Source organism: Allobosea sp. Tri-44, assembly GCF_004123845.1.
Taxonomy (GTDB): domain Bacteria; phylum Pseudomonadota; class Alphaproteobacteria; order Rhizobiales; family Beijerinckiaceae; genus Allobosea.
The window spans coordinates 847,003-951,083 of the sequence record NZ_NBDP01000003.1; the positions used below are offsets into that span (position 1 = coordinate 847,003).

Consider the following 104,081-nt stretch of genomic DNA (forward strand, 5'->3'; position numbering starts at 1 on the left):
GCGAGGTCGCGACGCAGGACAAGCTCGCTTTGATCGCCGAGCTCGCCGATGCCGGCCTGGCACGGATCGAGGCGACCGCCTTCGTCTCGCCGCGCTGGGTGCCTCAGATGGCTGACCACGAGGCGGTGATGCGCGGCGTTCCTCATCGACCGAGCGTGACCTTTTCGGCGCTGGTCCCCAATGAGAAGGGCGCGGAGGCTGCGCTGGCCGCCGGTGCGCAGGCGCTGGCCGTGTTCACGGCCGCTTCCGAGAGCTTCTGCCGGAAGAACACCAATTGCTCGATCGCCGAGAGCATCGGGCGCTTCCGGCCGGTGATGGCGCTGGCGGTACGTGCCGGCGTGCCGGTGCGGGGCTATGTCTCCTGCGCGCTCGACTGCCCCTATGAAGGAGAGATCGCGCCCGAGGCGGTGGCCGCAGTCTCGGCCGAGCTGCTCGAACTCGGCTGCAGCGAGATCGCACTCTCCGATACACTCGGCCGCGGCACGCCGGAACGGACGGCCGCCATGGTCGAGGCGGCGTTGCGGCGGGCGCCGGCCGCGATGCTGGCCGGGCACTTCCACGACACTTCCGGCCGCGCCATCGCCAATGTCGCGGCGGCGTGGGAGCTGGGACTGCGCGTCTTTGACGGTTCGGTCGGAGGTCTTGGCGGCTGCCCCTATGCCCCCGGTGCCGCCGGCAATCTCGCGACCGAACGGCTCGTCGCACATTTCGCAGCCAAGGGGATCGAGACCGGGGTCGACCTCGCCCGCCTGAGCGCGATAGCCGAACGGGTTATCGCCCGCTTTCGGCCGGCCGGCGATGCGCTGAGATAACGAGCTCTGCCCGGCATGACAGATGCCGCAGCGATGGCATCGACGCAGCGCGAGACGCCCGGTATTGATGCTCCACCACAGCGGCGTTGAGCGGAGTCGACCGATCGTCTCCGTTCGGGCAGAACAAGTGACGGATGAGCCCGCCCAAGCTGGCTCGAGCGACGAGGGACGGATGACGCAGAAGGTTTATGACAGCCCGGCGGCGGCCCTGGACGGGTTGCTGTTCGACGGGATGACGATCATGTCGGGCGGCTTTGGCCTGTCGGGCAATCCCGAGAGCCTGATTCCGGAGGTCCGCGCTTCGGGCGTGAAGAACCTGACGGTGATCTCCAACAATGCCGGCGCCGATGGCTTTGGCCTGTGGATGCTGCTGGAGACGCGCCAGGTCAAGAAGATGATCGCCTCCTACGTGGGCGAGAACAAGCTGTTCGAGCAGCAATACCTTTCCGGCGAGCTCGAGCTCGAGCTCAATCCGCAGGGCACGCTGGCCGAGCGCATCCGCGCCGGCGGCGCTGGCATCGCGGCCTTCTACACCAAGACCGGCGTCGGCACGGTGGTCGCCGAGGGCAAGCCGGTCGAGGAATTCGAGGGGCAGCTCTATGTCCGCGAGACCTGGCTCAGGGCCGATGTCGCCATCGTCAAGGCCTGGAAGGCCGACACCGCCGGCAACCTCGTCTATCGGCGCACCGCTCGCAATTTCAACCCGAACATGGCGACCGCCGGCAAGGTGACTGTCGCCGAGGTCGAGGAGATCGTGCCCGTCGGCTCGCTCGATCCCGAAGCGATCCACACCCCCGGCATCTATGTCGACCGCATCATCAAGAGCACGATCAACGAGAAGAAGATCGAGAAGCTCACCGAGCGCAAGAGGGAGGCAGCGTGATGGCCTGGACCCGTGAAGAGGTGGCCGCCCGCGCCGCCAAGGAGCTGCAGGACGGATTCTACGTCAATCTCGGCATCGGCATTCCGACGCTGGTGGCGAACTACATTCCCGATGGCGTCGACGTGACTCTGCAGTCGGAGAACGGCCTGCTCGGCATCGGCCCCTTCCCCTATGAGGGCGAGGCCGATCCTGACCTGATCAATGCCGGCAAGCAGACGATCACCTCGCTGCCGAGCTCCAGCTACTTCTCCTCGGCCGACAGTTTCGCGATGATCCGCGGTGGCCATATCGACCTGACCATCCTCGGCGCCATGGAAGTGGCCGAGAATGGCGACATCGCCAACTGGACCATCCCCGGCAAGATGGTGAAGGGCATGGGCGGCGCGATGGACCTCGTCGCCGGCGTCAAGAAGATCATCGTGGTGATGGATCACGCCAACAAGGCCGGTGAATCCAAGGTGCTGGAGCGCTGCACTCTGCCGCTGACCGGGGCGGGCGTGGTCGACCTGATCATCACCGATCTCTGCGTGCTGGCCTGCGACAAGGTGAAGGGCGGCCTGACCCTGCTCGAGCTCGCCCCCGGCGTCACGCTCGACGAGGTCAAGGCGAAGACCGCCGCGTCCTTCGCGATCGCTCCGGCGCTCGCCAAGGCCGCTTGAGAACAGCGAGGGCAGCGCCGATTCACGGCCCTGCCCTCGCCAGCGCTTCTCAGTGCATGCCGCCCCAGAGCAGCGGCTGCAGCGACAGCACCAGCAGCGCCGCCATGGTGATGTTGAAGATGCGCACATAGCGCGCATCGGTCAGCCAGCGGCGCAGTGTCGTCCCGAAGGCGGCCCAGAGCGCGACGGTCGGCGCATTGACCACGGCAAAGAGGGTCGCGACGACCACGACCGTCCCCAGCCCGCCATTCGCCGGCGTGTAGGTCGCGATCGCGCCGATCGCCATGATCCAGGCTTTCGGATTGACCCATTGAAAGGCAGCCGCCTGCCAGAAGCTCATCGGCCTGCTGGCAGTGGTATTCTCGTCCATGGCGCTGGCGGTCGCGATCTTCCAGGCGAGCCACAACAGATAGGCCGCACCGATCCAGCGCAGCGCCTCGTAGAGCCATGGCGCGGCGATGAACAGGCGGCCGATGCCGAAGCCGACGGCGAGCACCATCACCGCAAAGCCGGAGCTGATCCCAAGGACATGCGGGATGGTCCGGCTGAAACCATGATTTACGCCCGACGCCAGCACCATCGTGTTGTTCGGTCCCGGCGTGACCGAGGTCACGAAGGCGTAGGTCAGGAAGGCCAGCATCAGGTCGAGGGTCATGGCAGCACGGGGTGATTGCGATTGCCGCGACCCTATCGACGTGACACTTTGTAAGAAACTATAATAGTGTCATGTGACGCTTTTAGGCTTCATGCATGCGCCTCGCCTCCCCCTGGTCTCCGCGCCTCTCCGACGAGCCTGGCCTCACGCATGAGCGCCTCGTTACCGCCTTGGAGGAGGATCTCGCCGCTGGCCGTCTTCCGGTCGGTGCGCGGATGCCGGCCCATCGTGATCTCGCCTATCGGCTGGGCATCGGGCTCGGTACGGTCACCAAGGCTTATTCGCTGCTCGAAAAGCGCGGGCTCGTGCGCAGCGTGCGCGGGCGCGGGATGTTCGTCGCCGGCAAGGAGCCGAACCCAGGCGAGATCATCGATCTCTCGGTCAATACGCCGCCGCAGATGCTCGGTGACGGCATTCTATCGGCGACGCTTGCCGCACTCGCCAGGCAGATGGATGCCGACAGCTTCGGGCGATACCGGCCGCCAGCGGGGAGTATCGAGTACCGCGAGGCGATAGCGCACTGGCTGGCGGAGCACCGTCTGACGATCGCAGCCGATCGCCTCCTCCTCACCAATGGAGCGCAGCATGCCCTGGCCATTGCCCTCGCCGCGGCTGCAGGAGTCGGCGGAACGGTGTTCACCGAGGCACTCACCTATCCAGGCGCCATCCTCGCCGCACGCCAGAACCTGCAGGCGCTCAAGGCCGTGGCTCTCGACGACGAAGGGCTACGGCCGGACGCCCTCGCCGCGGCCTTCTCGGCGCATTCGGGCGAACGCCGCGTGGTTTACCTCACTCCGACCCTGCATAATCCGACCGGCGCCACCATGGGGCTGGCGCGACGACAGGACATCGTCGCCGTCTGCCGCACCCACGATGCCGTCATCATCGAGGACGACGTCTATTCCCTGTTCACACCCTCTGGGCTGCCTGCTCTCGCCGAACTCGCACCAGAGCGGACCTTCTACATTGCCGGCTTCTCCAAGATCCTGAGCCCGGGGCTGCGGATCGGCGCCCTCGCCGTCCCGCCCGCCGCAATGCAGACGGCACAGGGCTTTCTGCAGGCGACGTCGTCGATGGCTTCGCCGCTGATGTGCGCCATCATGGAGCGCTGGATCAGGGACGGCACCGCGCGTGCCGTCGGCGAAGCAATCCGTCGCGAGGCGACGGAGCGCGCGGCCATGGCGCAGGCGGTTCTAGGGAGCAGAGTCCAGCCTGCGTCCGGCGCCGGGTTCCATCTCTGGCTGCCGATGTCGCTAGCCGACGCGGCGAGCCTCGCCCAGGGCGCTGCGGCGCGAGGCGTGATGGTCACTCCGCCGGCGGCCGTCATGGTCGACGAGAATGATCGCGCGGCCGGCGTGCGGCTGTGCATCGGCGCTCCCTCGCTGGAGGATCTCATGCGGGCGCTGCAGACGATCCGGCTTCTGCTGGATGGAAGCGCGGAGGATCGACTCGCTCCTCCTTGATCTCGGTCGATGCGCATAGAGGGCATCGATTCCCCGAAGGAGCCGGGCGTTGCCTCCGATGGGCTCACGCAACAGCCACATTGCCGTGACAGATTGAGCCGGAGGCGCGGAGCGCTGCCTGGCGTTCCGTCGTTTCCTCGCCGACTGCAACGGAACCAGGAGGACGAGATGAGCCATCTCGGCAAGGCCGAGCGCGAGATTCGCAAGATCGCCTACGCGCTCTGGATGGAGCAAGGGCAGCCGGAAGGCCGCGATCACCAGCATTGGGAAGCGGCTAAAGAGATCTGGAACTTCCGCAACCGCACGACGGAGGTCGTCGATACGGGCGCTGAAGACGAGCTCAAGGTCGAGCGTGCCCGCCGGCGCGAGCAGGAATTGCTGTCCTGACATACGTCTTGCAGGGCTGTGGCTCGCCGCAGCCCTGCCATTCCCTGCCGGCATGATCGCAACTGGAGACAAGCCGCTGCGCGCTTCCCACATTGTGGTTGAGGCGACGGCATGCCTTGTGGCCGGCGCCCGCGGGGAACGGTCATGACGCAGCCTATCGAAACCGATCAGCTTCAAGTGCTCGAACGGCCGGAGACCGGGCGGTTCGAGCTCGACTTTCCGGGCGGACAGGCCTTCGCCATCTATCGCAGCGATGGCGACAGGATTATCGTGACGCATACCGAGGTGCCGCCGGCCTTCAATGGACGTGGGCTTGGCTCGCAGCTGGCGGAGGGCATCTTCCGGATCGCACGCGCCAGCGGGCGGCGTGTCGTACCACGCTGCTCCTTCGTCGCGGACTGGGCGCGGCGCCACCCCGACTACGGCGATGTGCTGGCCTGATGCCTTTCCCCCGCTGATCGGACGAGCTTGCCTCGCGCCCGATGATCGCGTTTGAAAGGCTCCGTCACGCAACGGGGCGCACTATGCCGGACGATCTCGTCATCACCGACTTCCCGCTGCGGGCACAGGACAAGCTCCGCTACGGCGACACCGATCGCCAGGGACACATCAACAACGCCGTGTTCTCGACCCTGCTGGAAACCGGCAGGGTCGAGCTGATCTACGATCCGGACCATCCTTTGGCGGAGCCCGGAACGGCTTTCGTCATCGCCCGGCTGGAGGTGGATTTCCGGGCAGAACTGCTCTGGCCCGGCGAGGTCGAGAGCGGGATGCGCGTCGCTTCGGTCGGCCGCAGCTCCGTCCGGCTCGAGCAGGCGATCTTTCAGGCCGGGCGCTGTGCTGCGAGTGCGATCACGGTCATAGTCCAGGTGGACGAGGCGACGCGCAAGTCGCGGCCGTTCTCCGACGCGGTGCGAGAACGGCTGCTCGCTTTGATGCCCCCGAATGCTGGATAGAGACTGCAGCCCCGCGAGCCTTTGGGGTTCAGGACGCCGCCTGACCTAACTTATGGTTGCATGCCCCGACGTCGTCGATGAAAGTAGTCGGTGGGGGCTCGCCAAGTGGCCCGATTCTGTCGTCGGAGCCGTCGCGGGCCATGCATCAAGCTGTCGCCAACCCGGTGCCGCCGGCTGACCAGGTCTCGTTTTCGGGCGACCGCCCGGTTTTCCGCAAACTGGTGACGCGCGGCGCCCTGCTGGAGCTCGTCACTTTCGGCTTCTACCGCTTCTGGCTGGCGACCGATATCCGCCGCCATCTCTGGTCGCATACCTCGGTCGGCGGCGATCCGGCCGAATATACCGGACGGGCAAAAGAGTTGCTGATCGGCTTCCTGATCGCCATGGCGATCCTGGTGCCGGTCTATCTGGTCTACTTCCTGATCGGCCTCGAAGCCGAGATGATGCAGGCCTTCGCCAGCATCCCTCTCGTCGCGTTCTTCTATCTGTTCACCGAGTTCGCGCGCTATCGGGCGCGCCGGTACCGCCTGACCCGCACGCTCTGGCGCGGCCTGCGCTTCTCCATGGGTGGCTCCGGCTGGAGCTATAGCTGGCGCTCTGGCCTCTGGGGGCTGCTGGTCATCGTCTCGCTCGGGCTCGCTCTACCCTGGCGGCAGGCTGCGCTCGAACGCTTCAAGATGCGCCACACCGCCTATGGCAGCCTGCAAGGGCGTTTCGACGGCACCGGCGGCGACTTGTTCAAGCGGGCCTGGGGACTTTGGCTCGCGGCTCTGCTCGCTGTGGTGACCGTCTTTGCGATCCCGATCATTGCTCCGCCGGCCAGCCGATCGGACATCATGCTGCCGCTCATCCTGATCGTGCTTTTCACCCTTCTGTCGCCCTTCGTGTACGCCGCCTTCAAAGCGATCGAATGGCGTTGGTGGGTTTTAGGACTTCGTTTCGGTGACGTGCGTTTCGAATCGCGCCTCGCAGCGGACGAGCTGAATGGCTGCTATTGGAAAGTGATCGGCTGGTCGTTCTTGTTCCTGATTCTGTTTGTACTCTGGTGTATCGGGGCGTTTTTACTCGTCTCTCCGCTGATCGCGACAGGGGAAACCAACCAGCAACGCATCCTCACCGCATCTCAGCATCCTGCGATGCTGGTGATTTTTGTCATCGGCTACCTGCTTGCCGCCGTTGCGTTCAGCGCGGTCGTCCGAATCTACCTCAACCGCGATGTCTGGAGGCTCGTTGCGCAAAGCACCGTGGTCCATAACCTCGCAGCCGCCGCCGACGTCGCTGGTCAGGGCGAGGCGGTCGGCGCTGTTGGCGAAGGCCTTGCCGACGGCCTGGATGTCGCCGGCTTCTGAGCGCGGAGCCCTGCCCTGCGATGAGTTCGATCGGCGACGCTGCCCACCCGGCTGTCTACTATGACGGGATTTCGAGCCGCCGGCGGCAGGTTGAGCTGCGCCTCGGCGCGCAGCTCGACATCGCCGAGCACGGTATCGTGCTGGCGACCTGGCGCTATGACGACATCAGACGTGTCGATGGCGCCCGTGGTCTGCGGCTGACATCGGCAGCGGCGGCGGCGCAGGCCCGGCTGGAGATCGAGGACGAGGCCGTGCAGCGCCTGCTGACGGCACGCTGTACTGCGCTCGATCAGGATCGTGGTGGTGGCCAGGCGCTGCGGATCGTCGCCTGGTCACTCGCCGCTGCCGCATCCATCGTGTTGATGACGCTCTACGGCATCCCGCTGGTCGCCGATCGGCTCGCGACGGTCGTTCCGGTTTCGGTCGAGCAGCGCCTCGGTGATGCGGTCGACAAGCAGGTGCGGGCGCTGATGGGCGGCAAAAGCTGCACGGGCGCCGAGGGCCAGCGCGCCTTCACCAAGATGGTCGAGGCGCTGAAGACAGCCGGCGGCAGCGCCATCCCGCTCGAAGCGCAGGTGCTGTCCTCGCCCATTCCGAACGCCGTCGCCTTGCCGGGTGGGCGGATCTATCTGTTCGAGGGTTTGCTCAGCCGGGCCCGCGATCCGGATGAGGTCGCCGGGGTGATCGCCCATGAGATCGGCCATGCCGAGCATCGCGACGGATTGCGCAGCGTCATCCGGACCGGCGGCACCTCCTTCCTGTTCGGGCTGCTCTTCGGTGACATCACCGGCAGCGGTGCGGTGATCTTTGCGTCGCGCACGCTGCTCGATGCCTCGTATTCACGCGAGGCCGAGACGGCCGCCGACGATTTTGCGATCAGGGCGATGACGAACCTCGGCCGATCGCCGGCGCCGCTCGGCGAGTTCCTGGTCCGCATCACCGGCAACGGCGGCAAGACCACCATCATCGACAGCCATCCGGTCAGCAGCGAAAGGCTGGAGCGGATGAAGCGGGCGGCGCCGGCAACGGCGGGGCCACCTATCCTCACCGATTCAGAATGGCAGGCGCTCAAGCGCGTCTGTGCGGCCGGGTGAGCTAGCTGCCCTCCTCCGGCCAGCCGACCAGCTCGGTCGGTGTCCAGCGCGCTTTCCGGCGCTCGCGCCGTCCCTCCAGCGCTTCGCCGCTGAAATCCCGTGGCTCGGCCGGTTTGGTGAAACGGGCGCGCTCGTCGAGCGCATCGATATTGATCGTCGTCCAGGCCCCGTCATCCTCGACCATCAACATGGCGACATAGACACCGCAGCGGCTGCAGAGCACGACTTCGGAGGCGGTAAGGCCAAACCGGTAACGCTGGAGATGAGCCGGCTCATAGACGGCAAGGCGGGCCGTAGCCTTCGGGTCCGAGACCGTCCGGGCATTGTGCTTGCGGCAGAACGAGCACTGGCAGGCGCCGATGATCTCTTCCTCTGGCGGGCGCGGCAGCGACAATTCGAGCCCGATCGCGCCGCAATGACAGCCGCCGTTCAATCGATGCACCATGCCGGTCCTCCCGTTCGAACGCTGTCACATCACAGACATTGTGACGATGCGATGATCCTATCAACACAAGTCATTTGATGCCGCATCGAATCGGGGGAACGGAATCACCCCCGCCGCGTTCGAGCCCAAAATGCGGGAGGACATCATGAACACCCTTGTTGCGGCTTCGGCGCTGTTCCTGGCCGGAGGCCTTTCAACCGTGACCATGGGGGCCGTGCCCCTGCAGGGTGTTCTCAATGATTTCTTCTGGGCGGGCCTCGCCCTCGCCGCCTTCATCACGACGGCTGGCCTCGAAGCGTCGAGCTGAGGCGCCCTTCAAAATCTCCTCGATGCCTTGATCCGCTAGGCCGATCGTCTGGCGCGCATTCTGCGCGCGCCAAGTGCCGACTTCTGTCGGCGGCCGGCATCTTTATGCGGCCCTTATGCCCCCGCCTGCCCTTCCCGCTCGACCGCTTAGCAGGTGCGGCACCACATCTCCGGTCTGAACCAGGCTGGAGATCCATCATGGCCGATATCGTCTTTCTCGCGCTCGGAGCCGGGGCCTTGGCGCTCTTCGGCTGGTACGCAGCGCTGCTGCGCAAGGTCTGACCGTCATGGGCCTGACCTTGCTCTATGCCGCCGCGGCCCTCGGGCTCGCAATCTACATGGTCGCCGCGCTGCTGCGCCCCGACCGCTTCTGACACAACAACAAAAAGGAGACCTCGCATGGACTGGCGGGGCTGGGCAGAGATCGTCTTCACGATCGCAGTGACGGTGGCCGTAGGCTGGCCGCTCGGCATCTACATGGCGCGTGTCTGGGCGGGTGAGCGCACACCGCTCGACCTGGTGCTGAAGCCGGTCGAGGCCGGCTTCTACGCTGCGCTCGGCATCGACCGGAACAAGGGGCAGAACTGGCTCGGCTATGCCGGGGCCGTGCTCGCCTTTAGCGCGGCCGGTTTCGTGCTGCTCTATGCCCTCCTGCGCTTGCAGGGCCAGCTGCCGCTGAACCCGCAGGGCTTCGACGGCCTGTCGCCGCATCTCGCCTTCAACACCGCCGTCAGCTTCGTCACCAACACGAACTGGCAGTCCTATGGCGGCGAGACGACGATGAGCAATCTCAGCCAGATGCTGGGCCTGACGGTGCAGAACTTCGTCTCGGCCGGCGCGGGCCTCGCCGTGGCTGCCGCCGTGGCGCGTGCCTTCGCCGCTGATCGCGGCGAAACGCTCGGCAATTTCTGGGTCGATCTGACCCGCAGCACCCTTTACGTGCTGCTGCCGCTGTCGATCGTTACCGCGCTTGCGCTCGTCGCTGCCGGCGTGCCGCAGAGCCTGCTCGCCAACGTCACGGCCAAGACGCTGGAAGGTGCCGACCAGATCATCGCCCTCTTCCCGGTCGCCAGCCAGGAGGCGATCAAGCAGTGGGGCACGAATGGCGGTGGCCTGTTCAACGTCAACTCGGCGCACCCGCTTGAGAATCCGACGCCGCTGACCAATCTGATCGAGGTCGTCTCGCTGAACGCGCTCGCCTTCGGCACCGTCATCGCCTTCGGGCGTGTCGCCGGCGCCCGCAAGGAGGCGCGCGCTTTGCTGGCGGCGATGGTGATTCTGGTCGGCCTCGGCGCCGCCGCGATCTACTCCTCCGAGACGTTGACGCCGCAGCCCGCCATGGTCGCGGCCGGCATCACCGACGCGCCCGCCAACATGGAAGGCAAGGAGGTGCGCTTCGGCGCTGCCGCCTCGTCGATCTGGGCGGCACAGACCACCGGCGCCTCGAACGGCTCGGTCAACGCCATGCACGGCTCGTTCATGCCGCTCGGCGGCGGCGTCGCGATGTTCCTGATGCAGCTCGGCGAAATCCTGCCCGGCGGCGTCGGCTCCGGCCTTTACGGCATGGTGGTGATGGCGTTGCTCGCGGTCTTCGTCGCCGGGCTGATGGTCGGTCGCACGCCGGAATATCTCGGCAAGAAGGTCGAGAGCCGCGAGATCAAGTTCGCCATGCTGGCGGTGCTGATCCTGCCGCTCGCCATCCTCGGTTTCTCGGCGATCGCTGCGGTGCTGCCGGTCGCGCTCGAGGGCTTGCTGAACAACGGCGCGCGCGGGCTCACCGAGATCCTCTACGCCTATTCTTCGGCGGCGGGGAACAACGGCTCGGCCTTCGCCGGCCTGACCGCCAACGCGCCCTGGTGGAACACGACGCTCGGCATCGCCATGCTGCTCGGCCGCTTCGCCTACATGATCCCGGTGATCGCCCTGGCGGGAGCCATCGCCGCCAAGCCGAAGCTGAAGCCGACTGCCGGCACGCTGCCGAGCGACTCACCACTCTTCGTCGGCCTGCTCATCGGCATCATCCTGATCCTGGGTGGCCTGCAATTCTTCCCCGCGCTCGCGCTCGGGCCAATCGTCGAGCACTTCCAGGTGCTTGCGGCTGCTCGCTGAGCCGACAAAGGAACTTCCCAAATGAGTGTCTCACTCGCCAAATCCAGCGCCTTCAACCAGGCCATCGTCCTGGCGGCGTTGAAAAGTGCCTTCGGTAAACTCGACCCGCGCAAACTGACCGGGAACCCGGTGATCCTCGCGACCGAGGTGGTGGCTGCGCTCGCCACCGTCTCTGCCGTTGTCGCGATCGCCAATAGCCAGCCCGCGGCCTTCCCGATCCAGATCGCGGTCTGGCTCTGGCTCACCGTGGTCTTCGCCAACTTCGCCGAGGCGATCGCCGAAGGGCGCGGCAAGGCGGCAGCGGATTCGCTGCGCGCCACCCGCGTCACCACCAAGGCCAAGCTGATCATCGATGCCTCGCGCAATGCGATGATCCCGACGCCGGCTCACGAACTCGCGCCTGACGACATCGTCCTGGTCGAGGCCGGTGACGTCATCCCTGCCGATGGCGAGATCATCGAGGGCGTCGCCTCGGTCAACGAGGCCGCGATCACCGGCGAATCCGCCCCGGTGATCCGCGAGAGCGGTGGCGATCGTTCCGCCGTCACCGGCGGCACCACGGTCGTCTCCGACTGGCTCAAGATCAGGGTTACCTCGCGGCCGGGCTCGTCCTTCCTCGATCGGATGATCGCGATGGTCGAGGGCGCCGACCGGCGCAAGACGCCGAACGAGCTGGCGCTCGCCGTGCTGCTCGCCGGCCTGACCCTGGTCTTCCTGATCGCGGTCGTCACCCTGACCGGGCTCGGCGCCTTCTCGGGCGTGTCGCTCGACCCGATGGTGCTGGGCGCGCTCTTCATCACGCTGATCCCGACCACGATCGGCGGCCTGCTCAGCGCCGTCGGCATCGCCGGCATGGACCGGCTTCTGAAAGTGAATGTACTGGCGACCTCAGGCAGGGCCGTCGAGGCTGCCGGCGACGTCGACACGCTGCTGCTCGACAAGACCGGCACGATCACCTTCGGCAACCGCATGGCGGTCGAGGTGATCCCGGTTCCCGGTGTGCGTCCGGATGCGGCGCTGCGTGCGGCGCTGATGGCCTCGCTCGCCGACGAGACCCCGGAAGGCCGCTCGATCGTCGAGCTCGCCCGCAACCAGGGTATCACCGCCGAGATTCCGGCCGGGGCGACCGCGATCCCGTTCAGCGCCACCACCCGTCAGTCGGGCCTCGACCTCGACGGCAAATCCTGGCGCAAGGGCGCGGTCGATGCCGTGATCAGGACGCTCGACCTTGCCGACAGCCAGGTGCCCGCGGAACTGCGCCAGGCAGTCGACGGCATCGCACGCTCAGGCGGCACGCCGCTCGCCGTCAGCGAGAACGGGGCTCTGGTCGGCGTGATTCATCTCAAGGACGTGGTCAAGCCGGGCGTGAAGGAGCGCTTCGCCGACCTTCGCCGCATGGGCGTGCGCACCGTTATGATCACGGGCGACAACCCCGTCACCGCGGCGGCGATCGCCTCGGAGGCCGGCGTTGACGATTTCCTCGCCGAGGCGACGCCGGAGGACAAGCTGCGGATCATCCGCACCGAGCAGGCCAAGGGCCGCCTCGTCGCCATGTGCGGCGACGGCGCCAACGACGCCCCTGCTCTTGCCCAGGCCGATGTCGGCGTCGCCATGCAGACCGGCGCGCAGGCTGCGCGCGAGGCCGGCAACATGGTCGACCTCGACAGCGACCCGACCAAGGTCCTGGAGATCGTCGAGGTCGGCAAGCAATTGCTGATCACCCGTGGCGCTCTCACCACCTTCTCGATCGCCAACGACGTCGCGAAGTACTTCGCCATCATCCCGGCGCTCTTCGTCGTCTCGCTGCCGGCGCTCGGTGCGCTCAACATCATGGGCCTGTCGAGCCCGCAGAGCGCGATCCTCTCGGCGGTGATCTTCAATGCGTTGGTCATCGTCGCGCTGATCCCGCTGGCGCTGCGCGGCGTGCGCTACCGGGCGATCGGCGCGGCCAAGCTGCTCTCGCGCAACCTGACCCTCTACGGCATCGGCGGGCTGATCGCGCCCTTCGTCGGCATCAAGCTGATCGATCTCATCGTCTCGGCCCTCGGGCTCGCCTGAAGGCTTGAACAGGACACATGTCATGATCGCCAATCTTCGCCCCGCCATCGTCTCGATGGCCCTCTTCAGCCTCCTGCTCGGCCTCGCCTATCCGCTCGGCGTCACCGGGCTGGCGCAGGCCTTGTTCCCGGCCCAGGCTGGCGGCTCGCTGATCCGCAATGCCTCCGGCGAGATCGTCGGCTCGCGCTGGATTGGGCAGAACTTCAAGGACGAAGCCTATCTGCGCCCCCGCCCCTCGGCTGCCGGCAAGGACGGCTATGATGCCGCCGGCTCCTCCGGCTCCAATCTCGGGCCGCTGAACGAGGATCTCGCTGCCCGCATCAAGACCGATGCCGAGGCGCTGCGCGCCGAGAGCCCGGCGCCGATTCCGGTCGACGCCGTCACCACCTCCGGCTCGGGGCTCGATCCGCATGTCTCGCCGGCCAATGCGGCGCGGCAGGTGGCTCGCATCGCCGCGGCCCGCAAGGTCGCGGCGACGGAAGTTCTGGCTGTGATCGCGGCCAACACCGAGGGCTCGACCTTCGGACTGCTCGGTGAGCCGCGCGTCAATGTGCTCGCCGTCAATTTGGCACTCGACGCGCGCTGGCCGCGCGCTCAACGTTAGGATCGATGGCGAGCGACGAATCCCAGTTCCGCGAGGCAGGGCGGCCCGACCCCGACGCCCTGCTTGCTTCAGCCGGCCCCGGCAAGCGCGGCCGGCTGAAGATATTTCTCGGCATGGCACCGGGCGTCGGCAAGACCTACGAGATGCTGACCCAGGCGCAGCGCGCCCAGGAGGAGCACGGTGAGGTGCTCGTCGGCGTCGTCGAGACACATGGCCGCCAAGAGACGGAAGCTCTGCTCGACGGGCTCGAGGTGATGGCGCGCCGGCCGCTCGAGCATCGCGGCCGGCTGATGATGGAGTTCGACCTCGACGCGGCGCTCGCGTTGAAGCCGAAGCTGTTGCTGGTCGACGAGTACGCCCATTCCAACGCGCCGGGCAGCCGCCATCCGAAGCGCTGGCAGGATGTCGCGGAATTGCTCCATTCCGGCATCGACATCTGGACGACGCTGAACGTCCAGCACCTGGAAAGCCTGGTCGACGTCGTCTGGAAGATCACCGGCGTGCGCCAGCGCGAGACCGTGCCGGACAGTGCGCTCAGCCGCGCCGACGAGATCGAACTGATCGACATCACGCCGACCGAGCTGCGTCAGCGCATGGAGGAAGGCAAGGTCTACGTTCCCGAGACCGCCCGGCTCGCCGCCGGCAATTTCTTCAAGCCGGAGAACCTGACGGCGCTGCGCGAGCTTGCCCTGCGCCGCGCCGCCCAGACGGTCGACGACCAGCTCAGCCAGGCGATGAAGCGCGCCGGCGTCGAGGGGCCCTGGGCGGCGGGTGAGCGCATCCTGGTCCTGATCGGTCCCGATGCGATGGCCGGCTCCCTGATCCGGGCCGGGCGGCGTCTCTCCGACATGATGATGGATGCGCCCTGGACGGTCGCCCATGTCGAGCGGCCGAACCGGGCGGACGCCGATTCCGCCCGAGGCGCGCATCTGGCGGAAGCGTTGAAGCTGGCCGAGCAACTGGGCGGCGCCAGTGTCGTGCTGAATGGCGACGATCTCGTCGGCGCCGTCCTCGACTATGCCCGTCGGAACAATGTCACCCAGATCGTCGTCGGCAAGTCGCATCGCAAGGGCTGGCGCGCCTGGTTCCGCCCCTCTCTCGCCCCCGAGCTGCTGAAGGCGCAGAACGGCGCCGCCCTGCACATCATCACCGAGGTTACGAGCGGGCCGGTTCAGCAGGTCGTCGCGAGCGCGCCGCGTGCCCGTTTCAGCTGGTTCGCCCATCTCGGCGCCGTCGGCATGGTCGCGGTCGCGATCGGCCTGGCGGCGCTGATCGACAAGCGGGTCGAGAACGTCAACCTGGCCATGCTGTTCATGGTCAGCGTGCTCGGCGCCGGTCTCATCTTCGGGCTCTGGCCGGCGGTGACGGCGGCTGCGCTCGCCGCCTTCGCCTACAACTTCTTCTTTCTCGAGCCGCGCCTCTCCTTCTGGATCGGCCACCCGGCCGATGTGCTGACCTTTCTCGTCTTCTTCGCGGTGGCGCTGACGACGGGCGGCCTGACCGGACGCATCCGCGACCAGGCCCGGGCGACGGCGCGGCGGGCTTCGGCAATCACCGCCCTGCTCGCTGCCAGCCGCCGGCTCTCGGCAGCGGCGCGCCGCGAGGATGTCGCGGCGATCCTGGCCGAGCAGGTCTCGGCCGCGACCTCCGGCAAGATCGTCGTGCTGTTGCCGATCGATGGCGAGATCGCCCCGAGCGCCGGTGCGCCCGAGCTCGAAGCGCTCTCGACCGCCGACATGACCGCGGCCCGCTGGACTTGGAACCGCGGCGAGCCGGCCGGCGCCGGCACCGGTACCTTGCCGAACGCGGCCTGGACCTTCCGGCCGCTGCAGGGCGTGCGGGCCCGGTCTGGCGTCGTCGGCTTCGAGCCCAAGGCACTGGCGACGGCAGAGAACGAGCGTTTCGCACTCGCTTTGCTCGACCAGGGCGCGATCGCGATCGAGCGGGCGGAGCTGGCCGCCGCTGCCGTCGACGCCGAGGCCCTGCGCCGAAGTGACCGCCTACGCTCGGCCCTGCTCAACTCGGTCAGCCACGATCTGCGCACGCCGCTCGCCACCGTGCTCGGCTCGGCGACGACGCTGATCGACTATGGCGACGGCATGAGACCAACCGTGCGCGACGACCTCCTGCTCTCGATCCGCGAGGAGGCCGAGCGGCTCAACCGCTATGTCGGCGACCTGCTCGACATGACCCGGCTCGAAGGCGGGGCGCTGGTGGCGCGGCGCGACTGGATCGATGTCCGCGACGTGATCGCGGCGGCGCTCTCCCGTGTGTCACGTCGACTCGGTCAGCGCCGGGTCCAGCGCGACTTTCCGGCGGAACTCTCCCTGGTCCGGGCCGATCCGGGTCTGCTCGAACAGGTGCTGGTCAACATCCTCGAAAACGCCATCGCCTATAGCGAGGATGGCGCCCTGATCGAAGCGGCGGCCTATGAGGATCGCGGCAATGTCGTGATCTCGATCGAGGACGAGGGCCGCGGCATCCCGACAGCCGAACTGGAGCGCGTCTTCGAGAAGTTCCGGCGGCTGGAGGAATCGATCGATCGCGGCGGCGAGCGTGGCAAGGGCGCGGGCCTCGGCCTCGCCATCGCCAAGGGCTTTGTCGAGGCCATGGGCGGGCGCATCGCCGCTGCCAGCCCGATCCAAGACCGCCCGGACGGCAGCAAGGGCGGCACCCGCATCCTGATCAGCCTGCGCAAGGACGCCGCAGGCGGAGAGAGCAAGCTATGACCGCCTTTCGCCCCCGCATCCTCGTCATCGACGACGAGCCGCAGATCCACCGTTTCCTCGGCCCGGCGCTCGATGCCGCCGGCTACGAGCCGATCCGCGCCGACGACGCCACCAGCGGCCTGCGCGAGATCGCCCGCAAGCCGCCGGACGCCGTCGTCCTGGATCTCGGCCTGCCGGACATGGACGGCAAGGAGGCCCTCGCCAAGGCGCGCGCCTTCTATGACGGCCCGGTGATCATCCTCTCGGCCCGCGACCGCGAGACCGAGAAGATCGACGCGCTCGACGCCGGTGCCGACGACTATGTCGAAAAGCCCTTCGGCGTCGGCGAATTGCTGGCGCGCCTGCGCGTCGCGCTGCGCCATCGTCTCGAGCGCCAGGGTTCCGAACCTGCCCTCCTGGTTGGCGATGTCGAGATCGACCTGGTCAACCGCCGGATCAGCAAGGGCGGCACGGCCGTGAAGCTTTCGCCCAAGGAATACGACCTGCTCGCCTGCCTTGCCGGCGGGAATGGCCGGGTTCTGACCCACAGACAGATCCTCACCGCCGTCTGGGGCCCGGCGCATGAGCACGACGTGCAGTACCTTCGCGTCTTCGTCGGCCAGCTCCGGCAGAAGCTCGAGGACGATCCGGCCGAGCCGAAACTGATCGAGACCGAGCCCGGCGTCGGCTATCGGTTGGGTGGATTGGTCTGAGACCCGTCAAGCAGGGCGCTCCTTGCCGCGATCCTGCGAAGCCCCTACGGTCCGCGCAGTCGTCGGTGAGCGAGGATGGCGATGGGCAACTGGCGGTTGGACTGGTGGTTTTTCTCGGCGCGGCCAGCCCGGCTGCGGCCGAATGGAAGCCGAGCATCTTCGACGGCGAAAGCAAGCGGGCGATCCAGGGCTGCTCTGCGACCATGACCGACGATGCCTGGTCTTGCGCCTTCATCCGCTGCGAGGCGGACAAGCGGCTCGGGCTCTATCTCGATATCCCCGGCGTGCTTTCGGAAGGACCGATCACGCTTGCGATCGACGGCTGCGATTTCCGGCTTGCGCTGCAGTCGACAGGAGGACCTTTCGGCGATGCCTATCGCGTCGCCGGCGCAGAAGCCGACATGTTCGCAGCCTTCCCCACCGGCCGTTCGCTTCGCATCCGGCAGGAAGGCATCAAGAAGGGCTATGACGCGATCCCGCTCGCCGGCATCGGCCCGGCGCTGCGCAGGCTGAGCCAATTCTGTGGGGCGCGCTGACGGTTCCGCCGGAGAAAATGCTTCCCCGGATTTGAGCAGCCGAACAGCCGCGAAGAGAGATTTCCTCTTTTCGAACGGGAATAAGAAAAATCACACTACCTGACGTGAATTGATGCTTTGAGGCCTCTGCCTTATGTAAAGCGTTCGGAATAGCGAACGTAGCGAGCATCATTCATGGCTGCCGCCAAGCGCCCTGCCCTGCCGGTGATCCTGCTGGCCAACGACCTGCTCGACGGCGATGTCGTTTTCGCGGCCGGCGATGCCAATGGCCTGCATTGGTCGCGCGATCCCGGTGCGGCGCTGGTCGGCGACGACGATGCGACCGCCGATCGGCTCGATGCGTTCGCCGCCGCCGAACTCGGCAACCAGCATGTCGTCGATGCCTATCTGGTCGACGTCGCAATCGAGGACGGCGTGCCGGTGCCGCGCCATTACCGCGAACGGATGAAGACGACCGGGCCCAGCATCCGGCGTGACCTCGGCAAGCAGGCCGAGCTGCCACTTGCCCAAGCATTCCTGAGAGCCTGACGCATGTATCGCTACGATGAATTCGACGAGCGTTTCGTCCGAGAGCGAGTCGCGCAGTTCCGCGACCAGGTCGGCCGTCGGCTGAACGGGTCGCTGACCGAGGACGAGTTCAAGCCGCTGCGCCTGAAGAACGGCGTCTATCTGCAGCTGCATGCCTATATGCTGCGGATCGCGGTCCCCTACGGCACGCTGTCGTCGAAGCAGATGCGCCAGCTCGCGCTGATCGGCGAGCGTTACGATCGCGGCTACGGCCATTTCACCACGCGCACCAATCTCCAGTTCAACTGGCCGAAGCTGCGCGACATCCCGGACATTCTCGATCTGCTCGCCGATGTCGAGATGCATGCGATCCAGACCTCGGGCAATTGCATCCGCAACGTCACCGCCGACCATTTCGCTGGTGTCGCACAGGACGAGGTCGAGGATCCGCGCCCGACCGCCGAATTGATCCGGCAATGGTCGAGCCTGCATCCCGAGTTCGACTACCTGCCGCGCAAGTTCAAGATCGCGGTGACCGGTGCCGCGCATGACCGCGCCGTGATCAAGGCGCACGATATCGGCCTGCGCATCCTGCGCCATCCCGACACGCACCAGATCGGCTACGAGGTCATCGTCGGCGGCGGTCTCGGCCGTACCCCGATGATCGGCAAGGTCGTCCGCGAGTTCCTGCCCAAGGCCGACCTGCTCGCCTATCTCGAGGCGATCATGCGGGTCTACAATCTCGAAGGCCGACGCGACAACAAGTACAAGGCCAGGGTCAAGATCCTCGTCCACGAGATCGGCACCGAGGAGTTCTCTCGCCGCGTCGAGGAGGAGTTCGCCCGGCTCGACGGCCCTTCCGTCAATGCCGACCCGGCCGAGGTCGCGCGTATCGCCGCCTATTTCGCGCCGCCGGCCTATGAGGCGCTGCCGGCGACCAGCGGCGCCTTCGAGGCGGCGAAGGCCGGTAATCCCGATTTCGCGCGCTGGGTCGAGACCAATGTCACGCCGCACCGCCAGCCGGGCTATGCCGCGCTGACGATCTCGCTGAAGCCGATCGGCGCGCCTCCCGGCGACGCCACCAGCGAGCAGATGCGCGTCGTCGCCGATCTGGCGGATGAATTCTCGCTGTCTGAGATCCGCGTCACCCACGCCCAGAACCTCGTCCTGCCGCAGGTGAAGCTGTCGGACCTGTTCGCCGTCTGGCAGCGCCTCGGCGAGGCCGAGCTCGCGACGGCGAATGCCGGGCTGATCACCGACATCATCGCCTGCCCCGGCCTCGACTATTGCGCGCTGGCGACGGCCCGCTCGATCCCGATTGCGCAGGCGCTGGCGCAGCGCTTCGCCGACCCCGTCCGGCAGAAGGAGATCGGCGAGCTCAACATCAAGATCTCCGGCTGCATCAATGCCTGCGGCCATCACCATGTCGGCCATATCGGCATTCTCGGACTCGAGAAGCGCGGCATCGAATCCTACCAGATCACGCTTGGCGGCGACGCGACCGAGAACGCGGCGATCGGCGAGATTCTCGGCCCCGGTCTGGCGGCCGAGGACGTGCCGGATGCGATCGAGCGTATCGTTTCGGTCTACCTGGCCCAGCGCCAGCAGGGCGAGAGCTTCATCGACAATGTCCGCCGGATCGGGCTTGCGCCCTTCAAGGCGGCTTTCCAGGAGGTCAGCCATGCCGTTGCTTGATCGTCACGGCGCCAAGACCGAGACCTGGACGCGCAGCGAAGGCGCTGCGATCGACAATCTCTCGCATGCGCTCGTCACCTGGGAGGTGCTTCCGGAGGCGCTGGCGCAGAAGACGCGCGACCAGCGCATCGGCGTCGTCATCCCCAACACCGTCCGCATTCCCGAGCTGAAGCTGATGATGCGGCAGCTCTCGCTGATCGCGATCAGCTTCCCCTCCTTCGGCGACGGGCGCGGTTTCAGCCTGGCGCGGCTGATCCGCAACCACGGCTTCACCGGCACGCTGCGCGCCAGCGGCCCGCTGATCGTCGATCAGTTCGCCTATACGCTGGCCTGCGGCTTCGACGAGGTCGAATTGCCCGAGGCGAGCGCCGCGCGCCAACCAGTCGAGCAATGGACCCGGGCGCTCGGCCAGATCAGCCATGGCTATCAGCGCGGCTATGGCGACAGCGGCAACATCCTCGACCGGCGCCGCTCGGCCCGGCTGAAACATGCTGCGGCGAGCTGAGACGATGCACGGTTCGGCCCAACCCAGCCTGCGGCGGCCGGCCGACCGCCATAGCGACGATGAATGGGAGGAGGCCATGCTGAACGACGCCCTGAACCATTCCGCTCCCGGCCCGCGCGAGCGCTGGTTCGATCTTTGCTTCCGGCTTATCATCCTGGTGCTTGCCGGTCTGTGGTTGTTCATGCCACCTGCGGGCGACACCCGGACGCAACCCGATGTGAAGGCCGCAGCGACGCAAAGATGAGCGCAAGACGCCCGGAGACAATCGCCCCGCGCCGGATTGAACGGCTCGCGACCCTGCCGCTCTTCCACAAGCTGGAGGGGCGCAAGGTCGTGCTCGCGGGCGCGAGCGAGGGCGCGCTCTGGAAGGCCGAATTGCTCGCGGCGGCAGGCAGCAATCTGCTGATCCTTGCGGACCACAACCCTGAGATTTTCGCTGGCCTTGCGGCCGATCCGCCGGCCGGTTCGGTGACGGTGTTGCCGCGTGCCTGGCAGGCTGATGATCTCGATGGAGCCGCGCTCGCCATCGCCGACATCGATTCCCTCGACGAAGCCAAGGCCTTCGCCGCCGCCGCCCGGCAGTCCGGCGTGCCGGTCAATGTCGTCGACAAGCCCGAATTCTGCGATTTCGCCTTCGGTTCGCTGGTTAACCGCTCGCCGCTCGTGGTTGCAATCTCGACCGATGGTGCCGCCCCCGTCTTCGGCCAGGCGATCCGGGCCAAGATCGAGGCGCTGTTGCCGGCGGGCCTCAAGGCCTGGGCGCAGGCGGCGCATGACTGGCGCCCGCTGGTCAAGGCGCGCGAACTTTCCTTCCCGCTGCGCCGCGATTTCTGGGAGCGCTTCACCAGCCGCGCCCTCGCCGAGCCGCAGCGCCGGCCCGACGAGAGTGACCGGGACAGCCTTTCCGCCGCGCTCGAAGAGATCGAGCGGACCGGCGCTTCGCATGGCCGTGTCACGCTGGTCGGCGCCGGGCCGGGCGATCCGGAGCTGCTGACGCTGAAGGCGGTCCGGGTGCTGCAGAGCGCTGACATCATCCTCTACGACGACCTGGTCTCGGCCGGTGTGCTTGAGCTCGCGCGGCGAGAGGCCAAGCGCATGCTGGTCGGCAAGCAGGGCTATGGTCTGGCGGTCAAGCAGGACGACATCAACGCGATGCTCGTTTCGCTCGCCGGCCAGGGCAAGCATGTCGTGCGGCTCAAGGGTGGCGATCCCGGTATCTTCGGACGCGCCGGCGAGGAGATCGAGGCTTGTCATCGCGCCGGCATCCCGGTCGCGATCGTGCCTGGCATTTCGGCGGCGCAGGGCGCGGCGGCCTCGCTCGGCCTGTCGCTGACCCATCGCGATCATGCCCGCCGGCTGCAATTCGTCACCGGCCATGCCCGTGACGGCAAGCTGCCACAGGATCTCGACTGGAAAGCCCTCGCCGATCCGGCCGCGACCACGGCGCTCTACATGGCGCGCGCTACCCTGCCGCTGTTCCGCGAGAAGGCGCTCGCCGCCGGGCTCGATCCGGCGACGCCGGCGATCGCCGTTCTCGGCGCGACAACGCCGGCGGAGACGCGGATCGCCACCTCGATCGCGGAACTGCCGGAGCGGCTTGGAGAGCTTCCGAGCAAGGGGCCGGTCCTGGTCCTGATCGGCCATGCGATGGGTGCCGCCTTGCCGGCTGCCGCCAGCGGAAAATTGGCGCAAGGCTGAGCCGAACCAAAACACCGGAGATGCGTTTTCTCTCTGGCGTGAAAAGTTTGGAAGAGCTCTACTGCCGCCACCAGTTGAGCGATGACCGCCAATTCAGTACGTTCTGTTTGTTTTTCAGAACAGTTTTGAACCGTTTCAACGGTTTCCGGACCTGTTCAGCACGGAGCACTGAGATGACGCGACAGAGACTTCACCGCCTGCTGCAGGCTGGCCTGACGCTCGGAGCCTTCGCACTATGCTTCGGCGTTATCACTGGTGCCCGCGCCCAGACCGAACTGCTCAACGTCTCCTATGATCCGACCCGCGAGCTCTATCGCGAGATCAATGCGGCCTTCATCGCCGACTGGAACGGCAAGAACGCCAAGAAGATCAGCACGATTCGGCAGTCGCATGGCGGCTCGGGCGCGCAGGCCCGCACCGTTATCGACGGGCTCAACGCCGATGTGCTGACGCTGGCGCTCGCCGGTGACATCGATGCGGTCGCCGAGCGCTCGAGGAAGCTGCCGCTCGACTGGCAGAAGCGCCTGCCGCAGAACTCCTCGCCCTACACCTCGACCATCGTCTTCCTGGTCCGCAAGGGTAATCCAAAGGCGATCAAGGACTGGGGCGACCTGGTGAAGCCCGGTGTCCAGATCATCACGCCGAATCCGAAGACCTCGGGCGGCGCGCGCTGGAACTACCTCGCCGCCTGGGCCTATGCGCAGAAGGCCTTCAACAAGGACGAGGCGAAGGTCCGCGACTATATCGGCAAGCTGCTTTCCAATGTTCCGGTGCTCGACACCGGCGCGCGCGGCGCCACCACGACCTTTACCCAGCGCGGTATCGGCGACGTCTTCCTGTCCTGGGAGAACGAAGCCTTCCTCGCGCTGAAGGAGTTCGGCGAGGACAAATTCGACATCGTCGTGCCCTCGCTCTCGATCCTGGCCGAGCCGCCGGTCACGGTGGTCGATGGCAATGTCGACGCCAAGGGCACCCGCGCCGAGGCGCAGGCCTATTTGGAGTTCCTCTACACCCCGAAGGGCCAGGCGATCATCGCCAAGCACTATTACCGGCCGCGTAATCCGGAAGCCGCCGATCCGAAGGACATCGCCCGCTTCCCGAAGGTCGAACTCGTCACCATCGATGAGAGCTTTGGCGGCTGGGCCAAGGCGCAGCCCGCCCATTTCGGTGATGGCGGCACCTTCGACCAGCTCTACAAGCCGGCACGCTGAGCGATGACGGCGACGGTCTTCCGCTGGCGCGAGCCCAGCATCCTGCCGGGCTTCGGCCTGGCGCTGGGCCTCACGGTGACGGCGCTGTCGCTGATCGTGCTCATTCCCCTCGCCGCCTTGTTCCTCAAGGCGGCGAGCGCCGGTCCGGCCGACATCTGGGCGGTGGCAACTTCGCCGCGCACCCTGGCGGCGTTGAAACTCTCCTTTGGGGGCGCGTTCTTCGCGGCGGCAGTCAACGCGGTCTTCGGGCTGATCCTCGCGTGGGTCCTCGTGCGCTACGAGTTTCCGGGCAAGCGCCTGATCGATGCCGCGGTCGACCTGCCTTTCGCCTTGCCCACTGCGGTTGCCGGCATCTCGCTGGCGGCGATCTATGCGCCCAATGGCTGGGTTGGTGCCCTGCTCGCCCCCTATGACATCAAGGTCGCCTATACGCCGCTCGGGGTGATGGTGGCGCTGATCTTCATCGGCCTGCCCTTCGTCGTGCGCACCATCCAACCGGTGCTGGAAGAGCTGCCGGCCGATATCGAGGAGGCTGCCGCCCTGCTCGGAGCCAGCCGCTGGCGCACTGTCTTCAGCGTGCTGCTGCCGCCGGTGTTGCCGGCGCTGCTGACCGGTTTCGTGCTGGCCTTCGCAAGGGCGGTCGGCGAGTACGGCTCGGTGATCTTCATCGCCGGCAACGTGCCGATGGTCTCGGAAATCGCCCCGCTACTGATTGTGATCCGCCTGGAGCAGTTCGACTATGCCGGCGCGGCCGTGGTCGCGACGATCATGCTGCTGCTTTCGTTTGCGCTGATCCTCCTGGTCAATCTGATCCAGGCCCGTGCCCGCCGGAGGTTCGGCGATGTCTGACGCCAGCCTGCCCTATCAGATCGAGGACCTCGCTCCTGCCCGCGCGGCGCGCCGTGTCTCGGGCGAATCCCGCATCGTCCAGTTCGTGCTGGTCGCCGTCTCGCTCGGCTTCCTCTGCCTGTTCCTGTTCCTGCCGCTGATTTCGGTTTTCGTCGAGGCCGGAGCACGTGGCTGGCATGCCTATCGCGAAGCCATCCTCGAGCCCGACGCGCTGGCGGCGATCCGGTTGACTCTGTTCATCGCGGCGATCGCGGTACCGTTCAACGTCATCTTCGGACTGGCGGCAGCCTGGGCGATCGCCAAGTTCGAGTTCCGGGGCAAGAGCCTCCTGATCAGCTTCATCGACCTGCCCTTCTCGGTCTCGCCGGTGATCTCGGGCTTGGTCTTCGTGCTGCTCTTCGGCGCGCAGGGTTATTTCGGCCCCTGGCTCGCGGCGCATGACCTCAGGATCATCTTCGCCGTGCCGGGTATCCTGCTGGCGACGATCTTCGTCACCTTCCCCTTCGTCGCGCGCGAGCTGATCCCGCACATGCAGTCGCTCGGGTCGGCCGACGAGGAGGCGGCGCTGACGCTCGGCGCCTCGGGCTGGCGCACCTTCCTGACCGTGACCCTGCCGAACGTGAAATGGAGCCTGTTCTACGGCGTCCTGCTCTGCAACGCCCGCGCCATGGGCGAGTTCGGCGCGGTTGCCGTTGTCTCGGGCAAGATCCGCGGCCTGACCAACACCATGCCGCTGCATGTCGAGATTCTCTACAACGAGTATATGGGCGCCGCCGCCTTTGCCGTTGCCTCGCTGCTGGCAGGCCTCGCCCTCGTCACGCTCGTCCTGAAAACCGTGCTGGAATGGCGCTTTGCGGATTCAATCGCCGCCAGCCGCCGCCATTGAGTGGAAGAGCCCATGTCGGTCGCCGTCACCATCGAAAGCGTCGAGAAACGCTTCCAGAACTTCCCCGCCTTGCGCGGCGTCTCGCTCGACATTCAGCCGGGCGAGCTCGTCGCCCTGCTCGGCCCCTCCGGATCGGGCAAGACGACCTTGCTGCGCGTCATCGCCGGCTTGGAGCAGGCCGAGCGCGGCCGCGTGCTCTTCGGCGAGACCGATACACGCGATCTCTCGCTCCGTGAGCGCCGGATCGGCTTCGTCTTCCAGCATTATGCGCTGTTCAAGACGATGAGCGTCGCCGAGAACATCGCCTTCGGCCTGAAATCGCGGCCGCGCGCCGAACGGCCGAGCCCCGCGGAAATCAAGAAGCGCGTCTCCGATCTCCTGGAGCTCATCCAGCTGCCGGGGCTTGAGAAGCGCTATCCGAGCCAGCTTTCCGGCGGCCAGCGCCAGCGTATCGCGCTCGCCCGGGCGCTGGCGATCGAGCCGCGCGTGCTGCTGCTCGACGAGCCCTTCGGCGCGCTCGATGCCAAGGTCCGCAAGGACCTGCGCGCCTGGCTACGCCAATTGCATCAGCGCACCGGCCACACCACCGTCTTCGTCACCCACGACCAGGAGGAGGCGCTGGAGCTGGCCGACCGGGTCGCGATCCTGCACGATGGCCGGCTCGAGCAGGTCGGCTCGCCCGACGACGTCTACGACCATCCGGCGACGCCCTTCATCTGCCAGTTCCTCGGCGACGCCAATCATCTGCCGGTCAAGGTCGTCGGCAGCCAGGCCTTCTTCCAGGACCGGCCGGTGCTCGGCGGCCTGCGCCAGAATCTGGGCGGGCCGGCCTCGCTCTATGTCCGGCCGCAGCATTTGCGCATCGTCGACGATGCGCCGCTCGCCCTCCCCGGCGTGGTCGAGCATTTGCGCCGCAACGGGCCCTTGCGCCGTGCCGAGGTCGCCGTCGAAGGGCTGCCGAAGCGGCTCGATGTCGACCTCGCCAGCCAGGTCGCGCCGGCGATCGGCGAGCGCATCCGGCTGCGCATCACGCATGGCAACCTGTTTGCTGCGGCCTAGCGCGCATTCCGCTCGGCCGTCCCGGCCGAGCGATGAGAATTCGCGCCAGCTCAATATGTTGGCGCATGTTCTTATCGCAAAAGTGGTTCCCACTTTTGCGGAACATGCGACGAGGTCACCCTCGCCTTTCGGGTCTCGCGCGGGTTATGCCTGTCGCCCGACACGTTCTGACGACAGGAGACAGCCATGAAGGCGCGGGCGAAATGGGTCGAGGGCATGGCCTTCATGGGCGAGGCCGGCAGCGGCCATGCCGTGATGATGGACGGTGCGCCTGAATATGGCGGCCGCAATATCGGCACCCGGCCGATGGAGATGCTGCTGATCGGGCTCGCCGGCTGCACCGGTTTCGACGTGGTGCAGATCCTGAAGAAGGGCCGCGAATCCGTCACGGGCTGCGAAGTCGAGGTCGAGGCCGAGCGGGCGAGCGAAGATCCCAAGGTCTTTACCAGGATTCACATTGCCTATCGTGTCAGCGGCCGCGGCCTGTCGCAGGCCAAGGCCGAACGCGCCGTCACATTGTCGAAGGAAAAATACTGTTCCGCTTCGATCATGCTGGGGGCGACCGCCGAGATGACCACTTCGCTCGTTGTCATCGACGAACTGCAACAGGAGGCCGCGGAATGACGGATATCCCGACTTCGGGGCTGGTATCTCCCAAAGCCCTGGCCGAAGCGCTGGGCTCGCCAGGTCTCGTCATCATCGACATTCGCGCCGCCGCCGAGGGCGGGCGCCAGGCCTTCGAGGCCGGCCACATCCCCGGCGCAGTGCACAGCGATTACGCCGCCGATGGTTGGCGCGCCAAGGTCGGCAATGCGCCCGGCATGCTGCCGCCGCTCGACCATCTCGCCGAGCTTACGGGACGGCTCGGCATCACACCGCCGAGCAAGGTCGTGATCGTGCCGGCCGGGCTCACCGCCAGCGACCTCGCCGCCGCTACCCGTGTCTACTGGACGCTGAAACTGATCGGCCATGGACAGCAGGCCATCCTCGACGGTGGCTTCAAGGGCTGGCAAACTCAGCCGGGGCTTCCGATTGAGACCGGGCCGGCCAAGCCCACGCAAGCATCGCCCTATCCTGTCGTGGTGCAGCAGGAGCTGCGCAGCACTGCCGATGCGACCCTGGTGGCGTCGCGCAGCAAGCTGGCGACGCTCGTCGATGCCCGCTCTGCCAGCTATTATGAAGGCAAGGAAAAAGCGGCGGAGGCGGCACGCCCCGGGCACATCCCCGGTGCCGTCTCGCGCGACTACGCCGCAGCCTTCGACCCGGCGACCGGGCGCTTCAAGCCATTTGGCGATCTTACTGCCTTGTTCGGCTCGGTGCCGACGGGACCTGCCGTGTCCTATTGCAACACCGGCCACACCGCCTCGCTGAACTGGTTCGTCATGTCGGAGCTGCTCGGCCGTGACGAGGTCTCGCTCTATGACGGCTCAATGACCGACTGGACGCAGGATCCGGAGCGGCCGGTCGCGAGCGGGGGCGCCTGAGCGCCCCCGGTTCTAGGACAGCGCGCACTATCGGCTGGTCGAGACCGCGCGGTTACCCTGGCGGTCGACATGGACGCCGACGCGGGTGCCGTCGGCCTGGGTGGTCCAGGTCGAGGTGATGCCGGTCTGCGAATTATAGGTCGTGCGGCTGCGGGCGCCCGGTTGGTCCGCGCGCTGTCCGGCCGGCCGGAAGCCGGTGCGGACGACGCCATCCGGCGTCACCGTGGTGACGAAACGGTCGCCGCTGGCGAGTCCAACGGAGCGGACGCGCGTGCCGTCTGGCAGAACAGTTTCGGCCGAGGCTACGCCGACCTGATGCGGCCTGGCGCCGCCTCCGCCGCCAGGGCGCGCATTGCCGACTCGGCCCGGATGGGCATAGCTGGCGGCAGGCTGTTGGCCGAGCCGCGGCTGATTGTGGAAGACTGCCCAGCGATCATCGCCGCCGCCTCCCCCTCCACCGCCACCACCGCCGCCTTCGCTGGCGGAAGCGGATGCCAGAGGAGTCGCGCACAGGCAGAGCGCCAGCAATGTCGAGCGCGAGGTGAACGAAATCGTAGCCATAGCCGGCCTCCTGATCGGGGTTGCGCGGCGGCTCTTGCCACTGCGCTTGGGCGTTAGGCTTCTTCCGGCGCGGCCACTCAGGCAGATATCGCCGGGAGGATGATTTGGATTTGTCGCGATTTCAGCGCTTTTCGCGCGATAGCCGGGAATTTCGAATTGCCGTGCGGTAGCGGATATTGAGCCGCGGCCTCGGCAGGGCCGCCCTGAAGGGCTGCGCATTTGCAAATTCGTCCAAAAAGGATCAAAGGAAGCGCCAACGCGCCGGCCCTGCCGCGCTATTCCTCTCTCCGTTTTTGAGTTCCGCTGCCGATGAATGCCGTCGCGCCGAAAATCTCGTTCGTCTCGCTCGGGTGCCCCAAGGCACTCGTCGATTCCGAACGCATCATCACCTCGCTGCGCTCGGAGGGCTATGAGCTCAGCAAGAGCCATGCGGGCGCCGACGTCGTCATCGTCAACACCTGCGGCTTCCTCGACAGCGCCAAGCAGGAATCGCTGGAGGCGATCGGCTCGGCCATGGCCGAGAACGGCAAGGTCATCGTCACCGGCTGCATGGGCGCCGAGCCCGAGCAGATCCGCGACGCCTTCCCGAACCTGCTCGCGATCACCGGCCCGCAGGCTTATGAGAGCGTCGTCTCGGCGGTGCACCAGGCCGTGCCGCCCAAGCACGACCCTTTCCTCGACCTCGTCCCGGACCAGGGCATCAAGCTGACGCCGCGGCACTACGCATATCTAAAGATCTCAGAAGGCTGCAATAATCGCTGCAGCTTCTGCATCATCCCGAAATTGCGCGGCGACCTGGTCTCGCGGCCTATCGGCGAGGTGCTCCGCGAGGCCGAGAAGCTGGTCAAGGCCGGCGTCAAGGAATTGCTGGTGATTTCGCAGGACACCAGCGCCTATGGGCTCGACATCAAATACGCGCCGTCGATGTGGAAGGATCGCGAGGTCCGTACCCGCTTCTTCGAACTGGCGCGCGAGCTCGGCCAGATGGGCGTCTGGGTCCGGATGCACTATGTCTACCCGTATCCGCATGTCGACGAGGTCATCCCGCTGATGGCGGAGGGCAATGTGCTGCCCTATCTCGACATTCCGTTCCAGCACGCCTCGCCGGCCGTATTGAAGGCGATGCGTCGGCCGGCCCACCACGAGAAGACGCTGGAGCGGATCAGGAAGTGGCGCGAGATCTGCCCCGACCTCGCCATCCGCTCGACCTTCATCGTCGGCTTCCCCGGCGAGACCGAGGACGATGTCGACTTCCTGCTCGGCTGGCTTAAGGAAGCGAAGCTGGAGCGCGTCGGCTGCTTCAAATACGAGCCGGTCAAGGGCGCGACGGCCAATGATCTCGGCCTGCCGCCGGTCGCGGAGGACGAGAAGGAGGCACGCTGGCATCGCTTCATGAAGACGCAGGCCGAGGTCTCGGCGCGGATCGTCAAGGGCCGCGTCGGCAAGCGCATCCCGGTGATCATCGACGAGGCCGGGCCGACCGTCGCCAAGGGCCGCTCGAAATGGGACGCGCCGGAGATCGACGGCAATGTCTATGTGTCGAGCCGCCGACCGCTCCGGCCGGGCGATATCGTCACGGTGAAGATCGAGCGTGCCGACGCCTACGACCTGCACGGCATCGCGGTCTGAGCCAATTTCGGTTCAGGCGGTGCCGGCATGCGACGGATCGGCTTCGACGAGGCGGATTGAGCGCGGGCAGACATTGCGCTTGGGTTCGACAGGGCGTGTCAGGCGGGGACGCTCCATCCGGACGACGGGAGCGGTGATCGCTGATCCCGACTGCGACATCTCCCACTCCGCCTTGGCAGCAAACTGCGCCGCGCCGACACTGAGGACGGTCAGGCAGGAGAGGCAAAGACCGGCGTGGCGCAGATGACGTTTCATGACGCGGGATCCGGAAGGGGTGTTGCCTCCTCCTTGACCGTTCCAGAACGGATTTCGCGTTTCGATTTCGGAATTTTCGCTTTTCTGCAGAAAGCGCAGCCCGTCAGACGGTGGCGTGGCGGGCCCGGCCCAGTCGCCCGAGCCACCAGCCGAAGCGTTGCGCTGCCATGGCGATGGCCAATGCGTAGCCGAGCAGAGCCAGTATCCAGCCGGCTGCCTGCAAGCTGAGCGCGCCGAGCACCAGCGCCGAGCGCCCAAGCAGCTTGAGGACCGCGCGTGCTGTCGACGGCTTGGCCGCCGCGAGCTTCGCCGCCCTGCCGACGTCCCCGGCATCCTCGGCGATGGCGAGCACCTGACGCAGACCGCGCTGACCGGTACGGGCATAGAGCGCGCCCGCATCCTGGCCGAGTGCGGTGAAGCGGGCCAGCGCAGCCGGCCGGACGATGCCGCCTGCGGCCGCTTTCGCTGCCGCAAGGTCCAGGCGTGCTGCCGCGCCGAGGCTCGCCGTCAGGGCCGGCCGGTCGACCGCGCCCGTTGCCATGCGGCCAAGGTTCGCGGTGAGTGCCGGCGAGAGCAGTTTCGCCTTGCTCGCCGCCTTGACGGCGCTGAGGCCGCCGCGGGCAGGAAGGCCACCGCCGAGGCTGATCCAGGTTGCGGCGCTGATCGCAAGACCGACCGCGGCGAGCGCCATCACCGTCTCATCCACCTGTTCGCCGCCAGCAAGCTTGCGCCCCTCGCGGGCAAGGTCGCGCAGATCACCGAAGCCGCTGATGTCGCCGACCATTGCGCCGGCGAAGGCGGCATCGCTCTCGCGATCACCTGCGATGAAGCCGTGCCCGAAATCGGAAACGGCCCGCGTCAGCGCAGTCTCGCGCAAAACTGCGATCCGCGCGAGCGGCTCGGGCGCGATGGCGATCCCGCGTTCGGCTGCGAGCGCGACGAAGTTTTCGGCGAGATCGAGATCGCCGGCTGCAACCGCCCGATCGATCTCGTGGGTGAGGCGATCCGCCGTGGCGACACCGTCAAGGCGCAGCCGCGACAATTCTGCCGGATCGTCCGCGGCGCGATGCAGTCGCCAGTGGTGAAGCGCCGGCGGGACGACCGTTATCCCCGCCGACACCAGAGCGACGATCAGGACCGGCGCGACAGCGAGCCTGGCGATGTGCAATCGAATCCCCGAAACGATAACGGCCCGGCCAGATGGCCGGACCGATCTTCCGCTTACCGCTGGATTCAGGCGGAAATTGCGCCGCCGTCTAAGGCACGATCACGGTCGAGCCCGTGGTGCCGCGCCCTTCCAGCGCCCGGTGCGCCTCGGCAGCGTCCTTCAGCGCGAAGCGGGCGTTGATCGCGACGCTGACCTTGCCGGAGCCGACGGCCTCGAACAGGTTCTTCGCCATCGCGACCAGAGTCTCGCGCTTGGCCGTGTGCGTGTTCATCGTCGGGCGGGTGACATAGAGCGAGCCCTTCGCCGAGAGGATGCCGAGATTGAAGGCCTCTACCGCGCCCGAGGCGTTTCCGAAGCTCGCCAGCAGGCCGAAAGGCTTCAGCGAATCGAGCGAGGCCATGAAGGTGTCCTTGCCGACGCCGTCATAGACGACGTCGCAGCGCTGGCCGCCGGTGATCTCCTTGACGCGCGCCGGAACGTCCTCGTCGCGATAGAGGATGACGTGGTCGGCCTTGTTCGCCTTGGCGAGCTCGGCCTTTTCCTTGCTGCCGACGGTTCCGATCACGGTCGCGCCCAGCGCCTTGCCCCATTGGCAGAGGATCGAGCCGGTGCCGCCGGCCGCGGCATGGACGAGGATCGTGTCACCCGGCTTCACCGGATAGGTGCGGTGAAGCAGGTATTCGGCCGTCAGCCCCTTCAGCAGCATGCTGGCGGCGGCCTCGTAGGAGACATTCTCGGGCAAGGCGACCACGGCCGAGGCCGGAACGATGCGCTCCTCGGCATAGGCGCCATGGGATGCGACGACGGCGATGCGATCGCCCGGTTTGAACTCGGTGACATCTGGGCCGACGGCAAGCACGTCTCCGGCCGATTCATTGCCGAGCGTGAACGGCAGCGGCGCCGGATAGAGCCCGGTGCGGAAATAGGTGTCGATGAAGTTCAGCCCGATGGCGCGGTTGCGGATCAGGATCTCGCCCGGCCCCGGCACCGGGAGGCTGATCTCTTCCAGCTGCAGAACCTCGGGCCCACCGGTCTTGTGTACGCGGATAGCTTTCGCCATGACGATCTCCTGATGTTGCTGTGGCCGACGATAGGGACTTGCCATCCTTCGGCGCAACGGCCGCGCTGCATCCGGGACCGGCATTCAGCGCCAACCGTGCTGGCGAATTTGCATAGGCGCCACCATCCTGCGGCAAGCGCGCGCTCGCCAGTGACGCCGGCATCGGCTACCGAAAGTGCATGACGAACCAGCAGCATTGCGACATCGCCATCGTCGGAGCTGGAGCGGTCGGGCTCGCGGCAGCGCTCGCGCTGGCCTCTGCCGGACGCGACGTCGTGCTGTTTGGGCCAGCGGGCGCGCCGCGCGATGGCCGCACCGTCGCCCTGCTCGACGGCTCCTGGCGGCTGCTCGAAGCGCTCGGGCTGACAGGGGCGCTCGACGCGGTCGCTGCTCCGCTCGCGGTGATGCGGCTGGTCGACGACACCGGCAGCCTGTTCCGCCAGCCGCCGGTCGAGTTCAAGGCCGCCGAGCTCGGCCTGCCGGCCTTCGGCTGGAATGTCGAGAACGCGGTGCTGGTCGAGGCGATGGCGGCGAAGGCAGCAACGGAACCGCGCATCCGCATGATCCCGCAGGCCGTGACGGAGATCGTGGCGGGCGGCGACGTCGTCCGATTGGCCGGCGACGGGTTCACACCGGTCGAGGCGCGGCTGGTCGTCGGCGCCGATGGCCGCAAGTCGCGCGTCAGGGAGGCCGCCGGCATTGCAGCGCGCGACTGGAGCTATCCGCAGGTGGCGCTGACTGCGATCCTGAGTCATCGCCGCGAGCACCAGGACGCCTCGACCGAGTTCCACACCCGCTCCGGCCCGTGCACGCTGGTGCCGATGTCCGGCCGGCGCTCTTCGCTGGTCTGGCTGCTCGAGCCCGGCGAGGCCGAGCGCATTGCGGGACTCGACGATATCGCCTTCGCCCGTGCGGTCGAACGCCAGACCCATTCGATCCTTGGCGCGCTGACGCTCGCAGGCCCCCGCGGCCGCGTGCCGATGGGTGGCTTGTCGGTCGATCGTTTCGCCGCCGCGCGCATGGCGCTGATTGGCGAGGCCGCGCATGTCTTCCCGCCGATCGGGGCGCAGGGGCTCAATCTCGGCCTGCGCGACGTCGTGGCATTGCGCGATGCGGTTGGCGGCATTGAGGATCCCGGCGAGGAGACGACGCTCGCCGCTTACGACCGCTCGCGTCAGGCCGATGTCCGCTTGCGCACTGGCGCCGTCGATGCGCTCAACCGGACCTTGCTGACCGATCTGTTGCCAGCCGACCTGATGCGCGGCGCCGGCTTGCTCGCGCTATCGCGAATCGCGCCGCTGCGTCGCCTCGTCATGCGGCATGGCCTTGCCGGCGGCACCGCGGCGGGCTGAGGCTCAGATTTCGTAGTCGCCGATCGGCGGGCTTGCCCGCAGTGCCGGCGCGGCATTGCGGAAGACAGGCGCGAGCGGCAGCGGCGTCGAGACCATACGTCGCCCGCCCGGTTCCTCGACCTGCCGGTCGAGCAGACCGCGCGCCGTCAGCTGCGGATCGGCCAGTGCTTCGTCGAGTGTCCGGATCACAGTGCAACAGCAGTCGAGAGGCTCGATTGTCGCCCGCCAGTGTTCTGCCGGTCGCGATGCGATGATCTCGGTGACAGCCGCATGCGTCGCCGCCGGATCGCGCCGGTCGTCTCGCAGATGGTCGGCGAGGCCAATGCCCTCGCAGAAGCTCGCCCAGAACTTGTCCTCGAGCGCGCCGACGGCGAGGAACCAGCCATCGGCGGTCGCATAGAGGCCATAGCGCGGGCTGGCGCCGGTGAGCAGCCCCTCCCCGCCTGCTGGATAGCGGCCCGACGCCTGGCCCTGCGCCAGCGCATACCAGGAGAAGGCGAGCATCGCGTCGGTCATTGCGATGTCGAGATGGCAGCCCTGGCCGGAGCGGTCGCGCTCACGCAAGGCGAGCAGGATGTTGATGACCGCCGGCATCGCGCCGCCGGCAATGTCGGCGACCAGGGTTGGCGGCAGGGGCGCTGCCCTGCCATGCGCGAGCGACTGGCCGAGGAGGCCGCCGATCGCCTGGTAGTTGATGTCGTGGCCGGCCTCGAAGGCGCGCGGGCCCTCCTGGCCGTAGCCGCTGATCGAGCAGTAGACCAGCCGGGGATTGAGCGCCTTCAGCGCCTCATAGCCGAAGCCAAGACGGGCCATCACGCCGGGCCTGAACTGCTCGATGACGATGTCGGCCTGCTCGATCAATCGCGTCAGCCCCGTCAGCGCATCTGGCGCCTTGAGGTCGATAGCGAGGCTCTGCTTGCCTCGGTTGAGCGCGGCGAAGGGGGCGGAGGTCTCGCCGAAGCGCGGCGGGAAACGGCGCATGTCCTCACCCTCCGGCCGCTCGATCCGGATCACGCGCGCGCCCGCCTCGGCGAGGAAGAGGCTCGCCAGCGGGCCGGGCAACAGGGTCGAGAAATCGAGAACGAGGAGATCGGAGAGCGGCTGCATCGATAGGCCCGGAAAGGCAGGCCCGTGCGGGCCGTCAGGGAAAGAGGTCAGCCGGCATCCTGCCCGTCTTCACCAGCCACAGGAAGCCCGTCAGCGTCACCGTCGAGACGATGGTGCCGACGAGGATGCAGGCCGAGGCACGCTCGATGCCGACGCGGTACTGCGTCGAGATGACGAAGATGTTCAGCGCCGGCGGCAGCGCCGCCATGATCACCGCGGCATAGATCCAGGGCGCCGAGAAGTTGCCGAGCGCTGACAGCAGCAGCCAGACCAGCAGCGGGTGCAGCAGCAGCTTGATCGCGACGAGCGCCGGCAGTTCGCCCGGCATCCGCCGCATAGGCTGCAAGGCCACCGTGACACCGAGCAGGAAGAGCGCGCAGGGAGCCGCTGCCTGCGAGAGCCAGAGCGTCATCTTGTCGAGCGCGGTCGGCAATTCGAGCTTGAGGAAGGCGGCGAGGACGCCGGCGACGGTCGCGACGTTGAAAGGATGGGTGACGACCCGCCAGACCACCTCGCCGGCCGTCGCGGCGAGACTGCGCTTCTCGACGCCGGCCAGCGCCATCAGGAACGGAATCAGCGAGAACAGCAGGAGATTGTCGAAGACGAAGATCAACACCACCGGCGCGCTGGCAGCCGGCCCGAGCGCCGCCAGGATTAAGGGCGGGCCCATATAGCCGATGTTCGAATAAGAGCCGGCGACGCCCTGCATCACTGCTTGCGGCATGTCGCCCTGGTTATGGCGCCAGCCGAGCGCGAAGGAGAGCACGAAAGCGCCGAAGGTCGCCAGCGTCGTCACGGCGACGAAGCCCCAATTGGTCAATTCGCTCAGCGGCTTGTCGGCGATCAATCGATAGAACAGGCAGGGCAGCGACACATAGATCAGGAAGAACTGCATCCACGCCAGCCCTTCCCCAGGCAGCCGCTTGTAGCGGCCGACGAGAAAGCCGAGCAGGATCAGCCCGAAGAAAGGCGCGACGAGGTTGAACAGGCTGGCGATGTCGGCCATGCGGCGGGTCCCTGGGGCGGAAGATGAGCCACCTGACGCGTTCGCGAGCAGCTGCCAATAGCGATGGTGCCGCCTTATAGGACGGCTGTCAGTGCATGAGAACCCGGCGGCGGGCTGCCCCCGCACCGGCTGCAGAGCTCGACGCCGAGAAGCCAGTTCTCTCGAACGCCGGCACAACCGGAAATTGCAAAATTCCGATCCAATGGAAGCGATCGGTAACGTATTTCTGCCATGATCCGTGAAAGGCTCGTGGAACAGGCGATGACGACCAGCACTCAGGCGGCGACAGGCAATCCAACATCTGGGGCGTTCTGGCGCTCTGTCATGACGTCTCCGACGTTCTGGATCCTGTCTTTCCTGGCGCTGGTCGTCCTCGGGCTCGCCTTTCCCGTGCGACTGCCACTCGGCCCGAACTACTGGGACACCGATATCTATCTCGATGCCGCCCAGCGCATCTGGCAGGGACAGGTTCCCAATATCGACTTCTTCACCTCGATCGGCCCGCTCGGCTTCTATCTCACCGCCGGCATCAAGGCGCTTTTCCCGCAGGCCCAGCCAGCCCTTCTCGCCAATTGGGCGATCGTGCCGGTCCTGCTGCCGATTGCGGCGTTGATCACCCGAGATGTCGCCTCGCGGTCGCGTCGCCTGGCCCTGGCGATCCTGATACCGCTCCTTTTCCTGACCTCGCTGCCGATCAATCTTCACAGCCTCTACCCGTCGCCCGGCTTCGACGGCTTCGGCTACTACAATCGCCACGTCGCGCTGCTGCTCTATCTCCTGCTGGCGGCGCTGCTCTTCGTCGAGAGCCGGATTCTGCTGACGACGCTCGTCGCGGTGCTGATGACAGCGCTGTTCCTGGTCAAGGTCACCGGGCCGGTCTCGGGCGCCGTTCTCGTCGGCTATGCGGTTCTGGGCGGGCGTTTGCGCTTACGCGACGCGGTGATCGCCGCTGCAGCCGTCATCGGCGTCCTGACCGCGATCGAGCTCACGACCGGCGTCGTCTACGCTTATGTCGAAGATGTCTTCATCCTCGCGCTGCTGAATTCCGCCTCGCTCCTGGGGCGCTTCCTGACCTTGGCCTCGATCAAGTTCAACGTGATCGCTCCCTGCCTGATGCTGCTCGGCGTGCTTACCGTCGCTGCCCGGCGTGAAAAGCCCTCGCTGGCGGGCTTGCTGGCTTCACCGCTCGGCTGGCTGAGTGCAAGCCTCATCGCCCTGGTCCTGGGTGAGACTCAGAACAGCGGATCGCTCGAGTTCATCGGCCTCTGGCCGGTGCTGATCCTGATCCTCAGGGAATATTACCCTCGCTCAGGCGATGGGCTGCGTCCTTATGTTCTGGTGCTCGTCATGGCCGCGGCGCTGCCGAGCGCCGTGATCTTTCTCGAACGAGGCGCTCGCGCCGTGATCGCCGCCCCGCGCTATCAGGCGCTGAACGTGCCGGATGTGGGGCCACTCGGCAGAGTGAGCCTGAAGCCGGAGCTGGCCGAACGCGCAATCGCGCAGGTCGACCACTACCCAAAATACAATGACGCCTATGAAGACCTCGTCCGCCGCGGTCTGCTGCCATCCGCTACGCTGTTCTCGGAAATCGACCATCAGGCGACCTGGCTGCTCGAGGTCCAGCAGGGAATCGATGCGATCAAGCAGTGGGAAGCGACCAACGGTCGTCAGCTCAACGGCTTCTTCGCGCTCGATTTCGTCAGCCCGTTCAACCATCTGCTCGGTCGCGCCGCGCCGCTTCATGTCGCGCTCGGCATCGACACCGAGCGCACCAATCCCCGGGTCACCGCCGAAATGCTGGAGGCTCTGCGTGACATCGACGCGATCATGCGGCCGAAATGCCCCGTCGAGGTGAAACGGGCAGCGATCTGGAAGCAATACGCGCAGGCCCTCGACGGCCGCCAGCTCGTGGCTCTCTCGCCCTGCTGGGACATGTATCTGCGCAAGTAGAGCCCTTCTGGAGGTCGCCGGATCGAGCGTCGGCTTAGGGCGCCGGCTAGAAGAATTCGGGTTGATACGATTTGGTCAACCTCGGCTAATCCCACCTTTTGGGGGGCGCGCTGCGCTCAAAGTCCGAGCTTGTCGTATCCGACGAACTTGAACATGTGCCGGCCCGTAGCGAGTGGCTGGTGCTCTCCGAAAAATCGGTGCACACCAACGCCTAACTCTGTGCCATGGTCAGACAGCCATTGCAGATCGAAACCGCGCGCCTCGAACCGCTCACAGATCAGTGGCACTCGGTCCGGTGCTCGGCGATGACGAGTCCAGATGACGCTACCGCCAGTCGCGCACAGCTGGGGGCAGACGTCGATCGTGCGTTCGATGTCTTCATCAGTGATGTTGCCGAATACTCCACAAATCAGCACCAGGTGCGCCGGCACCATGTCCCGGTACTGATCAGTAAGCGAGGCGTCGGCAGTCACGACCTCCACCTGATGCAGACCGCTGGCACGGGCCGATTGTTCAGCGAACGCTGTGTTTCGCTCGTCCAGTTCGACCAGCCGTGCCCGGACGTCGTTGCGTCGCGGGTGGTTCGCCAGCACCTCAAGCAAATCGCGCCCCTGGCCTGCACACAGGCTTATGATTTGAAGGGCACCGGACGGGCTGCTGTCCAAGGCAGTCCGTATCTGCCTTTGAACGACCTGCAGCCGCTGCGCCATTCTTGAGCCAGGGGTATCATACCTGTCGTGCCAGACCCGCCAGTCCATTCCCAGGGACTCCGTAGTGAAGACACCGCCGCGACGCGCAGGCCTAACCGACGCCCTTATCGCAAGGTGAGCTTCCGCCCCAAAGCTGATTTTAGCTAACGCGGGGCAGCTCCCTCATCGGGAGGCGATCTTTCTTGTCAGAATACCGTTCAATTTCCGATTCTTAAGCCACTCAGAAGAAGTGGCGCGGTCTACGGGAGTCGAACCCGTCTCCCCAGCGTGAAAGGCTGGTGTCCTAACCGATAGACGAAGACCGCAGGCCGGAGCGCGAGGCGCTCTAACGAGGCGGGGCGAGCTATAGTGTCCCGGCGAAGCTTGGGCAAGCCCGCTGTCAGGGTTTTTCGCAACTGCTCAGGCAGGCCGGGCGAGATCGACCACGCGCAGCTCGGCGCGCTCGCTGCCGCCCCAGCGATTCAGCGTCAATGTGCCGGCAAGATGCACGCTTTCGCCCCGCGCTGCCAGCAGCGCCTGGCCGAGCGGCTCGCGCGCAGCGCGGAAAGCGATGCCGCCGATGGTGACGCCGTCGCCCGAGCGCAGCTTGATGCGCAGATGCCCGCCTGCGCCGACTTCGATCACCTCGGTCAGGCGATGCGCCGGCAGCACGAAGACAGGTTCGGGGCAGCCGGCGCCGAAAGGTCCGGCCTGATCGATCTCGGCGAGCAGGCGCGGATTCGCCCCGCCCGCACTGATTGCAGCGTCGATCAGCAACGCCTCGGCTTCGCGCGAGTTGGCGACGCCGCCAGCCAGCCGCTCACTGATGAAGGCAGCAAAAGCGCCCTCCTGTCCCGGCGCCAGCGTGATGCCAGCCGCCATGGTATGGCCACCGCCCTTGACCGCAAGGCCGGCCTCGACGGCCTGGCGCACGGCTCCGCCGATATCGACGCCGGCGATCGAGCGGCCCGAACCGGTCGCGCCGCCATCGCCGTTACGCGCCAGTGCGAAGGCCGGCCGGCGGAAGCGCTCCTTCAACCGGCCTGCGATCAGCCCGACAATGCCGGGATGCCACTCGGCCGAGCCGACGACCAGAACAGGGTACGAGCCGGCGTCCTCGAAGCGGTGCTCGACCTCGGCGACGGCCTCCTCGACCGCGGCGCGTTCGATCTCCTGGCGCTCCTGATTGAGCCGGTTGAGCTCGGCGGCGATGGTGCGCGCCTCGACCTCGTCGGGGGTCAGGAGCAGCTGGGCGCCGAGAGCCGCATCGCCGATGCGCCCGCCCGCATTGATGCGCGGCCCGAGCAGGAAGCCGAGATGCCAGGGCTGCACGGGGCCGTCGAGCCCGGCGATATCGAGCAGCGCCGCGAGGCCGGGCCGCTGGCGCGTCCGCATCATGGCGATGCCCTGGCGCACGAAGGCACGGTTGAGGCCGATGAGCGGCACGACATCGGCAACCGTCGCCAAGGCAACGAGGTCGAGCGCTGCGAGCAGGTCTGGCTCCCCACCCCTCGCCTGCCAGGCGCCGCGCCGGCGCAACTCGCGATTCGTCGCCACCAGCGTGAGGAAGACCACGCCGGCGGCGCAGAGATGACCCAGGCCCGCGAGATCGTCCTGCCGGTTCGGATTGACCAGCGCCTCGACGCTCGGGATCAGCTCCGGTGCCTGGTGGTGGTCGAGCACGACGATGTCGAGCCCGAGCCGCGTCGCCTGCTGCAGCGGCTCGTGGCTGGTCGTACCGCAATCGACGGTGACGAGCAGCGTAGCCCCCTCGCCGGCGAGCATGGCAATCGCCTCGGCATTGGGGCCATAACCCTCGATCAGGCGGTCGGGGATATGGATACGCGGTTTCGCGCCGGCCTCGGCGAGGAAGCCGGCGAGCAGCGCCGCCGAGCAGGCGCCGTCGACATCGTAATCGCCGAAGATCGCGACCTTCTCGCCCGAGGTCGCGGCCTGCGCGAGCCGCTGCGCGGCACGGTCCATGTCACGCAATACGGACGGGTCCGGCAGGAGGTCGCGCAGCTTCGGCTCGAGATAAAGCTGCGCGTCGCTGGCGGTGACACCTCGACCGGCCATGATGCGTGCCAGCGTGTCGGGTACGCCCTCGACCTGCGCCAGCGCCTCGGCCCGCGCGAGGCCGGCAGTATCGAGCCTGTCGCGCCAGGGGCGTCCGAGGGCGGAGTGCCCGACGCCGAGGAACAGGCGATTCTGGCCGGAGATCATGCGTCACCGCTGGCGCAGTGGCGCGGCTTCGTCAATCGGCGTCGCATCACTCGAGCGGCTTTTGATCCTCGATCGCCTGCGCGGTGACCTTGCGGGCGCTCACTGGCGCATGACCGGAGACCTCGGCGCCGGCATCGGGCTTCAACTGCATCATCCAGAAGACCGACGAGGCGGAAATCAGACCGACCAGAACGAAAGCCGGCCAGAAATCGCCGGCACCGAGCGCCTTGCCGCCATTGAAGAGGTTCGCGGCCTCGAGCGCGAAGGCGCCGATGGTGACGCCGAGGCTGAGCGACAATTGCTGTGAGACGCTGGAGAGGCTGGTCGCGCTCGACATGTCGCGATTCGAGACGTCGGCATAGCTCAGCGCATTGATGCCGGTGAATTGCAGCGAGCGGAAGCAGCCGCCGACGAGCAGGACGCCGAGCATCAGCCAATGCGGCGTCGTCGGTGTGAACAGGCCCGAGGCTGCGAGAAAAGCCGAGCCGATCAACGCATTGAAGGTCAGCACGCCCCTGAAGCCGAAGCGGGCGAGAATGGTCTTGGCCAGCGTCTTCATGATCAAGGCGCCGGCGGCCGATGCGAAGGTGATTAATCCGGATTGCAGCGCATCGAGGCCGAAACCGAGCTGCAGCATCAGCGGCAGGAGGAAGGGTATGGCGCCGATGCCGACACGAAAGACCGAGCCGCCGATGACGCCGATCCTGTAGGTGGGAATCCGCAGCAGCGCGAGGTTGAGCACCGGATATGCCAGCCGGCGCGCGTGAAACCAGTAGAGGATCAGCGCCACGATGCCGAAGGCGACGCAAGCGTAGGAAACCGCGATGGGCACAAGATGGCGACCGCCGGTGGCGAGGCCGAGCATTAGCGCGGCAAAGCCGGTCGACGAGAGCAGGAAGCCGGTGATGTCGAGCGGCGCGACGTCTTCCTCGCGGATGTCCTCGAAGAACATCGTCGCCAACGCGATGCCGAGCAGGCCGATCGGGAGGTTGATGAAGAAGATCCAGCGCCAGTCGAAATAGGTGGTAATGAAGCCGCCGACCACCGGCCCGACGACCGGCCCGACCAGCGCCGGCACCGTCAGATAGGCGAGCGCGCTGACGATCTGCGATTTCTCGACGCTGCGCAGGATGACGAGCCGCCCGACCGGTACCATCATCGCCCCGCCCATGCCCTGGATGAAGCGCGCGCCGACGAAGGCGCCGAGCGAATTCGAGAACGCGCAGAGCACCGAGCCGAGCATGAAGATGCAGAGCGCGGTACGGAAGATGGTGCGGGCGCCGAACTTGTCGGCCATCCAGCCCGAGATCGGGATGAAGACGGCGAGGCTGACGAGATAGGAGGTCAGCGCCAGCTTGAGTGCGATCGGATCCTCGCCGAGCGATTGGGCGATCACCGGCAGCGACGTCGCAATCACCGTCGAGTCGGTGTTCTCCATGAACAGCGCGCAGGCGACGATGAGAGGCAGGAGCTTGGCGCGCTGCAAGGATTCGGACTTTCGGATTAGGCCGCTTGCTGCCCTTTACTGCGGGTGTATCCGGCTGGCGAGAGCGGATCGGCGCGTAGTGAAGAGGGTTGCGCCTGATGCATGGCGAAGGACGCCGTCGCGCCGCCCAAACCCGCACTGCCTTATCATTAGACGCGCTAGCGACCCAGCCATGCGTCTGCTGTGGGTCATTTTGGCCAAACCATTCCTATCTGATGGTTGAAGGGGCGGTGATCTGTACGTGCCGTTGCGGTTCGCCGCCGGCAGGAGGTGTCCCATGATCGGTCAAGCACAGACTTTACGGGAAGCGCGTCATCTTCGTTGGGCGACATTGAGCGCGTCGACGCTCGGTGCAGGCTGGGTGGTTGCAGCCTTGCTTGCAACGCCGGCAGCCGCACTCGACACGAGCTGGAAAAGCGCGTGTACGTTTCCGATGGCACCGCAGGGATATATCGAGATGATGCGCGAGCGTGTCTGCCTCGATCAGAACTATTGTCAAAAGATGGCCGATGCGCAGGGTAGTCCCTACACCGGCAATGGCTGCTTCATGGTGGCGCCATCAGTGGCGGCCGAGCAGCGTCAACAGCCGCGGTCAGGTTACGCCAAGCGTTGAGGACGCTGCGCAAGACCAGGGCGAGTCTTGCGTGTGCTCCATCACTTTGCGTGGTCAGCCCAACTGGTAGGATAGCTTACCTCTCCGCAATCCCTGCGACAGAATCCAGCACCGGATAAGGTTTAGAGCCGGCAAAGATTCCTGCGATGAGATCCAACACGAAGAAGTGAGGCATGATCACTCATGCGTTGATCGCATATCGCTTGCCGAAAACGATGACTATGTGCGCGGTTGACGGGGCAAATTTTCAGCTAACCGCGGTGGATGCCGCGAGAGGTTCTTCATGATCTATGGAAGTAAAATTGCTCGCCACACCACCCTGCGAGTACCTTTTGCCGCTGCGGCAATCGCCGTCGGTGTCGTCACGCTCGGATTCGGCAGCAGCCCCGCCGCAGCCCAGTCGACCAGCTGGGAGGAAGGCTGTGCGGTGCGGAACGTCACGCCGGGGCCGGGCGACATTCTGCGGAACTATAACTGCACCCGTCAGAAGGACTGCCAGCAGATGGCCAATGCCCAGGGCAGCATGATGATGGGCATGGGCTGCTTCGGCGTCGAACCGAAGGGCTTGGCTCCAGTCGCGCAGCAGGCCGGCAAGACCCGGCGTTCGCAGCACCAGTAAGCCAGAATCGTCCGTGCATCCGGCGGTCGCGGTCCCGTGCCGCGGCCGCCTCGGCAGTTTTTGTTGCACTGCCCCTAGCGGGCGCGCCACACGCGTGATATCGGGCCTCGTCAACTCGGCTTAGGGCATATCCGCCCTGCCCCTTTTCAGTGCCGGCCGCACCGGCCCCGGAGTTGACGATGGCGACGATCACTGACGGTCTCATTCGCGACGGTTTGACCTTCGACGATGTGCTGCTCGAGCCCGGCCCGTCGGAGGTGATGCCGAGCGATGTCGACATCTCGACCAAGCTGACCAAGACGATCTCGCTCAACCTGCCGATCATCGCCTCGGCGATGGATACTGTCACCGAAGCGAAGATGGCGATCGCCATGGCGCAGGCCGGCGGCCTCGGCGTCGTACATCGCAACCTCGACCCCGACCAGCAGGCGGCGCAGGTCCGCCTCGTCAAGAAGTTCGAATCCGGGATGATCGCCAACCCGATCACTATCCATCCGGACGAGACTCTGGCCGATGCGTTCGCACTGATGCGGAACAACGGCATTTCCGGCATCCCGGTCGTCGAGCGCGGCCCGCAGGGCCATAACGGCAAGCTGGTCGGCATCCTGACCAATCGCGACGTCCGCTTCGCTGCCAATCCCGAGCAACCCGTCTCGGAGCTGATGACCAAGGACCGGCTGATCACGGTGCGCGAGGGCGTCGGCCAGGATGAGGCGCGCCGCCTGCTGCACCAGTTCCGGATCGAGAAGCTCCTGGTGGTCGACGACCATTATCGCTGCATCGGCCTGATCACCGTCAAGGACATGGAGAAGCAGGTCACCCACCCGCACGCCGCCAAGGATGCGCAGGGGCGGTTGCTGGTCGCGGCCGCGACCACGACCGGCGATCAGGGTTTCGAGCGTTCGGAGCTGCTGATCGATGCCGGCGTCGACCTCATCGTCGTCGACACCGCCCACGGCCATTCCGCCAAGGTGCTGGAGGCGGTCACACGGGTGAAGAAGCTCTCCAATACCGTCCAGATCATCGCCGGCAATGTCGCGACGGCAGGCGGTGCGCAGGCGCTGATCGATGCCGGCGCCGATGCGATCAAGGTCGGTATCGGGCCGGGCTCGATCTGCACGACGCGTATCGTCGCCGGCGTCGGCGTGCCGCAGCTCACCGCGATCATGGATGCTGCCTCTGCCGCGCAGAAGGCGGGTATCCCGGTGATCGCCGATGGCGGCATCAAGTATTCGGGCGACCTCGCCAAGGCGCTCGCCGCCGGCGCCTCCTGCGCCATGGTCGGCTCGCTGCTCGCGGGGACCGACGAGACCCCGGGCGAGACCTTCTTGTACCAGGGCCGCTCCTACAAATCCTATCGCGGCATGGGTTCGGTCGGCGCGATGGCGCGCGGCTCGGCGGATCGCTACTTCCAGCAGGACATCAAGGACGCTCTGAAGCTGGTGCCGGAAGGCATCGAGGGCCAGGTTGCCTATAAGGGCCCCGTGTCCGGTGTTCTGCATCAGCTCGCCGGAGGCTTGCGCGCCGCGATGGGCTATGTCGGCGGCCGCGATCTCGAGGACTACCGCAGCAAGGCGCGCTTTATCCGCATCACCAGCGCCGGCCTGCGCGAGAGCCACGTCCACGACGTGACGATCGTGCGCGAAAGCCCGAACTATCCGACGCGCTCCTAACGCTGGATCGCCATAAGGCGATCCAGCTTTTCATCGAGCATCGGATCAGCCCGAAAACCGGGACCGCTTTTCGGTCCGATGCTTCAGGACGAGGCCGACATGACGCTCAAGCTGATCTATCCGGCGCTGGCCCAGATCCTCTGGACCTTCGTCGTCCTCGTCATCATGTTCCTGCGCCGCCAGAAGGCCTTCGCCAACCGAGAAGTCAGGCTGGCGGATATTGCGGTCTCGACCGAACGCTATCCGGAGCCGGCACGGCTCGCAGCGGCCAATTTCAGTAATCAGTTCGAGACCCCGCTCCTGTTCTTCGCTCTCATCCTGATCGCGATGCATGTCGGCGCGACCGGCTATGTCATGGCGGCGCTGGCCTGGGCTTATGTCGCGACGCGTGTCGTCCATACATTGATCCACACTGGAACTAATCAGCTGCAACAGCGGGCGATCGTCTTTGCGGTCGGCGCCGCATGCTTGTTCTTCATGTGGCTCGGCATCGTGATTGCCGTCGTCTGAACGCCTTTTCTTTGCGCACGCAAGACGTGCAGCTGCGAGTTCTCGCCGCCGATTTGTCCGCTCTGTCACATCCTCGCTACAGCGACCGATAAACCGTAATCGACACTTGCGTCCAAACTGCGCCCTCTTCATGCTAAATACTTGCGGTGAGGATGGTTTGGGGAGCGGCCGTCCGGCAGGGTCGGCGTGGTGCTCCCCGTGGCGCAAGGCTTTCTATGGCGGTGCTGACTTTCGGGCGTGTGGCTCTGTTCTCGGCCGCGGGCGTTCTCGCCGCGGGCGCGTTTCTTCATGTGACCGGGCGCCCTGTGCCATGGCCGCTCGACCAGATTCCTTACGGCAAGGTGATCCCGGCGCCGGCAAACCCTGGGGTAACCGCTTCTGCACCAGCGGCTGGCGGTAATCGTCCGGGCCAGGCCAACCGGCCGCCGGTGACTATCGTCACCGCCAAGGTGGAGCGCCGCCCGATGCCGGTCCGGATCGATGCGATCGGCACGGTGCAGGCGATCTCCACCGTCAATATCCGCTCGCGCGTCGACAGCCAGATCATGGCGGTCGAGTTCCGCGACGGCGCCATGGTGAACAAGGGCGACGTATTGTTCCGGCTGGACTCGCGCCAGCTCGAGGCGCAGCTGCGCCAGGCCGAGGCCAATGTCGCACGCGACAAGGCCTCGCTCATCGCGGCCGAGTCCGATCTGCGGCGGGCCGAGGAGCTTTCGCGGCGTGAGATCGCGACCGACCAGCGCCTCGACACCGCCCGCACCGCAGTGAGCACGCTGCGCGCCGCGATCCGGGGCGGTGAAGCGGCTGTCGATAGCCTGCGCGTCCAGCTCAGCTATTACACGATCAGCGCTCCGGTCTCGGGACGGGTCGGCGTCGCCGCGCTGAAGGAGGGCAATATCGCCAAGAGCGGCGACAGCTCGGCAATGCTGGCGACGATCAACCAGATCGATCCGATCTATGTCAGCTTTGCCGTGGCGCAGCGCTATCTGCCGGAAATCCGCGAGGCGATGCAGGCGAAGACGGCCACCGTCCAGGCGACCCAGCAAGGTGCCGGCAAGAGCGTCGAAGGCACGATCGCGGTGGTCGACAATTCCGTCGACGCAACGACAGGCACGATCCAGCTTCGGGCCAGCTTCGACAATCCCGCAGAGACGCTCTGGCCCGGCGCACTCTGCCAGGTCCGGCTGACGCTGCGGACGGAGCCCGACGCTGTCACCGTTCCACGCGAGGCGGTCCAGACCGGGCAGAACGGCTCCTATGTCTTCGTGATCGACAACGGCGCCGCTCGGGCCCGGCCGATCGTGGTCTCCCGCAATATCGAGGATCGCGTCGTCATTGCGTCGGGCCTCAACGGCGACGAGACCGTGGTGATCGACGGGCAGCTGCTTTTGACCGATGGTGCGCGCACGATCGAGCGCGGCCGCGGCGGCCAGAGCCCGCCGGCGCCCAACCTGACCTCCCAGCGGGGGAGCGCCGGCTGATGAACCTGCCCGAGGCCTGCATCCGTCGCCCGGTCATGACGACCCTCCTGATGGCGACGTTCCTGATCTTCGGGCTGTTCGCCTTCAAGCAGTTGCCGGTCGCGGCCCTGCCCCGCGTCGATTTCCCGACCATCAACGTCAGCGCCCGCCTGCCGGGCGCGAGCCCTGAGACGATGGCCTCCTCGATCGCCGCGCCGCTCGAGCGGGAATTCGCCTCGATCTCAGGCATCACCTCGATGTCGTCGGTCTCGCAGCAGGGTTCGACCTCGATCACGCTGCAGTTCGACCTCAACCGAAATATCGACGGCGCAGCACTCGATGTGCAGGCCGCACTCAGCGCCACGGCGCGGCGCCTGCCGCCCGAACTCCCGACCCCACCAAGCTTCAGGAAGGTCAATCCGGCCGACCAGCCGGTGCTGTTCATGGTGCTGACCTCGGCGACCAAGCCGCTCTACGAGGTCCATGAGTTCGGCGAGAACATCCTGCAGCAGCAGATTTCGCAATTGCCCGGCGTCGCCCAGGTCAACATCTTCGGTGCGCAGAAATATGCGGTCAGGGTGCGGGTGAACCCCGATGCTGTCTCCGCCCGCGGCCTTGCCCTCAGCGATGTCCGCAGCGCCATTGCCGCCGCGAACTCGAATTCCCCGGTCGGAACGCTGAACGGCACCAACCAGCGCATGGTGCTGGGCGCGACAGGCCAGATGGAACGCGCCGGCGAATACGGCAACCTGATCATCTCGCAGAAGAACGGCGTGCCGATCCGCCTCAGCGACGTGGCGCAGATTTTCGACTCGGTCGAGAACGATCAGACCGGCAGCTGGTACAATGGTCAGCGCTCGATCATGCTGGCGGTTTATCGCCAGTCGGACGCCAATACGGTCCAGGTCGTCGACAGCATCAAGAGCAGGCTCGACGCCTATCGCGCGCAATTGCCGGCGGCGATCGACCTGGTCGTGCTCAACGACCGTTCGATTCCGATCCGCGAGGCGGTCGAGGACGTCGAGGTCTCGCTGATGATCGCGATCGCCCTCGTCGTCATGGTGATCTTCCTCTTCCTGAAGAGCTTCGCCGCGACGGTGATCCCGACGCTGGCGCTGCCGATCTCGCTGGTCGGCACCTTCGCGATCATGCATGCGCTGGGCTATTCGCTCGACAACATCTCGCTGCTGGCGCTGACGCTTGCCGTCGGCTTCGTCGTCGACGATGCCATCGTCATGCTGGAGAACATCATCCGGCATATCGAGATGGGCAAGAAACCGTTCCAGGCTGCGCTCGACGGCTCGCGCGAGATCGGCTTCACCATCCTGTCGATCACCATCTCGCTGGTCGCGGTCTTCATCCCCGTCTTCTTCATGGGCGGCGTGGTCGGCAAGGTCTTCGCCGAATTCGCCGGCACGATCGCGGCGGCGATCATCGTCTCCGGCTTCGTCTCGCTGACGCTGACGCCGATGCTCTGCGCCCGCTTCCTCAAGGCGCATGACCATCGCAAGAAGCCGAACATCGTCGAACGCGTGTTCGAAGCCGGCTTCCAGGGCATGCTCGGCGCATATCGCTGGACGCTCGACCTCGTGCTGAGGGCGCGCTTCCTGATGCTGCTGGTCACGCTGGGCACGGTCTACGTCTCGGTCCAGCTCTATATCGACGTGCCCAAGGGCTTCTTCCCGACCGAGGACACCGGCCTCCTGCGCGGCGCGACCGAGGGGCCGCCGGACACGTCCTTCGAGGCGATGGCGGCGCGCCAGATGCGCGTCGCCGAGATCGTCAAGGCCGATCCGGCGATCGACTACCTGACCTCGAACATCGGTGGGTTCAACGCCACCAATAACGGCTTCATGTTCATCGCGCTGAAGCCGAAGGATCAGCGCGACAAGGCCGATGTGGTGATCGCGCGCCTGCGCCGCGCTGTCTCCGAAGTGCCCGGTATCACAGCTGTCTTCCAGCAGGTCCAGAACATCAACCTGAACGCCGGCCGCTCCTCGCGGGCGCAGTACCTCTATTCGCTGCAGGGGCCCGACCTTGGCGCCCTCTTCAACTACGCACCGCTGATGCAGCAGCGGCTGGCGCAGCTGCCGCAGCTGCGCGACGCGAATATCGACCTGCAGCTGCGCAATCCCCAGCTCTCGATCGATATCGACCGCGAGCGCGCCGCCAGCCTCGGCATCTCCAGCGACCAGATCCGCCAGGCGCTCGGCAACGCCTTCGGCTCGCGCCAGATCGCGACGATCTTCACGCCGGCGACCGACTACCAGGTCATCATGGAGGCCGATCGCGCCTACCAGCAGGACCCGGCGGTGCTGTCGCGCCTGCTGCTCAAGGCCGCCAACGGCCAGAACGTGCCGCTGGAGACGGTGGCGACGATCAAGCCGAGTGTCGGGCCGCTCGCCGTCAACCGCATCTCGCAGCAGCCGGCGGTGACGATCTCGTTCAACACGGCGCCGGGCGTCTCGCTCGGCGACGCCGTCAACGCGATCCGCGCGGCCGAACGCGAGATCAACCTTCCGGCCTCGATCGTCACCAGCTTCGCCGGCTCGGCCCAGCTCTTCCAGGATGCGCTGAAAGGCCAGGGCCTGCTGATCTTCGCCGCGATCCTGGTGATCTACATCATCCTCGGGATTCTCTACGAGAGCTTCATCCACCCGATCACGATCCTGTCCGGCCTGCCCTCGGCCGGCCTCGGCGCCCTGCTCGCGCTGCAGTACTTCCACATGGACCTGTCCGTGATCGCGATCATCGGCATCCTGATGCTGGTCGGCATCGTCAAGAAGAACGCGATCATGATGGTCGACTTCGCGATCGAGCGCCGCAAGATGGGCGACGACGCGCTGACCGCGATCCGCGATGCAGCGCTCGTCCGCTTCCGGCCGATCATGATGACGAGCTTCGCCGCGATCTTCGGCGTGCTGCCGATCGCGCTCGGCGCCGGCGCCGGTGCGGAGCTGCGCCAGCCGCTCGGCATCGCCGTGGTCGGTGGCCTCATAGTGTCGCAATTGCTGACGCTCTACATCACGCCCGTCGTCTACTTCTATCTCGACAAGGTCGACAGCTGGCTTTCCGGCCGCGGTCGCGGCGAGCGGGAGGAAGCGGCAGCCATTCCGGGCGCGATGCCGGTCGCGATCCCGCAGGCGGTCCATCGCCAGCAGGATTGAACCTGCGCATCCAGGCTGCCGCTCCATTGGAACCGGCAGCCCATTTCACGGCGATCGGTGCATTAACGATGAAGCCCGCTTTCCGGGGGCGGTCAGCGGTCGGCCGTTGAGTCTTAACGAAAAGTAAACTAAGCCCATAAAGCGGCGGACAATGAACTAGCGAGCGATGGAGTAATCGCGGTGCTTCGTGTCCGTAATGTCGATTGCCTGCGTTCCGATCCTGTCCCGCCGACCGGTTCCAGCTCCTCGACGGAAGTGAATCCCGTTTCGCGTGGCCGCAGCAGCGGCCTGCGCCTCGTGGCCATGGCTGGCTTGGGGCTTGCACTCGGCGCAGGTGGCACGATCCTGACGGTCTCGTTGGTTCAGGCCGAGGACGATGCCGGCATCCGTGCTTTCCATCGCGAGGAAGCCGCCCGCCGGACGGAGCGTGCACCGCAACGGGCGACCTACGCTTCCGTTCCGGTATCGGCCTATGCTCCGGCCCGCCAGACCTGGTCGGCGCCATTCTTCCAGGCGCGCCCGGAAGGGCGCCTAAGCCCGCCGCCCGTCGCGCTCAATCCGTTCAAGCCGATTCAGGCTGCACCGAAGCAGGCACAACAGAAGCAGAAGCTTCCCGCGATCCGCTACGACACGGTGTCCGGTGCGGCCGACGTCACGCGGACCCTCTGCGTACGCCTCTGCGACGGCTTCCATGCGCCGATCGGCCATCTGCGCAGCCAGGCTGACTACAAGGCGCATGAGGCGCTCTGCCAGGCCGCCAATCCCGGCGTGCCGGTCAAGGTCTTCAAGGTCGCGGCCGGTGCTGCGACCATCGACGAGGCCGTGGCGAGCGATGGCAAGACCTATCGCGCGCTGCCGATGGCCTATGCCTATGAGCGCGGCGCCGATGCGGCTTGCCGGCCGGCGATCGCGACCGCAAATGATCGCCGTGTCTCGCTGCTGCGCGACTTCACCTTGCGGCCGGGCGACAGCATCGTGCTCGACGGGCGGGTTCGCACCTTCACCGGCTCCGGCAAGTGGCCCTATACCGGGGCGGATTTCCGCGACTTCCGCGGCTCGCCCGAGCTGACCGCCAGCGACCGCCGCAAGATCGACGAGAAGGTCGGCATCTCGCACGCAGAGGCGCAGGTTCGCACCTTGCGCCGGCAAATGCGGGTGCGCGAGGCCAGCCTGCACGACGACAACTTTGCCAGCGACGCGCTCGGCCTGCGCGGCATGCTCAATCCGCGCGATGGTATCGCCAATCCGCCGCGCGTGGTCCTGCAGACGCCGTTCGCGCGGAACTGAGCTACATAATGGGATGATTGTCCTGGGCTTTTGATCCTAGGACAATTCACCCAAGGCCCGCCGAAAGATCGATGGACGACGGGATGGCCTTCCGGCACATTCGCTGCGTTGCAGCATGGAGCCGAGCATGACGACCAAGACGCCACGCCAGTTCTACCGCCCGCTGGCGATCGGCGCGCCTGAACCCTACCGCGAGCTGCCGCTGCGGCTGGAGCGGATGATCCATTTCGTGCCGCCGCATCTGGAAAAGGTGCGCGCCAAGGTTCCCGAGCTCGCCGGCCAGGTCGATATCGTGCTCGGCAATCTCGAGGATGCGATTCCTCTCGAAGCCAAGCAGGCGGCACGCGACGGCTTCATCGAACTGGCCAAGGCGACCGATTTCGGCGCGACCGGCCTATGGACGCGGGTCAATGCGCTGAACTCGCCCTGGTTCCTCGACGACATCGCCGCGATCATGGGCGAGATCGGCGGCAAGCTCGACGTCGTCATGGTGCCCAAGGTCGAGGGGCCCTGGGACATCCATTATGTCGACCAGCTGCTGGCGCAGTACGAGGCACGGCATGCTTTGCCCAAGCCGGTGCTGATCCACGCCATCCTGGAGACGGCCGAAGGCGTGAAGAATGTCGACGCGATCGCGACCGCCTCTCCGCGCATGCACGGCATGAGCCTGGGGCCGGCGGATCTTGCCGCCTCGCGCGCGATGAAGACGACGCGCGTTGGCGGCGGCCACCCGGAATACAAGGTCATCGCCGATCCGGCTCCGGATGGCGGCTCCCGCGCCGTCGCGCAGCAGGATCTTTGGCATTACACCCTCGCGAAGATGGTCGACGCCTGCGCCTCGGCGGGCTTAAAGCCCTTCTACGGGCCCTTCGGCGACTTCTCCGACGGAACCGCCTGCGAGGCGCAGTTCCGCAACGCCTTCCTGCTCGGCTGCGCCGGCGCCTGGACGCTCCATCCCTCACAGATCGAGATCGCCAAGCGCGTCTTCAGCCCCGATCCCGACGAGGTCGCCTTTGCCAAACGCATCCTCGAAGCCATGCCCGACGGCTCGGGGGCGGTGATGATCGACGGCAAGATGCAGGACGATGCGACCTGGAAGCAGGCCAAGGTCATCGTCGACCTGGCGCGGCAGGTAGCGGCGCGCGATCCGGCCCTGGCAATACGTTACGACCTCTGAAGATCACCAGTCCGCGACATCCGGGGATATTGACGCATTTGCGACGTAATCCTAGGTCAAGCGGGCGCGGCGACGACATCGGCAGTGACAGGCCGATCTGGGACTGAACGAGGGACATGGAATCACGCACGGCGAAATTTCGGATCGGCGACGTGGTGCGCCATCGCGTCTACCCGTTCCGGGGCGTGATCTTCGACGTCGACCCGGTGTTCTCGAATTCGGAAGAGTGGTGGCTGGCAATCCCGGAGCATCTGCGACCGTCCAAGGACCAGCCGTTCTACCATCTCTTCGCCGAGAACGAGGAGACCGAGTACGTCGCCTATGTCTCGGAGCAGAATCTCGTGATCGACGAGTCCGGCCAGCCGGTCCGGCATCCGCAGGCGCGCGAGTATTTTCGGCGCGACCGCAAAGGCAAGTATCGGATCGACAGGTCGGAGCTGAACTGAGCTTCAACCTTCTGGTGACTGGGCTTTGTGCTGACGAAGGGGCGGATTCGTGAGCATCGGCCATGCCGACATCGTCATTCTCGGCGGCGGCCATAACGGGCTCGTCTGCGCCTTCTACCTCGCCAAGGCCGGGCTGAAGGTCACCGTGCTGGAGCGGCGCGCCGTGGTTGGCGGCGCAGCTGTCACCGAGGAGTTCCACCCCGGCTTCCGCAATTCCACCGCGAGCTACACGATCAGCCTGCTCAACCCGCGCATTATCGAGCAGATGGAGCTGGCGCGGCATGGGCTCAGGATCGTCGAGCGGCGGATGGCGAACTTCATGCTGCTGCCGGACCGGCGCTATCTCGCCGCCGGCGAGGGGCGCACGGAAGCGGAGGTAGCAAAGTTCTCGGTTCGCGATGCCGAACGGCTCCAGGCCTATGGCGAGCGGCTGGAACGGATAGCCGCCATGCTGCGCGACCTCGTGCTGCAGGCGCCGCCCAATCTCGGTGACGGCGGCTGGCTTGCCGCCTTGCCGCAGATTACTGGAAGCGGCTGCGCTTGGACGACGCGTCGCCGGGCTCGACCAGGCTGGCCGGCGCGACCTGCTCGACCTCTTCGCCAAGTCGGCGGGCGATTGGCTCGACGGCTGGTTCGAAAGCGACCCGATCAAGGCCCTGTTCGGCTTCGACAGCGTCGTCGGCAACTACGCCAGCCCTTACACGCCGGGCTCCGCCTATGTGCTGCTGCATCATGTGTTCGGGGAGGTCAACGGCAAGCGCGGTGCGTGGGGCCATGCGCTCGGCGGCATGGGCGCGATCACGCAGGCGATGGCCCGGGCCTGCGCGGAACAGGGCGTCGAGATCCGGCTGGAGACGCCGGTCGCGCAGGTCTTGACCGAGAAGGGCCGCGCTGTCGGCGCGGTGACCGAGCGGGGTGAGGTGGTGCGGGCGCGCGCCGTGGTGTCGAACCTGCATCCGCGCCTGCTGTTCGAGCGGCTCGTCGACCCGGCGATCGTCCCGACCGATTTCGGCGAGCGCATCCGCCGCTATGCCTCAGGGTCTGGTACCTTCCGGATGAATCTGGCGCTGTCGGAGCTGCCGCGCTTTGCCTGCCTGCCGGAACCGGGCGACCATCTCACCGCCGGTATCATCATCGCGCCGTCGCTCGGCTATATGGACCGCGCTCATGCGCAGGCGCGGCTGTCAGGTTGGTCGAGCGAGCCGATCGTCGAGATGCTGATCCCGTCGACGCTTGATGACAGCCTCGCCCCGCCCGGTCGGCATGTCGCGAGCCTGTTCTGCCAACATGTCGCGCCACAGCTGCCAGACGGTGAGAGTTGGAACGCGCATCGCGACACGGTGGCCGATCTGATGATCGAGACCGTGGACCGCTACGCTCCGGGTTTCCGCGCCTCGGTCCTCGGCCGGCTGGCTCTGGCGCCGAGCGATCTGGAGGAGCGTTTCGGGCTGATCGGCGGCGACATCTTCCACGGTCGCCTGACGCTCGATCAGCTCTTCAGCGCCCGCCCGGTGCTCGGCCACGCCGATTATCGCATGCCGGTGCCGGGCCTTTATCTCTGCGGCTCCGGTGCCCATCCGGGCGGGGGCGTCACCGGCGCGCCGGGCCATAACGCAGCCCGCTCCGTGCTCACCGATCTGCAGCCTCGGCGCTTCGGGCTGCGGTCACGGCAAGCGTAACCGAAGCAATCGATCAGAGACCACCGCAATCCTACCCGTCTGAGACCGGTGCTACGCGCTGCGCTCAGCCTGCGGGAAACGTGCGGTAAAGGCCCCTTCCCGCTCGGGCGGCAGTCTGACCAGCAGTGCCAGCGCACCGTCCTCCGCATCCTCGCGTTCGAGGATTTCGCCATTGGCGTGCAGCCAGGCCAGCGACTTGCCATCGCCCGGTGGCAGGGTGAGCCGGTAGATCGGCCGGGTTCGCGCGATGCGCTGCTCGATCGCATCGGTCAGCGGGCCCATCCCCTCGCCTGTCAGCGCCGAAACCAGCACTGGACGCGAGGCACCCGGCTTGAGCGTGGCGAGTGCTCCCTGGCGCTCACGCTCGTCGCCCGAAAGCAGGTCGGCCTTGTTCCAGACTTCGATGACGCGGTTGCCATCCTCTGGATCGATACCGAGATCGCGCAGAATGCCCTGGACATCGGCGGCCTGGGCCTGCGTATCCTCGTGCGAGACATCTCGGACATGCAACAGAACATCGGCCTCGATCGCATCCTCGAGCGTGGCACGGAAGGCAGCGACGAGTTGCGTCGGCAGGTCGGAGATGAAGCCGACCGTATCCGACAGCATGATCCTGGCGCCATGCGGCAGCTTGAGTGCCCGCGCCGTCGGGTCGAGCGTGGCGAAGAGCATGTCCTGCGCTAGCACTTCTGCCGAGGTCAGCCGGTTGAACAAGGTCGACTTGCCGGCGTTGGTGTAGCCGACCAGCGCAACCACCGGATAAGGCACGCGCTTGCGGCTGGCGCGATGCAGCGAGCGCGTGCGCTTCACGCTCTCGAGCTCGCGTTCGATCTTGCTCATCCGCTCCTGGATGATGCGTCGGTCGGCCTCGATCTGGGTCTCGCCCGGGCCGCCGAGGAAGCCGAAGCCGCCGCGCTGGCGCTCGAGATGGGTCCAGGACCTGACCAGCCGGCTCTTCTGGTAATTGAGATGCGCGAGCTCGACCTGCATCGCGCCCTCGCGCGTGCGGGCGCGCCGGCCGAAGATCTCGAGAATCAGGCCGGTGCGGTCGATGACCTTGCAGCCAAAGGCTTTTTCGAGATTTCGCTGCTGGACCGGCGACAAGGCGCAATCCATCACGACAAGGCCGATCTCCTCGATCTTGACGCGTTCCGCCAGTTCCTCGACCTTGCCCTTGCCGAGATAGGTCGCGGGCCGCAGCGCGCCCAGCACGACCGGGATTGCCTCGACGATCTGGAGATCGATGGCGCTGGCCAGCCCAAACGCCTCGTCCAGCCGGGCTGCATGGCTGCGCTGGTTCTCGTCAGCCGCTGAACCCCGACCGGCATTGTGGCGCGTCCGATAGGGGCCGACCACAAAGGCGCGGGTATCGGCCGCCAGGGCGTGCTCGGCCGCATCGATCGTGAGTCCGATCGAGCTTCCGTCGCCCGCCCCGGCCTTGCCGCCCACGGCTCAGGCCTTGTCCGTTTCCTCGGGCTCGAACAGCTGCACCGGGTGGCCCGGCATGATGGTCGAGATCGCGTGCTTGTAGACGAGCTGGGAATGTCCATCCCGGCGCAGCAAAACGCAAAAATTATCGAACCAGGTGACGACGCCCTGCAATTTGACGCCGTTCACGAGAAAGATGGTGAGAGGGATCTTCTGCTTGCGGACATGATTGAGAAACGTGTCCTGGAGGTTTTGGGCCCGCTCTGCGGCCATGGGTAGCCCCTGTTGTTGGGATCGCAATCGGCTTGCGCATGCGATCCAGATCGTCCCGTTAGGCTTCGGCGCCAATCGCCGGGCATTCGGGACACCGACGCTTCATTAGATCGTCACCCGGCGAGAACGCGCAAGGGTTGCGAGGCGCGAAAATCGGCCTGCCGCCCTGCGTGCAGTGCAACACGACAGTCGGACTTTAGCCCACCCCCAGCGATTTGAGCTTACGATGAAGGGCTGAACGCTCCATGCCGATGAATTCCGCGGTACGCGAGATGTTGCCGGAGAAGCGGGCGATCTGCGCCATCAGATACTCGCGCTCGAAAATCTCGCGAGCATCGCGCAGCGGCAGGCTCATCAGCTTCTCGCCACCGGAGCCGGACGGCGTCGTCGGCACCATGGCACCGACCTCGGCCGGCAGCATGTCAATCGTGATCTCCGCCGTGGGATCGCCCTTGGTCAGAATCATCAACCGTTCGACGTTGTTGCGCAGCTCGCGAATATTGCCCGGCCATTCGTGCGACTGCAGGATCGCCATCGCGTCGCTGCCGATCCGGCGCTTGGGCAGGCCTGCCCCGACCGAGATCTGATCCATGAAGAACTCGATCAGCTCGGGCACGTCCTCGCGCCGCTCCGACAAGGCGGGTACGCGGATCGGCACCACGCCGAGCCGGTGATAGAGATCCTCCCGCAGCTGGCCGTCGGCGATCAGCTTGAGAAGGTCGCGGCTGCTCGACGAGATGATGCGGACGTCGACATGGACCCGGGTCGCGCCGCCGACGCGCTGGAAATTCTGGTCGACCAGGACGCGCAGGATGCGGTTCTGCGTCTCGCGCGGCATGTCGCCGATCTCATCGATGTAGAGCGTGCCGCCATGGGCCTCCTCGAGCGCGCCGACCCTGCGCGAGCGCCCGTCGCCGCCCTCGACGCCGAAGAGCTCCTCCTCCATCGTCTCGGGTGTGATCGTCGCTGCGTTGATCACGACGAAGGGCCCGGACGAGCGGGTCGAGGCCTCGTGCAGCGTGCGGGCGGTCAATTCCTTGCCGCAGCCCGGCTCGCCGGTGATCAGCACGCGCGCATTGGTCGGTGCGACGCGCTCAAGCGTCTGGCGCAGCTGGTTGACCGCGGTCGAGCGGCCGACGATCCGGCTCGCCTGGACCGAACGGGTCTTCAGCTCGCGCACCTCGCGTCGCAACCGCGAAGCCTCCAGGGCCCGCTCTGCGACCAGCACCAGCCGGTCGGCCTTGAACGGCTTCTCGATGAAGTCGTAGGCGCCGCTCTTGATCGCCGAGACGGCGGTCTCGATGTTGCCGTGGCCGGAGATCATCACCACCGCCAGATCGGGGTGGCTCTCCTTGACTAGCTGGAGCACCTGCAACCCGTCGAGCCGGCTGCCCTGCAGCCAGATATCCAGGAAGACGAGGTTGGGCCGACGCGCCGCGATCGCAGCGAGCGCCTCGTCGGCGGAGCCTGCCTTGCGCGTTCGGTAGCCCTCGTCCTCCAGGAGGCCGGCAACCAGTTCGCGAATATCGACCTCGTCGTCGACGACGAGAATGTCAGCACTCATGCCTTCGTCCCGTTCACTTGTCGTGTGGCGTTATCCGCCGTCCTATTGCCCGTCTCTGGTCTGTCTTCGCCGGCCGGTGGCGGTCCGGTCTCGACAAACCAGAGCCTGATCCTGGCGCCACGGGCGCCATCCGGGCGGTCGAGCAACTCGATACCGCCGCCATGGTCCTCGAGGATCTTGCCGACGATGGCGAGGCCGAGGCCGGTGCCGCCGTCGCGTGTGGTCATATAGGGTTCGAGCAGCTTCTGGCGCTGATCGGCCGGCAGGCCCTTGCCGTTGTCGAGGATGTCGATGACGATCCGGCCGTCCTGGAGCCGTTCGAAGCCGATCTCGATACGGCCTTTGCCGCGTTGCTCGGCCGGCACGGCCTCGACCGCCTCGGTCGCATTCTTGATGACGTTGGTGAGAGCCTGCGAGATCAGGCGCCGGTCGAAATGCGCCAGGACCGGTGCGTCGGGCAGGTTGTCGGACATGTCGATCTCGGGATTGCCGACCCGCATCAGGAAGATGACCTGCCGAGCCGTCTCGACGATGTCGTCTCGCGCCGGCGAAGGCTTGGGCATCCGCGCGAAGGAGGAGAACTCGTCGACCATGCGGCGAATGTCCTCGACCTGGCGCACGATGGTGGCGGTGCACTGGTCGAAGATGTCCTTGTCGTCGACGATGACGCGGCCGAACTTGCGACGGATGCGTTCGGCCGAGAGCTGGATCGGCGTCAGCGGATTCTTGATCTCGTGGGCGATGCGGCGCGCCACGTCGGCCCAGGCGGCAGTCCGCTGCGCCGAAACGAGATCGGTGATGTCGTCGAGCGTCACCACGAGGCCGGCGCCCGCCCCTTCGCCTTCGCGCGTTGCCCGAATGTTGACCAAGCGCTCACGGCCACCGCGGGTGATCGCGACCTGGGTGGAGCTCAGGCGCTGCCGGCCGGTCAGCGCTTCGGACACGAACGCGGCGATCTCCGGAACGACTCGCGCCACCGGCTCGCCGAGCAGGCGGCCGCCGGCTCCGAGCAAGGTTTCGGATGAGCGGTTGCTGATGGTGACGTGCCCGTCTTCGTCTATGCCGAGTACGCCGGAGGAGACGCCCGAGAGGACTGTCTCGGTGAATCGGCGTCGCCGGTCGATCACTTCGCTTGCGGTGACGAGTCCGTCGCGCTGGCGGCGAAGCTCGGCCGTCATCTTGTTGAAGGTCTCGCCAAGATGGGCGAGATCGCCTTCCGCTCGTCTTATCGGCACCTGGACATAGAAGTTACCGCTGGAGACCTGATCGGTGGCATGGATCATTCGCCGGATCGGCGCGACGAGGCCGTTGGCGAAGTTGAGACCGAGCCAGATCGCCGAGAGCAGCAGGATCACGGAAATCAGCGCGTACATCGAAGCGAAGGCGATCTGCACGCCTTTGCGCCTCGCATCGATGCCGAGATACTCGACCGCAGCGCCGCGGGCCACCGCCGGGAACTCGACCGCGAGCGGATCGACCTCGCGGGCGACATAGAGGAAGGCGCCGTCATAGCTCGGCAGCTTCATCAGAGCGCCGAAGACACGCCCGGAGGACGGGAGCACGCAGATCGGCTCCGGCGAGCTCTGCGCATCCTCGAAGGCGTCGGCATTGGGCTTGCTGGCGTCCCGCAAAACGTCGATGTTGGCCCTGACGAGAACGGTGTCCGGCGGCTTCATGATCCAGACCACCGGCAGGCCGAGCGCCGTGGCGCGCGCCGTCAGGAAGCTCTCGAACCAGCGCCGATCGGCGTCGTAAGCGGTCTTCGCCCGTCCAAGATCGTCCGAGAGCAACCGAATCTCGCGGCCGAGCGAACGGCACTGGCCGGTGGTGTAGGCGTCGGCGACCTCTACGGACTTGAAGATCACATCGCGCATGCGGTCTGAGAACCAGGGCTCGAGGCCGCGTTCCAGCGTCGCGGTCGCGATCACGGCGACGAGCACAGCCGGCAGCGCCGCGACGATGCTGAACAGGCTGACGATCCGCACGTGCAGCCCGGCTGCCGCCACGCCCTTGCGCCTCGCGCGGATCAGCACCGCCGCCTCGAACGCGACGATGGTCAGCAACAGCAGGATCAGCAGGCCATTGATGATGAAGACGCCGACCACGACCTCATGGACCGGCGCGACCGGCGTCGCGCCCGAAAGCACGAGGAAGGTGGTGAGCGCCGAGACCAGGGCGAAGCCGACGACGAGCGCGCCCAGCCAGCCCGAAACCCGCCGGGGCGGGTCTTCGGATCGGGGCGTCATGCGCATGTCGCCGGTCGAGGTCGTCAAGACGATATCGAAGCTCCGTTGCCTGCGGCTCCCGTCATGGAAGCCGACGCACAGCGCACTGATGCGCCGCCGCAACGGTGTTGTCAAAATATGACAGATGCAAGGCAGCCACAGTGCCTGGAACCCGTTCCGATCAGCTGGCGCTGCAAGCTGATCGGAAAAACGGTTTCCAACTCAAAGTGAGAGACGGATTCACCGATCAGGTTGAAGCAACCTGATCGGATCCGGCTCTTGTCAACGTGGCGAGCGCACCACCTGCATGTCGAGCTCGCGGATCTTCTTGCGCAAGGTGTTGCGATTAAGTCCCAGCAGCTCGGCAGCGCGAATCTGGTTGCCGCGCGTTGCCGCCAGGGCGGCCGCGATCAAGGGCGGCTCGACCTCCCGCAGGATGCGGTGATAGAGCCCCGGCGGCGGGATCTGGTCGCCGAAGCCGCCGAAATACTGGTTGAGATGGCGTTCGACCGAACCGGACAGGGTTTCCGCCCGCTCCGGCGCACTGCTGCTCCCAATCTGCACCGGGCCCCCGGTCCCGGGCTGCAACTCCGCCTCGACGATGGGCGCGGTGATGGTATCTTGCGGATAGAGCGCGGCCAGACGCCGCACCAGATTCTCGAGCTCGCGGACATTGCCCGGCCAGCGGTAACGCCGCAGCACATCCATCGCTTCCGAGTCGATCTGCTTGCGCGCCAGCCCCTCCTTTTCGACCAGCGCGAAGAAATGGCGGACGAGATCCGGGATATCTTCGACGCGCTCGCGCAGCGGCGGCAGTCGGATCGGCACGACGTTGAGACGGAAGAACAGATCCTCGCGGAAGAGGCCATGCGCGATCGAGATGCGCAGGTCCTTGTTGGTCGCGGCGACAATGCGGACATTGGTCTTGATCGGAGTGCGTCCGCCGACCGTGGTGTACTCGCCCTGCTGCAGCACGCGCAGCAGTCTCGTCTGCGCCTCCATCGGCATGTCACCGATCTCGTCGAGGAACAATGTGCCGCCCTCAGCCTGCTCGAAGCGGCCCGAGGAGCGGGTCAGCGCGCCGGTGAAGGCCCCCTTCTCGTGACCGAACAGCTCCGATTCGATCAGGTCCTTCGGGATCGCCGCCATGTTGATCGCGACGAAAGGTCCGTTGCGGCGCTTGCCATAGTCGTGCAGGGCGCGGGCGACCAGTTCCTTGCCGGTGCCCGACTCGCCGTTGATCATCACCGTCAGGTCGATCGGCATCAGCCGCGCCAGGGCACGATAGACGTCCTGCATCGCCGGCGATCGGCCGACCAGCGGGATGTCCTCGGGCTCGGCGGCCTGGCTGCGCGGTACGTCGCCGCGCGGACGCGACAGCGCGCGGCCGACGATGGCGACGAGCTCCTTCAGGTCAAAGGGTTTCGGCAAGTACTCATACGCGCCGCGCTCCGAGGCCTTGATCGCGGTCATGAAGGTGTTCTGCGCGCTCATCACGATGATCGGCAGCTCGGGCCGGACCCGCTTGATGCGCGGCAGGAGATCGAAGGCGTTGCCGTCCGGCATCACGACATCGGTGATAATGAGATCGCCAAGACCCTGCGCTGCCCAGGTCCAGAGAGTCGCCGCCTGACCCGTGGTGCGCACCTCGTAGCCGGCGCGGGCGAGTGCCTGGTTGAGGACGGTGCGAATCGCGGCGTCGTCGTCGGCGATGAGAATGTTACCCGTCGGCATGCGGTTCCTATGTCCTGCTCGCCTCTTACCCAGCCCGAGGCGGCTTAGCCTCGTGCAGGGGCAATCGAATTCGAAACGTCGTGCGTCGCTGCGCGGACTCGCATTCGACGATTCCGCCGTGATCGCCGATCACCTTGGCGACAAGTGCAAGTCCAAGGCCACTTCCCTGCGCCTTGGTGGTGACGAAGGGATCGAACAGGTGCTGGTGCAGGTCAGGCGGCACGCCGGGCCCGTTGTCGCGGACGCCGATCTCGAGCGGCAAGGCGAGCCGGGCGCTGGAACCGGGCGCCTGCATGCGGATGCCAGGACGATAGGCGGTCGTGAGCGTGATCTCGCCGTCGATCGCGTCATTGCCGATGGCCTCGGCCGCGTTCTTGACCAGGTTGAGCAGAACCTGGACCAGTTGGTCGCGGTTGCCTGCGACCGGCGGCAGCGACGGGTCGTAGATCTCGCTGAAGCGGATGTGCCGGGCGAAGCCGGACTGAGCCAGCCGCTTCACATGGTCGAGCACATCATGGACATTGACGGGTCCGCGTTCGCTCGGACGCTCGTCGCCGAACAGCTCCACGCGCTCGACCAGTTTCACGATCCGGTCGGCTTCGTCGCAGATCAACTGAGTCAGCAGGCGATCCTCGTCCTGGACCGAGGCCTCGAGCAGTTGCGCCGCCCCGCGGATGCCGGAGAGCGGATTCTTGATCTCATGCGCCAGCATTGCTCCGAGCGCAGTGATCGAGCGAGCTGCTCCCCGATGTGTCAATTGCCTGTCCATTTTTTCAGCAATTGTCCGTTCTTGCAGCAAAAGTACCACCGCGTCTGGCTGGCTGGGCAGTAGTGAAGCAAAGACGTCGACCACCCGGTCGATGCCGAGCCGGGGCGAGGCGAGTTCGAGCCGGTACTCGCTGACGCTGGCACCGCGTCGCTGAACCTCCTCGACCAGCCCCAGCACCGGCGAGCCGAAAGCGACGAGATCGTCGAGGCGCTGGCGCTTCAGCACGAGGGTGCTGGCCTGGAAGAAGTCCTCGGCAGCGGTGTTGGCGTAAAGGATGCCGTGCCCGTCCCCGATGACCAAGACGGGCATGGGCAGGACGTTGAGCGCCTGGACTTCGAGAAGGTCGTACAAGGGATCGTGCTGCCCCTCCGCGCCGTCGTTGAATATCGCCATCGTCATAGGCAGGACTTTCCTGGGTCAGGCGGCAGCGCCCAGAGGGGCGGTCGAGAACAGTTGTCCGAGCGCCGCGATGGCGCGCACAGGCTCGCTGGTCGTCAGTAGCTCGCGGCGCGAGGTTTCGTCCGGCTCCAGCCCGCAAGCGAGCGCCTCGTCGGCATAGGCGGCCAAATGCTTGCGGGCATGGCGGACGCCGGTCTCACGTCCCATCAGCGAGAGCAGGCTCTCGTAATGTTCGCGGGCGACGTCGTGCTTGACGGTGAGCGGGATGTCCGCCGGCTCGCGGCCGGCCAGTGCGGCGCCGATCGCGCCGGGCAGCCAGGGCCGGCCAAGCGCGGCGCGCCCGACCATGACGTAGTCCGCTCCCGATTGCTCCAGGCAGAGCTGCGCCTGCGTGGACGTCGCGATATCGCCATTGGCGATCAGCGGGAATTTGCCCTCCGCCCGCACTGGACGGATCGCGGCCCAATTAGCCTGGCCCTTGTAGAACTGCTGGCGTGTACGGCCATGGACCGTGATCGCAGCCGCTCCGGCCATTGCGGCGCGGCGCGCCAGTTCCGGCGCGTTGCGGCTGGCATCGTCCCAGCCAAGCCGCATTTTGACCGTAACCGGCACCTTCACCGCCGCTACGACCGCTTCGACCAGACCGATTGCGTGATCGAGATCACGCATCAGCGCCGAGCCTGCCCAGCCCCCGACCACCTTCTTCGCCGGGCAGCCCATGTTGATGTCGACAATGTTGGCGCCCGAAGCCTCGGCGACCTGCGCAGCCTCCGCCAGCCAGCGCGCCTCACAACCGGCCAGCTGGACGACATGCGGAGTCACCCCCGCGCCCTCCGCCCGCAGCCGCGCCTCCTCGCTGCCGCGGACGAGCTCATCGGAGGCCACCATCTCGGAGACCACGAGTCCGGCCCCGAAGCGCGCGGCGATGCGGCGCATGGCCAGATCGGTCACGCCCGACATCGGCGCCAGGAAGGCACGCGAGGCCGGGAACAATCCGCCGATCGGCACCTCATGCTCGCCCGAATTTGAGGCAGTTTTCATTTTGCCGATTTATTAGACAAATGCTGCGTCGCGCAAGAGAATTTCGCAGCATGTTGCATCGCAATATCGTCATGATGCGCGTGCGGTGGCTCGGGCAGCGCCGTTGCGGCGGCGTTAGCGGCTTGGCGCGAGAGCTGCGCCGTCCTATCAGCGAGCCTCCAACTCATGGAGTCACGAGGATCGATGACGCCTGCCGTCGCAGCCCTGATCGTCGCCGCCGGACGCGGCCTGCGCGCTGGCGCTGATGCGCCGAAGCAGTATCGGCGGCTTGGCGGCATACCGGTTCTGTGCCGCACGCTTGCCCCCTTCCTGGCCGAGGGCCGGATCGACATCGTGCTCGTGGTGATCGGTGCCGGCGACGGGGCGCGGTATGCCGAAGCGATCGGCCAACTTCCGGAGAACGCACGCGCTCGCCTCTCCGCCCCCGCCGATGGTGGCGAGACCCGTCAAGAGTCGGTCCGTGCAGGTTTGGAGGCGCTTGCCGCCAGCGGCTTCTCGGGCATTGTGCTCGTGCATGATGCGGCCCGCCCCTTCGTTTCAACGTCGCTGATCGAGCGGGCGATGGGAGCCTGTACCCAGGATATTGCCGCGATCCCGGTGCTCGCCGTCACCGACACCGTCAAGCGCGTCGATACCACCGGCCTGATCGAGGAGACCCTGCCGCGCGAGCAACTCGTCTCGGTGCAGACGCCGCAGGCCTTCGCCTTCCAGCCTCTGCTTGCCGCACACCGGGCTGCCCATGCCGCCGGATCCAGCGGCTTCACCGACGATTCCGCCATCATGGAATGGGCCGGCCACCGCGTCGCGACCTTCGCGGGAGATCCGATGAACCTGAAACTGACCCATTCGGACGACTTTGCACTGGCCGAACAGCGCATCGCCAGGTCACTCGTGACGCGCACCGGCACCGGCTACGACGTTCATGCCTTCGCCGACGGCGATCATGTCTGGCTCGGCGGTATCCGGATTCCGCACAGCCGCGGCGTCACGGCTCATTCCGATGGCGACGTCGCCCTGCATGCACTCACCGATGCAGTATTGGGGGCCTTGGCCGATGGCGATATCGGGAGCCATTTCCCGCCCAGCGATCCGCAATGGCGTGGCGCTTCCTCCGACCGCTTCCTCGCCTTTGCCGCCGAACGTGTCCGCCACCGTGGCGGCCGCATCGACCATCTCGACCTGACGATCGTTTGCGAGGGGCCAAAAGTCGGCCCGCATCGCGATGCGATCCGGGTGCGCATCGCAGAGATCGCCGGCTTGCGCATAGACCAGGTCGGCGTCAAGGCGACGACCTCGGAACGTCTCGGCTTCACTGGCCGTGGCGAGGGACTCGCCGCACTCGCTACGGCGACCATCCGCCTTCCGGAGCCAGAGTGACGCCATGTTCGACCTCGACATCCGTTCACTCGCCGCCGAACTGCTCGACATCTCGCGCGAACGCAGCATCACTGTCGCGACGGTCGAGTCCTGCACAGGCGGGCTCGTCATCGGTGCGCTGACGGCGATTTCCGGCTCGTCCAGCATGGTGCTAGGCGGCCTCGTGACCTATTCCAACGAGGCGAAGACGGAGCTGGCCGGCGTCCCCGCCGAGCTTATTCGCGAGCATGGCGCGGTGAGCGAGCCGGTCGCGCGCGCCATGGCGGAAGGCGGCCGGGAACGGCTGTCGTCGAGGCTCGCCGTCGCGATCACCGGCATCGCCGGCCCGGACGGCGGCAACGCGCTGAAGCCGGTCGGGCTGGTGCATTTCGCCTGCGCCGACGGTGCAAGGACGCTGCATCGCGAAAAGCGCTTCGGCGCTCAGGGGCGCGACGAGATCAGGCGCCTCAGTGTGCTGGAGGCGCTCGATCTGCTGCGCGAGGCGGCTCTGGCAGACGATTAGCCGCCGAAAATCACAATCTATCTCGTCGAGAGCTTGCGCCAGACCGCGCCGACAATGTCGGCGTAATCGTCGCTCCACGGCCGAGCAGCGCCGGGGCCGACCTGTTCACGCCAGCCCTGCCGGACGATCGGCCCGGGATCGACTCCGGGGCGCAGGATGATCGCGACATCGGGAGCGACTTTCGCCGATTTGATGTCATCGGGTGACCGGACCGAGGCGTTGATCCAGGCGGAGAGGCCGACTGTCGCAGCCGTGGCGCGAACGACGGACCCGAATTCCATGTTGCGGTTCGAGATGTGCAGCAGGGCCGCGCCATTCGACTTGAGCTTCCGAGCGTAGAGTACAAACGCCTCTTCGGTCAGGAGATGAGTGGGGATGGCATCCGACGAGAAGGCGTCCACCACGATCAAATCGAGCGAGCCGTCCGCCACCTCCGCCAGGGTCAGACGTGCGTCGCCGATGACGAAGCGCGTAGCCGGAGCGCAGGTGCTGAAAAACCGGAATCGCGCGGGGTCAGTCGCGATCCGGATGACCGTCGGGTCTATTTCGTAGAAGGTCCAATCCTCACCGCCTTGAATCTGGCAGGCCAGCGAGCCGGTCCCCACGCCGATGGCAGCCACGGTGCCCAGCTTGCCGCCGCGGGCCTGCCGGAGCGATTGAATGCCCTCGGCGATGCCACCGCCGGCATAGTAGTAGGTCAGCGGCTCAGGCTTTCCGGAAGCCGGTGTGCCGTCCTCCTCGCGCAGTTTCTGCGCACCATGAAGCGTGCTGCCGTGCATCAGCAGGCGGAAGCGACCATCCGAGGTTTCGACGATGCGGTGAACACCAAAGAAGGAACGGACCATGTCCGTCCGGTACGCCTCCTTGGCGATCAATCCGGCGAACGCGACAGCGGCAACGGCAGCGAGCGCCCCGCCTCGCAACCGCGTCATCGGGATTGACGCTAAACGGGGTTGGCAAAGCAGGCCAGCGATGACCAGAAGCGGGTACTCCATCACGGAGTTGAAAAGCGCGGGCGCGAGCAATGCGGAGAAGACCCCGCCCAAAACGCCGCCGAGCGACATCCAAAGATAAAAGGCGGTCAGCCCATTCGTCGAGGGACGCAGGCGCGCGAGCTCGCCATGGGCGACCATCGCCGTGACGAACAGAATGGCGAAATGAAACAGCAGTTCGATCTCCCAGCTGAAGCGGAGAGCGAACACGGCCGTGCCGACATAGAGTACCACGAGCGGCAGCTGCAGGCCGAGCATCCAGCCATGGCGCAAGATCGGTTTGCGCTGAAAAACGATGACGAACGTCAGCAGGAACAGTGAAAGCGGCACGACCCACAGCAGCGGCGCGGCAGCGACGTCGGTCGACACATGAGCGGTAACCGCGACGAGCAACCCGGACGGAACGAATGCTAGAAAAAGCCAACGCAGCTTTCGGCTGAAAGCGATCGGTTCGGCCGCGAGCGGGCTGGGCGCCTTGCCGCCTTCCGAACGCCCGAGGACCAGCCCGGCGCAGCCGGCGATACCCGCCAGCAAAAGCGCGAAACCCCAGGCCCAGGCAGCCGTCTGTGTGGCCAGCCGCAGGAATGGTTCGACCAGGAATGGGTAGGCCAGCAGCGCGAGGAAGCTACCGATGTTGGAAGCGGCGTAGAGGAAATAAGGGTCGCGGGCATGTTCATGGCCGGTTCGCGCGAACCAGGCCTGCAACAAGGGGCCATTCGCAGCCACGGCGAAGAACGGCAAGCCGACCGAGGCTGCGAACAGCGTCAGCAGCCAGGTGATTTCTGCCTCTGCCGGCGGGCGATCGAAGCCGGCGGCGATCCTGATCGGCAACGATGTCAGAATTACCGCCGCCATCAGCGCAATATGGATCAGCGCGGCGCGGCGAACACTGAACCGGCTGACGAGCCAATGGGCGTAGGCGTAGCCTGCCAGCAACATCGCCTGGAAGAAGACCATCGCCGTCGACCAGACGGCCGGCGAGCCGCCGAGCTTGGGCAGCACCATCTTGGCGAACATCGGCTGGATGCCGAAGAGCAGGAAGGCGGAGAGGAAGATGGTACAGGTATAGACCGGCAACACCACGCTCATTCGCCGCGCCCCGACACCGGCACGCGCCTCAACCACCGGAGCTTCCATGGCTTCCCCCTGCCGAAACGGGAGAACAATGGCGCGGACAGCTTAAGACTAGGTGAGCGCGGCCGGGCGGCCACGCCCGTAGATCAGATCCGCGCGCTTCTCGAAAGCCTCCGCGAACTTGTGGAAGGCCTTGTCGAACATCGCGCCCATCAACAGGCCGAGCATGCGGCTGGCGAACTCATAGGAGATGAAGAAGCCGACCTCGCAGCCCTTGTCGTGCGGCTTGAAGCTCCAGCGATTCTCCAGATAACGGAACGGCCCGTCGACATATTCGACCAGGATCTTCAAATTCGTCGGATCGAGCGTGACGCGGCTGGTGAAGGTCTCGCGAATCGCCTTGTAGCCGACGGTCATGTCGGCGAGTACCACCTCGCCGCCGCCCTCGCGCGGCGTGCGCCGGCGAACCGTCAGCCCCTCGCAGAGCGGCAGGAACTGCGGATAATTTTCGACGTCCGCCACGAGCGCATACATCTCTTCGGGCGAGTGCTTCACCCGGCGGGTGCTGTTGAACATCGGCATGATGGGGTGCCGGTCAGTCGCCGAGCTTGGCTGCGCGCGCCGTCCGCAGCTTTGCGAAATCCTCGCCGGCATGGTGCGAGGAGCGCGTCAGCGGCGTCGAGGACACCATCAGGAAGCGCTTCACATAAGCGATGGTCTCGAAGCTCTTGAACTCGTCGGGCGTGACGAAACGCACGACCGGATGATGCTTGCGCGAGGGCGCCAGATACTGGCCGATGGTGATGAAATCGACATCGGCCGAGCGCAAATCGTCCATCAGTTGCAACACCTCGTTCCGCTCTTCGCCGAGGCCGACCATGATGCCGGACTTGGTGAAGATGGTCGGGTCGAGCTCCTTCACCTGCTGCAGCAGCCTGAGCGAATGGAAATAGCGGGCGCCGGGGCGCACGGTCAGATACTTGCCGGGCACCGTTTCGAGATTGTGGTTGAAGACGTCGGGCTTGGCCGCGACCACCACTTCGAGCGCACCCGGCTTGCGCAGAAAGTCGGGCGTCAGGATCTCGATCGTCGTGCCGGGCGAAGCCTTGCGGATAGCGCGGATGACCTGCGCGAAATGCTCGGCTCCGCCGTCCTTGAGATCGTCACGGTCGACCGAGGTGATCACGACATGCTCGAGGCCGAGCTTGGCGACGGCATCGGCGACCTTGCGCGGCTCATGAGCGTCGAGCGCCTCGGGCACGCCGGTCTTGACGTTGCAGAAGGCACAGGCGCGCGTGCAGGTGTCGCCCATGATCATGAAGGTGGCGTGCTTCTTCTCCCAGCACTCGCCGATATTGGGACAGCCCGCCTCCTCGCAGACGGTGACGAGCTTCTCCGCCTTCACGATCTTCTGGGTCTCAGCCCATTTCGGCGAGCCCGGCGCCTTGACCCGAATCCAGTCCGGCTTGCGCAGGATCGGATTCTCGGGCCGCTTCTGCTTTTCCGGATGCCGCAATTCCACCGGCGGCTTCACCTCGGATTTCGGGTTGCCGGCATTGGGGCGCGGATCGCGGTTGAGAAGATCGAGCACGACGGCCATGGACGGGTCCGTTACTGGCGCCGCGCATCAGGGCGCGGCCACTCCCGTCTAGCTAATGCCGAAGTGCGGCGCGAGCAACCCGCGGAGCATGTTCCGCAAAAGTGGACCCCACTTTTGCGACGAGAACATGCTCCAGAATTTTGAGTTGCGCGATTTCTGATCGTTCGACCGTCTCGGTCGAACGGAAAGCGCGCCGCGGGACTCAGTTGCGCACTGCGCGCCAGACCACGATCAGCAGGCAGGCACCGGCGATCGCCGCGATCAGAGTACGCCAGAAGCCGAAGATCGAGATATCCATGAGCTCGGCGATGCGGCTGCCGACGAAGGAACCGGCGACGCCGACGATGATGTTGGTGAAGAGTCCGTGATCGGACGAGGTGACGCGCTCGGCGATCCAGCCGGCGATGACGCCGATCAGCAGCGTCATGAAGAAGCCATAGCCCGGCGTGCCGAGTGCGGCATAGATCTGGTCGTTCATGGTAGTCCCCCTGCCCTCAAAGACCGGCCGTCCGGCCGCGAACGACAACGCAGCGAGCGTCGCCTGGTTCCAGATTCAAGCGATGAAACGGGCGAGCAGCACGACCAGGATCGCGCCGATCACCGCCATCGCCATCAAGTCGAGGAAGCGATGGCCGATGCTCGCCCGCCAGCCGGTGACACGCACGATGCCCTGCCCGACCAGCATGCCGAGCAGTCCGACCACAGCATGGCGCAGGAAGCCACCACCACCGACAACGAGGCTGGCGATGAAGCCCGCGGCGGTACCGAATGCGACCGGAGGCAGAAGCCTGGGCCAGTCGAGCGCGAACTTCCTGCCTGGCGGCAGGATCTCGACCTTGTCGTCGGGGACGACCCGATCGGGCTTGGGGGATTTGCGGGCGCGCGTCATCGGCCGGATATGGTCTCAGCCGCGCGCGAATGCCAGCACCGACTGATCAGGCGATCAGTCTAGCCAGGAAGACCACCACGATCGCCCCGATCGTCGCCGTGATGATCTGTGAGATCAGCGGGTTGCCGATGCCGAGGTTGATGCCCAGAGCCGACAGCAGGAAGCTACCGACGAAGGCGCCGATCAGACCGGTGATGATGTAGCGGATCAGCCCGCCGCCACCCATGACGATGCTGGCGAGCCAGCCGGCGACGGCGCCGATGGCGATGGCGACGAGAATGGCACGAAGGTCCATGGCGATCCTCCCTAGGCAAGCGCCCTATCCAAACAGGCCTGAATGTTGCACGAACCGGTAGCGAGCACACGGGTGGCGAATGCTCCGGGCCCCGCTGCAACCGCCCAGCGCTATCGGGCTATGGCCCCGAGTGCCGCGACGGCGGAGCCGGCTACGGCACCACTGAAATTATGCCCCCCTCCGACCAGCTGCAGTCGCGCAGACAGGCCTCGTGCCTGCGCCCTGGCGACATAGTCACCAGCAAGATCGGGACGGGTATTGTCATCTGCTTGCCCCGTAACAGCGACGATGGCAGTGCCGGAACCAATCCCGGACAGGTAATCGACCGGCGATTGCGAAGAAAAGCCGCCGCGGCGGCCGCGGCTGGAGTTCCAGGCGGGCACATCGCACGGGCAGGATGCCAGCACGATGCCGTTGATCAAGCCGGGGTAATCTCCGGCGATCACGGCGATCGTGCCAGCCCCACCGGAATGCCCGAGCGCCGCGACGGAACGTGCATTGTATTTCTGCTTGAGCTCGCGGATCGCTCCGGCAACGGCGCGGTTATTGCCCGAGTGGAACGTGTCGCGCCGGCCATTATCGGAACCGCTACTTCTCTTTCCGGCGCGGTCGTAATAGCCGGGTCGCAACAGCGCGATCGCGACCACGTTCTTGCGCGAGGCAGCGAACTGCTTTGCATAGGAGTACATGTAGTCCGCCGGCCCACCAGCCGAGACGTCGCCATGAACGAAGACGGCGAGCACCGGCTGGCCACGACCCGCAGGGGGGCCGAAAACTTCATAGGCGAGCCCGTTCGCACAGGTTTCGCCGTCGCAGGCCTCCGCCGGCGCGGCGAACAGCGACAGGGCGAGAAGCATCCACCAAATGTGCGACCGGCCCATGATTTCCCCCTTGCCCGATAGCCTGCTCTAGCGGCGGCTTGTGTCAGGCGTTCAACACCTTGCCATAGGCGTCGAGCACGGCCTCCTTCATCGTCTCCGACAGCGTCGGATGCGGGAAGATGGTGTGCATCAGCTCTTCCTCGGTGGTCTCGAGGTTCATCGCGACGACGAAGCCCTGGATCAGCTCGGTGACTTCCGCGCCGACCATGTGGGCGCCGAGCAGCTTGCCGGTCTTGGCGTCGAATACCGTCTTGACCATGCCGCTGTCCTCGCCGAGCGCCACCGCCTTGCCGTTGGCGACGAAGTTGAAGCGGCCGACCTTGAGCTGGTGGCCGGCTTCCTTGGCCTTGGCCTCGGTCAGGCCGACGCTGGCGATCTGCGGGTGGCAATAGGTGCAGCCCGGGATCATCGCCTTGTCCATCGGGTGCGGGTGCAGGCCCTTGATCGCCTCGACGCAGATCACCGCTTCATGTTCGGCCTTGTGCGCCAGCATCGGCGGGCCGGCGACGTCGCCGATCGCGTAGACGCCCTTGACATTGGTGCGGCAGAGGCCGTCGATCGCGATCACGCCGCGGTCGAGCTTCACGCCGAGCGCCTCGAGGCCGAGATTCTCGACATTGGCGACGACGCCGACGGCGGAGATCATCCGCTCGGCGGTGATCGTCTGCTTGTTGCCCTTGTCGTCCTCGACATGGGCGGTGATGGAGTTGGCCGACTTCTCGACCTTGGTGACCTTGGTCGAGGTCAGGATCTTCATGCCTTGCTTCTCGAAGGCCTTTCGCGCGAAGGCGCCGATCTCTGCGTCCTCGACCGGCACCACCTGCGGCAGGACCTCGACCACAGTCACCTCGGCGCCGAGCGTGCGATAGAAGGAGGCGAACTCGATGCCGATCGCGCCCGAGCCCATCACGACCAGCGACTTCGGCATGGTCGGCGGTACCAGCGCCTCGAAATAGGTCCAGATCAGCTTGCCGTCCGGCTCGAGGCCCGGCAGCGCGCGCGGACGGGCGCCGGTCGCGACGATGATGTGGTCGGCGGTATAGGTGCCCTCACCCTTGGCGCCCTTCGGCACCGGCCCCTGCGGCTGCATCGCCGGCTTCTTGGTCGGGGCGACCACGATCGTGTTGGCCTTGGTGAGCTTGGCCTCGCCCCAGATCACGTCGACCTTGTTCTTCTTCATCAGGAACTGGACGCCGTTGTTCATCCTGACCGCGATGCCGCGCGAGCGCTTCACCACCGCGTCGAGATCGGCCTTGAACGTGCCCTCCAGCGTCAGCCCGTAATCCTTGGCGTGCTGGCCATAGTGCAGGATCTCGGCGGAGCGCAGCAGCGCCTTGGTCGGGATGCAGCCCCAGTTCGAGCAGATGCCGGCGAGGTGCTCGCGCTCGACGATCGCGGTCTTGAAGCCGAGCTGCGCCGCCCGGATCGCCGCGACATAGCCGCCGGGGCCGGAGCCGATGATGATGATGTCGTAATCAGCCATGGGAGGTGCCTCGGCTTTGTCCCCCCCGTTGTGGGAGGCGTTGACGTTGCGGGGCAAGGCCCCGGTTCAAATTCGTTTACGGGCCGGCGATCCGCAGCGCGGGACCACGTGCCGGCAGCGGCAGGCCGAGCAGGCCGTCGACGACGGGCGCCAGCGCCAGCCCGATGGCGCGGGTATTCTCGGCGTCGAGATGGATGCCGTCCGCGCCCGTCACGGTGGCGACCGCTGCGGCATCGAAGAAGCTGGCGCCGATCTCGTCGGCGATGCGGCGGTAATAGGTCGCCAGCAGCGCCATTTTCTCGGGCGCGCCCTCCATGAAGAAATTGGCCTCGTGCTCGGGATCATCCGGCCTGCGCACCAGCGGCGGCGCGACGATCAGCACCTCCGGCACCGGCATGCCGGGCTCGACCGGCGGGCGCTGCGCCACCTGCGCCAGCATCCGCATCGAGCGGGCAACATCGTAAGGCGCAAGCGAGTGCTGGCGCTGGCAGTCATTGGTGCCGAGCATCAGGATCACGAGATCGAGCGGCGCATGGCACTCGATGAAGAGCGGCAACAGCGAGATGCCGGAGCGGTAGGGCCGCAACGGGTCCTCGAGCGCGATCCGCCGGCCGTTGAGCCCCTCCTCGATCACCGTGGCATAGCCGCCGAGCGCCTTCTCCAGCACCCGCGGCCAGCGCACATCGTCGCCGTGCCGTTCCGGGCGGTTGGCGATCCGGCCCCAGGTCAGTGAATCGCCGAAGGCGAGGATGCGGGCCTGGCGGGTCATCGCCGCCTCACACCAGCATCGCCATCGGCTTCTCGATATAGCCCTTGAAGGCTTGCAGCAGCTCGGCACCGAGCGCGCCGTCGACGGCGCGGTGGTCGGTCGAGAGCGTCACCGACATCACGGTCGCGACTGCGAGCTGGCCGTTCTTGACCACGGCACGCGGCTCGCCGGCGCCGACCGCCAGGATCGTCGCATGCGGCGGGTTGATCACCGCGGCGAAGTCCTTGACGCCGAACATGCCGAGATTGCTGACCGCCGAGGTGCCGCCCTGATACTCTTCCGGCTTCAGCTTGCGAGTCTTGGCCCTTGCCGCCATGTCCTTCATCTCGTTGGAGATTTGCGACAGCGTCTTGTGGCAGGCGTCGCGAATGATCGGCGTGATCAAGCCGCCCGGGATCGAGACTGCAACGCCGACATCGGCGTGCTTGTGCTTCAGCATGGCGCCGTCGGTCCAGGAGACATTGGCGTCCGGCACGGCACGCAGCGCCAAGGCCAGCGCCTTGATCACCATGTCGTTGACCGAGAGCTTGTAGGCCGGCTTGCCGTCCTTTTCGGGAGCCGCGGCGTTGAGTTCGGCGCGCAGCTTCAAGAGCGCGTCGAGTTCGCAATCGAGCGTGACGTAGAAGTGCGGAATCGTCTGCTTGGCTTCGGTCAGGCGGCGCGCGATGGTCTTGCGCATGCCGTCATGCGGGATCTCCTCATAGGAGCCCGGCGCGAACAGCTTCTTGGTCTGCTCGTCCGAAGGACCGGCCGCGAGCGGCGCGGCGGCGGGTTTGGGCGCTGCGGGGGCTCCAGCTGCGGGAGCCGGCGCGGCCTTGGCAGCCCCGCCCTGCTTGGCGGCCTCGATGTCCTTCTCGACGATGCGGCCATGCGGGCCGGAGCCCTGGACCTTGCCGAGATCGATGCCGGCGTCCTTGGCGAGGCGGCGTGCCAATGGCGAGGCGAAGGGGCGATCGCCGGAGACCGATTTGCCACCGGTGTTGAAGCCGGATTCGGCTGTGACCTGCGGCGTCGATTCAGGCTTGGCGTCTGCCTTCGGCGCAGGCGCTTCCGACTTGGCGGCTTCGGCCTTGGGCACCTCGGCCTTCGGGGCATCGGCCTTGGCCGGTGCGGAGACGCTCTTGGCGTCCTCGCCCTCGCCGGCGATCACGCCGATCACCTCGTTGACCGCCACATCGGCAGTACCTTCCGGCACGACGATCCTGGCGAGGATGCCCTCATCGACCGCCTCGACCTCCATGGTCGCCTTGTCGGTCTCGATCTCGGCGATGATGTCGCCGGACTTGATCGTGTCGCCTTCCTTCTTCAGCCACTTGGCGAGATTGCCCTTCTCCATTGTGGGAGAAAGCGCGGGCATCAGGATGTTCACGGGCATGGCATCAGCTCACTTTTTGATCGCTGAAAAACGCGTATCGGATCACAGAGGTGTTAGTTCGCTGCACAGGCACGGCCGCCTGCGGTCGATGGTCCACAATAGATCAGCGCTACTCCTTCATCCCGAGACCGGACCGGGAGGAGCATCATGTAGTCGAGCTGTCCGCCGCGATCACAGGACACGTGCCACGACGCAGCCTTTGGCCCGAGTGCTGCCAGGGATTGGCGAGAGTTGACGCACGATCGCCCCCATATACGCCGCGCGAGCTGATTGACCGCCTGCGCGCGGCTCGCCGGCACAAGACGCTCGAACTCGGCGTTGATGAAGGGCGCCGGCTTGACCATCGCCCTCGTAGGCGCTGCCATAGCCTCCGCCGCCGGCAGCGCGCCGAACCCGAACAGACACGCGGCCAGCAAGGCACGGTTTCCGTTCGGTTCGCGGGACGGCGCCATCGGTCAGCCCTCTTTCAGCGGTAGCAGACGGCCTTGGCCGCCGCGACGACATCGCCGATGTTTGGCAATGCCAGCTTCTCGAGATTGGCGGCGTAAGGCATCGGCACGTCCTTGCCGGTGACGCGCGCGACGGGGGCGTCGAGATAGTCGAACGCCGCTTCCATGATCTTCATGCCGATCTCGGCGGTGATGCCCGATTGCGGGAAGCCCTCCTCGACCGCGACGCAGCGATTGGTCTTCTGCACCGAGGCGATCACCGTCTCGATATCCATCGGCCGGATGGTGCGCAGGTCGATGACCTCGGCCTCGATTCCCTCCTTGGCCAGCGCCTCGGCGGCGCCGAGCGCATAGGTCATGCCGATGCCGAAGGAGACGATCGTGACATCCGTGCCGGGGCGCACGACCTTGGCCTTGCCGATGGGAATCGTGAAATCATCGCCCTTGGGCACGTCGAAGGAGCGCCCGTAGAGGATCTCGTTCTCGAGGAAGATGATCGGGTTCGGATCGCGGATCGCGCTCTTGAGCAGGCCCTTCGCGTCGGACGCGCTGTAGGGCATCACCACTTTGAGGCCCGGCACGTTCGAATACCAGGCGGCGTAGTCGTGGCTGTGCTGCGCGCCGACGCGGGCGGCGGCGCCGTTGGGACCGCGGAAGACGATCGGGCAGCCCATCTGGCCGCCGGACATGTAGAGCGTCTTGGCGGCCGAGTTGATGATGTGGTCGATCGCCTGCATGGCGAAGTTGAAGGTCATGAACTCGACGATCGGCTTCAGCCCGGTCAGCGCCGCGCCGACGCCGATGCCGGCAAAGCCATGCTCGGTGATCGGCGTGTCGATCACGCGGCGTGCGCCGAACTCCTGCAGCAGCCCTTGCGTGACCTTGTAGGCGCCCTGGTATTCGGCGACCTCCTCACCCATGACGAAGACGTCGGCGTCGCGCCGCATCTCTTCCGCCATCGCATCGCGCAGCGCCTCGCGCACCGTCATCGAGACGACCTCCGCCCCAGCCGGGAATTCGGAGGAGGCGTCGTAGGATTTCACCTGGGCCGGGACGCTTGGCGCCCCTGCCGCGGGCACCGGGCTCGCCGGTGCCTCGGCGACGGCCTTCTCGGGCTCGGGCGCTGCCTTGGGGGCCGGTGCTTCCGCCTTGGCGCCGCTGGCGGCAGCGGAGGCATCCTCGCCATCGGCGGCGATCACGCCGATCGGGGTGTTGACCGCGACGTTGTCGGTTCCGTCAGCGACCAGGATCTTGGCGAGCACGCCCTCGTCGACGGCCTCGACCTCCATGGTTGCCTTGTCGGTCTCGATCTCGGCGATGATGTCGCCGGCCTTGATCTTGTCGCCCTCGGCTTTGAGCCATTTGGCGAGTTTGCCCTGTTCCATGGTTGGTGACAGGGCGGGCATCAGAATGTCGATCGGCATGAACGCACCCGGAGTTCTGGAGCGGCCGCGAGGGCCTCGATGTCGGGGGAAGGAGGCTAGGCGCGACCCTTTAGGCCTGCGCCGGCTCCCGCAGGATGTCGGTCCAGAGCTCGGAGACGTCCGGCTCGGGATCATGCGTCGCGAATTCGGCTGCGTCGTTGACGATCTCGCGGACCTTGGCGTCGATCGCCTTGAACTCGTCCTCGCCGAGCTTGTGCTCGCGCGTCAGGCGGCCGCGCACCTGCTCGATCGGGTCGTGCTCCTCGCGCATCCTCTGGACCTCGTCCTTGGAGCGGTACTTCGCCGGGTCCGACATCGAATGGCCGCGATAGCGGTAGGTCTGCATTTCCAGGATGTACGGGCCCTTGCCGGTACGAGCGTGTTCGATGGCGCGGCTCGCGGCCTCGCGTACGGCGCGGACGTCCATGCCATCGACCTGCTCGCCCGGGATGCCGAAGGAAACACCGCGCTTCGAGAAATCGGTCTGGGCCGAGGCCCGGTTCACCGACGTGCCCATGGCGTAACGGTTGTTCTCGATCACGAACACGACCGGCAGCTTCCAGAGCTGGGCCATGTTGAAGCTCTCATAGACCTGGCCCTGATTGGCGGCGCCGTCGCCGAAATAGGCCATCGATACGCGCCCGTCCTGGCGATACCAGTTGGCGAAGCCGAGACCGGCACCGAGTGAGACCTGCGCGCCGACGATGCCGTGGCCGCCATAGAAGTTCTTTTCGCGGCTGAACATGTGCATCGAGCCGCCCTTGCCGCGCGAATAGCCGCCGCGCCGGCCGGTCAGCTCGGCCATCACGCCGCGCGATTCCATGCCGCAGGCGAGCATGTGGCCATGGTCGCGATAGCCGGTGATGACCTGGTCGCCATCCTTCGAGGCCATCTGCATGCCGATGACCACGGCTTCCTGGCCGATATAAAGATGGCAGAAGCCGCCGATCAGGCCCATGCCGTACATCTGGCCGGCCTTCTCCTCGAAGCGCCGGATCAGCAGCATCTCGCGATAGGCGTGAAGCTCCTCGTCCCTGGTGAAGGTCGGGACGTTCGGAATCGCCTTGGCGAGCCCCTTTGCAGCGCTCTTCGCCGCCGTTTTTCCGGCTGCCTTCGCAGGCGCCCCTGCGTTCGTCTTCCGGGCGGCAATGGCCATGAACGGGTCCTCCAAGCTCTACTGCTTTGGTTGTAGAGGAAGGTCCAAGCCTTGGCGAGACGGGTATCTCGCACTGCAACATGAATTAAGCTATTGTTGTTACTGTGATAATATGATTTAACCAATTATCGGTTAATCGACCTTTTTGCGACCATCGGCGGTAAAAAAAGCGTCCTCGGCGGAGCTGATCGCGCTGCCGACCCAGCCAAATCGGGTTGAACGTCGATTGGAGCCGGCTCAGCGCCCCATCACCACGACGTCGTTGCGATGGACGCGACCGAGGATGGCGCGGGCCCTTTCCTCGAGCACATCGCGATCGACGGCTTCGTCGCGCATCAGGGTCAGGCGCTTCTCCCAGTCCTGCCGCTCGCTGGTCAATGCGGCGATCTCGGTCTCCATCTCGCCGAATTTCTCGCGCAGGCCGCCCAGGGTCTCGAGCCCGCGAGCGCCATGCTGCGCATGGAACAGGAAATAACCGACCACGGCGCTCGACACGAGGTAGAGCGCGAGGGTGACGAGGATGGAGCGGAGGCCGCGGCGGATGACCATGCGGCCACGGTAGAGTCGCTTGGTTGATGCGCCGTTAACGAAATGCGCCAAGAACGGTGAGCGCGGGGTCTACCGGGGCTGACTCACCCCGCCCCAGCGCGATCAGGTCGGCTTCGATCCGGCGAGCGATCGGCAACCGATAATGCGCCGGATCCCAATAGTTCGCATCCTCGCGGGTGAGCACCGAGGGATGCCCATAATCGGCCATCACCGCCTGCTGGCGCGCTGCGATCGCGGCGATCTCGGCCTTGCAGGCCTCGAAGCGCTGCCAGGCGGCACTGCCCTCGCGCGGCAGGGCGCCGGCGTGCACCGGCGGTAGCACAATCAGGCGCCGCGTCGTGGTCGGAAAGGCGGCCAGCCGTTGCTCGAGCCAGGCGAGCGCCGGAAACTGCCAGCGCGCGCGCTCGGCGGCGGCGACCACCACGGGCGGCGATTGCGGCGTGAGGTCGGGCGCATGGCCACCGTAACCGCGGTAGAGATGAAAGCGTGCACGAGCGAGATCATAAGTGCCCTCGGGCGGGGTGAAGACCTCGTAGCCGTCGCCGCGCAGGCGCGCGGGCTGCAGGCCGAGCCGATGGGCGGCGAGGCGCAGCGCGATCTCGAGCGTGGTGAAGTTGAGCTGCTTTGGCCAGTCGTTCCAGGCGCTGTCGTCATAGAGCCAGGGCGGGAACGGCCGCGGCGTCAGCCGGCGGGCCTCGCTGGCCGCATCGGCCTCGCACCAGTTCTGGTCGATGCCCCAGATGACGAATTTCGGCTTAGCGACCTGGCGCGCGAAGAGACCGGCAATCTGCGTCTGCTCCCAGGGCGTCGCCGCGTTCATGCCGAGATTGGCGAAGCGGGCGGAGAGCCCCGTCGACAGAAGCGCCGGATCGAGCAGGCGCAGCGTCGAGGTGCCGAAGACCGCCGAATCGAAGGCGCCGGACCTCACGATCTGCGGGTACATGAAGCGCTGGTTGAGATCCATCAGCGGCCGGGCCGGCTGGCCGGCCTGTACACGCGCGCCATAGGGATCGAGCGTGGCGATGAAGCCGAAGAGCAAAGCCGTCAACGTCAGCGCGGCGAGCGCGAACGCCTTGCTCCAGCCGCGCCAGCCTTGCTGCACACGGGTCGAATCCGCTGCTGTCCTGAGTTCCTTCGCCATCGACGCGGCTTCTGCCACGATGTGCCCGCCGGAACAATGTTGACCGACGCGTCCCACCTGCCTATGTCAGCGGCCCAGTGAGGGCGGGTAGCTCAGTGGTAGAGCACGTGACTTTTAATCATGTGGTCGAGGGTTCGATCCCCTCCCCGCTCACCATTCCGATCCAGTACTAGCGCCAGATTCCGTTCGGCACGCTCGGCCTCAGCCGAGACGGCTGACCGTTCCCCGGGGACGCATCCGACGCTGCGGCGGCATCTGCCCCTCGGTACCGACGCCGCCATATCCTGGCGCGATCGCCCCCGCATAGCCATCGAGTTCCCAGCAGCGCCAGCGCTGGTAGTCGGCTGCCGTCGCCGCCTCCGAGCAGGCCAGCCATTGCGAGCGTGGCCAGAAGGCCGCGGCGGGCGCTGTGGTCGCAGCTACACCGAGTGCGGCAAGCCCGAGGATCATGAGGTTCCTGCTCATCCTGCCCTCCCAGGGTCGTCCTGACCGACCGCTAGCAAAGCTCGCAGAGCTTACCGAAGCGCTAAGCGCCTCCGCCGCGTGCTTCCGCGTTCGCCAAACAGCAAGCGCATGGCTGCCCATCTGCGAACCAAACCTCCGGTTGTGCGTTGTTTGGTCATTCCGCAGATGCGGAAACGACAGGAGGATACCTCATGTACAAGCGTCACGTTGCATTGACGGCTATCGGCGGCGTCATGCTTGCCGCCGCTGCCGTTGCGCAGACAACCGCGCCCTCGAACCAGCCGCCGAGCCCGCAGCCGACCGCGCCTGCAACCAGCGCCCCGGCGACACCGGCACCAGCCGCGGAAACCGCCAAGGCCCCGGAGAACAATCTCGCTGGCCAGGGCAAGTGGCGGGCCTCGAAGCTGATGGGTGTCGACATCTACGGTCCCGACAACAAGAAGGTCGGCGACGTCACCGAGGTGGTGTTCGACAAGACCGGCAAGATCGAGCTGGTCACCGTCGGCGTCGGTGGCTTCCTCGGCATGGGCTCGAAGGATGTCGCAATCCCGTTCGAGCAGGTTCAGTGGAGCGAGGAGCCGATGGTTACACCGGGCCCTGCCCCGTCGGGCGGCACCGGTGCGGGCGGCAGCACCGCGATGAACGCACCGCCGGCCGCCAAGAAGGGACCGGAGATGTATCCGGACCACGGCAAGATCACGATGACCAAGGATCAGCTGACGTCCGCTCCGGCCGTGACTTACGCCGCCCGCTGAGGACGGCTCGACCTAATCATCACAGGCTCGCCCCTCCCGGGGCGGGCCTTTTCTTTGCCCAACGGCTCAATCGTCGAGTTGGGCCCGCATAGCGGGCAGCGCTTCCGGCAGGTCGTCAGCGATGAGACCTAGGCCGAGCTCTTCACCGGCGCGCCCATGCAGCCAGACGGCGGCGCAGGCGGCCTCGAAGACCGGGACCTTCTGCGCCAGCAGGCCAGCGATGATTCCGCCAAGAACATCGCCAGCGCCGGCGGTTGCCAAGGCGGGCGAGCCGGTATCGTTGATCGCAGCACGGCCGTCCGGCGCCGCGATGACCGTGTCCGGGCCCTTGAGAACGACGACGGCTCCTGTCAGCCGGGCGGCTTGCCGTGCCCGCTCGAGCTTGCCGCGCTCCGGCTCGAAGCCCGCGACCTCACCGAACATCCGTTTGAATTCGCCCTCATGCGGCGTCAGCACCGCAGTGCCGGCGCGGCGGCGAAGCTGGGCAACGAAAGCAGGCCGATGCGCGCCGATATGCGTGAGCGCATCGGCGTCGAAGACGCAGGGCAAGGCTCCGCGCAAGGCGGCCGCCACCCATGACCGCGCTTCGGCATCGAGCCCGAGCGCCGGCCCGATCAGCAGCGCATGGACCTTTCGCTCCGAAAGCATTGCCTCGAAGGCTGGGGTATCCTTGGCCGAGGCTTGCATTAGTGCGTCTGGCCCCCGCGCCGCATGCGCTGCCAGCGCCTCCGGCCGGCAGATGATCGTCGCGAGACCGGCGCCGATGCGCAGCGCCGCCCGCGCGCCCAGCCTAGGCGCCCCGGTGCCCGAAAGCCCGCCCGCGGCAACAGCGACGGCGCCACGGCCGTATTTGTGAACTCCGACGGCATGGTCCGGCAGATGTGTGCGCCAGAGGGCCGGAGCATTGCGGAAGACCAATGGCGCGATCCTGCCCGACGCGAAGGCGATTTCGGGCTGGATGCCAATATCCGCCAGCGTGACGACACCGCAGAGCGCTCGGCCGGGATGAAGCAGATGGCCGGGCTTCAGCCGGAAGAAGGTTACGGTCTCAGCTGCACGGATGGCCGTACCTTGGACCAACCCAGTATCGCCGTGGACGCCGCTCGGCACGTCGACTGCGACGATTGGCCGGCCCGCCGCGTTGACGCGCTCGACCAGAGCCGCAAGCTCGCCCGAGATCGCCCGGCCAAGTCCGGCGCCGAACAAGGCGTCGACGACGAGATCATGCTGCGCGGGGTCTATTGCGCCGATCGTCTCGATCGGGCCGGCCCAGTTTTCTGCCGCCAGTGCGGCGTCTCCCGTCAGAGCCGCTCGCTCCCCTGCAAGCGCGAGCGTCACGCGGCAGCCGCGCTCTGCCAGGAGACGCGCGGCGACGAAGCCGTCGCCGCCATTATTGCCGGGACCACAGAGCACGAGGACGCGCTGGCCAGGCCGGACCCGCCGCGTCACCGCATCGGCGACCACCCTGCCCGCCTTTTCCATCAGGACGATGCCGGGCGTGCCGGCGGCGATCGTAACCGCATCCACTGCCGCCATCTCGGCGACGCTGAGCAGGGCCAGGGCGGAAGGAGTGACGGTCGTCATCGGCACATCATTGTCCGCCAGCCCGGCAACTCGGGCAAGCACATGCGGCAATATCCACGTTTGCACTCATAATAAGCATTTGCATAATTTTTAGACTGTTTTTCGCCGCTTCAAGAGGCGGTTTGGCTGGGACACCATCATGGCGGCTCGCCTGCGCCGATGCTATGAGCAGAACAGGCGAGGTTTTGCTGGACGCGCCGAGGTTGATCCGGACGGGCCGAGATGGTCAGAACGGAGGCAGGCTGCGTACAGTGGTGCAAGCTCACGCCAAGGAGGTCGGTCGGCGCATGAAGAAGATCGAAGCGATCATCAAGCCCTTCAAGCTCGACGAGGTGAAGGAGGCGCTGCAGGAGGTCGGTCTCCAGGGCATCACGGTGCTCGAGGCGAAGGGTTTCGGCCGCCAGAAGGGTCATACCGAGCTCTATCGCGGCGCCGAATACGTGGTCGACTTCCTGCCGAAGGTGAAGATCGAGATCGTCCTGGCCGACGACATGGTCGAGCGCGCGATCGAGGCGATCAAGAAGGCCGCGCAGACCGGCCGGATCGGCGATGGCAAGATTTTTGTATCGAGCGTGGAGGGGGCGATCCGTATCCGCACCGGCGAGTCCGGCGCGGACGCGATCTGAGGATATTTCCCCAACACCCAAGGAATGCGTGCGCCAGCGAAACGCGCGGGCAACGTCAGTCGTGAGACCCTAGCAGTCGACAAAGGAAGTCGTGAGATGAAGAACGCCAAAGAAGTCCTGAAGGCGATCAAGGACAATGACGTCAAATACGTCGACTTCCGCTTCACCGACCCGCGCGGCAAGTGGCAGCACGTCACCTTCGACATCACCATGATCGACGAAGAGATCTTCGCCGAAGGCACGATGTTCGACGGCTCCTCGATCGCTGGCTGGAAGGCGATCAACGAGTCCGACATGCTGCTGATGCCGGACCCGACGACGGCCTGCATCGACCCGTTCTTCTCGGCCTCGACCATGGTCATCAACTGCGACGTGCTCGAGCCGGCGACCGGCGAGCCCTATGGCCGTGATCCGCGCGGCATGGCCAAGAAGGCCGAGGCCTACCTCAAGTCGACCGGCATCGGCGATACCGTCTATGTCGGTCCCGAGGCCGAATTCTTCGTCTTCGACGACGTCAAGATCGCCGCTGACCCGTACAACACCGGCTTCAAGCTCGACAATGTCGAGCTGCCGATCAACGGCATGACCGAGTACGAGGGCGGCAACCTCGGCCACCGCATCGCCACCAAGGGCGGTTATTTCCCGGTTCCGCCGCAGGATTCGGCGCAGGACATGCGCGGCGAGATGCTGGCAGCCATGGCAGCCATGGGCGCCAAGGTCGAGAAGCACCATCACGAGGTCGCCTCGGCCCAGCATGAGCTCGGCCTGAAGTTCGACACCCTGACGCACATGGCCGACCAGATGCAGGTCTACAAATACTGCATCCACAATGTCGCCCAGAGCTACGGCAAGACCGCGACTTTCATGCCCAAGCCCGTCTATGGCGACAACGGCTCCGGCATGCACGTCCACCAGTCGATCTGGAAGAACGGCAAGCCGATCATGGCCGGCAACAAGTATGCCGACCTGTCGCAGGAATGCCTCTGGTACATCGGCGGCATCATCAAGCACGCCAAGTCGCTGAACGCCTTCACCAACCCCTCGACCAACTCCTACAAGCGCCTTGTCCCGGGCTATGAGGCCCCGGTGCTGCTCGCCTATTCGGCGCGCAACCGCTCGGCCTCCTGCCGTATTCCGTGGACGACCTCGCCCAAGGCCAAGCGCGTCGAGGTCCGCTTCCCCGACCCGATGGCGAATCCCTATCTCGCCTTCGCCGCCATGCTGATGGCCGGCATCGACGGCATCGTGAACAAGATCGATCCCGGCCCGGCGATGGACAAGGATCTCTACGACCTGCCGCCGCGCGAGCTGAAGAAGATCCCGACCGTCTGCGGCTCGCTGCGCGAGGCGCTGGATTCGCTGAAGAAGGACAACGCCTACCTCAAGGCCGGCGGCGTCTTCAACGACGACTTCATCGAGAGCTATATCGAGCTCAAGATGCAGGACGTGGCGCGCTTCGAGATGACGCCGCACCCGGTCGAGTTCGCGATGTACTATTCCTACTGAGCGTCAGGCTCAGGAGAGTTCCTCCCGACTGCGGCCTGGCCGTGGTCCACCTTATGAACCGGGGCGGCAACGCCCCGGTTTTTTTTTATCGTCCAGCCCCGCCGGCGGATCAGATCGGGCTCAGAGATAGCGGTTGTGGCCGAAGGTGACGCTGCCAACGGCGGTTGCGAGGTCGTTGCCGTATTCTGCGGTGCCGACCCGGTTCATCGTCGTGCCGGTGAAGACTGCAGGTACGATGCCGCCGATACTGGCACTGCGTACGATGTTGCCGGAGACCACGACCGATCGGCCCGAATTGGTGACCGCCTCGTTCGACACGCCGATGCCGATGGCGACATTGCGGACCAGATTGCCGGTGACGACCAGGTCCCGCGCTGCAGTGTTGATACCAGCCATGATGCCGACACGTGCCGCACCATCGACGAGATTGCCCGACACGACGCAATCCTGCTCCACGACGATCGCGTTACCGATGGTCGAGGGCGGATAGTAACCTGCGTCCGGGATCGGGTTGTCGATGACATTCGAGATGCGGTTGCCTTCAACCACCACGCTGCGCGAGACGCCATCACTGAACTGGCCGGAATTGGCGACGAGGATGCCGCTGCCGACCGTGTCGAGGCTGTTGTTCGAGACGATGCACCCGGTCAGATCGATCCCGGCGCCGGGCGCCTCGATGAAGATCGCCACCTCCCGCGTGTTGTAGATGTTGTTGTTGCTGATGTTGTGCAGCCCGCCGCCATTGCAGCGGATCGCCGAGAACTTCGTGCTGAAGATCTTGTTGTCGGTAACGGTCACGCCGATCGCACGGAAGATGCTGACGCCGTTGCCGTTCTGACCGGTTCCGCCGGCGACTGTGTCAACGCCATTGATGAAATTGCCCGTGACCGTGGAACTGTCGCCGGTGATCGTGTCGCGCCAGATGGCGATGCCGTTGTTCTGCATGCCTGCGAGCGTGTTGCTGAGCGCCTTGATCTGCGCGTTCTCGCTCCAGATCCCGACGGAGTGGTTGCCGAAGTAACAGGCGCGGAAAACCGCGCCGGACGAGCTCGCGACATAGGCACCGATGCCCGGTGAATTCAGCACCTGGCAGTTCTCGAACGAGACGTCCTGAGCGTTGCCGGCGATAGCGATGAAGGCCGGACGACCGGACACATAGTCGGACAATGCCCGGTTCTGCCCGTCGAAGGTGATGCCGTCGAAATGGACTTGATTCTGACCTTCGATCCGCAGGAACGTATTGGTGCCGTTGAAGCGCAACACCACTGATCCGGGCATCGCCCGCGCGAACAGCGGCTTGCCGCCGCCATTGCTAGAGAGAACCGTGGTTGTAGGAGAATCATAGACGCCGGGCTGGAAAAACAGCGGCCGATTCTGGCTACGTGCATAGTCGAAGACGGTTTGCAGATTGGTGAACGCCGTCCAGCCCGTGCTGGCGGCAGCGGTGCGCGCCACGACGGTATCGTCGAACAGAGCATATGAAGGCATGCGCTTTTCCTCAATGAATCATGGAGAACATAACAAGAACATACATGGGATAAAATTCCTTACCTGTCAAGTTCCAAGTGCCTGGCCACTCCTCATGGGCCGCTTTCCGATCTGCGAGCGACCGCACCCGCAGGTTAAATGTTCCGTAGAAGATCGCTGCTAAGGCTGCGCGCTGTGATCACAACGAACGAGCCGGCCATGCTGAGGATCAACGAGACGCGCGCGACCTACGCGATCCGCCGCGCCTACGACCTTATGACCAAGGCGATCGTACCGGGCAGCAGAAAGCACCTGCCCCCGGCTCCCCGGTTGGCCGTCATTCCGACAGACTATCTCGGCATCTCAATCATTGGAGCCGGCGTCTACGAGCGTCGCGAGATCGAGCTGCTCAAGGCCCTTTTCCAAGCCCGCAGCCTGCAGGACACAGTCTTCCTCGACATTGGCGGCAATATAGGAAATCATTCCGTGTCCTTGGCCGGATCGTTCGCGGAAGTGGTCGCCTTCGAGCCCAATCCGCCGATCGCATCGCTGTTCAAGACCAATCTCCTTCTGTCCGGGACCGGCAATGTCCGCCTGCACGAAGTTGGGCTGGGGCGGGAGGATACCGAGCTCCGCTTCTCGTTGCTCGAGGCAGGCAATGACGGTAGCGGCAGCTTCGCCTCGGGCAAGGGCGATATCGTGCTGCCGGTGCGCCATGGCGACCGCTACCTGGCGCAGCACGAGCCCGAGATCGCGAGCGGCACGAAGCGGATCGGTTTTGTGAAATGCGACGTCGAGGGCTTCGAGGCCGACGTCTTCGCCGGGTTGCGCGAGACGTTCGCACGCCATCGCCCGATTCTCACCTTCGAAAGCAACCGCAAGCCGGACGGCGAGAAGGCCTGGGCGGAGTTGCGTGCCGCCGGCTACGACACGCTCTCGTGCCTGCGCGAGACCGGCGACGATGGTAGCCGCCCGCTGCAGGAGATGAAGCGGCTGGTTCTCGGCTATTCTTGCTGGCTGGAAGGAATCGGCGGCATTCCCGAGCGTCGCTGCAACCTGGTCGCGAGCTTCGGTCCGCTGGAGCCGATCGCCTGACTCAACGCAAGCTTAGGAAAGCTGTGCGATAGGCAGGCTCCGTCATCCTCCGTACGGCCGCAGGCGCATGCAGTCCTTGCTTCCCTCCATCGTCATCTTCGGCTCGGCGAGGCCCGTCACCTGCGCGGTGATGGACTACGCCTATCGACTCGCCGGCGCCGTCAACGCGCTGCGCCCAGGCTTCGTCGCGATCCGGACGATCGAACCGGAGCGGCCGACCGCCTTCGTCGGTGCCATCGCCGAGGCGCTTCGTCAGGATCGCATCGTGCATCTCCAGCTGCCGATCGAGGGCTGGGGCAACAGCGTCGTGCCGGGCTCGGTGCTGATGGCGGCGCGGCTTATGACCCGCAAGGGCCGGATCGCCATCACCCTGCATGAATGGGCCTCGCTCAACCGCCTGCGCTACCTCTCTATGGTACCGGACATCCTGGCCTGCGACGGCTTCGTCTTCGTTTCGCCGCAGCAGCGCGAGGGCTTCCAGAAGACACCGCTGGTCGGCGAAGCGAAGAAGCGGGCCGCCCCGGTCATCCCGATCGGTCCCAACATCATGCCGGCGCGCATCGATCCGGAGCGGGTCGCGATGGAGCGGGTGAAGGTCCGCGGCAGCGGCGTCGGTGAGGCCGAGATCGTCATCGGCTATTTCGGCGTGCTCTATGCCAGCAAGCGGCCGGATGTCCTGCTGCGCACGATCCAGGCGCTGCATCAGCGCGGCGTCAAGGCGCGCCTGCTGATCTGCGGCGACTTCCTCTGGGACAAGCCCAGGGATCGCGACGCCTTCCTCGCGCTGGCAAGCGAGCTCGGCGTCGCCGACTGGCTTGATTTCCGCGGCCGGATCGACGACGAGGGCGAGTTGATGGCGACACTCTCGGCCGCCGACGTCTTCCTCCTGCCTTTCACCGACGGGATCAGCACGCGGCGCGGCAGCTTCCAGGCGGTCAGCCAGCTCCCGATCCCGCTGGTCTCGACCGAACCGGAGCGCCAGGACGAATTCGCACTCGCGCCGGCGCTGAAGGCGAAGATCGACAATCCGGCAACCGTGCTCTGCCCGGTCGACGCCGCGCCTGAGCGCTTCGCGGAAGCCGTGCTCGCGGCCCATGCCCGCAAGGCCGAGGCGATCGGCATCGACCTCACCAGACTATGGGACGAAGCTGCCCTCGCCCATCTTACCTTCTACGATGGCCTGAAAGCGCACGCACGAGAGGCAGGCCGAGGCATCAGCGCAGCGCGATGATCGCCAGGCCGGCCAGTGCGACGATGGCGGCGGCCCACCAGAGACGGCGCAATTGCACGGTTTCGGTGTCGTGCCGCCGCTCGAAGCCGGAGAGCTCCTCATAGGCGAAGGACTCACCGGCGAAGCGCGCGGCCCGTTCGAGGCCGGCGATGCGGATTTTCGGGACTGCGGAACGCGACGCCACGTGACATTCTCCCCCCATGCCAGATTAGCCGAATGCGCGGCCGGGACCAGTCCCGATTCGCAACGCCGATGATGAGACCGCTGCCGTTAACGGCAGCTGAACCGTCGAGCAGCATACGGGGTTCCACGGGCCGGCTGTGCCATCGTTCGATGACGGTTCGGCGACGGCCTCGCCATTCCTGACTTTCGGCGGCATCTCGATCGGTTTATTGCGGATGAACGACGGGTTATACGGCTGCGGCAAGCGGCCGTCGGGCCGATACGATATCCTGCAGACAAAGCGAATCAGCGAGCGCAGTGGCGATGGCGGACGATCTCTTCGGCGAGGACGGCGGCAAGGACATGCGCGAGGAATCGCGCGCGCCCGCCCCTGCGCCGAAACCTGTGCGCCCTGCCCCGGCACCGCGCGGCGGCACGCCGTCCGAGGCCGGCTACGACGCCTCCACCATCGAAGTGCTCGAAGGGCTGGAGCCGGTCCGGCGCCGGCCCGGCATGTACATCGGCGGCACCGACGAGCGGGCTCTGCATCACCTCTTCGCCGAAGTGATCGACAACGCCATGGACGAGGCGGTGGCGGGCCATGCCAGCTTCATCGATGTCGAGCTCTTCGTCGACGGTTCGCTCGCGGTCACGGATAATGGTCGCGGCATCCCGATCGACCCACATCCGAAATTCCCGGGCAAGTCGGCGCTCGAAGTGATCATGACGATCCTGCATGCCGGCGGAAAGTTCGATTCCAAGGTCTACGAGACCTCGGGAGGCTTGCATGGCGTCGGCGTCTCGGTGGTCAACGCGCTGTCCGACGTGCTCGAGGTCGAGGTCGCGCGCGGCCAGATGCTTTATCGCCAGACCTTCTCGCGCGGCCATCCGCAGGGGCCGCTGGAGACGGTCGGCCGGGCGCCGAACCGGCGCGGCACCCGCGTGCGCTTCCATCCCGATGCGCAGATCTTCGGCGAAGGCGCGCATTTCGTCCCGGCGCGGTTGTTTCGCATGGCCCGCTCGAAAGCCTATCTGTTCGGCGGCGTCGAAATCCGCTGGCGCTGTGCGCCCTCGCTGCTGAAGCCCGAGGGCGATATCGCGCCCGAGGCGGTCTTCAAGTTCCCCGGGGGCTTGCGCGACTATCTCGCCCGCGAGATCGAAGGCAAGGACCTCGTCGCCGAGCCGATCTTCTCGGGCAAGATCACGAAGGAAGGTGGCCACGGCTCGCTCGAATGGGCGATCGCCTGGCTCGCGACCGGCGAGGACGGGTTCTCGTCCTCCTACTGCAACACCATTCCGACGCCGGAAGGCGGCACGCATGAATCCGGCCTGCGCATCGCGCTGCTGCGCGGCCTGCGCGACCACGCCGAGCGCATCGGCCAGAGCAAGCGTATGGCGCAGGTCACCGCCGACGACGTGATGGCGACCTGCGCCGCCATGCTCTCGGTCTTCATCCGCGAGCCGGAGTTCCAGGGGCAGACCAAGGACAAGCTGGCGACGCTGGAAGCCGCCCGCATCGTCGAGAACGCGCTGCGCGATGCATTCGACCATTGGCTCGCCGCCTCGCCGCAGCAGGCGCTGAAACTGCTCGACTGGTCGGTCGACCGCGCCGAGGAGCGTTTGCGCCGCCGGCTCGAGAAGGAGGTCTCCCGCAAGACCGCGACGCGCAAGCTCCGGCTGCCGGGCAAGCTCGCCGATTGCAGCAATGCCGGCGCCGCCGGTTCGGAGCTCTTCATCGTCGAGGGCGACTCGGCCGGCGGCTCGGCCAAGCAGGCACGCAATCGCGCCAACCAGGCGATCCTGCCTTTGCGCGGCAAGATCCTCAACGTCGCCAATGCGACGCGCGAAAAACTCAACGCCAATCAGCAACTTGCCGACCTGATCCTGGCGCTGGGCTGCGGCATCGGCACTCAGTTCCGCGAGGACGACCTGCGCTACGAGAAGGTCATCGTGATGACCGACGCGGACGTCGACGGCGCTCATATCGCTTCGCTCCTCGTCACCTTCTTCTGGCGTCAGATGCCGCGCCTGATCGAGAAGGGGCATCTGTATTTGTCGGTGCCGCCGCTCTACCGGCTGCGTCATGGCACCAAGTCGGTCTATGCTCGCGACGATGCCCACAAGGACGAGCTGATCGAGACCGTCTTCAAGGGCAAGAAGCCCGAGATCGGCCGCTTCAAAGGCCTGGGCGAGATGATGCCGGCCGAGCTCAAGGAAACCACGATGGACCCGAGCAAGCGCTCCTTGCTCAAGGTCATGGTCGACCATGAGAACAAGGAAGAGACCTCCGACACGGTCGAGCGGCTGATGGGCAACAAGCCGGAGGCACGCTTCCTCTTCATCCAGGAGCGGGCCGCCTTTGCCCGCGAGCTGATCGACCTGTGAGGCATGCCGGCGGAGGCTCGCATGCTGGACACCCCCGCAAGCTTGCCGGGCTGTGTCGCGACACCTGCGCGCCCATCCTGCGCGCATGCCGACCGATCCGCACAATGCCGACCATGACATTGCCCCGCGACACCATCCCGCGTCCGATCTCTGGCCGCTGAGCGTATGGGCGAGCCTGCTGCCACTCCATCTCGACGCGATGCCCAGAGCCCGGCCTCGCTCTGGGGCGACATCGAGATTTTCCACGCCATTGCCTCGAGCGGTGGGCTGGCTCTGGCGGCGGCTGCGCTTGGGCTGAGCGAGACGACCGTTGCGCGGCGGCTGAAGGCGTTCGAGGCCCGGCTCGGCCTGCCGCTGTTCCGCCGCGGCGCCAACCGCCTGATCCCGACCGGGATCGGTCTTTCGCTCGCTGCGGACGCAGCTGCCGCAGCCGAAGCCGTTGCACATTTCGAGGCGCGGGCGACATCTGCGCGGGCTCGGGACGATGCGCCGGTCCGCGTGACCGCGACGACCTCGATCAGCCTGTTCCTGACGCAACATGCGACCCGGCTTTCAGCCGGGGCAGGAGGCGTCGAGATCGTCATCCTCAGCACCCGCGAGCGCCTCGATCTGGCCCAGGGCGAGGCCGAGATCGCGATCCGCATGCGCAGGCCGCCGGAGGGCGCCGGCTATTTTGGCCAGAAGGTCGGCAGGCTGGCGCAGGCCTTCTATGTCCGCCGCGAGGTCGACCCGACGACGGCACCGATCATCTCGGTCAGCCGGGACGTCTCGTCGCGGATCGAGCAGCATATCCTCGCCTGGGCCGCCGGCCGGCCGATCGCCGCCCGGGTCGGCGATTCGGCCGCGCGCTACGAGAGCATCCGTTCGTCTGGCGCAGTGTCGATGGCGCCCTGTTTCCTGGCAGACGCCGATGCGGCGCTGATCCGCCTGGAAGAGCCGCCCGAGGCGACTGCCGACGAAATCTTCCTGGTCTCGCATGAGACCGGTCGTCAGCGCCCGGCCGTGCTCGCGGTGCTGGAAACGCTACGCAAACTGTTCCGCGAGCATCGTGGCAGGCTCGAGGGGCGCCCGTGATGGATCAATTTCCATCCGCGGCAGTCGGACCTCGCTAACCAAGTTTTTACAGCCGCCGCCGCAAGATTTCCTGATCGGCGCCTAGCGCCTTGTCTTGTAAGCTCGGAGAGCAGCGATGCGCCTCGTCATCGCCTTCCTGCGCAACCAGCGCGGTACCATGGTCGGCGATATCGCCAAGGCCGGCGCAGCGATCGCCTTCCTTTCCGTCATTGCCGCCAATTTCATCTCGAGCCAGACGGCGCAACTCGATCGAGATGCGATGCGTCAGGCCGCCCACGCCGCTGCCAAAGGCCAGTCCTTCGACCCGCTCACCACGGGATCGATCGTCAAACGCGCCGGCGAGACGAAGCTCGACCCTTGCGTGGTCCAGCGCTGAGGTTCAGCCGAGCCAGTCGAGCAGGACCGGCGTGACGATCTGCGGCGCCTCCAGCGTCGACAAATGGCCGCAGCCCGGCACTTCCAGGTAGCGCACCTTCGCTCCGATACCGGCGGCGATCTCGCGTGCCTCGTCCGGTGGCGTGATCGCGTCCTCCGCGCCGACGACGACCAGGGTCGGGACGGAGATCGTCGCGAGAACCGGCCGCGCATCAGGGCGGCCCATGATGGCGCGCTGCTGGCGGATGAAACACGATGCTCCCACTGCCTCGGCCATCGCCCGGACCTCCAATCGCAGCGCTTCGTCGGCGAGGCGGTCAGGCGCGACCAGCTTCTGCCAGAGCAGTGTCACGACATTGTCGAAGGCGCCCTTCTCAGCCAGCGCGATCATCTGTTCGCGCGGCGCGTTGGTTTCGGGCGTCGGCGGCTTGGCCGTGGTGTCGAGCAAGGCAAGCCGCGTCACGCGCTCCGGCGCTCGCCGCATCACGTCGAGGGCGATGTAGCCGCCCATAGAGAGCCCGCACAGTGCGAAGCGCTCAGGCGCGGCCGCCAGCAAGCGCTCGACGATGGCGGCGATGGTGTCGTCCGCAGTGGTCTCGGCGACGAGAATCTGGCGGCCTGGCGCGAGCGCCGGCCATTGCGGAGCATAGAGCGCTGGCGTGCAATTCAGGCCCGGGATCAGGACCAGAGCTTCCGGCGTCTTCATCGTCACAGCGCTCATTCTTCACCGACCTTAGTGAGCCAGATCCGATCGGATCGACTCAATCTGATCAGTAATCCCGGTCTCAGGTTAAGATGGAAACCATTCTTACCGATAAGCCTTGCAGCGCAAGCTGATCGGAACCGGCTCTAGAATGTTGACTTTGCCCTGTTTTTTCTGCAATGCACGGGCGTCCGAAGGCGCGCAGCCCAGAAAAGTCGCGCCACCGTTGCGGTCGATCGGTCATCCCGCCACGTGTCACCGACCCTTGAGAAGCGCTACCATCGATGTCTTTTGCCGAACTCGGCCTGAGCGATAAGGTTCTAACCGCGGTCACCACCGCCGGCTATACGACGCCCACCCCCATCCAGGCCCAGGCCATCCCCCACGTGCTCGCTCGCAGGGACGTTCTCGGGATCGCGCAGACCGGCACCGGCAAGACCGCCGCCTTCACCTTGCCGATGCTGACCATCCTGGAAAACGGCCGCGCCCGCGCCCGGATGCCGCGCACGCTGATCCTCGAACCGACCCGCGAGCTCGCCGCCCAGGTCGAGGAGAACTTCACCCGCTACGGCGTCAACCAGAAGCTTTCGGTGGCGCTGCTGATCGGCGGCGTCTCCTTCGGCGACCAGGATGCCAAGATCACCCGCGGCGTCGACGTGCTGATCGCCACGCCCGGCCGCCTGCTCGACCATGTCGAGCGCGGCAAGCTCCTGCTCACCGGCGTCGAGCTGCTCGTCATCGACGAGGCCGACCGCATGCTCGACATGGGCTTCATCCCCGACATCGAGCGCGTCTGCAAGCTCGTGCCCTTCACCCGGCAGACGTTGTTCTTCACCGCGACCATGCCGCCCGAGATCACCCGGATCAGCGAGCAGTTCCTGCACAACCCGATCCGTATCGAGGCTTCCCGCCCGGCGACGGCGGCCGCGACCATCACCCAGCGCCTGATCGCCTCGAACAGCCAGGATTTCGAGAAGCGCGACACGCTGCGCAAGCTCATCCGCGAAGCCCGGGACTTGCAGAACGCCATCGTCTTCTGCAATCGCAAGCGCGATGTAGCAACGCTGCACAAGTCCTTGCAAAGCCATGGCTTCCCGGCTGTCGCGCTGCATGGTGACATGGATCAGTACGCCCGCATGGCGGCGCTCGAATCCTTCCGTACCGGCGAGTTCCCGATCCTGGTGGCGAGCGACGTCGCCGCCCGCGGCCTCGATATCCCCGCCGTCAGCCACGTCTTCAACTTCGACGTGCCGACCCATGCGGAGGACTATGTCCACCGCATCGGCCGTACCGGCCGCGCTGGTCGCGAAGGCGCCTCCTTTACGATCGTCACGCGCCATGACGACAAGCTCGTTGCGGCGATCGAGAAGCTGACCGGCAAGAGCATCGAGTGGGAAGGTCCCGGCCTCGACGCGCTACCGCCGGGCGAGCCTCGCGAGGAGCGCCGTGGCCGCCGTGGCGACGACCGCAAGGGCGGCCGCCCGCAACGCGGCGGACGCGATGGCAGGCCGCCGCGTGGTGAGGCGAAGGCCGAGCCGGCGCCCGCCCGTGAGATTGCTCCGGCCCGTGAGGCCGCGCCGCCCCGCGAGCGCCCGCCCCGTCGCGAGCCTGTATCCGACAATGCCGCACCACATCGTGGCAACGAGCGGCCCCGCTCGCCGCGCCGCGACGATCTGGACGACGGACCGCAGGTCAAGGGTCTCGGCGACCACGTTCCCGCTTTCCTGCTGCGCCCTGTCCGAGCGGGCTGAACCGCGCTTCGCAGAGCAACCTTGCTTTAACCTCGATCGTCCTAGGATCACCCGCGTAGCGGCTGCGGAAGAATTTCGCGGCCGGCGGGGACAGGACGTCATGACAACCAGCCGATCGGGCTTGCCGCAAGCTCACGACCTCGCCGAACAGGTCGTCGCGGCGATGCGTCAGCACTATTCCCCGGGCTATCCCCGCGCCTTCGAGGTCTGGTACGCGCATCTCAGCGGCGAGATGCCGGCGCTGAGCATGGCGATGAACGCCGTCATCGCCGCCAGCAATGGCGAGGTCGGCGCCGCCGACATCGACACGCTCTATGAGAAATTCATCAGCACCGACCGCATCTCGCGCCAAGCCGAGCGCACCAGCCTGCAGGTTCTCGCCGAGATCGACAGCATGATGGCCCTGGTCGACCGGGCGCTCAGCTCCAGCGAGGAGTATCACGGCCGGCTCTGCGCCATGTCGGAGGAGGTTCCGCCCTCGGCCGACCGGCACAAGCTGCGCGAATGGGTCGAGGCGCTCGTGCTGTCGACGCGCGAGGAGGTTGCGCGCAAGACTCAGCTCGAAACCCAGCTGCGCGAAAGCGCGCACGAGATCCACAATCTGCGCGAGGCATTGGAATCGACGCGAGCCGAAGCGTTGACCGACCCCCTCACTGGCCTCGCCAACCGTCGTCATTTCGAGGAAATGCTGCAGAAGGCGATCGATCAGGCGACGCTGCGGCGCGAGCCCTTCGCTCTGGTCATGGCCGACATCGACTTCTTCAAGAATTTCAACGACATGCACGGCCATTTGACCGGCGACCAGGTGCTGCGTCTGGTCGCCAAGACGATGAAGGACAAGTTCAAGGACAAGGCGATCATCACCCGCTTCGGCGGCGAGGAGTTCGCCATCATCCTGCCGGAAGCCGATGTCGTCGCTGGCAAGTTCGGCGCCGAGACCGTCCGCCAGGCGTTGCTGACCCGCGAGCTGGTGAAGCGCTCGACCAATGAGAGCCTCGGGCGCATTACCATCTCGCTCGGCGTCGCGGTCTATCGACGCGGCGACACGGCGAGCTCGATCGTCGAGCGCGCCGACAATGCCTTGCTGCAAGCCAAGCGCGACGGCCGCAACCGCACTGTCACCGAGGATGCGATCCAGGACGCGGCGAAGGTCGCCTGAGCAACCTTCGTTTCATTTCATTGAGCGGCTAATGCGTTTTCCGCGCGCGGCTTGATCTCGACCGATTCGCCGCAGCCGCAGGCCGAGACCTGGTTCGGGTTGTTGAAGACGAAGGTCGAGGAGAAGCGGTCGCTCTTGAAGTCGAGCTCGGTGCCGAGCAGGAACAGCACCGCCTTGGCGTCGACGATCACCGTCGCGTCCTTCTCGGTCACGACCTCGTCGCCCTTCTCGACCGCGCGTGCGACCTCGAAGGTATATTCCATGCCGGCGCAGCCGCCCTTCTTGACGCCGACGCGCAGGCCAAGCGCAGGCACTTGCGGATCGTCACGCCCCGACTGCGCCATGATCGCGCGAATGCGGGTTGCGGCGGCATCGGTCAGCGAGACCACCTTGAGGCCAGGTATCGAAAACATCCTCGTCCCTCCTCGACCGGATTCAAGGTCCGGTGAAAACAGGATTGCAGACAGCAACATAAGGATTGGTGAGCGCAACGTCGAGATGCACAGGCCGGGATGGCGCCATTTGCTGCTGCGCATTGCATGCAGCGCGGGCCCGTGCACTCTGCCCGGACCGTTCCAGCCTCTGACAGAGAGCCATGACCTCGTATCGTCTGCACCGGCCTGCCGCTCTCCGCGCCATCACCCGCGCCATGATCACCGCCGCCGGCTGGAGCGAGGACGACGCGAACGAGACGGCCGAGCATCTGGTGCTGGCCAATCTCAGCGGCCATGACAGCCATGGCATCGGCATGCTGCCGCTCTATTTCAACGCGCTCGCCGACGGCAACCTGAAGCCGCAGGCCAGGCTCAGCATCCGTAGCGAGGCGGGCCCCTTCCTGATCGCCGACGGCAATGTCGCACTCGGGCAGCCGACCGCCCGCAACGCCGTCGACCGTGCCATCACGATCGCGCAGGCCGGTGGCGTCGCCGTGCTCAACCTGCTCGACTCCCACCATATCGGCCGCATCGGCCACTATTCCGAGGTCGCGGCGGCTGCCGGGCTGATCTCGGTCTTCTGGGTCAATGTCGCCGGTCGGCCGCCGATCGTCGCGCCCTTCGCCGCCAGGGAGGCGCGCTTCGGGACCAACCCGATCTCGATCGGCCTTCCGGTGCCGGGCGGCGAGCCGCTGATCCTCGACTTCGCCACCAGCCGCATGGCGCATGGCAAGGCACGGGTTGCGCTCAACAAAGGCGTCGACGTGCCGGAAGGCTACATCATCGATGGCGAAGGCCGCCCGACGGTCGAGCCGAGGCATGTCTTTCTGCAGCCAAATCTGCCGCTTGGCGCGCTCCTGCCCTTCGGCGACCATAAGGGCGCGGGCCTCTCGCTGATCGCCGAATTACTGTCTGCCGGGCTGATGGGCGCCGCGCGTATCGACGAGAAGCCGCACAAGAGCTGGATCATCAACTCGCTGTTCGGCGTGCTGATCGACCCGGCGCGGCTCGAGCCGGATGCCGGCCTGCGCCAGCAGCGGATCGAGAACTATCTTACCTTCGTCCGCGCCGCCGCGCCGCTGGATCCATCCCAGCCCGTGCTGGCGCCCGGCGACAAGGAGCGCGCGACGAGGATCGAGCGCGAGCGCGACGGCATCCCGCTCGACGCCGAGACCTGGTCGCAGATCGTTGCGGCTGCCAAGGTCCATGGCGTCGACGCCGAGAGCTTCTAACCGCCGTTAGGTTCTGGTCGTTCGCGATCGCGCGTATGCTGCTCGGCGCCCTTCTGGTGCGCCAGCCATGGCTCCCGGCGGATGGTCCAGAGCTCATAGGTCGGCATGAGCGCGCTCGGCGGGCTGTCCAATGTGCCGAGCTTGATCTCGATCTCGTCGGAATCGTCCGCCCAACAGAACAGCGGTGAGCCGCAGGTCGGGCAGAAGCGCTCGCCTCCTGCGCGGCTCTGCCAGCAGCCGAGCTCGCCCGACAGGGTCGCGCTGGTTCTGGGCCAGATGCCGAAATAGGAGAAGGCTGAACCGGAGCCTTTCCGGCAATTTTCGCAATGACAGATGCCGACGCGGATCGGCTCGCCATCGAGTTCGTAGCGGACCTGTCCGCAATTGCAGCCACCGGAGAGTTTCATCGGCGTCTCTCGTTCGGAGTTAGCGCTCTGAGCGGCAGACCAACGGTGCGTGGTTCGGGTCGGTTCCACAGAGCCATTTCCATCAGCCCTCAGCCTAGATGGCCAGAGCCGGCTCCCTCACTCCGGAAGGCCGGCCTTGCGGAAGCCTTCGACGAAGCGCTCGCGCATCGCAGCACCGCGGAACGGCTCCATCGTGGCCCAGTGGCGGATGCTGAAATCCGGATTGCCGACCAGGAAAAGCTCTGCCTCTGCGCGCGCCTCGTCGACCCGGCCCAGCTGAGCAAGGCTAGCGGCCAGAAAACGGCGTGAACTCGTCCGATGTGTCTCGTCCCGGCGCAGCGCCTCGACCGCGGCCTCGTACTCGCCGGCGGCATAGAGCGCCTGGCCGAGCGGCAGATAGTACCAGCTTGCCGGAAACGGGTTCAGCCGGAACGCCTTGCGAATATGGTCGAGGCCTTCGTCGACCCGCCCGGCCAGCACCGTGATGTCGGACAGGGCCGCCCATGCATCGGCCTCGTTCGGGTCGAGTTCGATCGCTCTGGCGAACTCCGCATCCGCCTCGGCGAAGTTGCGCTCATAGGCAAGCAGATAGGCCAGGGTCCAGCGGCCACCGGCATCGCTAGGGTCGATCGCGACGGCCTTGCGTGCCAGTTCCAAGGCAATGCTGCGGGACGCCTCTGTCGGCCCGCCGGAATGCACCCATCCCATCCAGTGATTCAGCGCGAGCCAGCGATAGGCCTCGGCATAATCCGGATCGAGCGAGACAGCGCGGGTCAGCAATAGATGCGCTTCCTGCGCTGCCTGGGGCGTGTCATCCATCAGCCGGCGTGCTCGCACGCACAGATCGTAAGCTTCGAGGCTTTTTGGCCGATGGCGCGGCGGCGGGGTGCGCAGCCGGCCGAGCAAGGCCTCGACGATCCTGGCCGTGACCTCGTCCTGAACCGCAAAGATATCGTCCAGCCCGCGATCGAAGCGTTCCGCCCAGAGGTGTTCGCCACTCATCGCGTCGACCAGCTGGGCGTTGATGCGTACGCGTCCCGCGACGCGCCGTGCGCTGCCCTCCAGCAGGTAGCGCACACCGAGCTCCTCGGCGATCTCGCGCACATCCCTCGCCTTGCCCTTGTAGGCGAAGGCCGAGTTGCGGGCGATGACGAACAGCTCCGGGGTCCTGGACAGGTCGGTGATCAGGTCTTCGGTCAATCCGTCCGCGAAGGTGTCCTGTTCGGGATCGCTGCCGAGGCTGACGAAGGGCAGCACGACGATCGATGGCTTGCTCGGCAGCGGCAAAGGTTTTCGCTTGGCATCGCCCAATTGTTCGACGACCCCGATGAAACGGTAGCCGACGCGCGGAACCGTGACGATCCATTCGCCGCCCTCAGCGGTCGGACCGAGCAGCTTCCGCAATTGCGCGATCTGAACGGTGAGGTTGCCCTCCTCGACGGCGGTGCCTGGCCACGCCGCGTCCATCAGCGCGGCCTTGCCAAGAATCTCGCCAGACCCTCCGGCGAGCGCCGCAAGCAGCCTCAGCCCGCGATAGCCGATGGCGACGGGGACATCGTTCCGCAGGAGCGTTCCCAGGGCTGGGTCCAGCACGAACGGACCAAAGGCAAAGCGCGATCCCCGCATGGGCCGATTCCATAGCCGGTTTGGAGGTTTTTGGAACTCTTTGGGTGAGCTTAAGGACGGTGCTGCTTGCGTGCCGCAGAACTCAACCTCCTTCAGATCGAGGGTCTCGCCCTTCGAGTCATCGGGAGGTTGCCATGAACGATACTCCCGCCTCGCCCCTGCGAAGCATCCTAGCGACCTGGCACGAGCGTATCCGCGCTCGCTGGAAGCTCACGCGAATGGCGCAGGAGAATCCGCATCTGCTCAACGATATCGGCCTGACGAGACAGCAGGTTGAGACGGAGATCGCCAAGCGCTTCTGGCAACGCTAAGGCGAAAGCTGCATCAGACCGTCGGCTCCGGACACCAACCGGTCGTCATTTGGGATATGGGATGCTCCGACGTAGCGATCCGCGACAGCAGGACACCATGACCCTCGCCGAATACAACGCCTTCTGCGCCGCCCTGCCCGCGACCAGCCATGTCGTGCAATGGGGCGGCGCCGATGTCTGGAAGGTCGGCGGGAAGGTGTTCGCGCTCGGCCGCGACGACGCCGAGGGGGCGCTCTTCGTCTCGTTCAAATGCTCGCCGCTGGCCTATGAGATGCTGCGCGACGCGCCCGGCTGCAGGCCGGCGCCCTATCTCGCCTCGCGCGGGATGAAGTGGATCCAGCGCTTCTCAGACGAAGGCCTGCCGGACGACGCCTTCCGCGACTATCTGCGCGAGAGCCACCGGCTTGTCGCGGCGGGGCTGACGCGCAAGCTGCGCGCGGAGTTGGGGCTATCCGTCTGAGTGACGGAATCTTACACCGTCGCCTCGCCGCGCAGCACCGGCACGCAGCCGCCGCCGACGGTGGCGCGGATCTCGCCATCGACGCGCCGCGCAGTGACGTTCAGCAGGCTCGGCCGGCCCATCTCGACGCCCTGCGCGATCTCGAAGGCGAGGCTGTCCTTGTCGGAGAGTGACAGGGTCAGGGCTGCCAAAGTCGCGCTGGCGCTGCCGGTCGCGGGATCTTCCCAGGTGCCGGCGAGCGGCGCGAACATGCGGGCGCGGACCCTGTCGCCATCCCAGGCGTAGAAGAAGATCGACAGGCGGCCTTCGAGGGCCGGGTTGGCCTGTTCAAGCCGGCGATAGGCGGCGATGTCCGGCATCGCCCGTGTCAGCGCCTCCGGCGTGACCTCGGCCAGGACGAACTTGACGCCGACCGACGCCTGCTGCGGCGGATGGCGGCCGGTGAGAACGTCCTGGGGGCTGAGCCCGGCACAGGCAGCGATAGCATCGGCCGGCAGTTGGACGCCGAGCGAGAGTGCCTGCGGCGCGGCGATGGTCGCACCCGTCACCAGCCCGGCGCCACCGCGCGCGACCCGGACCTCGACGAGCCCAGCGAGCTCCTCGAACAGCAGGATGCCGTCGCGGTCGCGGCCATGGGCGGCGAGCACGCAGGCGGTGCCGACATTCGGATGGCCAGCGAAGGGCATCTCGGCGGTGCGGTGGAAGATGCGGACGCGCGCCGTGTTGGCCGGATCGCTCGGCGGCAGCACGAAGGTGGTCTCGCTATAGTTCATCTCCGCCGCCAGCGCCTGCATCTCGGCGTCCGAGAGGCCGCGCGCATCGGTAAAGACGGCGAGCTGGTTGCCGCCGAAGCGGCGGTCGGTGAAGACGTCGACGGTCTCGAACGGATAGGACGGCATGGCAGTCTCCGGCAGCCTGATCAGGCCCGAAGACTGCCACCCGTAATCGCGCGAGAGAAGTCAGGATTCGGAATGCGACCGATCAAGCGGCAGCGGGCTCAGGCCCACCAACGCTCGCTGACCGGGAAGTGGCCGGCGGCCTCTTCGATCACCTGGCCGAGCGAGAACAGCGTCTCCTCGTCGAAAGGCCGGCCGATCAGCTGCAGGCCAAGCGGCAGGCCTTGGCTGTCGAGCCCGGCCGGCACCGCGATGCCCGGCAGGCCGGCCATGTTGACCGTCACCGTGAAGACGTCGTTGAGATACATCTCGACCGGGTCGGCTGAGCCCTTCTCGCCGATGCCGAAAGCCGCGGACGGCGTAGCAGGCGTCAGAACCGCGTCGATGCCCTGGTCGTAGACCTGCTCGAAATCGCGCTTGATCAGCGTGCGGACCTTCTGGGCGCGCAGATAGTAGGCGTCGTAATAGCCTGAGGAGAGCACATAGGTGCCGATCATGATGCGGCGCCTGACCTCGGCGCCGAAGCCGGCGGCGCGGGTCTTTTCGTACATCTCGACGATGTCGCGGCCCTGCTCGCGCAGGCCGTAGCGGACGCCGTCATAGCGAGCGAGGTTGGAGGAGGCCTCGGCCGGCGCGACGATGTAATAGGCCGGCAGCGCGTATTTGGCATGCGGCAGCGAGATCTCGACGATCTCGGCCCCGGCGGCCCTCAGCCAGTCGATGCCCTGCTGCCAGAGCGCGTCGATCTCGGAGTTCAGACCTTCGAGCCGGTACTCCTTCGGGATACCGATGCGCATGCCCTTGACCGAGCGGCCGACCGAAGCCTCGTAGTCTGGCACCGGCCGATCGACCGAGGTCGTATCCTTCGGATCGTGCCCGGCCATGGAGCGCAGCATCACGGCGCAGTCACGCACGGTCTTGCCGATCGGCCCGGCCTGGTCGAGCGAGGAGGCGAAGGCGACGATGCCCCAGCGCGAGCAGCGGCCATAGGTCGGCTTGATGCCGACCGTGCCGGTGAAGGCGGCAGGCTGGCGGATCGAGCCGCCCGTATCGGTCGCAGTCGCAGCGAGGCAGAGATGCGCGGCAACCGCCGCAGCCGAGCCGCCGGAGGAGCCGCCGGGCACCAGATGATTGCCCTCTATCGCGCCGGCAGCGCCGGCCCCGACATTCGAGCCCAGCCCTACGTTGGAGCCTTTGCGCCGCCAGGGATTGACCACCGGCCCGAAGGCCGAGCTCTCGTTCGACGAGCCCATGGCGAACTCGTCGTTGTTGAGCTTGCCGAGCATGACGGCTCCATCGCGCCAGAGCTGGCTCGACACTGTCGATTCATAGGCCGGCACGAAATTACCGAGGATCTTCGAACAGGCGGTAGTGCGCACGCCCCTGGTCGCGAACAGATCCTTGATACCGAGCGGCAGGCCCTCGAGCGGACCAGCTTCGCCCTTGGCGAGCTTCTCGTCGGAGGCGGCGGCCTGCTTCAGCGCGTGCTCGGGCGTCTCCAGCACATAGGCATTGAGCGCCCGCGCCTGCTCGACGGCGGCGATATGCGCCTTGGCGAGCTCGGTGGCAGAGAACTGCTTGGCCTTCAGCCCGTCGCGGGCGTCGGTCAGGGTCAGGCGGGTAAGATCGGTCACGGCGAATATCCGTAAAACGTATGCGGTCGGGCGATGATGGTGAGCGGAGCGCCTCAGGCGCTCACTCGATCACCTTCGGCACCATGAAGTAGTCGTCCTCGGAGGCCGGCGCATTGGCGACGATCTCGTCGGCGATCTCGCCGTCGGTCACGATGTCCTGGCGCTTCTTCATCACCATCGGCGTGACCGAGGTCATTGGCTCGACGCCTGTGACATCGACCTCGTTGAGCAGCTCGACGAAGCCGAGGATGGCGTTGAGCTCGCCTTGCAGCTTCGGCACATCCGCATCATCGACGGCGATGCGCGAGAGATGCGCGACGCGTTTGACGGTGGCGGCGTCGACCGACATGGGCGGGCTCCTGAAACTTCGCGGCACTGGCGAACATGATGTGTGGTCACGGGCTATACGGCGGGCGCGGCCAGCCCGCAACACGCCTCAATCCAAGCGCGGGATCCCCTCTCCCGGATGGGAGAGGGGCAGGGGTGAGCGACTGTCTTGGTGGTCAAGCGTCTTGTTCGCGCCATGGTTGTTGGTCCCGGATGACGGCATTGAGGATCGTGACGAGTTTTCGGGCCGTCGCGATGATGGCGACGAGCTTTGGCTTT

98 protein-coding genes, 2 tRNA genes and 2 pseudogenes (1 of these 102 running past the window's edge) are annotated in these 104,081 nt (G+C 66.2%); 57 read left to right on the forward strand and 45 right to left on the reverse strand.

All coding sequences use genetic code 11. The features are described 5' to 3' along the window. From B6S44_RS04070 to B6S44_RS04080, 3 genes are all read left to right on the forward strand, one after another. Positions 1 to 812, forward strand: the 3' portion of a protein-coding gene (locus tag B6S44_RS04070; RefSeq protein ID WP_129155439.1) for a hydroxymethylglutaryl-CoA lyase. It extends 64 nt beyond the left edge of the window; the window shows 812 of its 876 coding nt (coding positions 65–876); the start codon falls outside the window, past its left edge; its stop codon occupies positions 810 to 812. 172 nt (positions 813 to 984) lie between these two features. Further along, positions 985 to 1,695 (forward strand): CoA transferase subunit A, encoded by a 711-nt coding sequence (locus B6S44_RS04075; RefSeq protein ID WP_129155440.1) that lies wholly within the window; start codon positions 985 to 987, stop codon positions 1,693 to 1,695. Next, on the forward strand, positions 1,695 to 2,354 hold the full coding sequence (locus B6S44_RS04080) for a 3-oxoacid CoA-transferase subunit B (protein ID WP_129155441.1): 660 nt from the start codon (positions 1,695 to 1,697) through the stop codon (positions 2,352 to 2,354). The genes B6S44_RS04075 and B6S44_RS04080 overlap by 1 nt, the downstream gene beginning before the upstream one ends. 49 nt (positions 2,355 to 2,403) lie before the next feature. Here the strand turns inward: B6S44_RS04080 and B6S44_RS04085 are convergent, their stop codons facing one another. Next, positions 2,404 to 3,009 (reverse strand): LysE family translocator, encoded by a 606-nt coding sequence (locus B6S44_RS04085; RefSeq protein WP_129155442.1) that lies wholly within the window; start codon positions 3,007 to 3,009, stop codon positions 2,404 to 2,406. Between the two features lie 95 nt (positions 3,010 to 3,104). On the opposite strand from B6S44_RS04085, the gene B6S44_RS04090 reads away from it, so the two are divergent. The 6 genes from B6S44_RS04090 (at position 3,105) to B6S44_RS04115 (ending at position 8,258) form a co-directional block, all read left to right on the forward strand. Further along, positions 3,105 to 4,472 carry an aminotransferase-like domain-containing protein gene (locus B6S44_RS04090; protein WP_129155443.1) on the forward strand — a complete coding sequence of 456 codons (1,368 nt, stop codon included), beginning with the start codon at positions 3,105 to 3,107 and terminating at the stop codon, positions 4,470 to 4,472. Between the two features lie 168 nt (positions 4,473 to 4,640). Continuing rightward, positions 4,641 to 4,859 (forward strand): DUF2934 domain-containing protein, encoded by a 219-nt coding sequence (locus tag B6S44_RS29240; RefSeq protein ID WP_164985715.1) that lies wholly within the window; start codon positions 4,641 to 4,643, stop codon positions 4,857 to 4,859. 144 nt (positions 4,860 to 5,003) lie between these two features. Beyond that, complete coding sequence (locus tag B6S44_RS04100; protein WP_129155445.1) at positions 5,004 to 5,300, forward strand: GNAT family N-acetyltransferase; 297 nt, start codon at positions 5,004 to 5,006, stop codon at positions 5,298 to 5,300. Positions 5,301 to 5,383: 83 nt separating this feature from the next. Further along, positions 5,384 to 5,815 (forward strand): acyl-CoA thioesterase, encoded by a 432-nt coding sequence (locus B6S44_RS04105; protein WP_129155446.1) that lies wholly within the window; start codon positions 5,384 to 5,386, stop codon positions 5,813 to 5,815. 140 nt (positions 5,816 to 5,955) lie between these two features. Further along, positions 5,956 to 7,164, forward strand: a complete 1,209-nt coding sequence (locus B6S44_RS04110) for a DUF898 family protein (RefSeq protein ID WP_129155447.1) — start codon at positions 5,956 to 5,958, stop codon at positions 7,162 to 7,164. A gap of 20 nt (positions 7,165 to 7,184) precedes the next feature. Next, complete coding sequence (locus tag B6S44_RS04115; RefSeq protein WP_129155448.1) at positions 7,185 to 8,258, forward strand: M48 family metallopeptidase; 1,074 nt, start codon at positions 7,185 to 7,187, stop codon at positions 8,256 to 8,258. A 1-nt stretch (position 8,259) separates the two neighbouring features. Here B6S44_RS04115 and B6S44_RS04120 read toward each other — a convergent pair whose 3' ends face one another. Beyond that, the gene (locus tag B6S44_RS04120; RefSeq protein ID WP_129155449.1) at positions 8,260 to 8,703 is read right to left on the reverse strand and encodes a GFA family protein; all 444 of its coding nucleotides are present in this window, start codon (positions 8,701 to 8,703) and stop codon (positions 8,260 to 8,262) included. A 145-nt stretch (positions 8,704 to 8,848) separates the two neighbouring features. Between B6S44_RS04120 and B6S44_RS29245 the strand changes: the two genes are divergently transcribed. The 19 genes from B6S44_RS29245 (at position 8,849) to B6S44_RS04205 (ending at position 27,631) form a co-directional block, all read left to right on the forward strand. Beyond that, positions 8,849 to 9,010, forward strand: a complete 162-nt coding sequence (locus B6S44_RS29245) for a hypothetical protein (protein ID WP_164547412.1) — start codon at positions 8,849 to 8,851, stop codon at positions 9,008 to 9,010. Between the two features lie 286 nt (positions 9,011 to 9,296). Beyond that, positions 9,297 to 9,383, forward strand: coding sequence for a K(+)-transporting ATPase subunit F (gene kdpF / locus B6S44_RS30175; RefSeq protein ID WP_126116082.1), 87 nt, complete (start codon positions 9,297 to 9,299; stop codon positions 9,381 to 9,383). Positions 9,384 to 9,408: 25 nt separating this feature from the next. Continuing rightward, positions 9,409 to 11,118, forward strand: a complete 1,710-nt coding sequence (gene kdpA, locus B6S44_RS04130; protein ID WP_129155450.1) for a potassium-transporting ATPase subunit KdpA — start codon at positions 9,409 to 9,411, stop codon at positions 11,116 to 11,118. 21 nt (positions 11,119 to 11,139) lie between these two features. Next, positions 11,140 to 13,176: a potassium-transporting ATPase subunit KdpB gene (kdpB, locus tag B6S44_RS04135; RefSeq protein ID WP_129155451.1), complete on the forward strand. Its 2,037-nt coding sequence runs from the start codon at positions 11,140 to 11,142 to the stop codon at positions 13,174 to 13,176. A 22-nt stretch (positions 13,177 to 13,198) separates the two neighbouring features. Continuing rightward, on the forward strand, positions 13,199 to 13,780 hold the full coding sequence (gene kdpC, locus B6S44_RS04140; protein WP_129155452.1) for a potassium-transporting ATPase subunit KdpC: 582 nt from the start codon (positions 13,199 to 13,201) through the stop codon (positions 13,778 to 13,780). Positions 13,781 to 13,785: 5 nt separating this feature from the next. Next, on the forward strand, positions 13,786 to 16,509 hold the full coding sequence (locus tag B6S44_RS04145; protein ID WP_129155453.1) for a sensor histidine kinase: 2,724 nt from the start codon (positions 13,786 to 13,788) through the stop codon (positions 16,507 to 16,509). Further along, positions 16,506 to 17,201, forward strand: coding sequence for a winged helix-turn-helix domain-containing protein (locus tag B6S44_RS04150; protein ID WP_129155454.1), 696 nt, complete (start codon positions 16,506 to 16,508; stop codon positions 17,199 to 17,201). The genes B6S44_RS04145 and B6S44_RS04150 overlap by 4 nt, the downstream gene beginning before the upstream one ends. A gap of 65 nt (positions 17,202 to 17,266) precedes the next feature. Continuing rightward, positions 17,267 to 17,737, forward strand: coding sequence for a hypothetical protein (locus B6S44_RS04155; protein WP_129155455.1), 471 nt, complete (start codon positions 17,267 to 17,269; stop codon positions 17,735 to 17,737). Positions 17,738 to 17,911: 174 nt separating this feature from the next. Next, positions 17,912 to 18,265, forward strand: a complete 354-nt coding sequence (locus B6S44_RS04160) for a DUF2849 domain-containing protein (protein ID WP_129155456.1) — start codon at positions 17,912 to 17,914, stop codon at positions 18,263 to 18,265. A 3-nt stretch (positions 18,266 to 18,268) separates the two neighbouring features. Next, positions 18,269 to 19,939, forward strand: a complete 1,671-nt coding sequence (locus B6S44_RS04165) for a nitrite/sulfite reductase (RefSeq protein ID WP_129155457.1) — start codon at positions 18,269 to 18,271, stop codon at positions 19,937 to 19,939. Continuing rightward, positions 19,926 to 20,444 carry a DUF934 domain-containing protein gene (locus B6S44_RS04170; protein WP_129155458.1) on the forward strand — a complete coding sequence of 173 codons (519 nt, stop codon included), beginning with the start codon at positions 19,926 to 19,928 and terminating at the stop codon, positions 20,442 to 20,444. Before B6S44_RS04165 ends, B6S44_RS04170 begins: the two co-directional genes overlap by 14 nt. A 76-nt stretch (positions 20,445 to 20,520) precedes the next feature. Next, positions 20,521 to 20,688: a hypothetical protein gene (locus B6S44_RS29250; RefSeq protein ID WP_164985716.1), complete on the forward strand. Its 168-nt coding sequence runs from the start codon at positions 20,521 to 20,523 to the stop codon at positions 20,686 to 20,688. Continuing rightward, positions 20,685 to 22,142, forward strand: coding sequence for a siroheme synthase CysG (gene cysG / locus B6S44_RS04175; protein WP_129155459.1), 1,458 nt, complete (start codon positions 20,685 to 20,687; stop codon positions 22,140 to 22,142). Before B6S44_RS29250 ends, cysG begins: the two co-directional genes overlap by 4 nt. Positions 22,143 to 22,315: 173 nt before the next feature. Then, positions 22,316 to 23,353 (forward strand): sulfate ABC transporter substrate-binding protein, encoded by a 1,038-nt coding sequence (locus B6S44_RS04180; RefSeq protein WP_129155460.1) that lies wholly within the window; start codon positions 22,316 to 22,318, stop codon positions 23,351 to 23,353. A gap of 3 nt (positions 23,354 to 23,356) precedes the next feature. Next, entirely contained in the window at positions 23,357 to 24,202 is an 846-nt protein-coding gene (gene cysT / locus B6S44_RS04185) for a sulfate ABC transporter permease subunit CysT (protein ID WP_129155461.1), read from the forward strand. Continuing rightward, on the forward strand, positions 24,195 to 25,088 hold the full coding sequence (gene cysW, locus B6S44_RS04190) for a sulfate ABC transporter permease subunit CysW (protein ID WP_129155462.1): 894 nt from the start codon (positions 24,195 to 24,197) through the stop codon (positions 25,086 to 25,088). The genes cysT and cysW overlap by 8 nt, the downstream gene beginning before the upstream one ends. A gap of 12 nt (positions 25,089 to 25,100) precedes the next feature. Beyond that, entirely contained in the window at positions 25,101 to 26,147 is a 1,047-nt protein-coding gene (locus B6S44_RS04195) for a sulfate/molybdate ABC transporter ATP-binding protein (protein ID WP_129155463.1), read from the forward strand. A gap of 186 nt (positions 26,148 to 26,333) precedes the next feature. Continuing rightward, positions 26,334 to 26,771, forward strand: coding sequence for an OsmC family protein (locus B6S44_RS04200; protein WP_129155464.1), 438 nt, complete (start codon positions 26,334 to 26,336; stop codon positions 26,769 to 26,771). Continuing rightward, positions 26,768 to 27,631: a sulfurtransferase gene (locus B6S44_RS04205; protein ID WP_129155465.1), complete on the forward strand. Its 864-nt coding sequence runs from the start codon at positions 26,768 to 26,770 to the stop codon at positions 27,629 to 27,631. The genes B6S44_RS04200 and B6S44_RS04205 overlap by 4 nt, the downstream gene beginning before the upstream one ends. 27 nt (positions 27,632 to 27,658) lie before the next feature. Here B6S44_RS04205 and B6S44_RS04210 read toward each other — a convergent pair whose 3' ends face one another. Next, positions 27,659 to 28,192 (reverse strand): hypothetical protein, encoded by a 534-nt coding sequence (locus B6S44_RS04210; protein ID WP_129155466.1) that lies wholly within the window; start codon positions 28,190 to 28,192, stop codon positions 27,659 to 27,661. A gap of 309 nt (positions 28,193 to 28,501) precedes the next feature. Here B6S44_RS04210 and rimO point away from each other — a divergent pair, with 309 nt between their 5' ends. Then, complete coding sequence (gene rimO, locus B6S44_RS04215) at positions 28,502 to 29,821, forward strand: 30S ribosomal protein S12 methylthiotransferase RimO (protein ID WP_129155467.1); 1,320 nt, start codon at positions 28,502 to 28,504, stop codon at positions 29,819 to 29,821. 12 nt (positions 29,822 to 29,833) lie between these two features. Here the strand turns inward: rimO and B6S44_RS04220 are convergent, their stop codons facing one another. The 3 genes from B6S44_RS04220 to B6S44_RS04230 form a co-directional block, all read right to left on the reverse strand. Then, complete coding sequence (locus B6S44_RS04220) at positions 29,834 to 30,076, reverse strand: hypothetical protein (RefSeq protein ID WP_129155468.1); 243 nt, start codon at positions 30,074 to 30,076, stop codon at positions 29,834 to 29,836. A 103-nt stretch (positions 30,077 to 30,179) separates the two neighbouring features. Next, positions 30,180 to 31,244, reverse strand: coding sequence for a hypothetical protein (locus B6S44_RS04225; RefSeq protein WP_129155469.1), 1,065 nt, complete (start codon positions 31,242 to 31,244; stop codon positions 30,180 to 30,182). 88 nt (positions 31,245 to 31,332) lie between these two features. Further along, positions 31,333 to 32,304, reverse strand: a complete 972-nt coding sequence (locus B6S44_RS04230) for a quinone oxidoreductase family protein (RefSeq protein WP_129155470.1) — start codon at positions 32,302 to 32,304, stop codon at positions 31,333 to 31,335. A 179-nt stretch (positions 32,305 to 32,483) separates the two neighbouring features. Here B6S44_RS04230 and B6S44_RS04235 point away from each other — a divergent pair, with 179 nt between their 5' ends. Beyond that, positions 32,484 to 33,656 carry a UbiH/UbiF family hydroxylase gene (locus B6S44_RS04235; RefSeq protein ID WP_129155471.1) on the forward strand — a complete coding sequence of 391 codons (1,173 nt, stop codon included), beginning with the start codon at positions 32,484 to 32,486 and terminating at the stop codon, positions 33,654 to 33,656. 3 nt (positions 33,657 to 33,659) lie between these two features. On the opposite strand, the gene B6S44_RS04240 is transcribed toward B6S44_RS04235, so the two are convergent. Together B6S44_RS04240 and B6S44_RS04245 are read right to left on the reverse strand one after the other, a co-directional pair. Further along, positions 33,660 to 34,763, reverse strand: a complete 1,104-nt coding sequence (locus tag B6S44_RS04240; RefSeq protein WP_129155472.1) for a CaiB/BaiF CoA transferase family protein — start codon at positions 34,761 to 34,763, stop codon at positions 33,660 to 33,662. A gap of 34 nt (positions 34,764 to 34,797) precedes the next feature. Further along, positions 34,798 to 35,769 carry an AEC family transporter gene (locus B6S44_RS04245; protein ID WP_129155473.1) on the reverse strand — a complete coding sequence of 324 codons (972 nt, stop codon included), beginning with the start codon at positions 35,767 to 35,769 and terminating at the stop codon, positions 34,798 to 34,800. 324 nt (positions 35,770 to 36,093) lie between these two features. On the opposite strand from B6S44_RS04245, the gene B6S44_RS04250 reads away from it, so the two are divergent. After that, positions 36,094 to 37,719: a hypothetical protein gene (locus tag B6S44_RS04250; RefSeq protein WP_129155474.1), complete on the forward strand. Its 1,626-nt coding sequence runs from the start codon at positions 36,094 to 36,096 to the stop codon at positions 37,717 to 37,719. A 116-nt stretch (positions 37,720 to 37,835) separates the two neighbouring features. On the opposite strand, the gene B6S44_RS04255 is transcribed toward B6S44_RS04250, so the two are convergent. From B6S44_RS04255 to B6S44_RS04270, 4 genes are all read right to left on the reverse strand, one after another. Beyond that, positions 37,836 to 38,429, reverse strand: coding sequence for a class I SAM-dependent methyltransferase (locus B6S44_RS04255; RefSeq protein WP_206735070.1), 594 nt, complete (start codon positions 38,427 to 38,429; stop codon positions 37,836 to 37,838). A gap of 230 nt (positions 38,430 to 38,659) precedes the next feature. Beyond that, a tRNA-Glu gene (locus tag B6S44_RS04260) sits at positions 38,660 to 38,734 on the reverse strand. Positions 38,735 to 38,828: 94 nt separating this feature from the next. After that, entirely contained in the window at positions 38,829 to 40,631 is a 1,803-nt protein-coding gene (gene recJ, locus B6S44_RS04265; RefSeq protein WP_129155476.1) for a single-stranded-DNA-specific exonuclease RecJ, read from the reverse strand. A 46-nt stretch (positions 40,632 to 40,677) separates the two neighbouring features. Continuing rightward, a complete protein-coding gene (locus tag B6S44_RS04270) occupies positions 40,678 to 42,117 on the reverse strand; it encodes an MFS transporter (protein ID WP_129155477.1) in 1,440 nt (479 codons plus the stop codon). Positions 42,118 to 42,394: 277 nt separating this feature from the next. On the opposite strand from B6S44_RS04270, the gene B6S44_RS04275 reads away from it, so the two are divergent. The 10 genes and pseudogenes from B6S44_RS04275 to B6S44_RS04320 all read left to right on the forward strand — a co-directional run bounded on the left by B6S44_RS04275 (position 42,395) and on the right by B6S44_RS04320 (position 54,748). After that, positions 42,395 to 42,730, forward strand: a complete 336-nt coding sequence (locus B6S44_RS04275; protein ID WP_129155478.1) for a hypothetical protein — start codon at positions 42,395 to 42,397, stop codon at positions 42,728 to 42,730. A 283-nt stretch (positions 42,731 to 43,013) separates the two neighbouring features. Next, on the forward strand, positions 43,014 to 43,349 hold the full coding sequence (locus B6S44_RS04280; RefSeq protein WP_129155479.1) for a hypothetical protein: 336 nt from the start codon (positions 43,014 to 43,016) through the stop codon (positions 43,347 to 43,349). Positions 43,350 to 43,528: 179 nt separating this feature from the next. After that, positions 43,529 to 45,022, forward strand: coding sequence for an IMP dehydrogenase (guaB, locus tag B6S44_RS04285; protein ID WP_129155480.1), 1,494 nt, complete (start codon positions 43,529 to 43,531; stop codon positions 45,020 to 45,022). A 99-nt stretch (positions 45,023 to 45,121) separates the two neighbouring features. After that, the gene (locus B6S44_RS04290) at positions 45,122 to 45,532 is read left to right on the forward strand and encodes an MAPEG family protein (RefSeq protein ID WP_164985717.1); all 411 of its coding nucleotides are present in this window, start codon (positions 45,122 to 45,124) and stop codon (positions 45,530 to 45,532) included. 428 nt (positions 45,533 to 45,960) lie between these two features. Then, entirely contained in the window at positions 45,961 to 47,013 is a 1,053-nt protein-coding gene (locus B6S44_RS04295; RefSeq protein ID WP_164985718.1) for an efflux RND transporter periplasmic adaptor subunit, read from the forward strand. After that, positions 47,013 to 50,159 (forward strand): efflux RND transporter permease subunit, encoded by a 3,147-nt coding sequence (locus B6S44_RS04300; RefSeq protein ID WP_129155483.1) that lies wholly within the window; start codon positions 47,013 to 47,015, stop codon positions 50,157 to 50,159. The genes B6S44_RS04295 and B6S44_RS04300 overlap by 1 nt, the downstream gene beginning before the upstream one ends. 180 nt (positions 50,160 to 50,339) lie before the next feature. After that, positions 50,340 to 51,446 carry a DUF2865 domain-containing protein gene (locus tag B6S44_RS04305; RefSeq protein ID WP_129155484.1) on the forward strand — a complete coding sequence of 369 codons (1,107 nt, stop codon included), beginning with the start codon at positions 50,340 to 50,342 and terminating at the stop codon, positions 51,444 to 51,446. A 127-nt stretch (positions 51,447 to 51,573) separates the two neighbouring features. Then, positions 51,574 to 52,623, forward strand: a complete 1,050-nt coding sequence (locus B6S44_RS04310; protein WP_129155485.1) for an HpcH/HpaI aldolase/citrate lyase family protein — start codon at positions 51,574 to 51,576, stop codon at positions 52,621 to 52,623. A 116-nt stretch (positions 52,624 to 52,739) separates the two neighbouring features. Next, positions 52,740 to 53,069, forward strand: coding sequence for a heat shock protein HspQ (gene hspQ, locus B6S44_RS04315; RefSeq protein WP_110491359.1), 330 nt, complete (start codon positions 52,740 to 52,742; stop codon positions 53,067 to 53,069). Between the two features lie 55 nt (positions 53,070 to 53,124). Continuing rightward, positions 53,125 to 54,748: pseudogene (locus B6S44_RS04320) on the forward strand (phytoene desaturase family protein). A 51-nt stretch (positions 54,749 to 54,799) separates the two neighbouring features. Here B6S44_RS04320 and hflX read toward each other — a convergent pair. From hflX to dusB, 7 genes are all read right to left on the reverse strand, one after another. Further along, the gene (gene hflX / locus B6S44_RS04325) at positions 54,800 to 56,197 is read right to left on the reverse strand and encodes a GTPase HflX (protein ID WP_465246081.1); all 1,398 of its coding nucleotides are present in this window, start codon (positions 56,195 to 56,197) and stop codon (positions 54,800 to 54,802) included. 3 nt (positions 56,198 to 56,200) lie between these two features. Further along, positions 56,201 to 56,449, reverse strand: a complete 249-nt coding sequence (gene hfq / locus B6S44_RS04330) for an RNA chaperone Hfq (RefSeq protein ID WP_069880868.1) — start codon at positions 56,447 to 56,449, stop codon at positions 56,201 to 56,203. A 196-nt stretch (positions 56,450 to 56,645) separates the two neighbouring features. Next, positions 56,646 to 58,013, reverse strand: coding sequence for a nitrogen assimilation response regulator NtrX (gene ntrX, locus B6S44_RS04335; RefSeq protein ID WP_129155486.1), 1,368 nt, complete (start codon positions 58,011 to 58,013; stop codon positions 56,646 to 56,648). After that, a complete protein-coding gene (locus B6S44_RS04340) occupies positions 58,010 to 60,286 on the reverse strand; it encodes a sensor histidine kinase NtrY-like (RefSeq protein ID WP_349236362.1) in 2,277 nt (758 codons plus the stop codon). Before B6S44_RS04340 ends, ntrX begins: the two co-directional genes overlap by 4 nt. Before the next feature lie 234 nt (positions 60,287 to 60,520). Then, positions 60,521 to 61,972, reverse strand: coding sequence for a nitrogen regulation protein NR(I) (gene ntrC / locus B6S44_RS04345; RefSeq protein WP_129155487.1), 1,452 nt, complete (start codon positions 61,970 to 61,972; stop codon positions 60,521 to 60,523). A gap of 25 nt (positions 61,973 to 61,997) precedes the next feature. Further along, positions 61,998 to 63,050 (reverse strand): two-component system sensor histidine kinase NtrB, encoded by a 1,053-nt coding sequence (locus tag B6S44_RS04350; protein ID WP_248309445.1) that lies wholly within the window; start codon positions 63,048 to 63,050, stop codon positions 61,998 to 62,000. Between the two features lie 108 nt (positions 63,051 to 63,158). Further along, complete coding sequence (gene dusB, locus B6S44_RS04355) at positions 63,159 to 64,181, reverse strand: tRNA dihydrouridine synthase DusB (RefSeq protein ID WP_129155489.1); 1,023 nt, start codon at positions 64,179 to 64,181, stop codon at positions 63,159 to 63,161. 183 nt (positions 64,182 to 64,364) lie between these two features. On the opposite strand from dusB, the gene B6S44_RS04360 reads away from it, so the two are divergent. Next, on the forward strand, positions 64,365 to 65,558 hold the full coding sequence (locus tag B6S44_RS04360; RefSeq protein WP_164985719.1) for a bifunctional 2-C-methyl-D-erythritol 4-phosphate cytidylyltransferase/2-C-methyl-D-erythritol 2,4-cyclodiphosphate synthase: 1,194 nt from the start codon (positions 64,365 to 64,367) through the stop codon (positions 65,556 to 65,558). A gap of 4 nt (positions 65,559 to 65,562) precedes the next feature. Continuing rightward, the gene (locus B6S44_RS04365; protein ID WP_129155491.1) at positions 65,563 to 66,060 is read left to right on the forward strand and encodes a CinA family protein; all 498 of its coding nucleotides are present in this window, start codon (positions 65,563 to 65,565) and stop codon (positions 66,058 to 66,060) included. Positions 66,061 to 66,077: 17 nt separating this feature from the next. On the opposite strand, the gene B6S44_RS04370 is transcribed toward B6S44_RS04365, so the two are convergent. The 14 genes from B6S44_RS04370 to B6S44_RS04435 form a co-directional block, all read right to left on the reverse strand. After that, positions 66,078 to 68,189 carry a fused MFS/spermidine synthase gene (locus B6S44_RS04370; RefSeq protein WP_129155492.1) on the reverse strand — a complete coding sequence of 704 codons (2,112 nt, stop codon included), beginning with the start codon at positions 68,187 to 68,189 and terminating at the stop codon, positions 66,078 to 66,080. 48 nt (positions 68,190 to 68,237) lie between these two features. Continuing rightward, complete coding sequence (locus tag B6S44_RS04375; protein ID WP_129155493.1) at positions 68,238 to 68,708, reverse strand: type II toxin-antitoxin system RatA family toxin; 471 nt, start codon at positions 68,706 to 68,708, stop codon at positions 68,238 to 68,240. 13 nt (positions 68,709 to 68,721) lie between these two features. Continuing rightward, complete coding sequence (gene lipA / locus B6S44_RS04380) at positions 68,722 to 69,726, reverse strand: lipoyl synthase (protein WP_129155494.1); 1,005 nt, start codon at positions 69,724 to 69,726, stop codon at positions 68,722 to 68,724. A 202-nt stretch (positions 69,727 to 69,928) separates the two neighbouring features. Beyond that, positions 69,929 to 70,204, reverse strand: coding sequence for a GlsB/YeaQ/YmgE family stress response membrane protein (locus B6S44_RS04385; protein ID WP_129155495.1), 276 nt, complete (start codon positions 70,202 to 70,204; stop codon positions 69,929 to 69,931). Between the two features lie 75 nt (positions 70,205 to 70,279). Continuing rightward, positions 70,280 to 70,615, reverse strand: coding sequence for a GlsB/YeaQ/YmgE family stress response membrane protein (locus tag B6S44_RS04390; RefSeq protein ID WP_129155496.1), 336 nt, complete (start codon positions 70,613 to 70,615; stop codon positions 70,280 to 70,282). 46 nt (positions 70,616 to 70,661) lie between these two features. Then, positions 70,662 to 70,910: a GlsB/YeaQ/YmgE family stress response membrane protein gene (locus B6S44_RS04395; protein WP_110491347.1), complete on the reverse strand. Its 249-nt coding sequence runs from the start codon at positions 70,908 to 70,910 to the stop codon at positions 70,662 to 70,664. A gap of 110 nt (positions 70,911 to 71,020) precedes the next feature. Beyond that, entirely contained in the window at positions 71,021 to 71,767 is a 747-nt protein-coding gene (locus B6S44_RS04400) for an alpha/beta hydrolase family protein (protein ID WP_129155497.1), read from the reverse strand. A 67-nt stretch (positions 71,768 to 71,834) separates the two neighbouring features. Next, positions 71,835 to 73,274, reverse strand: a complete 1,440-nt coding sequence (lpdA, locus tag B6S44_RS04405; RefSeq protein WP_129155498.1) for a dihydrolipoyl dehydrogenase — start codon at positions 73,272 to 73,274, stop codon at positions 71,835 to 71,837. A 76-nt stretch (positions 73,275 to 73,350) separates the two neighbouring features. Continuing rightward, positions 73,351 to 74,043, reverse strand: coding sequence for an SGNH/GDSL hydrolase family protein (locus tag B6S44_RS04410; protein WP_129155499.1), 693 nt, complete (start codon positions 74,041 to 74,043; stop codon positions 73,351 to 73,353). Between the two features lie 7 nt (positions 74,044 to 74,050). Next, on the reverse strand, positions 74,051 to 75,418 hold the full coding sequence (locus tag B6S44_RS04415; RefSeq protein WP_129155500.1) for a pyruvate dehydrogenase complex dihydrolipoamide acetyltransferase: 1,368 nt from the start codon (positions 75,416 to 75,418) through the stop codon (positions 74,051 to 74,053). A gap of 466 nt (positions 75,419 to 75,884) precedes the next feature. Further along, positions 75,885 to 77,291 carry a pyruvate dehydrogenase complex E1 component subunit beta gene (locus B6S44_RS04420; RefSeq protein ID WP_129155501.1) on the reverse strand — a complete coding sequence of 469 codons (1,407 nt, stop codon included), beginning with the start codon at positions 77,289 to 77,291 and terminating at the stop codon, positions 75,885 to 75,887. A 70-nt stretch (positions 77,292 to 77,361) separates the two neighbouring features. After that, positions 77,362 to 78,447, reverse strand: a complete 1,086-nt coding sequence (pdhA, locus tag B6S44_RS04425) for a pyruvate dehydrogenase (acetyl-transferring) E1 component subunit alpha (RefSeq protein WP_129155502.1) — start codon at positions 78,445 to 78,447, stop codon at positions 77,362 to 77,364. Between the two features lie 237 nt (positions 78,448 to 78,684). Next, complete coding sequence (locus B6S44_RS04430; RefSeq protein ID WP_129155503.1) at positions 78,685 to 78,996, reverse strand: FtsB family cell division protein; 312 nt, start codon at positions 78,994 to 78,996, stop codon at positions 78,685 to 78,687. Between the two features lie 34 nt (positions 78,997 to 79,030). Then, positions 79,031 to 80,137: a hypothetical protein gene (locus B6S44_RS04435; protein WP_129155504.1), complete on the reverse strand. Its 1,107-nt coding sequence runs from the start codon at positions 80,135 to 80,137 to the stop codon at positions 79,031 to 79,033. An 81-nt stretch (positions 80,138 to 80,218) separates the two neighbouring features. Between B6S44_RS04435 and B6S44_RS04440 the strand changes: the two genes are divergently transcribed. Continuing rightward, positions 80,219 to 80,293 (forward strand) — tRNA-Lys (locus tag B6S44_RS04440). 45 nt (positions 80,294 to 80,338) lie between these two features. Here the strand turns inward: B6S44_RS04440 and B6S44_RS04445 are convergent. Next, positions 80,339 to 80,602 carry a hypothetical protein gene (locus B6S44_RS04445; protein WP_129155505.1) on the reverse strand — a complete coding sequence of 88 codons (264 nt, stop codon included), beginning with the start codon at positions 80,600 to 80,602 and terminating at the stop codon, positions 80,339 to 80,341. A 191-nt stretch (positions 80,603 to 80,793) separates the two neighbouring features. On the opposite strand from B6S44_RS04445, the gene B6S44_RS04450 reads away from it, so the two are divergent. After that, on the forward strand, positions 80,794 to 81,357 hold the full coding sequence (locus B6S44_RS04450) for a PRC-barrel domain-containing protein (RefSeq protein WP_129155506.1): 564 nt from the start codon (positions 80,794 to 80,796) through the stop codon (positions 81,355 to 81,357). Between the two features lie 66 nt (positions 81,358 to 81,423). On the opposite strand, the gene B6S44_RS04455 is transcribed toward B6S44_RS04450, so the two are convergent. Then, positions 81,424 to 82,941, reverse strand: coding sequence for an NAD(P)H-hydrate dehydratase (locus B6S44_RS04455; protein WP_129155507.1), 1,518 nt, complete (start codon positions 82,939 to 82,941; stop codon positions 81,424 to 81,426). A gap of 287 nt (positions 82,942 to 83,228) precedes the next feature. Between B6S44_RS04455 and B6S44_RS04460 the strand changes: the two genes are divergently transcribed. Both B6S44_RS04460 and glnA read left to right on the forward strand, forming a co-directional pair. Further along, on the forward strand, positions 83,229 to 83,567 hold the full coding sequence (locus B6S44_RS04460) for a P-II family nitrogen regulator (RefSeq protein ID WP_057192756.1): 339 nt from the start codon (positions 83,229 to 83,231) through the stop codon (positions 83,565 to 83,567). 96 nt (positions 83,568 to 83,663) lie between these two features. Continuing rightward, the gene (glnA, locus tag B6S44_RS04465) at positions 83,664 to 85,073 is read left to right on the forward strand and encodes a type I glutamate--ammonia ligase (RefSeq protein WP_129155508.1); all 1,410 of its coding nucleotides are present in this window, start codon (positions 83,664 to 83,666) and stop codon (positions 85,071 to 85,073) included. Between the two features lie 120 nt (positions 85,074 to 85,193). Here the strand turns inward: glnA and B6S44_RS04470 are convergent, their stop codons facing one another. Beyond that, complete coding sequence (locus B6S44_RS04470; RefSeq protein WP_129155509.1) at positions 85,194 to 86,561, reverse strand: TIGR03808 family TAT-translocated repetitive protein; 1,368 nt, start codon at positions 86,559 to 86,561, stop codon at positions 85,194 to 85,196. Between the two features lie 198 nt (positions 86,562 to 86,759). Between B6S44_RS04470 and B6S44_RS04475 the strand changes: the two genes are divergently transcribed. Together B6S44_RS04475 and B6S44_RS04480 are read left to right on the forward strand one after the other, a co-directional pair. Further along, the gene (locus tag B6S44_RS04475) at positions 86,760 to 87,635 is read left to right on the forward strand and encodes an FkbM family methyltransferase (RefSeq protein ID WP_164985720.1); all 876 of its coding nucleotides are present in this window, start codon (positions 86,760 to 86,762) and stop codon (positions 87,633 to 87,635) included. A 67-nt stretch (positions 87,636 to 87,702) separates the two neighbouring features. Further along, positions 87,703 to 88,866, forward strand: coding sequence for a glycosyltransferase (locus tag B6S44_RS04480; protein ID WP_129155511.1), 1,164 nt, complete (start codon positions 87,703 to 87,705; stop codon positions 88,864 to 88,866). On the opposite strand, the gene B6S44_RS04485 is transcribed toward B6S44_RS04480, so the two are convergent. Continuing rightward, complete coding sequence (locus B6S44_RS04485; protein ID WP_129155512.1) at positions 88,850 to 89,050, reverse strand: hypothetical protein; 201 nt, start codon at positions 89,048 to 89,050, stop codon at positions 88,850 to 88,852. The two genes, B6S44_RS04480 and B6S44_RS04485, sit on opposite strands and share 17 nt — an antisense overlap. Before the next feature lie 302 nt (positions 89,051 to 89,352). Here B6S44_RS04485 and parE point away from each other — a divergent pair, with 302 nt between their 5' ends. From parE to B6S44_RS04500, 3 genes are all read left to right on the forward strand, one after another. Beyond that, a complete protein-coding gene (gene parE, locus B6S44_RS04490) occupies positions 89,353 to 91,413 on the forward strand; it encodes a DNA topoisomerase IV subunit B (protein ID WP_129155513.1) in 2,061 nt (686 codons plus the stop codon). A 165-nt stretch (positions 91,414 to 91,578) separates the two neighbouring features. Beyond that, positions 91,579 to 92,487, forward strand: a complete 909-nt coding sequence (locus tag B6S44_RS04495; protein ID WP_129155514.1) for a LysR family transcriptional regulator — start codon at positions 91,579 to 91,581, stop codon at positions 92,485 to 92,487. Positions 92,488 to 92,602: 115 nt separating this feature from the next. Next, a complete protein-coding gene (locus B6S44_RS04500; protein ID WP_129155515.1) occupies positions 92,603 to 92,863 on the forward strand; it encodes a hypothetical protein in 261 nt (86 codons plus the stop codon). Between the two features lie 3 nt (positions 92,864 to 92,866). Here the strand turns inward: B6S44_RS04500 and B6S44_RS04505 are convergent, their stop codons facing one another. Further along, complete coding sequence (locus B6S44_RS04505; RefSeq protein WP_248309428.1) at positions 92,867 to 93,583, reverse strand: alpha/beta fold hydrolase; 717 nt, start codon at positions 93,581 to 93,583, stop codon at positions 92,867 to 92,869. Positions 93,584 to 93,849: 266 nt separating this feature from the next. Here B6S44_RS04505 and B6S44_RS04510 point away from each other — a divergent pair, with 266 nt between their 5' ends. Both B6S44_RS04510 and B6S44_RS04515 read left to right on the forward strand, forming a co-directional pair. After that, positions 93,850 to 95,316, forward strand: a complete 1,467-nt coding sequence (locus tag B6S44_RS04510; protein ID WP_129155516.1) for a DEAD/DEAH box helicase — start codon at positions 93,850 to 93,852, stop codon at positions 95,314 to 95,316. 100 nt (positions 95,317 to 95,416) lie between these two features. Then, entirely contained in the window at positions 95,417 to 96,475 is a 1,059-nt protein-coding gene (locus B6S44_RS04515; RefSeq protein WP_164985721.1) for a GGDEF domain-containing protein, read from the forward strand. 17 nt (positions 96,476 to 96,492) lie between these two features. Here the strand turns inward: B6S44_RS04515 and B6S44_RS04520 are convergent, their stop codons facing one another. Further along, the gene (locus B6S44_RS04520) at positions 96,493 to 96,888 is read right to left on the reverse strand and encodes a HesB/IscA family protein (RefSeq protein WP_129155518.1); all 396 of its coding nucleotides are present in this window, start codon (positions 96,886 to 96,888) and stop codon (positions 96,493 to 96,495) included. A 182-nt stretch (positions 96,889 to 97,070) separates the two neighbouring features. Here B6S44_RS04520 and B6S44_RS04525 point away from each other — a divergent pair, with 182 nt between their 5' ends. Next, positions 97,071 to 98,141: a malate/lactate/ureidoglycolate dehydrogenase gene (locus B6S44_RS04525; protein WP_129155519.1), complete on the forward strand. Its 1,071-nt coding sequence runs from the start codon at positions 97,071 to 97,073 to the stop codon at positions 98,139 to 98,141. Here the strand turns inward: B6S44_RS04525 and B6S44_RS04530 are convergent. Together B6S44_RS04530 and B6S44_RS04535 are read right to left on the reverse strand one after the other, a co-directional pair. After that, positions 98,138 to 98,548, reverse strand: a complete 411-nt coding sequence (locus B6S44_RS04530; protein ID WP_129155520.1) for a GFA family protein — start codon at positions 98,546 to 98,548, stop codon at positions 98,138 to 98,140. The two genes, B6S44_RS04525 and B6S44_RS04530, sit on opposite strands and share 4 nt — an antisense overlap. Before the next feature lie 117 nt (positions 98,549 to 98,665). Next, the gene (locus B6S44_RS04535) at positions 98,666 to 100,174 is read right to left on the reverse strand and encodes a winged helix-turn-helix domain-containing tetratricopeptide repeat protein (RefSeq protein WP_129155521.1); all 1,509 of its coding nucleotides are present in this window, start codon (positions 100,172 to 100,174) and stop codon (positions 98,666 to 98,668) included. Positions 100,175 to 100,308: 134 nt separating this feature from the next. Between B6S44_RS04535 and B6S44_RS04540 the strand changes: the two genes are divergently transcribed. Then, the gene (locus B6S44_RS04540) at positions 100,309 to 100,485 is read left to right on the forward strand and encodes a DUF1127 domain-containing protein (protein ID WP_129155522.1); all 177 of its coding nucleotides are present in this window, start codon (positions 100,309 to 100,311) and stop codon (positions 100,483 to 100,485) included. A 97-nt stretch (positions 100,486 to 100,582) separates the two neighbouring features. Continuing rightward, positions 100,583 to 100,945 carry an MmcQ/YjbR family DNA-binding protein gene (locus tag B6S44_RS04545; protein ID WP_129155523.1) on the forward strand — a complete coding sequence of 121 codons (363 nt, stop codon included), beginning with the start codon at positions 100,583 to 100,585 and terminating at the stop codon, positions 100,943 to 100,945. A gap of 11 nt (positions 100,946 to 100,956) precedes the next feature. Here B6S44_RS04545 and B6S44_RS04550 read toward each other — a convergent pair whose 3' ends face one another. From B6S44_RS04550 to B6S44_RS04565, 4 genes and pseudogenes are all read right to left on the reverse strand, one after another. Further along, a complete protein-coding gene (locus tag B6S44_RS04550; RefSeq protein ID WP_129155524.1) occupies positions 100,957 to 101,844 on the reverse strand; it encodes a PhzF family phenazine biosynthesis protein in 888 nt (295 codons plus the stop codon). Positions 101,845 to 101,942: 98 nt separating this feature from the next. After that, on the reverse strand, positions 101,943 to 103,475 hold the full coding sequence (locus B6S44_RS04555; RefSeq protein WP_129155525.1) for an amidase: 1,533 nt from the start codon (positions 103,473 to 103,475) through the stop codon (positions 101,943 to 101,945). Positions 103,476 to 103,536: 61 nt separating this feature from the next. Next, positions 103,537 to 103,824: an Asp-tRNA(Asn)/Glu-tRNA(Gln) amidotransferase subunit GatC gene (gene gatC / locus B6S44_RS04560; protein ID WP_057192735.1), complete on the reverse strand. Its 288-nt coding sequence runs from the start codon at positions 103,822 to 103,824 to the stop codon at positions 103,537 to 103,539. Positions 103,825 to 103,978: 154 nt separating this feature from the next. Further along, a pseudogene (locus B6S44_RS04565) lies at positions 103,979 to 104,081 on the reverse strand (IS110 family transposase); the annotation flags it as partial.

Bases quoted from the DNA above. Each gene is read 5' to 3' on its own strand.
- B6S44_RS04075 (WP_129155440.1), top strand. From the start codon at position 985: ATGACGCAGAAGGTTTATGACAGCCCGGCGGCGGCCCTGGACGGGTTG.
- B6S44_RS04080 (WP_129155441.1), top strand. From the start codon at position 1,695: ATGGCCTGGACCCGTGAAGAGGTGGCCGCCCGCGCCGCCAAGGAGCTG.
- B6S44_RS04085 (WP_129155442.1), bottom strand. From the start codon at position 3,009: ATGACCCTCGACCTGATGCTGGCCTTCCTGACCTACGCCTTCGTGACC.
- B6S44_RS04090 (WP_129155443.1), top strand. From the start codon at position 3,105: ATGCGCCTCGCCTCCCCCTGGTCTCCGCGCCTCTCCGACGAGCCTGGC.
- B6S44_RS29240 (WP_164985715.1), top strand. From the start codon at position 4,641: ATGAGCCATCTCGGCAAGGCCGAGCGCGAGATTCGCAAGATCGCCTAC.
- B6S44_RS04100 (WP_129155445.1), top strand. From the start codon at position 5,004: ATGACGCAGCCTATCGAAACCGATCAGCTTCAAGTGCTCGAACGGCCG.
- B6S44_RS04105 (WP_129155446.1), top strand. From the start codon at position 5,384: ATGCCGGACGATCTCGTCATCACCGACTTCCCGCTGCGGGCACAGGAC.
- B6S44_RS04110 (WP_129155447.1), top strand. From the start codon at position 5,956: ATGCATCAAGCTGTCGCCAACCCGGTGCCGCCGGCTGACCAGGTCTCG.
- B6S44_RS04115 (WP_129155448.1), top strand. From the start codon at position 7,185: ATGAGTTCGATCGGCGACGCTGCCCACCCGGCTGTCTACTATGACGGG.
- B6S44_RS04120 (WP_129155449.1), bottom strand. From the start codon at position 8,703: ATGGTGCATCGATTGAACGGCGGCTGTCATTGCGGCGCGATCGGGCTC.
- B6S44_RS29245 (WP_164547412.1), top strand. From the start codon at position 8,849: ATGAACACCCTTGTTGCGGCTTCGGCGCTGTTCCTGGCCGGAGGCCTT.
- kdpF (WP_126116082.1), top strand. From the start codon at position 9,297: ATGGGCCTGACCTTGCTCTATGCCGCCGCGGCCCTCGGGCTCGCAATC.
- kdpA (WP_129155450.1), top strand. From the start codon at position 9,409: ATGGACTGGCGGGGCTGGGCAGAGATCGTCTTCACGATCGCAGTGACG.
- kdpB (WP_129155451.1), top strand. From the start codon at position 11,140: ATGAGTGTCTCACTCGCCAAATCCAGCGCCTTCAACCAGGCCATCGTC.
- kdpC (WP_129155452.1), top strand. From the start codon at position 13,199: ATGATCGCCAATCTTCGCCCCGCCATCGTCTCGATGGCCCTCTTCAGC.
- B6S44_RS04145 (WP_129155453.1), top strand. From the start codon at position 13,786: ATGGCGAGCGACGAATCCCAGTTCCGCGAGGCAGGGCGGCCCGACCCC.
- B6S44_RS04150 (WP_129155454.1), top strand. From the start codon at position 16,506: ATGACCGCCTTTCGCCCCCGCATCCTCGTCATCGACGACGAGCCGCAG.
- B6S44_RS04160 (WP_129155456.1), top strand. From the start codon at position 17,912: ATGGCTGCCGCCAAGCGCCCTGCCCTGCCGGTGATCCTGCTGGCCAAC.
- B6S44_RS04165 (WP_129155457.1), top strand. From the start codon at position 18,269: ATGTATCGCTACGATGAATTCGACGAGCGTTTCGTCCGAGAGCGAGTC.
- B6S44_RS04170 (WP_129155458.1), top strand. From the start codon at position 19,926: ATGCCGTTGCTTGATCGTCACGGCGCCAAGACCGAGACCTGGACGCGC.
- B6S44_RS29250 (WP_164985716.1), top strand. From the start codon at position 20,521: ATGCTGAACGACGCCCTGAACCATTCCGCTCCCGGCCCGCGCGAGCGC.
- cysG (WP_129155459.1), top strand. From the start codon at position 20,685: ATGAGCGCAAGACGCCCGGAGACAATCGCCCCGCGCCGGATTGAACGG.
- B6S44_RS04180 (WP_129155460.1), top strand. From the start codon at position 22,316: ATGACGCGACAGAGACTTCACCGCCTGCTGCAGGCTGGCCTGACGCTC.
- cysT (WP_129155461.1), top strand. From the start codon at position 23,357: ATGACGGCGACGGTCTTCCGCTGGCGCGAGCCCAGCATCCTGCCGGGC.
- cysW (WP_129155462.1), top strand. From the start codon at position 24,195: ATGTCTGACGCCAGCCTGCCCTATCAGATCGAGGACCTCGCTCCTGCC.
- B6S44_RS04195 (WP_129155463.1), top strand. From the start codon at position 25,101: ATGTCGGTCGCCGTCACCATCGAAAGCGTCGAGAAACGCTTCCAGAAC.
- B6S44_RS04200 (WP_129155464.1), top strand. From the start codon at position 26,334: ATGAAGGCGCGGGCGAAATGGGTCGAGGGCATGGCCTTCATGGGCGAG.
- B6S44_RS04205 (WP_129155465.1), top strand. From the start codon at position 26,768: ATGACGGATATCCCGACTTCGGGGCTGGTATCTCCCAAAGCCCTGGCC.
- B6S44_RS04210 (WP_129155466.1), bottom strand. From the start codon at position 28,192: ATGGCTACGATTTCGTTCACCTCGCGCTCGACATTGCTGGCGCTCTGC.
- rimO (WP_129155467.1), top strand. From the start codon at position 28,502: ATGAATGCCGTCGCGCCGAAAATCTCGTTCGTCTCGCTCGGGTGCCCC.
- B6S44_RS04220 (WP_129155468.1), bottom strand. From the start codon at position 30,076: ATGAAACGTCATCTGCGCCACGCCGGTCTTTGCCTCTCCTGCCTGACC.
- B6S44_RS04230 (WP_129155470.1), bottom strand. From the start codon at position 32,304: ATGGCGAAAGCTATCCGCGTACACAAGACCGGTGGGCCCGAGGTTCTG.
- B6S44_RS04235 (WP_129155471.1), top strand. From the start codon at position 32,484: ATGACGAACCAGCAGCATTGCGACATCGCCATCGTCGGAGCTGGAGCG.
- B6S44_RS04240 (WP_129155472.1), bottom strand. From the start codon at position 34,763: ATGCAGCCGCTCTCCGATCTCCTCGTTCTCGATTTCTCGACCCTGTTG.
- B6S44_RS04245 (WP_129155473.1), bottom strand. From the start codon at position 35,769: ATGGCCGACATCGCCAGCCTGTTCAACCTCGTCGCGCCTTTCTTCGGG.
- B6S44_RS04250 (WP_129155474.1), top strand. From the start codon at position 36,094: ATGACGTCTCCGACGTTCTGGATCCTGTCTTTCCTGGCGCTGGTCGTC.
- B6S44_RS04255 (WP_206735070.1), bottom strand. From the start codon at position 38,429: ATGGCGCAGCGGCTGCAGGTCGTTCAAAGGCAGATACGGACTGCCTTG.
- recJ (WP_129155476.1), bottom strand. From the start codon at position 40,631: ATGATCTCCGGCCAGAATCGCCTGTTCCTCGGCGTCGGGCACTCCGCC.
- B6S44_RS04275 (WP_129155478.1), top strand. From the start codon at position 42,395: ATGATCGGTCAAGCACAGACTTTACGGGAAGCGCGTCATCTTCGTTGG.
- B6S44_RS04280 (WP_129155479.1), top strand. From the start codon at position 43,014: ATGATCTATGGAAGTAAAATTGCTCGCCACACCACCCTGCGAGTACCT.
- guaB (WP_129155480.1), top strand. From the start codon at position 43,529: ATGGCGACGATCACTGACGGTCTCATTCGCGACGGTTTGACCTTCGAC.
- B6S44_RS04290 (WP_164985717.1), top strand. From the start codon at position 45,122: ATGACGCTCAAGCTGATCTATCCGGCGCTGGCCCAGATCCTCTGGACC.
- B6S44_RS04300 (WP_129155483.1), top strand. From the start codon at position 47,013: ATGAACCTGCCCGAGGCCTGCATCCGTCGCCCGGTCATGACGACCCTC.
- B6S44_RS04310 (WP_129155485.1), top strand. From the start codon at position 51,574: ATGACGACCAAGACGCCACGCCAGTTCTACCGCCCGCTGGCGATCGGC.
- hspQ (WP_110491359.1), top strand. From the start codon at position 52,740: ATGGAATCACGCACGGCGAAATTTCGGATCGGCGACGTGGTGCGCCAT.
- hfq (WP_069880868.1), bottom strand. From the start codon at position 56,449: ATGGCCGCAGAGCGGGCCCAAAACCTCCAGGACACGTTTCTCAATCAT.
- ntrX (WP_129155486.1), bottom strand. From the start codon at position 58,013: ATGAGTGCTGACATTCTCGTCGTCGACGACGAGGTCGATATTCGCGAA.
- ntrC (WP_129155487.1), bottom strand. From the start codon at position 61,972: ATGCCGACGGGTAACATTCTCATCGCCGACGACGACGCCGCGATTCGC.
- B6S44_RS04350 (WP_248309445.1), bottom strand. From the start codon at position 63,050: ATGCCCGTCTTGGTCATCGGGGACGGGCACGGCATCCTTTACGCCAAC.
- dusB (WP_129155489.1), bottom strand. From the start codon at position 64,181: ATGAAAACTGCCTCAAATTCGGGCGAGCATGAGGTGCCGATCGGCGGA.
- B6S44_RS04360 (WP_164985719.1), top strand. From the start codon at position 64,365: ATGACGCCTGCCGTCGCAGCCCTGATCGTCGCCGCCGGACGCGGCCTG.
- B6S44_RS04365 (WP_129155491.1), top strand. From the start codon at position 65,563: ATGTTCGACCTCGACATCCGTTCACTCGCCGCCGAACTGCTCGACATC.
- B6S44_RS04370 (WP_129155492.1), bottom strand. From the start codon at position 68,189: ATGGAAGCTCCGGTGGTTGAGGCGCGTGCCGGTGTCGGGGCGCGGCGA.
- B6S44_RS04375 (WP_129155493.1), bottom strand. From the start codon at position 68,708: ATGCCGATGTTCAACAGCACCCGCCGGGTGAAGCACTCGCCCGAAGAG.
- lipA (WP_129155494.1), bottom strand. From the start codon at position 69,726: ATGGCCGTCGTGCTCGATCTTCTCAACCGCGATCCGCGCCCCAATGCC.
- B6S44_RS04385 (WP_129155495.1), bottom strand. From the start codon at position 70,204: ATGAACGACCAGATCTATGCCGCACTCGGCACGCCGGGCTATGGCTTC.
- B6S44_RS04390 (WP_129155496.1), bottom strand. From the start codon at position 70,615: ATGACGCGCGCCCGCAAATCCCCCAAGCCCGATCGGGTCGTCCCCGAC.
- B6S44_RS04395 (WP_110491347.1), bottom strand. From the start codon at position 70,910: ATGGACCTTCGTGCCATTCTCGTCGCCATCGCCATCGGCGCCGTCGCC.
- B6S44_RS04400 (WP_129155497.1), bottom strand. From the start codon at position 71,767: ATGCTTCTCGCCCTGTCGCTGTTCGCCGCGCCGGCGGAGGCCTGCGAC.
- lpdA (WP_129155498.1), bottom strand. From the start codon at position 73,274: ATGGCTGATTACGACATCATCATCATCGGCTCCGGCCCCGGCGGCTAT.
- B6S44_RS04410 (WP_129155499.1), bottom strand. From the start codon at position 74,043: ATGACCCGCCAGGCCCGCATCCTCGCCTTCGGCGATTCACTGACCTGG.
- B6S44_RS04415 (WP_129155500.1), bottom strand. From the start codon at position 75,418: ATGCCCGTGAACATCCTGATGCCCGCGCTTTCTCCCACAATGGAGAAG.
- B6S44_RS04420 (WP_129155501.1), bottom strand. From the start codon at position 77,291: ATGCCGATCGACATTCTGATGCCCGCCCTGTCACCAACCATGGAACAG.
- pdhA (WP_129155502.1), bottom strand. From the start codon at position 78,447: ATGGCCATTGCCGCCCGGAAGACGAACGCAGGGGCGCCTGCGAAGGCA.
- B6S44_RS04430 (WP_129155503.1), bottom strand. From the start codon at position 78,996: ATGGTCATCCGCCGCGGCCTCCGCTCCATCCTCGTCACCCTCGCGCTC.
- B6S44_RS04435 (WP_129155504.1), bottom strand. From the start codon at position 80,137: ATGGCGAAGGAACTCAGGACAGCAGCGGATTCGACCCGTGTGCAGCAA.
- B6S44_RS04445 (WP_129155505.1), bottom strand. From the start codon at position 80,602: ATGAGCAGGAACCTCATGATCCTCGGGCTTGCCGCACTCGGTGTAGCT.
- B6S44_RS04450 (WP_129155506.1), top strand. From the start codon at position 80,794: ATGTACAAGCGTCACGTTGCATTGACGGCTATCGGCGGCGTCATGCTT.
- B6S44_RS04455 (WP_129155507.1), bottom strand. From the start codon at position 82,941: ATGACGACCGTCACTCCTTCCGCCCTGGCCCTGCTCAGCGTCGCCGAG.
- B6S44_RS04460 (WP_057192756.1), top strand. From the start codon at position 83,229: ATGAAGAAGATCGAAGCGATCATCAAGCCCTTCAAGCTCGACGAGGTG.
- glnA (WP_129155508.1), top strand. From the start codon at position 83,664: ATGAAGAACGCCAAAGAAGTCCTGAAGGCGATCAAGGACAATGACGTC.
- B6S44_RS04470 (WP_129155509.1), bottom strand. From the start codon at position 86,561: ATGCCTTCATATGCTCTGTTCGACGATACCGTCGTGGCGCGCACCGCT.
- B6S44_RS04475 (WP_164985720.1), top strand. From the start codon at position 86,760: ATGCTGAGGATCAACGAGACGCGCGCGACCTACGCGATCCGCCGCGCC.
- B6S44_RS04480 (WP_129155511.1), top strand. From the start codon at position 87,703: ATGCAGTCCTTGCTTCCCTCCATCGTCATCTTCGGCTCGGCGAGGCCC.
- parE (WP_129155513.1), top strand. From the start codon at position 89,353: ATGGCGGACGATCTCTTCGGCGAGGACGGCGGCAAGGACATGCGCGAG.
- B6S44_RS04495 (WP_129155514.1), top strand. From the start codon at position 91,579: ATGGGCGAGCCTGCTGCCACTCCATCTCGACGCGATGCCCAGAGCCCG.
- B6S44_RS04500 (WP_129155515.1), top strand. From the start codon at position 92,603: ATGCGCCTCGTCATCGCCTTCCTGCGCAACCAGCGCGGTACCATGGTC.
- B6S44_RS04505 (WP_248309428.1), bottom strand. From the start codon at position 93,583: ATGAGCGCTGTGACGATGAAGACGCCGGAAGCTCTGGTCCTGATCCCG.
- B6S44_RS04510 (WP_129155516.1), top strand. From the start codon at position 93,850: ATGTCTTTTGCCGAACTCGGCCTGAGCGATAAGGTTCTAACCGCGGTC.
- B6S44_RS04515 (WP_164985721.1), top strand. From the start codon at position 95,417: ATGACAACCAGCCGATCGGGCTTGCCGCAAGCTCACGACCTCGCCGAA.
- B6S44_RS04520 (WP_129155518.1), bottom strand. From the start codon at position 96,888: ATGTTTTCGATACCTGGCCTCAAGGTGGTCTCGCTGACCGATGCCGCC.
- B6S44_RS04525 (WP_129155519.1), top strand. From the start codon at position 97,071: ATGACCTCGTATCGTCTGCACCGGCCTGCCGCTCTCCGCGCCATCACC.
- B6S44_RS04530 (WP_129155520.1), bottom strand. From the start codon at position 98,548: ATGAAACTCTCCGGTGGCTGCAATTGCGGACAGGTCCGCTACGAACTC.
- B6S44_RS04535 (WP_129155521.1), bottom strand. From the start codon at position 100,174: ATGCGGGGATCGCGCTTTGCCTTTGGTCCGTTCGTGCTGGACCCAGCC.
- B6S44_RS04540 (WP_129155522.1), top strand. From the start codon at position 100,309: ATGAACGATACTCCCGCCTCGCCCCTGCGAAGCATCCTAGCGACCTGG.
- B6S44_RS04545 (WP_129155523.1), top strand. From the start codon at position 100,583: ATGACCCTCGCCGAATACAACGCCTTCTGCGCCGCCCTGCCCGCGACC.
- B6S44_RS04550 (WP_129155524.1), bottom strand. From the start codon at position 101,844: ATGCCGTCCTATCCGTTCGAGACCGTCGACGTCTTCACCGACCGCCGC.
- gatC (WP_057192735.1), bottom strand. From the start codon at position 103,824: ATGTCGGTCGACGCCGCCACCGTCAAACGCGTCGCGCATCTCTCGCGC.